This window comes from Streptomyces rishiriensis (assembly GCF_003112535.1).
Classification (GTDB): domain Bacteria; phylum Actinomycetota; class Actinomycetes; order Streptomycetales; family Streptomycetaceae; genus Streptomyces; species Streptomyces rishiriensis.
In genome coordinates this window covers 1-115,343 of record NZ_BEWA01000009.1, presented here as the reverse complement: position 1 = coordinate 115,343, position 115,343 = coordinate 1, and the positions used below count along the sequence as shown (strand labels likewise).

The 115,343-nt window shown below is 72.4% G+C and carries 90 protein-coding genes and 2 riboswitches (1 of these 92 running past the window's edge); of the genes, 33 read left to right on the top strand and 57 right to left on the bottom strand.

The genetic code is table 11. The annotated features are described in order from the left end of the window. The 10 genes from Sri02f_RS16545 to Sri02f_RS16500 all read right to left on the bottom strand — a co-directional run. A protein-coding gene (locus Sri02f_RS16545) for an MMPL family transporter (protein ID WP_109002076.1) crosses the window boundary here: on the bottom strand, positions 1–1,996 show its 5' portion. Its footprint begins 242 nt before the window's first position; 1,996 of the gene's 2,238 nt are visible here — the first part of the coding sequence; the start codon lies at positions 1,994–1,996; its stop codon lies off the left edge, out of view. Between the two features lie 182 nt (positions 1,997–2,178). After that, the gene (locus Sri02f_RS16540) at positions 2,179–2,490 is read right to left on the bottom strand and encodes a hypothetical protein (protein WP_109002075.1); all 312 of its coding nucleotides are present in this window, start codon (positions 2,488–2,490) and stop codon (positions 2,179–2,181) included. A gap of 96 nt (positions 2,491–2,586) precedes the next feature. Beyond that, positions 2,587–4,101, bottom strand: a complete 1,515-nt coding sequence (gene gatB / locus Sri02f_RS16535; protein ID WP_109002074.1) for an Asp-tRNA(Asn)/Glu-tRNA(Gln) amidotransferase subunit GatB — start codon at positions 4,099–4,101, stop codon at positions 2,587–2,589. A gap of 15 nt (positions 4,102–4,116) precedes the next feature. Then, positions 4,117–4,356 (bottom strand): hypothetical protein, encoded by a 240-nt coding sequence (locus Sri02f_RS16530; protein ID WP_109002073.1) that lies wholly within the window; start codon positions 4,354–4,356, stop codon positions 4,117–4,119. Then, entirely contained in the window at positions 4,353–5,855 is a 1,503-nt protein-coding gene (gatA, locus tag Sri02f_RS16525) for an Asp-tRNA(Asn)/Glu-tRNA(Gln) amidotransferase subunit GatA (RefSeq protein WP_109002072.1), read from the bottom strand. Before gatA ends, Sri02f_RS16530 begins: the two co-directional genes overlap by 4 nt. 5 nt (positions 5,856–5,860) lie before the next feature. Beyond that, positions 5,861–6,157, bottom strand: coding sequence for an Asp-tRNA(Asn)/Glu-tRNA(Gln) amidotransferase subunit GatC (gene gatC, locus Sri02f_RS16520; RefSeq protein WP_007384860.1), 297 nt, complete (start codon positions 6,155–6,157; stop codon positions 5,861–5,863). Between the two features lie 196 nt (positions 6,158–6,353). Continuing rightward, positions 6,354–8,600, bottom strand: a complete 2,247-nt coding sequence (locus Sri02f_RS16515) for a putative bifunctional diguanylate cyclase/phosphodiesterase (RefSeq protein WP_109002071.1) — start codon at positions 8,598–8,600, stop codon at positions 6,354–6,356. A gap of 269 nt (positions 8,601–8,869) precedes the next feature. Then, positions 8,870–11,062, bottom strand: a complete 2,193-nt coding sequence (gene ligA / locus Sri02f_RS16510; RefSeq protein ID WP_109002070.1) for an NAD-dependent DNA ligase LigA — start codon at positions 11,060–11,062, stop codon at positions 8,870–8,872. A gap of 15 nt (positions 11,063–11,077) precedes the next feature. Further along, positions 11,078–12,079, bottom strand: coding sequence for a methionine synthase (locus tag Sri02f_RS16505; protein WP_109002069.1), 1,002 nt, complete (start codon positions 12,077–12,079; stop codon positions 11,078–11,080). 70 nt (positions 12,080–12,149) lie between these two features. Then, on the bottom strand, positions 12,150–12,848 hold the full coding sequence (locus Sri02f_RS16500) for an SDR family oxidoreductase (RefSeq protein WP_109002068.1): 699 nt from the start codon (positions 12,846–12,848) through the stop codon (positions 12,150–12,152). A gap of 109 nt (positions 12,849–12,957) precedes the next feature. Here Sri02f_RS16500 and Sri02f_RS16495 point away from each other — a divergent pair, with 109 nt between their 5' ends. Together Sri02f_RS16495 and Sri02f_RS16490 are read left to right on the top strand one after the other, a co-directional pair. Then, the gene (locus tag Sri02f_RS16495) at positions 12,958–13,296 is read left to right on the top strand and encodes a DUF427 domain-containing protein (RefSeq protein WP_109002067.1); all 339 of its coding nucleotides are present in this window, start codon (positions 12,958–12,960) and stop codon (positions 13,294–13,296) included. A 38-nt stretch (positions 13,297–13,334) separates the two neighbouring features. Further along, the gene (locus Sri02f_RS16490) at positions 13,335–14,120 is read left to right on the top strand and encodes an alpha/beta fold hydrolase (protein ID WP_109002244.1); all 786 of its coding nucleotides are present in this window, start codon (positions 13,335–13,337) and stop codon (positions 14,118–14,120) included. A 70-nt stretch (positions 14,121–14,190) separates the two neighbouring features. On the opposite strand, the gene mnmA is transcribed toward Sri02f_RS16490, so the two are convergent. Then, positions 14,191–15,321 carry a tRNA 2-thiouridine(34) synthase MnmA gene (gene mnmA, locus Sri02f_RS16485; RefSeq protein WP_109002066.1) on the bottom strand — a complete coding sequence of 377 codons (1,131 nt, stop codon included), beginning with the start codon at positions 15,319–15,321 and terminating at the stop codon, positions 14,191–14,193. Between the two features lie 83 nt (positions 15,322–15,404). On the opposite strand from mnmA, the gene Sri02f_RS16480 reads away from it, so the two are divergent. Then, on the top strand, positions 15,405–16,064 hold the full coding sequence (locus tag Sri02f_RS16480) for an N-acetylmuramoyl-L-alanine amidase (RefSeq protein ID WP_109002065.1): 660 nt from the start codon (positions 15,405–15,407) through the stop codon (positions 16,062–16,064). 39 nt (positions 16,065–16,103) lie between these two features. Here the strand turns inward: Sri02f_RS16480 and Sri02f_RS16475 are convergent, their stop codons facing one another. Continuing rightward, positions 16,104–16,721 carry a TetR-like C-terminal domain-containing protein gene (locus Sri02f_RS16475; RefSeq protein WP_109002064.1) on the bottom strand — a complete coding sequence of 206 codons (618 nt, stop codon included), beginning with the start codon at positions 16,719–16,721 and terminating at the stop codon, positions 16,104–16,106. Positions 16,722–16,789: 68 nt separating this feature from the next. On the opposite strand from Sri02f_RS16475, the gene Sri02f_RS16470 reads away from it, so the two are divergent. Next, entirely contained in the window at positions 16,790–18,124 is a 1,335-nt protein-coding gene (locus tag Sri02f_RS16470; RefSeq protein ID WP_109002063.1) for an alpha/beta fold hydrolase, read from the top strand. Positions 18,125–18,190: 66 nt separating this feature from the next. Here the strand turns inward: Sri02f_RS16470 and Sri02f_RS16465 are convergent, their stop codons facing one another. From Sri02f_RS16465 to Sri02f_RS41720, 3 genes are read right to left on the bottom strand one after another with little or no spacing between them, the layout of a single operon-like run. Further along, complete coding sequence (locus tag Sri02f_RS16465) at positions 18,191–19,354, bottom strand: cysteine desulfurase family protein (protein WP_109002062.1); 1,164 nt, start codon at positions 19,352–19,354, stop codon at positions 18,191–18,193. A gap of 58 nt (positions 19,355–19,412) precedes the next feature. After that, positions 19,413–19,679 carry a DUF4190 domain-containing protein gene (locus Sri02f_RS16460; RefSeq protein WP_069770496.1) on the bottom strand — a complete coding sequence of 89 codons (267 nt, stop codon included), beginning with the start codon at positions 19,677–19,679 and terminating at the stop codon, positions 19,413–19,415. Positions 19,680–19,711: 32 nt separating this feature from the next. Beyond that, positions 19,712–19,876, bottom strand: a complete 165-nt coding sequence (locus Sri02f_RS41720; RefSeq protein WP_167467560.1) for a hypothetical protein — start codon at positions 19,874–19,876, stop codon at positions 19,712–19,714. A 122-nt stretch (positions 19,877–19,998) separates the two neighbouring features. On the opposite strand from Sri02f_RS41720, the gene Sri02f_RS16455 reads away from it, so the two are divergent. Then, positions 19,999–20,625: a TetR family transcriptional regulator gene (locus Sri02f_RS16455; RefSeq protein ID WP_109002061.1), complete on the top strand. Its 627-nt coding sequence runs from the start codon at positions 19,999–20,001 to the stop codon at positions 20,623–20,625. 148 nt (positions 20,626–20,773) lie between these two features. On the opposite strand, the gene Sri02f_RS16450 is transcribed toward Sri02f_RS16455, so the two are convergent. Together Sri02f_RS16450 and Sri02f_RS16445 are read right to left on the bottom strand one after the other, a co-directional pair. Further along, on the bottom strand, positions 20,774–21,214 hold the full coding sequence (locus Sri02f_RS16450; RefSeq protein ID WP_109002060.1) for a hypothetical protein: 441 nt from the start codon (positions 21,212–21,214) through the stop codon (positions 20,774–20,776). Positions 21,215–21,455: 241 nt separating this feature from the next. Further along, positions 21,456–22,316, bottom strand: coding sequence for a thioesterase family protein (locus tag Sri02f_RS16445; protein ID WP_109002059.1), 861 nt, complete (start codon positions 22,314–22,316; stop codon positions 21,456–21,458). 142 nt (positions 22,317–22,458) lie between these two features. On the opposite strand from Sri02f_RS16445, the gene Sri02f_RS16440 reads away from it, so the two are divergent. Further along, complete coding sequence (locus tag Sri02f_RS16440) at positions 22,459–23,691, top strand: alpha/beta hydrolase (RefSeq protein WP_109002058.1); 1,233 nt, start codon at positions 22,459–22,461, stop codon at positions 23,689–23,691. Here Sri02f_RS16440 and Sri02f_RS16435 read toward each other — a convergent pair. The 10 genes from Sri02f_RS16435 to Sri02f_RS16390 form a co-directional block, all read right to left on the bottom strand. Next, positions 23,600–24,256, bottom strand: coding sequence for a trimeric intracellular cation channel family protein (locus Sri02f_RS16435; RefSeq protein ID WP_109002057.1), 657 nt, complete (start codon positions 24,254–24,256; stop codon positions 23,600–23,602). The two genes, Sri02f_RS16440 and Sri02f_RS16435, sit on opposite strands and share 92 nt — an antisense overlap. A gap of 56 nt (positions 24,257–24,312) precedes the next feature. Continuing rightward, a complete protein-coding gene (locus tag Sri02f_RS16430) occupies positions 24,313–25,704 on the bottom strand; it encodes a M1 family metallopeptidase (RefSeq protein WP_109002056.1) in 1,392 nt (463 codons plus the stop codon). 96 nt (positions 25,705–25,800) lie between these two features. Continuing rightward, complete coding sequence (locus Sri02f_RS16425) at positions 25,801–27,207, bottom strand: ABC transporter ATP-binding protein (RefSeq protein ID WP_373865103.1); 1,407 nt, start codon at positions 27,205–27,207, stop codon at positions 25,801–25,803. Between the two features lie 17 nt (positions 27,208–27,224). After that, positions 27,225–28,322 carry an ABC transporter ATP-binding protein gene (locus tag Sri02f_RS16420; protein ID WP_109002055.1) on the bottom strand — a complete coding sequence of 366 codons (1,098 nt, stop codon included), beginning with the start codon at positions 28,320–28,322 and terminating at the stop codon, positions 27,225–27,227. Continuing rightward, the gene (locus tag Sri02f_RS16415) at positions 28,319–29,317 is read right to left on the bottom strand and encodes an ABC transporter permease (protein ID WP_109002054.1); all 999 of its coding nucleotides are present in this window, start codon (positions 29,315–29,317) and stop codon (positions 28,319–28,321) included. Before Sri02f_RS16415 ends, Sri02f_RS16420 begins: the two co-directional genes overlap by 4 nt. A gap of 143 nt (positions 29,318–29,460) precedes the next feature. Beyond that, positions 29,461–31,254, bottom strand: a complete 1,794-nt coding sequence (locus tag Sri02f_RS16410; RefSeq protein ID WP_109002053.1) for an ABC transporter substrate-binding protein — start codon at positions 31,252–31,254, stop codon at positions 29,461–29,463. A gap of 91 nt (positions 31,255–31,345) precedes the next feature. After that, positions 31,346–32,353, bottom strand: coding sequence for an ABC transporter permease (locus tag Sri02f_RS16405; RefSeq protein WP_109002052.1), 1,008 nt, complete (start codon positions 32,351–32,353; stop codon positions 31,346–31,348). A 312-nt stretch (positions 32,354–32,665) separates the two neighbouring features. Further along, entirely contained in the window at positions 32,666–33,460 is a 795-nt protein-coding gene (locus Sri02f_RS16400; protein ID WP_109002051.1) for an enhanced serine sensitivity protein SseB C-terminal domain-containing protein, read from the bottom strand. 171 nt (positions 33,461–33,631) lie between these two features. Then, positions 33,632–34,426 (bottom strand): enhanced serine sensitivity protein SseB, encoded by a 795-nt coding sequence (locus Sri02f_RS16395; protein WP_109002050.1) that lies wholly within the window; start codon positions 34,424–34,426, stop codon positions 33,632–33,634. Positions 34,427–34,473: 47 nt separating this feature from the next. Next, a complete protein-coding gene (locus Sri02f_RS16390) occupies positions 34,474–35,220 on the bottom strand; it encodes an AAA family ATPase (RefSeq protein WP_109002049.1) in 747 nt (248 codons plus the stop codon). 141 nt (positions 35,221–35,361) lie between these two features. Further along, positions 35,362–35,461: riboswitch (glycine riboswitch) on the top strand. Further along, positions 35,462–35,567, top strand: a riboswitch (glycine riboswitch). 72 nt (positions 35,568–35,639) lie between these two features. Between Sri02f_RS16390 and gcvT the strand changes: the two genes are divergently transcribed. The 5 genes from gcvT to Sri02f_RS16365 all read left to right on the top strand — a co-directional run bounded on the left by gcvT (position 35,640) and on the right by Sri02f_RS16365 (position 43,791). After that, entirely contained in the window at positions 35,640–36,767 is a 1,128-nt protein-coding gene (gene gcvT, locus Sri02f_RS16385; protein WP_109002048.1) for a glycine cleavage system aminomethyltransferase GcvT, read from the top strand. Positions 36,768–36,913: 146 nt separating this feature from the next. Then, on the top strand, positions 36,914–37,291 hold the full coding sequence (gene gcvH / locus Sri02f_RS16380) for a glycine cleavage system protein GcvH (protein ID WP_109002047.1): 378 nt from the start codon (positions 36,914–36,916) through the stop codon (positions 37,289–37,291). Between the two features lie 14 nt (positions 37,292–37,305). Beyond that, positions 37,306–38,589 carry a serine hydroxymethyltransferase gene (gene glyA / locus Sri02f_RS16375; RefSeq protein ID WP_109002046.1) on the top strand — a complete coding sequence of 428 codons (1,284 nt, stop codon included), beginning with the start codon at positions 37,306–37,308 and terminating at the stop codon, positions 38,587–38,589. Positions 38,590–38,752: 163 nt separating this feature from the next. Then, the gene (locus Sri02f_RS16370; protein WP_109002045.1) at positions 38,753–40,120 is read left to right on the top strand and encodes an L-serine ammonia-lyase; all 1,368 of its coding nucleotides are present in this window, start codon (positions 38,753–38,755) and stop codon (positions 40,118–40,120) included. A gap of 500 nt (positions 40,121–40,620) precedes the next feature. Further along, entirely contained in the window at positions 40,621–43,791 is a 3,171-nt protein-coding gene (locus Sri02f_RS16365) for an amidohydrolase family protein (RefSeq protein WP_109002044.1), read from the top strand. Between the two features lie 82 nt (positions 43,792–43,873). On the opposite strand, the gene Sri02f_RS16360 is transcribed toward Sri02f_RS16365, so the two are convergent. The 4 genes from Sri02f_RS16360 to Sri02f_RS16345 are packed head-to-tail and all read right to left on the bottom strand — an operon-like array spanning position 43,874 to position 54,217. Continuing rightward, positions 43,874–45,445, bottom strand: coding sequence for a fatty acid--CoA ligase (locus Sri02f_RS16360; RefSeq protein WP_109002043.1), 1,572 nt, complete (start codon positions 45,443–45,445; stop codon positions 43,874–43,876). 32 nt (positions 45,446–45,477) lie between these two features. Next, a complete protein-coding gene (locus tag Sri02f_RS16355) occupies positions 45,478–47,370 on the bottom strand; it encodes a polyketide synthase (RefSeq protein WP_109002042.1) in 1,893 nt (630 codons plus the stop codon). After that, on the bottom strand, positions 47,367–53,819 hold the full coding sequence (locus Sri02f_RS16350) for a type I polyketide synthase (RefSeq protein WP_109002041.1): 6,453 nt from the start codon (positions 53,817–53,819) through the stop codon (positions 47,367–47,369). Before Sri02f_RS16350 ends, Sri02f_RS16355 begins: the two co-directional genes overlap by 4 nt. Then, positions 53,816–54,217 (bottom strand): acyl carrier protein, encoded by a 402-nt coding sequence (locus tag Sri02f_RS16345; protein WP_109002040.1) that lies wholly within the window; start codon positions 54,215–54,217, stop codon positions 53,816–53,818. The genes Sri02f_RS16350 and Sri02f_RS16345 overlap by 4 nt, the downstream gene beginning before the upstream one ends. 107 nt (positions 54,218–54,324) lie before the next feature. Between Sri02f_RS16345 and paaI the strand changes: the two genes are divergently transcribed. Further along, a complete protein-coding gene (gene paaI, locus Sri02f_RS16340; RefSeq protein ID WP_109002039.1) occupies positions 54,325–54,798 on the top strand; it encodes a hydroxyphenylacetyl-CoA thioesterase PaaI in 474 nt (157 codons plus the stop codon). Here the strand turns inward: paaI and Sri02f_RS16335 are convergent. From Sri02f_RS16335 to Sri02f_RS16310, 6 genes are all read right to left on the bottom strand, one after another. Then, positions 54,787–55,416 carry a TIGR03086 family metal-binding protein gene (locus Sri02f_RS16335; RefSeq protein WP_109002038.1) on the bottom strand — a complete coding sequence of 210 codons (630 nt, stop codon included), beginning with the start codon at positions 55,414–55,416 and terminating at the stop codon, positions 54,787–54,789. The genes paaI and Sri02f_RS16335 overlap by 12 nt on opposite strands. A 2-nt stretch (positions 55,417–55,418) precedes the next feature. Then, on the bottom strand, positions 55,419–56,807 hold the full coding sequence (locus Sri02f_RS16330; RefSeq protein WP_109002243.1) for a KamA family radical SAM protein: 1,389 nt from the start codon (positions 56,805–56,807) through the stop codon (positions 55,419–55,421). A gap of 16 nt (positions 56,808–56,823) precedes the next feature. Further along, the gene (locus Sri02f_RS16325; protein WP_159106714.1) at positions 56,824–58,548 is read right to left on the bottom strand and encodes a class I adenylate-forming enzyme family protein; all 1,725 of its coding nucleotides are present in this window, start codon (positions 58,546–58,548) and stop codon (positions 56,824–56,826) included. A gap of 128 nt (positions 58,549–58,676) precedes the next feature. Next, a complete protein-coding gene (locus tag Sri02f_RS16320) occupies positions 58,677–60,038 on the bottom strand; it encodes a flavin monoamine oxidase family protein (protein ID WP_109002036.1) in 1,362 nt (453 codons plus the stop codon). Further along, on the bottom strand, positions 60,035–60,256 hold the full coding sequence (locus tag Sri02f_RS16315; RefSeq protein WP_109002035.1) for a phosphopantetheine-binding protein: 222 nt from the start codon (positions 60,254–60,256) through the stop codon (positions 60,035–60,037). Before Sri02f_RS16315 ends, Sri02f_RS16320 begins: the two co-directional genes overlap by 4 nt. Next, the gene (locus Sri02f_RS16310) at positions 60,253–61,800 is read right to left on the bottom strand and encodes an amino acid adenylation domain-containing protein (protein WP_109002034.1); all 1,548 of its coding nucleotides are present in this window, start codon (positions 61,798–61,800) and stop codon (positions 60,253–60,255) included. Before Sri02f_RS16310 ends, Sri02f_RS16315 begins: the two co-directional genes overlap by 4 nt. A gap of 179 nt (positions 61,801–61,979) precedes the next feature. On the opposite strand from Sri02f_RS16310, the gene Sri02f_RS16305 reads away from it, so the two are divergent. After that, a complete protein-coding gene (locus Sri02f_RS16305; protein ID WP_109002033.1) occupies positions 61,980–62,402 on the top strand; it encodes an acyl-CoA thioesterase in 423 nt (140 codons plus the stop codon). Positions 62,403–62,526: 124 nt separating this feature from the next. Here Sri02f_RS16305 and Sri02f_RS16300 read toward each other — a convergent pair whose 3' ends face one another. The 5 genes from Sri02f_RS16300 to Sri02f_RS16280 all read right to left on the bottom strand — a co-directional run bounded on the left by Sri02f_RS16300 (position 62,527) and on the right by Sri02f_RS16280 (position 67,480). Then, positions 62,527–62,865, bottom strand: coding sequence for a chorismate mutase family protein (locus Sri02f_RS16300; protein WP_109002032.1), 339 nt, complete (start codon positions 62,863–62,865; stop codon positions 62,527–62,529). Beyond that, a complete protein-coding gene (gene pabB / locus Sri02f_RS16295; RefSeq protein WP_109002031.1) occupies positions 62,862–64,940 on the bottom strand; it encodes an aminodeoxychorismate synthase component I in 2,079 nt (692 codons plus the stop codon). Before pabB (Sri02f_RS16295) ends, Sri02f_RS16300 begins: the two co-directional genes overlap by 4 nt. Continuing rightward, positions 64,937–65,203, bottom strand: a complete 267-nt coding sequence (locus Sri02f_RS16290; protein WP_109002030.1) for a hypothetical protein — start codon at positions 65,201–65,203, stop codon at positions 64,937–64,939. Before Sri02f_RS16290 ends, pabB (Sri02f_RS16295) begins: the two co-directional genes overlap by 4 nt. Positions 65,204–65,527: 324 nt before the next feature. Beyond that, entirely contained in the window at positions 65,528–66,454 is a 927-nt protein-coding gene (locus Sri02f_RS16285) for an ArsR/SmtB family transcription factor (RefSeq protein ID WP_159106713.1), read from the bottom strand. 456 nt (positions 66,455–66,910) lie between these two features. Further along, positions 66,911–67,480 (bottom strand): GNAT family N-acetyltransferase, encoded by a 570-nt coding sequence (locus Sri02f_RS16280; protein WP_109002028.1) that lies wholly within the window; start codon positions 67,478–67,480, stop codon positions 66,911–66,913. A gap of 460 nt (positions 67,481–67,940) precedes the next feature. On the opposite strand from Sri02f_RS16280, the gene Sri02f_RS16275 reads away from it, so the two are divergent. Genes Sri02f_RS16275 through Sri02f_RS16235 form a run of 9 tightly spaced genes read left to right on the top strand, consistent with a single transcriptional unit; the run spans position 67,941 to position 78,847 of the window. After that, the gene (locus tag Sri02f_RS16275) at positions 67,941–69,380 is read left to right on the top strand and encodes an NAD(P)/FAD-dependent oxidoreductase (protein ID WP_109002027.1); all 1,440 of its coding nucleotides are present in this window, start codon (positions 67,941–67,943) and stop codon (positions 69,378–69,380) included. Next, entirely contained in the window at positions 69,377–70,225 is an 849-nt protein-coding gene (locus Sri02f_RS16270; protein WP_159106712.1) for a N5-glutamine methyltransferase family protein, read from the top strand. Before Sri02f_RS16275 ends, Sri02f_RS16270 begins: the two co-directional genes overlap by 4 nt. Next, on the top strand, positions 70,222–71,487 hold the full coding sequence (locus Sri02f_RS16265) for an aminotransferase class I/II-fold pyridoxal phosphate-dependent enzyme (RefSeq protein WP_109002025.1): 1,266 nt from the start codon (positions 70,222–70,224) through the stop codon (positions 71,485–71,487). Before Sri02f_RS16270 ends, Sri02f_RS16265 begins: the two co-directional genes overlap by 4 nt. Then, positions 71,480–72,784: an MFS transporter gene (locus tag Sri02f_RS16260; protein ID WP_109002024.1), complete on the top strand. Its 1,305-nt coding sequence runs from the start codon at positions 71,480–71,482 to the stop codon at positions 72,782–72,784. The genes Sri02f_RS16265 and Sri02f_RS16260 overlap by 8 nt, the downstream gene beginning before the upstream one ends. Next, positions 72,781–74,031 (top strand): ATP-grasp domain-containing protein, encoded by a 1,251-nt coding sequence (locus tag Sri02f_RS16255; RefSeq protein WP_109002023.1) that lies wholly within the window; start codon positions 72,781–72,783, stop codon positions 74,029–74,031. The genes Sri02f_RS16260 and Sri02f_RS16255 overlap by 4 nt, the downstream gene beginning before the upstream one ends. Next, a complete protein-coding gene (locus tag Sri02f_RS16250; RefSeq protein ID WP_109002022.1) occupies positions 74,028–75,290 on the top strand; it encodes a phenylacetate--CoA ligase family protein in 1,263 nt (420 codons plus the stop codon). Before Sri02f_RS16255 ends, Sri02f_RS16250 begins: the two co-directional genes overlap by 4 nt. A 1-nt stretch (position 75,291) precedes the next feature. Beyond that, positions 75,292–75,627 carry a chorismate mutase gene (locus tag Sri02f_RS16245; protein WP_109002021.1) on the top strand — a complete coding sequence of 112 codons (336 nt, stop codon included), beginning with the start codon at positions 75,292–75,294 and terminating at the stop codon, positions 75,625–75,627. Next, complete coding sequence (gene pabB, locus Sri02f_RS16240) at positions 75,624–77,819, top strand: aminodeoxychorismate synthase component I (protein ID WP_167467559.1); 2,196 nt, start codon at positions 75,624–75,626, stop codon at positions 77,817–77,819. Before Sri02f_RS16245 ends, pabB (Sri02f_RS16240) begins: the two co-directional genes overlap by 4 nt. Continuing rightward, on the top strand, positions 77,816–78,847 hold the full coding sequence (locus Sri02f_RS16235; protein WP_159106711.1) for a prephenate dehydrogenase dimerization domain-containing protein: 1,032 nt from the start codon (positions 77,816–77,818) through the stop codon (positions 78,845–78,847). Before pabB (Sri02f_RS16240) ends, Sri02f_RS16235 begins: the two co-directional genes overlap by 4 nt. Before the next feature lie 65 nt (positions 78,848–78,912). Here the strand turns inward: Sri02f_RS16235 and Sri02f_RS16230 are convergent, their stop codons facing one another. The 9 genes from Sri02f_RS16230 to Sri02f_RS16190 all read right to left on the bottom strand — a co-directional run bounded on the left by Sri02f_RS16230 (position 78,913) and on the right by Sri02f_RS16190 (position 86,793). Then, complete coding sequence (locus Sri02f_RS16230) at positions 78,913–79,575, bottom strand: NADPH-dependent F420 reductase (RefSeq protein WP_109002018.1); 663 nt, start codon at positions 79,573–79,575, stop codon at positions 78,913–78,915. 257 nt (positions 79,576–79,832) lie between these two features. Beyond that, positions 79,833–80,045, bottom strand: coding sequence for an EF-hand domain-containing protein (locus Sri02f_RS16225; protein WP_069770515.1), 213 nt, complete (start codon positions 80,043–80,045; stop codon positions 79,833–79,835). Between the two features lie 70 nt (positions 80,046–80,115). Next, positions 80,116–80,364, bottom strand: a complete 249-nt coding sequence (locus Sri02f_RS16220) for a hypothetical protein (RefSeq protein ID WP_109002017.1) — start codon at positions 80,362–80,364, stop codon at positions 80,116–80,118. A gap of 2 nt (positions 80,365–80,366) precedes the next feature. Beyond that, positions 80,367–81,551 carry a YncE family protein gene (locus Sri02f_RS16215; RefSeq protein WP_109002016.1) on the bottom strand — a complete coding sequence of 395 codons (1,185 nt, stop codon included), beginning with the start codon at positions 81,549–81,551 and terminating at the stop codon, positions 80,367–80,369. Next, positions 81,551–82,357, bottom strand: coding sequence for a polysaccharide deacetylase family protein (locus Sri02f_RS16210; protein ID WP_109002015.1), 807 nt, complete (start codon positions 82,355–82,357; stop codon positions 81,551–81,553). The genes Sri02f_RS16215 and Sri02f_RS16210 overlap by 1 nt, the downstream gene beginning before the upstream one ends. A gap of 103 nt (positions 82,358–82,460) precedes the next feature. Further along, a complete protein-coding gene (locus Sri02f_RS16205) occupies positions 82,461–82,964 on the bottom strand; it encodes an ATP-binding protein (protein WP_109002014.1) in 504 nt (167 codons plus the stop codon). 288 nt (positions 82,965–83,252) lie between these two features. Continuing rightward, positions 83,253–84,020, bottom strand: coding sequence for an enoyl-CoA hydratase/isomerase family protein (locus Sri02f_RS16200; protein ID WP_109002013.1), 768 nt, complete (start codon positions 84,018–84,020; stop codon positions 83,253–83,255). Positions 84,021–84,121: 101 nt separating this feature from the next. Next, positions 84,122–85,369, bottom strand: coding sequence for a L,D-transpeptidase (locus Sri02f_RS16195; RefSeq protein ID WP_245970648.1), 1,248 nt, complete (start codon positions 85,367–85,369; stop codon positions 84,122–84,124). Positions 85,370–85,551: 182 nt separating this feature from the next. Continuing rightward, the gene (locus tag Sri02f_RS16190; RefSeq protein ID WP_109002011.1) at positions 85,552–86,793 is read right to left on the bottom strand and encodes a L,D-transpeptidase; all 1,242 of its coding nucleotides are present in this window, start codon (positions 86,791–86,793) and stop codon (positions 85,552–85,554) included. Between the two features lie 153 nt (positions 86,794–86,946). Here Sri02f_RS16190 and glgX point away from each other — a divergent pair, with 153 nt between their 5' ends. Beyond that, the gene (gene glgX, locus Sri02f_RS16185) at positions 86,947–89,181 is read left to right on the top strand and encodes a glycogen debranching protein GlgX (RefSeq protein ID WP_109002010.1); all 2,235 of its coding nucleotides are present in this window, start codon (positions 86,947–86,949) and stop codon (positions 89,179–89,181) included. A 244-nt stretch (positions 89,182–89,425) separates the two neighbouring features. Here the strand turns inward: glgX and Sri02f_RS16175 are convergent, their stop codons facing one another. From Sri02f_RS16175 to Sri02f_RS16160, 4 genes are read right to left on the bottom strand one after another with little or no spacing between them, the layout of a single operon-like run. Next, a complete protein-coding gene (locus Sri02f_RS16175) occupies positions 89,426–90,082 on the bottom strand; it encodes a response regulator (RefSeq protein WP_109002009.1) in 657 nt (218 codons plus the stop codon). After that, complete coding sequence (locus Sri02f_RS16170) at positions 90,075–91,337, bottom strand: sensor histidine kinase (RefSeq protein WP_109002008.1); 1,263 nt, start codon at positions 91,335–91,337, stop codon at positions 90,075–90,077. The genes Sri02f_RS16175 and Sri02f_RS16170 overlap by 8 nt, the downstream gene beginning before the upstream one ends. 25 nt (positions 91,338–91,362) lie before the next feature. Beyond that, positions 91,363–92,097 (bottom strand): ABC transporter permease, encoded by a 735-nt coding sequence (locus Sri02f_RS16165; RefSeq protein WP_109002007.1) that lies wholly within the window; start codon positions 92,095–92,097, stop codon positions 91,363–91,365. Then, a complete protein-coding gene (locus tag Sri02f_RS16160; RefSeq protein ID WP_167467557.1) occupies positions 92,094–92,999 on the bottom strand; it encodes an ABC transporter ATP-binding protein in 906 nt (301 codons plus the stop codon). The genes Sri02f_RS16165 and Sri02f_RS16160 overlap by 4 nt, the downstream gene beginning before the upstream one ends. A gap of 182 nt (positions 93,000–93,181) precedes the next feature. On the opposite strand from Sri02f_RS16160, the gene Sri02f_RS16155 reads away from it, so the two are divergent. The 7 genes from Sri02f_RS16155 to Sri02f_RS16125 all read left to right on the top strand — a co-directional run bounded on the left by Sri02f_RS16155 (position 93,182) and on the right by Sri02f_RS16125 (position 105,669). Further along, positions 93,182–94,963, top strand: a complete 1,782-nt coding sequence (locus Sri02f_RS16155; RefSeq protein WP_109002005.1) for an ABC transporter ATP-binding protein — start codon at positions 93,182–93,184, stop codon at positions 94,961–94,963. Further along, entirely contained in the window at positions 94,960–96,819 is a 1,860-nt protein-coding gene (locus Sri02f_RS16150; protein ID WP_109002004.1) for an ABC transporter ATP-binding protein, read from the top strand. Before Sri02f_RS16155 ends, Sri02f_RS16150 begins: the two co-directional genes overlap by 4 nt. A gap of 60 nt (positions 96,820–96,879) precedes the next feature. Then, the gene (locus tag Sri02f_RS16145; protein WP_245970647.1) at positions 96,880–98,802 is read left to right on the top strand and encodes an ABC transporter transmembrane domain-containing protein; all 1,923 of its coding nucleotides are present in this window, start codon (positions 96,880–96,882) and stop codon (positions 98,800–98,802) included. Continuing rightward, entirely contained in the window at positions 98,799–100,661 is a 1,863-nt protein-coding gene (locus tag Sri02f_RS16140; RefSeq protein ID WP_245970646.1) for an ABC transporter ATP-binding protein, read from the top strand. Before Sri02f_RS16145 ends, Sri02f_RS16140 begins: the two co-directional genes overlap by 4 nt. 387 nt (positions 100,662–101,048) lie before the next feature. Further along, positions 101,049–103,097 carry a M4 family metallopeptidase gene (locus Sri02f_RS16135; RefSeq protein ID WP_109002003.1) on the top strand — a complete coding sequence of 683 codons (2,049 nt, stop codon included), beginning with the start codon at positions 101,049–101,051 and terminating at the stop codon, positions 103,095–103,097. 315 nt (positions 103,098–103,412) lie between these two features. Then, positions 103,413–105,077 carry a M4 family metallopeptidase gene (locus Sri02f_RS16130; protein WP_109002002.1) on the top strand — a complete coding sequence of 555 codons (1,665 nt, stop codon included), beginning with the start codon at positions 103,413–103,415 and terminating at the stop codon, positions 105,075–105,077. Positions 105,078–105,150: 73 nt separating this feature from the next. Continuing rightward, entirely contained in the window at positions 105,151–105,669 is a 519-nt protein-coding gene (locus tag Sri02f_RS16125; protein ID WP_109002001.1) for a DUF1990 domain-containing protein, read from the top strand. 37 nt (positions 105,670–105,706) lie between these two features. On the opposite strand, the gene Sri02f_RS16120 is transcribed toward Sri02f_RS16125, so the two are convergent. Further along, the gene (locus tag Sri02f_RS16120; RefSeq protein WP_245970645.1) at positions 105,707–106,915 is read right to left on the bottom strand and encodes a hypothetical protein; all 1,209 of its coding nucleotides are present in this window, start codon (positions 106,913–106,915) and stop codon (positions 105,707–105,709) included. A gap of 241 nt (positions 106,916–107,156) precedes the next feature. Further along, complete coding sequence (locus Sri02f_RS16115) at positions 107,157–109,781, bottom strand: glycosyltransferase family 1 protein (RefSeq protein ID WP_109002000.1); 2,625 nt, start codon at positions 109,779–109,781, stop codon at positions 107,157–107,159. Between the two features lie 327 nt (positions 109,782–110,108). Here Sri02f_RS16115 and Sri02f_RS16110 point away from each other — a divergent pair, with 327 nt between their 5' ends. The 3 genes from Sri02f_RS16110 to treS form a co-directional block, all read left to right on the top strand. Next, the gene (locus tag Sri02f_RS16110) at positions 110,109–111,314 is read left to right on the top strand and encodes a S8 family peptidase (RefSeq protein WP_109001999.1); all 1,206 of its coding nucleotides are present in this window, start codon (positions 110,109–110,111) and stop codon (positions 111,312–111,314) included. Between the two features lie 191 nt (positions 111,315–111,505). Next, on the top strand, positions 111,506–113,791 hold the full coding sequence (locus Sri02f_RS16105; RefSeq protein WP_245970644.1) for an alpha-1,4-glucan--maltose-1-phosphate maltosyltransferase: 2,286 nt from the start codon (positions 111,506–111,508) through the stop codon (positions 113,789–113,791). Then, positions 113,788–115,343, top strand: a 1,556-nt coding sequence (gene treS / locus Sri02f_RS16100; protein WP_109001998.1) for a maltose alpha-D-glucosyltransferase, incomplete at its 3' end; no start/stop codon positions are given. The genes Sri02f_RS16105 and treS, both read left to right, overlap by 4 nt.

The following is a 115,343-nucleotide window of genomic DNA, read 5'->3' as shown; positions in this document are numbered from 1 at the left end:
CGATGCCGAACATGGCGATCACCCGGTCGCCGCTGAGGACGAAGGCCAGGAACACCGAGATCATGATGACCGCGGCGGAGTTGATCACCCGGCTGGTCTCGGCGAGGCCGACCCGGACGGCGCGCCGGTTGTCGCCGGTCTCCAGCCACTCCTCGTACATCCGGCTGACCAGGAAGACCTGGTAGTCCATGGAGAGACCGAACAGCACCGACACCATGATCACGGGGAGGAAGGGCTCGATCGGCCCGGCCCGGCCGAGGCCCAGCAGCTCGCTCCCCCAGCCCCACTGGAAGATCGCGACGACGACTCCGAACGCGGCGGCCACGGCGGCCACGTTCATCACGGCGGCCTTGAGCGGTATGCCGACGGACCGGAACGCGAGCAGGAGCAGCAGAGCGCCCAGGGCGATGACGACCCCGACGAAGAGCGGCAGTTTGCCGACGATGACGTCCGCGAAGTCGTCGTAGCCGGCCGTCACCCCGCCGACGTGCACGTCGAGCGAGGTGCCGGCCTCCGCGCGGGGCAGCACCTCGGTGCGCAGCCGGCCGACGAGTTCGCTGGTGCGCGGCGACTGCGGCGAGGACTGCGGCACGACCGTGAGGTGGGCGGCGCGGCCGCCGGAGTCGAAGGTCACCGGCGTCACGGACGCCACGCCGTCGACGGCGCGCAGGGCCGTGTCGAGGTTGTCCAGGGCGAGCCGGTCCTCGGCGCCCTGGACGCGGGTCACCAGGGTCAGCGGACCGTTCACGCCGGGGCCGAAGCCTTCGGCGAGGAGGTCGTAGGCCTGGCGCGTGGTGGCCGACTTGGGGGCGTTGCCCTGGTCGGAGGTGCCCAGACGCAGGGAGAGGGTGGGCAGGGCGAGGACCGCGACGACGACGAGGGCGAGCGCGCCGAGCAGCCGGGGGTGGCGCTCGACGAACGCCGACCAGCGGGCGGCGAGCCCGGTCGGCAGCTCGGGCTGCGGCCCGTGGTCGGCGAGGCGGCGCCGTTCGCGGCGGCTGAGGGCGCGCATGCCGATGAACGACAGCAGGGCCGGCAGCAGCGTCACGGAGGCGGCGACGGTGAGCACGACGGTGAGGGAGGCGGCGACCGCCACGCCGTTGAGGAAGCTCAGGCGCAGGGTCAGCATGCCGAGCAGGGCCAGGCACACCGTGGCGCCCGCGAAGACGACGGCGCGCCCGGTGGTGGCCACGGCGTTCGCGGCGGCCTCGGCGACCAGCAGCCCGCGTTTCAGTCCGCGCCGGTGCCGGGTCACGATGAACAGCGCGTAGTCGATGCCGACGCCGAGCCCCACGAGCAGGCCGAGCATCGGGGCGAAGTCGGCGACGGTCATGGCGTGTCCGAGCAGCGCGATCGCCGCGTACGCGGTGCCCACGCCGACCAGGGCGGTGGCTATGGGCAGCGCCGAGGCGGCGAGCGAGCCGAAGGCGAGGAAGAGCACGACCGCGGCGACGACCACGCCGACGATCTCGGCGGCGTGACCGCCGGAGGACTCGGTGAGGGCGATCGCGCTGCCGCCCAGTTCGACCTGGAGGCCGTCGCCGCGGGCGGCCTGCGCGGTGTCGACGACGGCCTGTGCCTCGCCGCGGTCGACGTCCTCGGCGCGGTCCTCGAAGACGACGGTGGCGTAGGCCGTGCGCCCGTCCTTGCTGATCTGCGCCGGGCCCTGCCCGTCGTAGGGGCCGGACACGGAGGCCACACCGGGCAGGTCGGCGATCTTCTCCAGCGTGCGGGTCATGGTCTGTTCGACGTCGACGGCGCGGACGGCGCCCGCCGTGGTGTGCCAGACGACGGTGTCGCTGTCGCCCCCGAGGTGCGGGAACGCCTCGGCGAGCAGCTGGGTGGCGCGGCCGGACTCGGTGCCCGGGACCTCGTAGTCGTCGGAGTACGCGGAGCCTGCGACGACGGCCGCCGTGGCCGTGCCGCCCAGGGCGAGCAGCCAGAGCACCACCACGAGAAGGCGGTTGCGGACACACCAACGTGCGAGGGCTGCCACTGACGTGCTCCCGGAGATGAATTGTGGATCTTTGACCGGGAAACAGCCCGCAAAGAACGTATGAGGGATACGGGTTCACTCTTGCAGGCGCGCGAGATCGTCGGCCGCGTTCGTGTGGCTTTTCACAGGAGTGGGAGGCAGATCACAGGACAATAACGTCCGTGCTGTCAGGGCAGGGCACGTCAGTCGGACTGGTCGCCGAACGCCATCACCGTCACGCCGGCGACGAGCAGCCACAGGGCGCGCCGGGTGCGGCCCCGGGAGCCGAAGAACGCGGCGAGGGCGCAGACGGCGGCGCCGAGGGCGTAGGCCGCCGGGACGAGGGCCGGAGCGGAACGGGAGAGGCGTATGAGGGACGCGGCGAGACCGGCGAGGGTGAGCAGCGCTCCGGTGGCGGTCGCCGTCCAGCGGGCCCGTCGGGCGTCCTCGGTGCCGTACTCCTCGTCCGGGTCCTCTGTGTCGCTGTGGGGTTCGGAGTCGGTTCGTGCACTCATGGCGGGCGAGCGTAGCGCGTCGTGCCCGGCACAGGGGAAACCAGGGAAGAGGGGTGCACCGGCTCGCGGTGCACCCCTTCGGGAGTCCGGCGGGGCTCAGCCCTCGCTGACGCCCAGCTTCTCCAGGATCAGCTCCTTGACGCGGGCCGCGTCGGCCTGGCCGCGCGTGGCCTTCATCACCGCGCCGACCAGGGCGCCGGCCGCCGCGACCTTGCCGCCGCGGATCTTGTCGGCGATGCCCGGGTTGCCCGCGATGGCCTCGTCGACGGCCGTGCCCAGCGCGGAGTCGTCGGAGACGACCTTCAGCCCGCGCTTGTCGACGACCTCGTCCGGGCCGCCCTCGCCCGCGAGGACGCCCTCGATGACCTGGCGGGCCAGCTTGTCGTTCAGGTCGCCCTTGAGCACCAGCTCGGCGACCCGCGCGACCTGCACCGGCGTGATGGCCAGCTCGTCGAGCGCGACCCCCGACTCGTTGGCGCTGCGGGCCAGTTCGCCCATCCACCACTTGCGGGCCGAGGCCGCGTCGGCCCCGGCGTCGATGGTGGCGACGATCAGGTCCAGCGCGCCGGCGTTGAGGATCGACTGCATGTCGAGGGCGGTGATGCCCCACTCGGCGACCAGCCGGTTGCGGCGGGCCAGCGGCAGCTCCGGCAGCCCGGCGCGGATCTCCTCGACCCACGCGCGGGACGGGGCGATGGGCACCAGGTCGGGCTCCGGGAAGTACCGGTAGTCCTCGGCCTCCTCCTTCACGCGGCCCGAGGTCGTGGTCCCGGTGTCCTCGTGGAAGTGGCGGGTCTCCTGGATGATCGTGCCGCCGTCGTTCAGCACGGCCGCGTGCCGCTGGATCTCGAAACGGGCCGCACGCTCCACGGACCGCAGCGAGTTCACGTTCTTCGTCTCGGACCGCGTGCCGAACTTCTCCCGGCCGTGCGGGCGCAGCGACAGGTTCACGTCGCACCGCATCTGGCCCATCTCCATGCGGGCCTCGGAGACGCCGAGCGCCTTGATGACCTCGCGCAGCTCACGCACGTAGGCCCGGGCGACCTCGGGAGCACGCTCGCCCGCGCCCTCGATCGGCTTGGTGACGATCTCGATGAGCGGGATGCCGGCGCGGTTGTAGTCCAGCAGCGAGTGGGACGCGCCGTGGATGCGGCCGGTGGCGCCGCCGACGTGGGTCGACTTGCCGGTGTCCTCCTCCATGTGGGCGCGCTCGATCTGCACCCGGAAGGTCTCGCCGTCCTCCAGCTGCACGTCGAGGTAGCCGTCGAAGGCGATCGGCTCGTCGTACTGGGAGGTCTGGAAGTTCTTCGGCATGTCCGGATAGAAGTAGTTCTTCCGGGCGAAGCGGCACCACTCGGCGATCTCGCAGTTCAGCGCGAGACCGATCTTGATCGCCGACTCGATCCCGATCGCGTTGACGACCGGGAGCGCGCCGGGCATGCCGAGGCAGGTGGGGCAGGTCTGCGTGTTGGCGTCCTGACCTAGCTCGGTCGAACAGCCGCAGAACATCTTCGTCTTGGTGCCGAGTTCGACATGGACCTCGAGGCCCATGACGGGGTCGTACGACGCGAGTGCGTCCTCGTACGACACCAGGTCGGTCGTGGTGGTCACGGTGAAACTTCCCTCTCAGCCCAGCAGGACGTCGTCGTCGCCCAGCCGCTTCAGCTCGCGGTACAGGATGGCGAGGCCGGTGGCGATGGCGACGGCGGACACGGTGGCGTCGATCAGGACCAGCGTGTCCTTCTCGGCACGGGCCTTCTTGAGCCGCTTGGCGACGCCGAACGCGCCGAACGCGGTCCCGGCGATGGACAGGTACGTACCGGACTTGGACTTCTTGAAGCCCTTGGCCTTGTTCAGTGCGCTCACAGCGACGGAGCCTCCTCGAGAAGCGGGTGACCCCACCTTTCCACGAAGGCGGCCTCGACGGCGGCGCCGACCTTGTACAGACGGTCGTCCTTCAGCGCCGGGGCGATGATCTGCAGCCCGACCGGGAGGTCGTCCTCCGGGGCGAGACCGCAGGGCAGCGACATGGCCGCGTTGCCCGCGAGGTTGGTCGGGATGGTGCACAGGTCGGCCAGGTACATCGCCATGGGGTCGTCGGCACGCTCGCCGATCGCGAAGGCGGTGGTCGGGGTCGTCGGCGAGACGATCACGTCGACCTGCTCGAAGGCCTTCTCGAAGTCGCGCGTGATGAGCGTGCGGACCTTCTGCGCGGAGCCGTAGTAGGCGTCGTAGTAGCCGCTCGACAGGGCGTACGTGCCGAGGATGATGCGGCGCTTGACCTCCGGGCCGAAGCCCGCCTCGCGGGTGAGGGAGGTGACCTCCTCGGCCGAACGGGTGCCGTCGTCGCCGACGCGCAGGCCGTAGCGCAGGCCGTCGAAACGGGCCAGGTTGGACGAGCACTCGGACGGCGCGATCAGGTAGTACGCCGACAGGGCGAGGTCGAAGGACGGGCAGTCCAGCTCGACGATCTCGGCGCCCAGCTCCTTCAGCAGCGCGACGGACTCGTCGAACCGCTGGATGACGCCGGCCTGGTAGCCCTCGCCGCGGAACTGCTTCACGACGCCGACGCGCATGCCGTCGACGCTGCCGTTGCGGGCGGCCTCGACGACCGGTGGGACGGGCGCGTCGATGGACGTCGAGTCCAGCGGGTCGTGCCCGGCGATGACCTCGTGCAGCAGCGCCGCGTCCAGGACCGTGCGGGCGCAGGGGCCGCCCTGGTCGAGGGAGGACGAGAAGGCGACCATGCCGTACCGCGAGACCGCGCCGTACGTCGGCTTCACGCCGACCGTGCCGGTGACGGCGGCCGGCTGGCGGATGGAGCCGCCGGTGTCGGTGCCGATGGCCAGCGGCGCCTGGAAGGAGGCGAGCGCGGCGGAGGAGCCGCCGCCGGAGCCGCCGGGGATCTTGGTGAGGTCCCAGGGGTTGCCGGTGGGGCCGTAGGCGCTGTTCTCGGTGGAGGACCCCATGGCGAACTCGTCCATGTTGGTCTTGCCGAGGATGACCACGTCGGCGGCCTTCAGCCGCTTGGTGAGCGTCGCGTCGTACGGCGGGATCCAGCCCTCGAGGATCTTCGAGCCGACGGTCGTCGGGATGCCCTCGGTGGTGAAGATGTCCTTCAGCGCGAGCGGGACGCCGGCGAGGGGCCCGAGCTTCTCGCCCCGCTCCCGCTTCGCGTCGACGGCGCGGGCCTGCGCGAGGGCGCCCTCGCGGTCGACGTGCAGGAAGGCGTGGACCTTCTCGTCGACGGCCTCGATGCGCGCCAGGTGCGCCTCGGTGACCTGGACGGCCGTGAGCTCGCCGGAGGCGATCCTGGCCGCGGTCTCGGCGGCCGTGAGCTTGATGATGGTGACGTTGTCCGTCATGGCGGTTAGTCCTCCCCCAGGATCTGCGGCACCTTGAAACGCTGCTGCTCCTGGGCCGGGGCGCCGGAGAGCGCCTGCTCGGGGGTGAGCGACGGACGGACCTCGTCCGCCCGCATGACGTTGGTCAGCGGGAGCGGGTGCGAGGTCGGCGGTACGTCTTGGTCGGCGACCTCGCTGACGCGGGCGACCGCGCCGATGATGTCGTCCAGCTGTCCCGCGAAGTGTTCGAGCTCTTCGGGCTTCAGCTCCAGACGCGCCAGCCGGGCGAGGTGGGCGACCTCCTCGCGCGTGATGCCAGGCATGCAGCGTTCCTCTGGGGTGGAGTGAGTGTGTGGTCCGGCCCAATCCTAGGGTGCGGGGCGGCTTACGCGTGAAACGGTCGGGCCTGCCTCCCGGGTTCCCACCGGCGTCCCCCGGCTGCGGCGACCTCGCCGGGCCCCGGCCCACGGCAACGGGCGGACGGGCGAACGGGCGGGGCGGAGGAGGCGGAGGAGGCGGCTACTCGTCCGACGCGGCCGCCGGGAGGGCCGCGGCGGGGCGCTGCCAGCCGCGTGAGCCGCGGGCGCGCAGCCAGGCCGTCGTCTCCTCGGGGGGCATCGCGGCGGCCACCAGCCAGCCCTGGACCGCGTCGCAGCCCAGATCGCGCAGACGTTCCCATGTCTCGTCGTCCTCGACGCCCTCGGCGACCACCAGCAGGCCCAGGGAATGCGCGAGGTCGAGGGTGCAGCGCACGATCTCGGCGTCCTCGGCGTCCACGGCCAGCCGGGCCACGAAGGAGCGGTCGATCTTCAGCTCGCTCACCGGCAGCCGGCGCAGATGGACCAGGGAGGAGTAGCCGGTGCCGAAGTCGTCCAGGGACATCTTCACGCCGTGGCCGGTCAGCGCGTTGAGGGTGTCGGCGGCGCGCTGCGGGTCCTCCAGGAGGACGTGTTCGGTGATCTCCAGTTGGAGCGCTCCCGCGGGCACTCCGTGCCGGGCGAGGCGCGCGGCGACGGATCCGGCGAACCCCGGAGTGTGGACGTCGCGGGGGGAGACGTTCACCGCGACCGGGACGTACAGGCCCTGCGCCCGCCACCGGGCGACCTGGGCGAGCGCGGTGTCCAGCACGTACTCCGTCAGATAGGGCATCAGCCCGGACGACTCGGCTATCGCTATGAACTCGTCCGGCGGCACCTTCCCGCGCTCCGGGTGCACCCAGCGGACCAGGGCCTCCAGCCCCGCCACCTGTCCGTCGAAGCGGACCTTCGGCTGGTAGTGCAGCTGCACCTCGTGCGCGTCGAGGGCGCGCCGCAGGTCGCCCAGCAGGCCGAGCCGGTCGGGGGTGTTGGAGTCGCGCTTGGACTCGTACACCTCGACTCCGGTGCGGTCCCGCTTGGCCTGGTACATCGCCACGTCGGCCCGGCGCAGCAGGCCCTCGGCGTCGAGCGCGTGGTCGGGGAAGACGGCGACCCCGGCGCTGGCCTCCAGCACGAGGGTGAGGCCGTCGAGGTCGAGCGGCGAGCTCAGGTCGGCGACCAGGGCGCGGGCGATCCGGCTCGCGGAGGTGGTGGAGTCCGCGACGGGCAGTAAGACGGCGAACTCGTCCCCGCCTAGCCGCGCGACCTCCGCCCCGCGCGGGAGAGCGACCCGCAGCCGGTCGGCGATCTGCAGCAGCAGCCGGTCTCCGGCGAGATGACCGAGGGTGTCGTTGACGGAGCGGAAACGGTCGAGGTCGATCAGCATCAGGGCGGCCCGGGCGCCGATGCGTTCGGCGTCGTCCAGGGCGGTCCAGATGCGCTCCAGCAGCCACTGGCGGTTGGGCAGCCCGGTGAGCGGGTCGCGCAGTTGCTCCTCGGCGCGGGCGCGCGCGATCCACAGGGTGGAGTCGAGGGCGATCAGCGGGATGGCGAACAGCGGCAGCAGGACGGGCTTGGCCAGGGCCACCACGCAGATCAGCGGGGCGATGCCCAGCAGGGCGACCGCCACCAGGCCCTGTCTGACCAGGGCGGTGCGGGCGACGGTGGGCAGTCCGCCGACGCGGGGGGCGTGGAGATACCACAGCAGGACGCGGGTGACGGCGAGGTAGGCGACGGCCACCAGGATGACCTGGGGGGCGGTGTAGAGCGACCAGGTGCCGGGGGCCCAGGGGCGCTCCACGGACGGTATCCGCCCGCAGGCGGCCAGCAGGAGCGCGCCCGCGCCGATGCCGAGGACGTCCACCGCGCCGTGCAGGACGCCCTGCCGCCAGCGGTGGCGCCGGGCTATGCCGACCAGCACGACGACGGTGAGGCTGACCATGCCGGCGGGCACCCAGCCGTACAGCAGCAGCACGGCGAGGGTGAGCGCGGCGCCGGATCCGGTGCCGCCCCACCAGCGGGCGCGGCCGAGCAGGACCAGGTGTCCGACGATGACGCCGGCCAGGACGGCCAGCGCCCAGCCGGCTTCGCCGGACGGGAAGAGCGCGTGGCCGTCGGTGAAGGCGCGGTAGAACCCCGCGCCGAGAGCGAAGGCGGCGGCGCCGACGACGGTCGAGGGCAGCGCGGGCCAGGACAGATGCCGGTCGGATGCGGCGCCGCCGGGCAGACCGGGAGGCGGCTGGACGGAGGCACGCGCGTCCAGGGTGGAGTGCGGCTCGGTGTGCGGCACGTACGCCTCCGCGCCCGGACGCCCTTCGGAGCGCTCCGTCCACCAGGTCCCCCACCAGACGCCGGCGACCCGGCGTCGGCGCACCGCCTCGTCCGGGGCGGCGCTCTCGGTCGGTTCCATTCCCGTCCCTCTCACAGCCGGCGGTGCCCACGCCACGCGGCCCGTTGCCCGACGATCCGGGGCGGCGCCGCGTTGGAAAACCCTTCCTTCTGCCCGCCAGGAGCAGAGGGATGCCCCGACCGCAGCTGGGCACGGCAGGCGCACGCCTCAACAGTAGGCCGCAGAAGGCTTCCACGGGCAGCGGTCGCCGACGGTTGCCCGAATGCGCCCCGGCCACCCGTATGCATCTGGTATGCGCCGATCGGGTGGCCTTCAACCGCCGCTCCGCGCTACTCCTCGGTGGGCAGGGCCGCTTCGGAAGCCGCCTCAGGACCGTGTTCCAGCAGGACGGTGAAGCCGTCCTCGTTCAGGACCGGAACCTTGAGCTGCATCGCCTTGTCATATTTCGATCCGGGGCTGTCACCCACAACGACGAACGAGGTCTTCTTCGAGACCGAACCGGTGACCTTCGCTCCGCGGCTCTGCAGGGCGTCCTTGGCGCCGTCCCGGGTGAAGTGTTCGAGGGTGCCGGTGACGACGACCGTGAGCCCTTCGAGGGGACGCGGCCCTTCGTCCTCGGCGGAACCCTCCTCCTCCATGCGGACGCCGGCCGCCTTCCACTTGCGCAGGATCTCCTGGTGCCACTCCTCGGCGAACCACTCCTTGAGGGAGGCGGCGATGATGGCGCCGACCCCGTCGGTGGCCGCGAGCTCCTCCTCGGTGGCCCGCTCGATCCGCTCGATCGAGCGGAATTCACGGGCCAGCGCCTCCGCCGCGACCGGTCCGACATGGCGGATCGACAGGCCGGTGAGGACGCGCGCCAGGGGGCGTTCCTTGGCGGCGGCGATGTTGTCGAGCATGGCGAGCGCGTTCTTCTTGGGCTCGCCCAGCTGGTTGGCGAAGACCGTGGCGATCTTCTCCTCGCCGGTCTTCGGATCCCGCTTGGGCAGTCCGCTGTCCTGGTCGAGGACGTACGCCTTGATGGGCAGCAGCCGCTCCACGGTGAGGTCGAACAGGTCGCCCTCGTCGCCCAGCGGGGGATCAGCCGGCTCCAGCGGCTTGGTGAGGGCGGCCGCGGCCACGTACCCGAAGTGCTCGATGTCCAGCGCCTTACGGCCGGCCAGGTAGAACAGTCGCTCGCGCAACTGGGCCGGGCAGGTGCGGGCGTTGGGGCAGCGCAGGTCGACGTCGCCCTCCTTCATCGGCCGCAGCGGTGTGCCGCACTCGGGGCACTCGGACGGCATCACGAACGCGCGCTCGGTGCCGTCGCGCAGGTCCGCCACCGGTCCGAGGATCTCCGGGATCACGTCACCGGCCTTGCGCAGCACCACGGTGTCGCCGATCAGGACGCCCTTGGCCTTGACGACGTCCTGGTTGTGCAGGGTGGCGAACTCGACCTCGGAGCCGGCCACCGTCACCGGTTCGACCTGGGCGTACGGCGTGACACGGCCGGTGCGGCCGACGCCCACCTTGATGTCGACGAGCTTGGTGTTGACCTCCTCCGGCGCGTACTTGTAGGCGATCGCCCACCGGGGCGCGCGGGCCGTGGAGCCGAGCCGGCCCTGGAGCCGGATCTCGTCGAGCTTGACGACCACGCCGTCGATCTCGTGCTCCACGGAGTGCCGGTTCTCGCCGTAGTAGGCGATGAACTCCCGTACGCCGTCGAGGTCGTCGACCACCTTGTTGTGCCGCGAGGTGGGCAGACCCCACGTCTTGAGCAGGTCGTAGGCCTCGGAGAGGCGGCCGAGGCCCTCGTAGCCCTCCAGGGCGCCGATGCCGTGCACGACCATGTGCAGCGGGCGGGACGCGGTGACGCGCGGGTCCTTCTGGCGCAGGGAACCGGCCGCCGCGTTGCGCGGGTTGGCGAAGGGCTTGTCGCCGGACTCGACCAGCCGGGCGTTGAGCTCCTCGAACTTCTCCATCGGGAAGTAGACCTCGCCGCGGATCTCCACCAGGGACGGGACGCCGTCGCCCGTGAGCCGGTCGGGGATCTCCGCGATGGTGCGCACGTTGGGCGTGATGTCCTCGCCCGTACGGCCGTCGCCGCGGGTCGCCGCGCGCGTGAGACGGCCGTTCTCGTACGTGAGGTTGACGGCCAGACCGTCGACCTTGAGCTCGCACAGGAAGTGGTGGGTCAGGGAGCCGACGTCCTTGTGGACGCGTTCGGCCCAGGCGGCGAGCTCCAGGTCGTCGAAGGCGTTGTCCAGCGACAGCATCCGCTCGCGGTGCTGGACGGCCGTGAACTCCGTCGCGTACGCGCCCGCGACCTTCTGGGTCGGCGAGTCGGGCGTGCGCAGCTCGGCGTACCGCTCCTCCAGCGCCTCCAGGGCGCGCAGGAGCCGGTCGAACTCCGCGTCGCTGATGACGGGAGCGTCCTTCACGTAGTACCGGAAGCGGTGCTCCTCGATCTGCTCAGCGAGCTGCGCGTGCTGCTCCCGTGCCTCCGAGGGCACCGTCGTCTCCGCTTGCCTGTCGCCGGCCACCGTGTCGTCCTCCCGTTACTCTGGGTTGTCCGCGAGGGATCTCGCCGCCCGGACGCAGTGGGCGAGGGCCTGGCGGGCGTACGCGGGAGAGGCCCCCGCGAGTCCGCACGACGGCGTGAGCGTGACCGCCTCCGCGAGCAGCCCCGGTCGCAGCCCCAGCCTGCGCCACAGCGTCCTGACACCCCTGACGCTACCGGCAGGGTCTGACAATGGGGCGTCCACGCCGGGCACGACACCGGCGAAGAGCCGGGTGCCCGCCTCGACCGCTTCACCGATCACGTCGTCGTCACGTTCGGTGAGGAGCGAGAAGTCGAAGGAGACCGCCGCCGCCCCCGCCCGGCGCAACAGGGCGAACGGGACGTCCGGTGCGCACGAGTGGACCACGACGGGCCCGTCGTCGTGAACCCCCATGACGTCCCGGAGCGTGGACTCCACGAGCTGCCGGTCGACGGCCCGGTGGGTGTGGTAGCCGCTGGCGGTGCGCACCTCACCGCGCAGGACGGCGGTGAGGGACGGTTCGTCGAGCTGAAGCACGACCTGGGCGCCCGGCAGACGCCGCCGCACCTCGTCGAGGTGCAGGCGCAGGCCCTCGCCGAGGGAACCGGCGAGGTCGCGGCGGGCTCCGTGGTCGGAGAGCACCGACTGACCGTTCTTCAGCTCCAGCGAGGCGGCAAGGGTCCACGGTCCGACGGCCTGCACCTTCACCTGGCCCTCGTAGCCCTGGGTGAACTCCTCCAGCGCGTCCAGGTCCTCGCCCAGCCAGGACCGGGCCCGCTTGGTGTCCCGGCCCGGCCGGTCGCCGATCCGCCACCCGCTGGGCTCCACGCGCGCGTACAGCTCGACGAGCATCCCCGCGGTGCGGCCGATCATGTCCGCGCCGGGGCCGCGGGCCGGCAGTTCGGCGAGGAACGGGAAGTCCTCGAAGGACCCGGTGGCGGCCTTGGCGGCCTCGCGGGCGTCACCGCCCGGCAGGGAGCCGACGCCGGTGGCGGGACCAAAACTGAAGTGTGCGTTCACAGGTGAAGCCTACGTAGCCGCGGAGGCCCGTCCGTCCCGCGCGGGCCGGTTCCCGCCCGCGCGGCCGTCCTCAGCTCCCCGGGCGCACCGTCAGGTCGTTGACCTCCGCGTCCCTCGGCAGGTCGAGCGCCATCAGGATCGTCGTCGCCACCGACTCGGGGTCGATCCACTCCGTGGGGTCGTACTCCTTGCCCTCCTGCCGGTGGACCTTGGCCTGCATGGGGCTCGCGGTGCGGCCGGGGTAGACGGAGGTGACGCGGACGCCGTTGCCGTGCTCCTCCTGGCGCAGCGAGTCCGCGAGCGCCTTCAGGCCGTGCTTGGAGGCGGCGTAGGCGGACCAGTCGGCGCTCGCCCGCAGTCCCGCCCCGGAGTTCACGAAGAGCACATGGCCGCGGGCGGCGCGCAGTTGGGGCAGGAAGTGCCGGGTCAGCTCGGCGGGGGCGATCAGGTTGACGTTGAGCTGGTGGCGCCAGGTCTTCGGGGTCAGGTCGCCCACCGGACCGAGGTCGACCACTCCGGCGACGTGGAGCAGGGAGTCCACCTGGCCGGGGAGCGTCTGGTGCGAGAAGGCCCAGCTCAGTCTGTCGGGGTCGGCCAGATCGCCGACGAGCGTGCGCGCGCCCGGGAACAGCGCCGCGAGCTCCTTCGCGCGGCCCGCGTCGCGCGCGTGGAGCACGAGTTCGTCCCCGCGCGCGTGCAGACGGCGGGCCACGGCCGCGCCGATGCCGGAGCCCGCTCCGGTGATCACATGAGTAGCCATGCCCGCCATGCTCGCATCACCTACGGGTCGTCGAGGCCGGCGGCCGAGTGGAAGACGCGGATCCGCATGCGGCCGCGGTGCGCGGGAAGAACCGGGGGCCCGCGCGTGCTGTTCCGGTATGGCCAATGGACACACGATCACGATCGAGCGGGACGACCGGCGCATCAGGGTCGTCCACGGGGACCAGGTGCTGGCCGAGACGGGCCGGGCGCTCGCACTGCGCGAGACCGGCTGTCCGGTGCGGTACTACATCCCCGCCGAGGACGTACGGCTCGACCTCCTGACCCCCTCCGACACCCACACGCACTGCCCGTTCAAGGGAACGGCGTCCTACTGGTCGCTCCCGGACGCGGCCGACCTCGTCTGGTCCTACCCCGACCCGAAGCAGGACGTCGCCGAGATCAAGGATCATCTCTGCTTCTACGAAGTGGAAGTCTCGCCGGCGGAGGTGTCGTAGGCCGATGAGTGCGGTGCCGTGCGGCAGTCTGCATGAGCATGGACAAGAAGACTGTTTCCCGCGACGGCACCGAACTCGCGTACGAGAGCACCGGTCGGGGCCCCGCGGTCGTTCTGGTGAGCGGCGCGATGTCCACGGGCGGCACCATGGCGCCCCTGGCCGGCCTGCTCGCGGACCGCTTCACCGCCGTCCGCTACGACCGCCGGGGCCGCGGCGAGAGCGGTGACACGGCGCCGTACGCGGTGGAGCGCGAGGTCGAGGACCTGGCGGCGCTCATCGACGCGGTGGGCGGCGAGGCCGCGCTGTACGGCGTCTCGTCGGGCGGCGCCCTGGTGCTGGAGGCGGCGGCCGCCGGGCTGCCGGTGAGCCGGGTGGCCGTCTACGAGACGCCGTTCGCCCTCGACGAGAAGGACGCGCGCGGGCGCGCCGAGTACACCTCGAACCTCGCGGAGGCGCTCGCGCAGGACCGGCGTGGGGACGCCGTCGAGCTGTTCCTGCGCCTGACGGGGCTGGCCGAGGAGATGATCCAGGGGGCCCGCCGGTCGCCCATGTGGGCGGGGATGGAGGCCGTCGCGCCCACCCTCGCCTACGACGACGCCGTCATGGGCGACGGGCGGCCGCCGAGGGAGCGGCTGGCGTCGGTTCGCGTGCCGGTGCTGGCCGTCGCGGGCGAGGCCAGTCCGCCCTGGCTGCGCGACGCCGTGCGCACCGTCGCGGAGGCGGTCCCGGACGGCGCGTACCGGACGCTGGAGGGCCAGACCCACATGGTCGACCCGGCCGTCCTCGCGCCGGTGCTGGCGGAGTTCTTCGGCGGCCGGGACTGACGGTCAGGCGCTCGGCACCGACGGTCAGGCGGTCTCGGGACCGACGGTCAGGCGGTCTCGGGACCGACGGTCAGGCGACCGGGGCCGCCGCCCGCACCGTGGAGGCGATGGTGGCCGAGCCGACCACGCGGGTGCCGTCGTACAGCACGATCGCCTGGCCGGGGGCCACGCCCCGGACCGGCTCGGCGAAGGTGACCTCCAGGTGGCCGTCGACCGGTTCGGCGGTCACCTCGGTCTCGCCGCCGTGGGCGCGCAGTTGGGCCGTGTAGACGCCGGGGCCCGACGGGGCCGCGCCGCACCAGCGGGGCCTGATCGCCGTCAGCGCGGTCACGTCCAGGGCGGCGGCCGGGCCCACCGTCACGGTGTTGTCCACGGGGGAGATGTCCAGGACGTAGCGCGGCTTGCCGTCGGGAGCCGGGGTGCCGATGCGCAGGCCCTTGCGCTGGCCGATGGTGAAGCCGTACGCGCCCTCGTGGGTGCCGACCTTGGCGCCCGACTCGTCGACGATGTCGCCCTCCGAGCGGCCCAGCCGGTTCGCGAGGAAGCCCTGGGTGTCGCCGTCGGCGATGAAGCAGATGTCGTGGGAGTCGGGCTTCTTGGCCACGGCCAGCCCGCGGCGCTCGGCCTCGGCGCGGATCTCGTCCTTCGTCGTCACCGTGTCGCCGAGCGGGAAGAGGGCGTGGGCGAGCTGCCGGTCGTCCAGGACGCCGAGGACGTAGGACTGGTCCTTGGCCATGTCGGAGGCGCGGTGCAGTTCACGGGCGCCGTCCTCGCCCACGAGCACCTTCGCGTAGTGGCCGGTGCACACCGCGTCGAAGCCCAGAGCGAGGGCCTTGTCGAGCAGCGCGGCGAACTTGATCTTCTCGTTGCAGCGCAGACAGGGGTTGGGGGTGCGGCCGGCCTCGTACTCGGCGACGAAGTCCTCGACGACGTCCTCGCGGAAGCGGTCGGCGAGGTCCCACACGTAGAACGGGATGCCGATGACGTCGGCCGCGCGGCGGGCGTCGCGGGAGTCCTCGATGGTGCAACAGCCCCGTGCGCCCGTGCGGAACGACTGCGGGTTCGCGGAGAGCGCGAGGTGGACGCCGGTCACGTCGTGGCCGGCTTCGGCGGCACGGGCGGCGGCGACGGCGGAGTCCACGCCGCCGGACATGGCGGCGAGTACGCGAAGGGGGCGGGGGCGCGGCGAGGTCTCAGTCATAACCCTTCCAGGGTACGGGTCGCCGGGAACCGCGGCCCGCGAGTATCCGTTGACGATCACGAGGGGCGAGGAAGGGCACGGACATGGGGGACGGGAAGAGCGACTCCGACCGGCGGATCGGGCGGCGCGCCCTGCTGATCGGCGGGGCGGCGGCCGCCGTCGGCACGGGCCTGCTGGCGCGGGACGAGCTGGCGCGGCTGTACTGGCGGCTGCCCGGCGTGCGCAGAGCGCGCGTGGAGGGCGCGGTGGACTACCGGGGCGCGCGGTGGGTGGCGGCGTCGGAGGCGAACTTCCGCTGGGCGGACCGGCCGGACGACTACGGGATCGACATGGTCGTCGTCCATGTCACCCAGGGCGATCTCGGCAGTGCGGTGAAGGCGTTCGAGGACCCCGGGCACCGGGCGGCCGCGCACTACATCGTCGGCAAGGACGGACGCGTCACGCAGATGGTCCGCGAGCTCGACGTCGCGTACCACGCGGGCAACCGCTCCTACAACGAGCGCAGCGTCGGCATCGAGCACGAGGGCTTCGTGGACCGGCCGAAGGACTTCACCGACGCGATGTACGCGGCGTCGGCCCGGCTGACCGCCGCGGTCTGCCGGCGGTACGGCATACCCGTGGACCGCGAGCACATCATCGGTCACGTGGAGGTGCCGGGCACGGATCACACCGATCCCGGCGAGCACTGGGACTGGAACCGCTATCTGCGGCTCGTCGCACAGGAGCACGAAGCGACCGCCTGAGGCCCCGCGCGCCTCGCCGGCAGCCCGCGGCCCGCGGGGTCAGGGAGCGGGTTCGGCCCGGCGCAGGCTGCGGAACACCGTGGGGGTCGTCCAGCCCCGCAGCGTCGCGTTGATCGCGGACCGGAACGCGGCGTCCGCCGTGGGGGCGTCGAGGGCCCCGGCCAGTTCGAGGGTCACCAGCCCGTGCAGGGTCACCCAGAGCGAGAGGGCGATCGACGTCACCTGACCGTCGAGGACGGACTCGGTCACCGCGCGCTCGATCGCCGCGACGAGCGGCCGAACGGGGTCGGCCGCACCGACCGCTCCCGACGGGTCGAAGGGCTGCACGCCGCCGAACAGCACCGTGTACAGGTGACTGTGCCCGCGCCCCCAACGACGGTAGGCGACGGCCAGCGCGTAGAGGTCGGCGAGCGGGTCCGCGGAGGACGGGACCGCCGACACGTCCCGGAAGAGGCCGGCGACGGCCCTGTCGCGCACCGCCTCGATCAGCCCGTCCTTGCCGCCGAACAGGGTGTACACCGCCGTGGCCGACGCCCCGGCGGCGGCGGCCACGGCGCGGACCGTGACCGCTTCGCGCGGATGCGTCGCGAGCATCTCGGTCGCGCACACCACCAGCCGCTCTCCGACGGCGTCGTCGTTCGTTCTCGGCCTACCCACGCCCGGCAGCCTACCCTCCCTGGTACGTTGTTTTAAAACAGCGTTCTGAAACCACGGAAGGCTTCGCCGTGCCCCTCTCCGCCATACGTTTCGTCCGCCTCGCCGGACGCCTGCTGTCGGCCCTGGCCGCCGTCACGGCACTGGTCGTCGTCTTTCTCGCTCTGATCACCCTCACGGACGGGGCGGCCTCGGGCCTTGCCGCATGGTCGGCGACCCTCGCAGCGGGGGCGGCCCTCGCACTGCGGCGGGGACGGCGACGCGGTCGGCCGGCGCGGCTCGCGCCGTTCCTGCCGGTGGCCGTGGCGGCGGCACTGACCGCGGCGGTCTGCGTCCCGACCGCGCCGACGGCCCGGCGGTATCCCCCGGCCCTGCCGTTCGTGGCCACGCAGCACTGGAGCCTGGCCACAGGCAGCCGGGTCGCGGTGTACCACTACCCGCCCGCGCACCGCGGCACCCGGCGCCCGCTCCCGCTGGTGTACCTCAACGGCGGACCGGTCCGCGGCATCTCGGTGCTCGACCACCGGTTCCTGCAGCTGCTGGCACGCCGGGGTTACGACGTGTACGCCTACGAACAGGCCGGCGGCGGACGAAGCGACCTGCTCCCCATGAGCCAGTACACGATCTCCAGGTCGGTCCGCGACCTCGCCGCCTTCGTCGACCGCCTGGGCAGGGGCAAAGTCGACGTCCTCGGATTCTCCTCGGGCGGGGTCGTGCTCACGCGGGCCCTCGCCGACCCGGGCGTCGCCGCCCGTCTGCACCGGGCGGTCGTCGCCGAGCCCGGTCCCATGGACGGCCCCACCGCGCGCGTCGCCGGACACCGGGGCCGGACGTCCGCGCGGGGACTCGCGCCGGCCATGACCGGGCCGCGCTCGACGCACGTTCCCCGGTACGCCGTGGCATTCGGCCTCATGCGGCTCGGACTGCTCACGCCCGGCACCGCGCTGATCGGACAGGCCGAGGGCGACAACGCCTTCACCGCCGCCGACCTGGGCAGCGACACCGCATCCGCCTACTGCGCCCGCGACGCGCACCGCATCCCGGTCGAGGACACCGCACAGAACTTCTCCTTCAGCCCGGCGGCCAGCCTCCGCGTCCAGCAGACGGTGCGGGACTCGCCCTCCATCGCCCCGCAGCTCAGGCTCTCCCGGACCCCCGCGATGCTGATGATCGCCGAGTGCTCCTCCCAGCTGCGCCAGTGGGCGACCGCCGTCCTCGCCGACGACCCCGCCGTCCGGCGCACGCAGTACATGCCGGGAGTCGGGCACCACATGTGGAACGGCCTGGACGGCAACAACGACCGGGCCGCCGCGGCGATCACCGCGTTCCTGGAGGACGAGCCGCCGCCCGTGCCCGACTACCCGACCCGCGCCGGGATCCCCGCGTTCCTGCACGACCGCCGGTGAGGACCCGGCAGTCCGCCTCCGGTGAGGACGGGCGGACGGAGGGCGGGGCGGACGGGCGGACGGCGGTCAGCTGAGCCCGGCCGCCCGGGCCCGCTCCACCGCGGGGCCGATGGCCTTGGCGACCGCCTCGACGTCGGCCTCCGTGGAGGTGTGGCCGAGCGAGAAGCGGAGGGTGCCGCGGGCCAGGGCCGGGTCGACGCCGGTGGCGAGCAGGACATGGCTGGGCTGGGCGACGCCCGCGGTGCAGGCGGAGCCGGTGGAGCACTCGATGCCCTGCGCGTCGAGCAGCAGCAGCAGGGAGTCGCCCTCGCAGCCCGGGAAGGTGAAGTGGGCGTTGGCCGGCAGCCGGTCGACGGGGTCGCCGCCGAGGATGGCGTCCGGGACGGCAGTGCGGACCGCGTCGATCAAGCCGTCGCGCAGGGCGCCGATCTCGCGGGCGAACCACTCGCGCTGCTCGGCGGCGAGGCGGCCGGCGACCGCGAAGGCGGCGGTCGCGGGGACGTCGAGGGTTCCGGAGCGGACGTGGCGCTCCTGGCCTCCGCCGTGCAGGACGGGCACGGGGGTGTGTTCACGGCCGAGGAGGAGGGCGCCGATGCCGTAGGGGCCGCCGATCTTGTGGCCGGAGACCGTCATCGCGGCGAGGCCGGAGGCGGCGAAGTCGACGGGTACCTGGCCGAAGGCCTGGACGGCGTCGGCATGCAGAGGGATGCCGAACTCGGCTGCGACGTCGGCCAGTTCACGGACCGGCAGGATCGTGCCGATCTCGTTGTTGGCCCACATGACGGTGGCCAGCGCCACGTCGTGGGGATTGCGGGCGACGGCCTCGCGCAGGGCCTCGGGGTGGACCCGCCCGTAGGAGTCGACCGGCAGGTACTCGACCGTGGCGCCCTCGTGCTCGCCGAGCCAGTGCACGGCGTCGAGAACCGCGTGGTGCTCGACGGGGCTGGCCAGGACACGGGTGCGGGCCGGGTCCGCGTCGCGCCGGGACCAGTACAGGCCCTTGACGGCGAGGTTGTCGGCCTCGGTGCCGCCGGAGGTGAGCACGACCTCGCTGGGACGGGCGCCGAGCGCTTCGGCGAGCGTCTCGCGGGCTTCCTCGACCGTACGGCGGGCCTGCCGGCCGGCCGCGTGCAGGGAGGAGGCGTTGCCGGTGACGCCCAGGTGCGCGGTCAGTGCCTCGACCGCCTCGGGAAGCATCGGCGTGGTCGCGGCGTGGTCGAGGTATGCCATGGTGCCCCGATTCTACGGGGGCGGGGCGGCGCGCCTGGCTGCCAGGTGGCCGCGGCGGTCAGAAGCTCCAGGAGATCGTCGAGTCCGCCTGCATGAACGCCACCAGGACCAGCAGGTCGGCGACGCCCAGCGCGAGGCCGAGGTAGGCGCGGCCGCGGCGGGCCGTGCCGCGCCAGAGGGCCGCCGCCGCCAGCACGATGGCGATCGGGCCGAGGAAGACGTTGAGGACGAGCAGGCCCAGCAGGCCCAGGATGAAGGACGCGACGGCCATGCCGTCTGCGTCGCGGACGCCGGTGCGGCGCGTGGCCGGTGCGGTGAGCTGCATGGTCGGTCGACTCCTGTCGGTGGGCGGGGCGGTCAGCGGGTCGGGGAGTGCCGGCGGCCGTGGCGCTCGCGGAGCGCGAAGATGCCGAGCCAGGCGGCGATCACGGCGGCGGCGACGACGGTGAACGCGAGCGGCGCATGGGCGACGGTGCCCATGACGACGCCCAGCAGAAGCAGTGCGGCGACGAGGAACAGCATGGGATCGGATCCCCCTCCGTAAAGTTTGGGTGAACAGTTGTAGTTACACTTGTTCACTGACTCTCGAGTCTAGCGCGTCCCGCGGCTTTTCAATTCCGGAGAACAGTTGTTAACTGGATGACATGAGTCACACCCTCGGCATTCGGCAGGCCCAGAAGCAGAAGACCCGGCAGGCGCTCATGGACGCGGCGCTGGCGCTGCTGGAGGAGCAGAGCCTGAGCAGCCTGGGCCTGCGCGAGGTCACCCGCGCCGTCGGGGTCGCCCCGACCGCGTTCTACCGCCACTTCCGCTCCACCGCGGACCTCGGCGTGGCCCTGGTCGAGGAGGCGCTGGGCAGCCTGCACCCGATGATCCGGACCACGGTGACGTCCGCCGACTCCAGCGGCGAACGCATCAAGCGCGCTGTCGAGTTGATAGCCGGTCACGTGACCGCGTACCCCGCACACGTGCGTTTCATCGCCCGGGAACGGCATGGCGGGGTCCAGCCGGTGCGGGAGGCGATCCGGGAGCAACTGGGCCGGTTCGCCCACGAGGTGAAGGCCGAGCTGGCCAAGGACGCCGAGGCCGCCGGCTGGAGCGACGACGACCTGCTGATGCTCTCGCATCTCTACGTCGACCAGATGCTCATCACGGCCTCGCTGTTCCTGGAGGCGCTGGAGGCCTCGCCGGAGGACCGGGAGCGGGTCACCCTGCTCGCGGCCCGTCAGATGCGGCTCATCAGCATCGGCCGCCACCACTGGCTGGACTGAGACCGGGCGGCCGGACCGGCCGCCGCCCCGCGCGCCGCGCACTCCCCCGCCCGCCGCACGACCGACCCCGGCCGGACGCACGAGCGGCGCACCCCTTTCCGAGTGCGCCGCCCCGTTGCCGGACCGCCGGTCAGCCCTGCCGGGCCGGTCAGCCCTGCTGGGCCTGCTGCCCCTGCCCGCCGCTCGGCCCGCCGCTCGACCCGCCGCCGGGACCTCCGCAGCCGCCGCTCCGACCATCGGCCGGGCCGCCCTGAGCGCCGCCCCGGCCGCCTCCGGAGCCGCCGCTCGCCGCGCCGGTCGGCCTGCCCGTCGGCATGTCCGTCGGCGTCCCTGTGGGCGTGCCCGTCGGCCTGCCCGTGGCCGCCGCACCGCTCGGCGCCCCGGACGGAGCGCCCGCCGGCGCGCCGCCCGGCACGCCCGAGGCGTTGCCCGACGGCGGCTGACAGGACTGCTGGGACGAGGCGCCGCCGGACGACGAGGAGGACGAGGAGGAGGAGTCACCCGAGCCGCAGGCCGCCAGGGCGAGGGGCGAGAGCGCCAGCAGCGCCACCGCGGGGACGAGACGGACGGGCATCAGCGCACGCTTCATGAGAGACAGCTCCAGTGAGGATGAGGAGAACCTGAAGCGGAAACTCAACCAACGGCACTTAGGGCTACCTTGAGCTCCCCCTGTGCACCGCCTGTCGACGGGGCACAGCGCGCCCCGAGCGACCTCCTGGACCTGGCGGTTCGCCCTGGGAGCCCGGTCGGTGGGCCGGGACGGACCCGTGACACAGTCGGCCGCCGCGACCCGCCCCACGGACGTCGGCGGCCTCGTGCCGGAAAACCGTTCAGCCGAGCCTGACCCGGGCCAGCTGCCGCGACTGCGCGACGAGCCGGTCCGCGCTGTCCCAGACCTCGGCGTCCTCCTCGAGGAAGCCGCCGGCGAGGTTGCGGGTGGTGATGGACACGCGCAGCGGACCCGGGGCCGGACGGCAGCGGACGTGGACCGTCAGCTCGACGGTGGGGACCCAGCCGCGCAGACCGATCTCGAAGGCGGTGGGCGGCAGCGCGTCCACGGCGAGGAGGAGGGAGAGCGGGTCGGGGTCACGGCCGTCCTTCAGGCCGAACCAGGCGCGCATCTCGCCCTTGCCGGAGGGCTGTCCGAGCGCCCAGCCGAGGGTGGACGGGTCGAGTTTGAGCATCAGCCGGTCGGCGATCGCGGAACTGCCGTCGACCGGCGCCGGTCCGTCCTCGGGGCCGAAGCACTGGTCGATCGGCGGGATCGCGGGCGGCTTCGCGGTCGTGCGCACGTCGTCCGGCAGGGAGTCCAGGTCGCCGTAGGAGGCGAGGACGCGGATCCGCTCGACCTCTTCGCCCTGCTCGTCGTACTGCAGGAGCGAGGCCTGGCCGGTGGACAGGGTGCGGCCGGTGCGGACCACCTCCGTGCGGACGACCGCCGGACCCGGCTGGGAGGCGGTCAGGTAATGGGCCGAGACCGTGAACGGGTCGCCGTGCGGCAGGGCGTCCGCGAGCGCGCGCCCGAGGACCGCGAGGAGGTAGCCGCCGTTGACGGCGCTGATGATCGTCCAGCCGGCCGACAGGTCGATGTCGTAGACGCCGGGCGCGCGCCGGGTGAGTGCGGTGTCCCGGTCGAACTCACTGTCCCCGACGGTGGCCTGCCGGGCCGTCGCCGTAGCTGCTTCTGCCATGGCTGCACGGTACAACACTTGATTACTAAGCGGTAGCTTTTCCAGGCGCCCCTCGAGCACGCTCCGGACCGCTACTGCAATTTCTTGGTAAGTGTCCGAACTCGTCCGTAACCTCGACGCCTCGTTTTCCCTCTGCTAAGGCATGAGCCTCACCGGGACTCCGTTCCTCTACACCCTGATCGCGCTGTCCGCCGTCGCCGTCGTGCTGCCGCTGCTGCTGTGGTCGCGACTGCGCGGACCGCGGGTCCTGCGCGCCGCGGCCCGGATCATGATGCTGCTGTTCGCCCAGACCACGGCCGTGAGCCTGGTCTTCGTTCTGGTCAACAACGCCAACAACCTGTACGACACATGGGACGACCTCCTGGGCACCGGCACCCATGTGCAGCAGGCCGCCAACCTGGGCGCCGACGGCACCGGCGGCATCGCGCTGAACCGACTGCCGAAGGTAAGACAGAAGTTCACACTGGTGGACGGCGCGGCGATGCACGCGGCCGGCGGGGTGCGCGTCACCCAGGTGCACGGCCAGGTCTCCGGCGTGAACGCCGAGGTCTACGTATGGCTGCCCCCGCAGTACAACGACCCCGCGTACGCCCACCGTTCCTTCCCCGTCGTGGAGTTGCTGCCGGGCTACCCCGGTTCCGCGAAGTCCTGGTTCGGGACACTGCACGTGCACGAGCAACTGGCCCCGCTGATGCGTGAGGGCAAGGTCGCGCCGTTCATCCTGGCCGCCCCGCGCACCACGCTGCTGCCGGGCGTGGACACCGGCTGCGCCAACGTCCCGGGCACCGTCAACGCGGACACCTGGCTCAGCGTCGACGTCCCGAAGATGCTCAGGGACAACTTCCGGACCCAGCCCGCGCCCAAGAGCTGGGCCGTGGCCGGGTACTCGGCGGGCGGCCACTGCGCGACCAAGCTGGCCGTCGCCCACCCCGACCGCTACCGGGCCGCGGTGAGCCTGTCCGGGTACAGCGACCCGGCGATCGTGCACGACTCGCTGGCCGCCCAGGACCCGGCCGTGCGCCGGGCGAACAACCCGTACCTGCTGCTGCGCAAGGCCGCCCTCCCGCCGGCGGTGGCCCTCTACCTCTCCGGCCAGCCGCGCGACGGCTACGAGGCGGCCCTGGCCCTGCGTCAGGTGGCGAAGGCGCCGACGACCGTGCACGTCGTGTACATCCCGAGCAAGGCGGGAGGACACACCATGGGGCTGTGGCGGCCGCAGGTGGTGCCCGCGTTCCGCTGGCTGACGACGCAGATGGGCCAGCGCGCGATCGCCGGGAAGGGGTCTACTCCTCACGCACCGTCGAGCGGCGGTTCCAAGCACGCGGAGCTCGCCAGTGGAACCGCATCGCGAGCAACCGCAGGACGAAAGCGGTGACGGCGGCCACCCCGCTGGCCAGCGGGGTGAGCATGTCGTAGCGGATGCACAGCGCCACCATCGCGGCGCCGGCCATCGCTGGGACCGCGTAGAGGTCGCGGTCCCAGCGCAGCAGCGAGGGCACCTCGTTGGCGAGCACGTCGCGCAGCACGCCGCCGCCGACGGCGGTCGCGATCCCGAGGGCCGCCGACGCGGTGAGGTTCAGCCCGTAGGCGTGCGCCTTCGTCGTACCCGTGACGCAGAACAGGCCGAGGCCCGCCGCGTCGAAGACGTTGACGCCCAGCTGGATGCGCTCCACCTGCGGGTGCAGGAAGACGACCAGCAGAGCGGCGAGCAGCGGCGTGAGGAAGTACCCCAGGTCGGTGAAGGCGGCCGGGGGCACCGCCCCGATCACCAGATCCCGGAACACGCCGCCGCCCAGCGCGGTGACCTCGGCGAGCATGGCGATGCCGAACACGTCGAAGTTCTTGCGGACGGCCAGCAGCGCGCCCGAGATGGCGAAGACGAAGATGCCGACCAGGTCGAGCGTGTGCTGGACGGAGGGGCTGAAGATTTGCTGGAGCACCCCTACATTCTCACCCAGCGCGAAGCCTTCGCCTTACATTACAAGGCGGGTCGACCTCACAGAGACGGTTTTCCCGGAGTGAAGAGCCAGGTCTGGAAGAGGTCGTCGAGCTGCCGCCCGGAGACCTTCTCGGCGAGACGGACGAAGTCGTCGGTGTCCGCGTTGCCGTAGCGGTGCAGCCTGGTCCAGGTGGGGAGCAGCTTGAAGAAGGCCTTGTCGCCGATCCGCTCGCGCAGGACCTGGAGGGTCATCGCGCCGCGCTGGTAGACGGCGGAGGCGAACATCGTGTCGCGCTGCGGGTCGCCGACGGCCGTCTGCCAGAAGGCGCTGTCGGCGGGGCGGGCGTTGTAGCCGGCCAGGAACGAGTCGTGCGCGGAGCGGGTGCCCTGGTGCTCGGCCCACAGCCACTGGGCGTAGGTGGCGAACCCCTCGTTGAGCCAGATGTCCTTCCAGTGGGCCACCGACACGGAGTCGCCGAACCACTGGTGAGCCAGCTCGTGCACGATCGTGGACTCGCTGCGGACGGCCGAGTACGCCGGCTTGGACTGCACCTCCAGGGAGAAGCCGGCCTGGGGCATGTCGTCGACGATCGCGCCGGTCTCCTCGAAGGGATACGGTCCGAAGACCTGCGACCAGTAGTCGGTGGCCGCGGCGGTGACGCCGTACACGTCCACGCTGTTGCCGTTCGCGAGCACCGGGTCGATCGCGACGTAGATCGGGGTGCCGCCGGGCGTCGTCCCGGTCTTCACGTCGAACTTCCCGATGGTGGCGGTCGCGAGATACGTGGCCATGGGCTTCGTCTCGCGCCAGTGGGTGTACGTCGAGGCGCCCTTGTCGTACGTCGAGACCAGCCGGCCGTTGGAGACCGCGGTCAGGCCCCGGGGCGCCTTGATCCGGATGTCGTAGGCGGCCTTGTCCGAGGGGTGGTCGCTGGACGGGAACCAGGTGGAGGCGGCGTTGGGCTCGCAGGCCACGAAGACGCCGTCCGTCGTCTTCATCCACCCGTAGGAGGACCCGAAGACGATGGGGCCGCCGAGGGGCTCGGGGACGCCGCCGTAGGTGACGGCCACCTCGAAGGTCCGCCCCTTGCGGATCGCCCCGCGCGGGGTGATGCGGATCTCGTCGCCGACGCGGGTGAACTGCGCCTTTCTGCCGTCCACTTCGACCCGGGTGACCTCCAGTTTCTGCAGGTCCAGATCGAAGGACGAGAGGCTCTGGGTGGCGCGTGCGGTGATCGTCGTACGGCCGTCGAGACGGTCGGTGTCGGGGTCGTAGGCGAGGGCGAGGTCGTAGTGGCGGGCGTCGAAGCCGCCGTTGCCGAGCTGCGGGAAGTAGGCGTCGCCGATTCCGTCGGCGCCCGGGGTGGGGGCGGAGGAGGCGGCGATGACGAGGAAGGAGGCCGCCGCTGTCGCGAGGGCCCCCCAACGTGCCGAACGGGAGAGTGCCATGTGTCGTCCCTTCGAGCGCGTGCCGTGGTGCCGGACGCGGACGACTCTGCACTCTCCCGTTAAGCCATGTACATGACTTTACTAACTCGTCATGCCCTACTTGTCAGTTGACTCCTGGCCACCCTCGGACCCGGGGGCATCGGCGACCTCGGCGGCCTCCGCCTTCACGGGCTCGGCCTTCACGGCCTCGGCCGACTCTGCGGCCTCCGTCTTCGCGGGCTCGGCCGGCTCTGCGGCCTCCGCCGTCGCGGGCTCGGCCGGCTCGGCGACCTCGGCTGCCTCGGCCTCGGTGGCCTCGGTGGGCTCGGCCGCCTCGGTCTCGGTGGGCTCGGAAGCCGTCTCCGCCGCCAGCGCCGCCGACGTCTCCGCCGACTCCGCGAGCACCTCGTCGGCCACCAGCTCCGCCGCCTCCTTCGCGACGGTCAGCAGAACGGTGTCCTGCGGAGCCTGGTCTTCGAAGTTCTCCGGGTGGTGGCAGGCGACCTGCTGACCGGTCCGCAGCTCTACGAGCACCGGCTCGGTGGTCTTGCAGGTCTGCGTCGCCTTCCAGCACCGGGTGTGGAACCGGCAGCCGCTCGGCGGGGAGATCGGCGAGGGCACGTCGCCCTTGAGCAGGATCCGCTCGCTCTTGGCGTTCTTGCGCCGCGGGTCCGGGATCGGCACCGCCGACATCAGCGCCTTGGTGTACGGGTGCATCGGCGACTTGTAGAGCAGGTCGCGGTCGGCGAGCTCGACGATCTTGCCGAGGTACATCACCGCGATGCGGTCCGAGACGTGCCGGACGACCGAGAGGTCGTGCGCGATGATCACGTACGTGAGGCCGAGCTCCTGCTGGAGGTCGTCGAGCAGGTTGACGACCTGGGCCTGGATCGACACGTCCAGGGCCGAGACCGGCTCGTCGGCCACGACCAGCTTCGGGTTCAGCGCGAGCGCGCGGGCGATGCCGATGCGCTGGCGCTGACCGCCGGAGAACTCGTGCGGGTAGCGGTTGTAGTGCTCGGGATTGAGCCCCACGACCGACAGCAGCCGCTGCACTTCCTTCTTGACGCCGCCCTCGGGCTCGACGCCCTGGAGCTTGAAGGGAGCGCCGACGATCGTGCCGATGGTGTGCCGCGGGTTCAGCGACGAGTACGGGTCCTGGAAGATCATCTGCACGTCGCGGCGCAGCGGACGCATGCCGCTGACGCCGAGGTGCGTGATGTCCTTGCCCTCGAACTCGACCTTGCCGCCGGTCGGTTCGAGCAGCCGGGTGATCAGCCGGCCCATCGTGGACTTGCCGCAGCCCGACTCGCCCACGACGCCGAGCGTCTCGCCGGAGCGGACCTCGAAGTCGATCCCGTCGACCGCGTGCACCGCCCCGACCTGCCGCTGGAGCAGACCCTTCTTGATGGGGAAGTGCTTCTGCAGCCCGGTCACCTTCAGCAGGACCTCGCCGGGGGCGGCGTCCTTGGTGAGCGCGGCCCCCTGCGTCGTCGGGCCGTCGGCCTGCGCGGGAATGGTCACCGCTTTCGCTTCGTCACTCACAGCTTCGGCGCAATCTCTTCGGTCCAGATACGCTCCCGCTGCTCCTTGCCCAGGTGGCAGGCGGCCCAGTGCCGGCTGCCGACCTCGGACAGCTCGGGCCGGACGGTGCGGGTGACGTTGTCCTTCGGCAGGTCCGCGTACGGGCAGCGCGGGTTGAAGGCGCAGCCGGACGGGATGTTGATCAGCGAGGGCGGCGAGCCCTTGACCGGGATCAGCCGCTCCTGCTGGTCGCGGTCCAGACGCGGCATCGAGCCGAGCAGACCCCAGGTGTAGGGGTGCCGGGGCTCGTAGAAGACCTCCTCGGCCGACCCCCGCTCGACGCAGCGGCCGCCGTACATCACCAGGATGTCGTCGGCGAGTTCGGCGACGACGCCCAGGTCGTGGGTGATGACGATGACCGCGGAGCCGAACTCCTTCTGCAGGTCGCGGATGAGGTCGAGGATCTGCGCCTGGACGGTCACGTCCAGGGCGGTCGTCGGCTCGTCGGCGATCAGCAGCTCGGGGTTGTTGACCAGCGACATCGCGATCATCGCGCGCTGGCGCATACCGCCGGAGAACTCGTGCGGGTAGCTGTCCACCCGCTTGTCCGGCTGCGGGATGCCCACGCGGTCGAGCATCTCGACCGCACGGCGCTTGGCGGTCTTCTTGTCGACGTCGTGGTGGATCCGGTACGCCTCCACGATCTGCTGGCCGATCGTGTAGTACGGGTGCAGCGCCGACAGCGGATCCTGGAAGATCATCGCCATCTCGCGGCCGCGCAGCTTGCGCACGTGGTCGGGGTCGGCGGACAGCAGCTCGGTGCCGTCCAGCCAGATCTCGCCGGAGATCTGCGCCTTGCGCTTGCCGTACTGGCCGGCGGTGTGCAGGCCCATGATGCCCAGCGAGGTCACCGACTTGCCGGAGCCGGACTCGCCCACGATGCCGAGGGTCTTGCCCTTCTCCAGCTGGAAGCTGAGCCCGTCGACGGACTTGACCAGGCCGTCGTCGGTCGGGAAGTGCACCTTGAGGTCGCGCACTTCGAGGAAGGACGTCGGCGCGGGCGAAGCGGGGGTGGGCTCGCCCACGGCCGCTCCGCTCTTGCTGAGTTCGGTCACGTGAGCCTCACTCGGGGGTCGATCACGGCGTACAGGATGTCCACCACGAGGTTGGCGACGAGCACCGCGAGGGAAGTGATCAGGGTGACGCCCACGATGATGGGCAGGTCCTGGTTGCGGATGGCGTCCAGTACGGCCCGGCCGAGACCGGGCAGGTTGAACGTGGACTCGGTCAGGATCGCGCCGCCGATGAGGGCGCCGAGGTCCATGCCGAGCATGGTCAGGATGGGCGTCATCGTCGAGCGCATGGCGTGCTTGCCGATGACGGTGGTCTCCTTGAGGCCCTTGGCCCGGGCGGTGCGGATGTAGTCCTCGCCGAGGATCTCCAGCATGGTGGCGCGGGTGATCCGGGCGTACATCGCCGCGTACAGGAAGGCCAGGGTGATCCACGGCAGGATCATCGCGCCGAACCAGCCGGAGAAGCTCTCCTCCAGCGGCACGTACTGCGCGTCGATCCAGTGCAGCCCGAAGGCGAAGATCGCCAGGCTCAGCATGCCGGTGAAGTAGATGGGCAGGGAGACGCCGGCCAGGGCGACCACCATGGCGCCGCGGTCCCACAGGCTGCCCCGCTTGAGCGCGGAGAGGACGCCCGCCGCGACGCCGAAGACCAGCCACAGCAGGGCGGCGCCGAGCGCGAGACTCAATGTCACCGGGAAGCGGTCGGTCAGCACCGGCCAGACGGCCTGCTCGCTGCGGAAGGAGTAGCCGAAGCACGGCGCGGCGCAGTGGATGGTGTCGCCTCCGCCGCTGTACGTGCGTCCGGCGAAGATGCCCTTGAAGAACTCCCAGACCTGCGCGTAGATCGGGTCGCCCAGACCCAGCTTCTGTCGCACGGCCTCGACGGCGGCAGGGTCGGCCTGCTTGCCCACGAAGCTCAAGGCGATGTCGACGCCCGCCCACTTGGGGAAGAGGAAGAAGATGCTGAAGACCACCATGACGATGACCACGAGCATCACTGCGGCGGCGAACAACCGCCTGATGAGGTAAGCGAGCACAGCTCTCGGCCCGCCGCGGACCGCGGGCCACCGGGGGGAGTACCTCCCACGCCTTGTGGGCGGTGGGGGGACCTCCGGTGGCCCGCGATCACGCCGCGCCGGCCTTCACCTGCCTTTCGTGCCGTTCGGCGGGTGTGCCGGGATTACTTCTTGGGGTTCTTCAGACCGAGGTTGACGAAGTCGTACTGACCGCTGTAGCCGTCGGTCGTGTAGACGTTCGCCAGGTTGTCCGAGCGCCAGTTGATGAACTTCTCGAAGGTGAAGGGCAGGTAGTACGCGCCCTCCATCACCTTGTGGTTGATCTCCGTGGCGATCTTGGTCTTGCCGGAGTCGTCCAGCGTGGTGACGTACGAGTCGAACAGGCCGTCGATGGCCTTGTCCTTGATGAGCCCGTAGTTGTTGTTACCGCTCTGCTGGATGTACTTGCTGTCCCACAGCGGCAGACCGAAGCCCTGCACGGACGGGAAGTCCGGGCCCCAGCCCATGATGATGATGCCGTAGCCCTTCTTGGCCACGTTCGAGGGGCTGCCGATGATGCCGGCGGTCTGCGAGCCGTCGAACTGGTCGATCTCGACGTTGATGCCGATCTTCTTCAGCGACGCCTGCAGGGACTGGGCCGTGGCCACCTCGACCGGCTTGTTGTTGCGCACCGCGATGGTGGTCTTGAAGCCGTTCGGCTGACCGCAGGCCTTCAGGGCCTCCTTGGCCTTGGCCACGTTGCCGTTCTTGTCGGCGCCGGCCAGCTCGTACGGGTCGTACTTCTGGCCCTCGGCGCCCGCGACGGACGGCGGCAGCATGTTGGTGCCGATGTCGCCGCCGGCGATCGGGCCGCCGCGCGCGGTCTGCAGCGACACGTGGTCGGCGCCGAGGATGACGGCCTTGCGGCAGTTGATGTTGTCGAACGGCTTCACGCTCTGCGGGAAGACCGCGTAGCGGATGTAGCCGGAGACCGGGTTGTCCAGGTTGGCCTTGTGCTGCTTCAGGGCGGTGGTGCGGCCCTGCGGCGACATGCCGGTCTGGGTGAGGTCCAGGTCCAGGTCACCGTTGAGCAGACGCTGGTCGAGCTGGTTGGCGTCCGAGAAGAACTGGACGGTGATCTTGTCCGGGTAGGCCTTGCGGACCGGGTCCGAGGCCTGCTTCCAGGACGTGTTGCGGACCAGCGTGAGGTCCTTGCCCGGGCTGTAGGACTCGAACTTGTACGGGCCCGAGGAGAACGGGTGCAGCTGGTACTTGGCCTTGGTGTCCATGTCCTGACGGACCGGGGACGCCGAGACCAGGCCCAGCATCTCCTCGAAGTCCGAGTTGGCCTGCGGGAGCTTGAAGACGATGGTCTTGTCGTCCGGCGTCTGGATGGCCTTCAGGCCCAGCTTGTCGGCAGACGTGTCCTTGTAGGGGCCCTTGTACTCGCCCTTGGGGTCCAACACCTGCATGAGGTACGGCGGGCCGCCGGACAGCACGTCCGTCGCCCACACGCGCTCGATGCCGTACTTGATGTCCTTGGAGGTGATCGGCTTGCCGTCCTCCCACGTGACGCCGTCGCGCAGCGTGTACGTGTAGGTCTTGCCGCCGTCCGTGACCTTGGCGAGGCCGGTCGCGAGGTCCGGGGTCAGCTCGGCGCCCGCCTTGCCCGGCTCCGTCTTGTTCGTGACGAGCTGGCGGCTGTAGTAGCGCGCGAAGTTCCACATCATGCCGTAGTAACCGCGCGTGGTGTCCCACGAGTCGGCGTCCTGGGCGCTGCCGAACTTCAGCGTGCCGCCCTTCTTGACGGCGGAGGCCTGGGCGACCTTGTTGTTCGCGGCGTCGAAGCCGGCGGCGCCGGTGCTCGAGCCCTTGTTGTCGTCTCCGCCACCGCACGCCGCCGTGGTCAGCAGCGCGGCGACCGCGGCGGCAGCGGCAAGTGCCTGCTTCCGCCGCCCTGAGGTGCGTTGGGTAGTCACGATCTCGGATCCTCCGGATAGATGAGAGCCCCCGTGTGAACGTCACGGGACGGTTGGGGTGCCGCGTTCGGCGGTGCCGCTGTTCGGCGGTTCAGCGGGAAGCCTTCGGGTCCAGCGCGTCCCGGACGCCGTCGCCGAAGAGGTTGAAGGCCAGCACGGTGATGAAGATCGCCACACCCGGGACCACCATGTACATGGGGTCCGACTCGTAGTAGTCGATCGCGCTCGAGAGCATCTGTCCCCACGAGGCGGTGGGCGGCTTGACGCCGACGCCCAGGAAGCTCAGCGCCGCCTCGGTGAGGATGTTGGTGGGGATCATCATCGTCGTGTACACGACGATCGGGGCGACCAGGTTGGGCAGCAGCTCCTTGAACAGGATGTACACCCGGCCGGCGCCGAGCGACCGTGCGGCCTCGACGTACTCGCGCTCACGCAGCGAGAGCGTCTGGCCGCGCACCACACGTCCGATGTAGGGCCAGCCGAAGAAGCCGATGACCAGGATCATGACGAAGACGCGCACGCTCGAACCGGTCAGGCCCAGCATCTCGTTCGGCATGACGGAGACGAGGGCGATGATGAAGAGCAGCTGCGGGAAGGCGAGCAGGCCGTCCATCACGCGGCTGATCAGCGAGTCGATCCAGCCGCCGAAGAAGCCGGCGAGGATGCCGAGCACCGTTCCGAGGATCACGGCCACCACGGCGGACAGGAAGCCGACCAGCAGCGAGATCCGGGCCCCGTAGAGGATGCGGGCGAAGATGTCGCGACCGTTGACCGGCTCGACGCCGAGCAGGTGGTCGCCACTCAAGCCGCCCAACGAGCCCGTGGGCGTGCCGAAGAGCGGGTCGATGAGGTTCTCGTGGTACTCGTTCGGGTCCTGCCCGAGGAGGCTCGTGATGACGGGCGCGAGCAGCGCGACCACCACGAGGAGGAGCACCACGATTCCGCCCGTGAGGGCGAGTTTGTCCCGCTTGAGGCGCTCCCAGGCGATCCGGCCCAGGGAACGGCCCTGAACGGCCTTGGCGTCGCCGGCGGCGACCGCCGCTTCCTCGGCCGCGCTCGGGGCCGCTTCCGCGGTCGGCTCGTGCAATGGTGCCGTCATCTGGCAGGGACCCCTCTCAACCGGCGGTAGCCGGCCCGCACTTGCCGCTGTAGCGGCGTGATCAGTCCGTGATACGCAGGGGATAAGTCCCCTGGAGCCGGAGTCTTCAACGCTTTGGCGATCTGTTGCCAGACTTGGCAGTGAATGGATGCGTAAACGTGATGCGGCTAGAGGGGTTCCGTTATCCGGACGGCGGGTAACGCCCCCCGGACGGTGACTTATTAGGACATATTGGGCGCGTCTATCGCTTATCGCTGCTATCTACGCGCGAAGAAGTCCGACTCCTGCGGCGGGGCGGGAGCGACGAACGAGTCAGTAGCGTCCGCTGGGCGGATATCCGTAGCCGCCCGCGGGAGCCTGGGCGGGGGCGGCGGCGTGCGCCTCACGGTCGTAGAAGGGCCGCGCGTTGGCGCGCATCCACATCACGACGGGGTCGTACTCGTCGGTCATGGCGACCGTCGAGACCGGCAGTCCGTCCGGCACCGCGCCGATGGACTGCTGCATCATCGCCCGGACGGCGTCCACGGCCGGCGGGGAGGTCTCGTAGACGTCCAGCCCGAGGGCCAGGTAGGGCGCGCCCAGCGCCGGTTGCACCCAGGCCCGGCGCAACGCGCGGACCACCGGGGTGCGGTGGGCGTTCTGCGCGAGCAGAGCGTAGAACTGCGGGATCTCGATGCCGGGCTCGGACAGCCGCAGCGGGCCGGCGGGCTGGCGCTCCAGACCGGTGGCGATACGGCGCAGATCGAGCCAGGGGATGCCCATGCCGCCGCCGGGGGCGTGCGGGTTCAGCCAGAGGCCGTAGTGGTCGGGGTAGAGCGTGCGGGCCGCGTCCAGCCCGTCGATGACCTCGTAGGACCTGTTCCAGCCGCTGGCGCTCAGCTCCTGGGCGGAGGTCACGCACGGCGCGTAGCCGTGGCCGTCGACCTCCATGTTCCCGTACTGCGCGTCCGGGGAGCCGGCCTGGCCGTGCCACAGCAGCATCCAGACCTGACCGGAGGACGGGGTCGCGAGCGCGCGCAGGAGCGCCTCGTAGGCGTCATAGCGCCCGGGCGTGACCTGGCGCAGCATGTGCTCGACCTGACCGGTCGCGATGCCGCTGGCGCTCACCTGTACCGCCCCTTCTTCTGTGTTGCCCCGCGTCGGAGTCCAGCTTAAGCGCCCAAGGGGTCGGGGGGCGTGGCACGTTGGCGGGCGCGGTCCGTTCGTGACCGGGCGCCCCCGCGGCCGAGCCGTCCGCGGACGCGGCCGGGGCCCCCGGGGCCGCCCCTCGCGGGCCCGCTAGTGCAGCCGCGCGTAGAAGGGACGCACCCTTTCCCTCATCCACTCCCCCACCGGATCCTGGGCGACGTCCAGCAGCACCAGGTTGACGGGCCAGGGCGACGACGTCCTGCCCAGCGCCCTGCCCAGGGCCTCCAGCGGCAGGGCGCGCAGGTCTCCCTCCCACTGGGAGAGTTCCACGCCGACGAACATCACCGGGTCCGCGGTCTCGATCGCGGCCAGGCACCGGCGGGCCGTGCGGACCACGCCGACCGCCTCGAACTCCGCGGAGGCCGCGGCCAGGAAGTCGACGGGGTCGTCCTGCCAGTCGGGCTCGTAGAGGCGGACCCGGCCGCCGCTCGCCGGACCGTCCAACGCGGTGCGGCCCGCCCGGCACAGCTCGGCCACGGCCGGCGGAGGCAGCGGGACGCCGACCACGCCGTCGGGGTTGACCAGGATGCCGACCTGCGGGGGCAGCCCGCGGGCGAACTCCACGGCCGGCGCGATCGTGTACGACATGTGCGCGCCGGCGACCTGGCGGAACTGCTCCTCGGAGCTGAAGACCGGCACGTACACCTGGCCGTCGAGCTCCAGGGTGGGCAGGTCGAGGGGGCCGCTGTGCGGGCCGCCGCCGCTGGGCAGCGGCACCCAGACGAAGCTGCGGCCGAGCACCTCCACGATCCGGCCGCCGGCTTCCGGCATGCCGAGGGAGACGGAGAGCACCTCCTCCAGCTCGTTGCCGGGCCATCCGCCGTGCGAATGGGGGTGCGCCTGCGCCGGGAAATTCGCCGGGAAGTCCGCCGGGGGGAAGTCCATCTGCCTACCGCCTGCTGAGAACCGCTCACGCCAGTGTGACTGAAAGGCTAACGGGTGCCGAGGGGGTCGGTTCGGCCCGTGAAGCCGATTCGCCGCAGGACGTCGGCCGCGGACCGGTCGAGGAGGACCGCCGCACCGCATCCCGCGGGCAGTCGCCCCTTCTCCACCGAGCGCAGCAGCCGCGCCGCCGCACGGCGGTGCCGCAGGAAGGCGTAGCGCGAGACGCCCCGGCCGCGCTCGCGCTGGCCCTCCCTCGCCGTCTCCGCGCCGACGTCGAGGAGGATCAGATGGAGCGTGCCGCCCCGGCGGCGGGCCGCGCGGGCCAGCCAGTCGCGGACCCAGGCCTGCGTGCCGCAGTCGTGCACGACGACGCCCTCGCCGCCGCGCAGGGCGCGGCGCAGTCCGGCGTAGTGGGAGAGCCGCACGAGGGGCCGGTAGAGGGCGTAGGGGAGGAAGCGGGGCATGCGGGCGTCCCAGCGGTCGCGGGTGTCCTGGGAGTCGACGCGGACGCCGTTCACGGTCCGCTGCATCAGCGTGGACTTTCCGCTGCCGGGCAGGCCCGTCACCACGACCAGGTCACGGGGCCCGAACAGCAGGCCGTGCGGGCTGCGGCCGGCTCGTTCACGCAGATCGCGGACGACGGGCGCGGGCTGCGGGCCGCACGCCTCCCGGGCCCGGCGGCCGGGCTGGGCGGGCAGCGCGATCCCCGCGCCGGTCGCGAACGCCGTGGTCCTCGCCGTGCTCGTCGTCCTGTTCACCGTGATCGTCCTCCCCTGGGGCCAGGTGGTCCTCATCCCCGTCAAGCGTAAAGAGAAGGTAATGCCCGGCGCCTCGCGTTTTCGTACGCGTACCGACACAGGCCGGTTACAGATACGGCCTGCCGCGATCGGGGCGAGCCGTGCGATGATGGCCGCGCCAACTGCATACCGGCCGTTTGAATCCGCGCGGGAGAGTCCTCAGCAGCAGCTTCGCTGGGGCGCCGAAGGAGCAAGTCCCTCCCTTGAATCTCTCAGGCCCCGTTACCGCGCGGGCGAGGCACATCTGAAAAGCGGGTCGCCCACGGGCGGCTCCACCCACGGTGCAAGTCACGATCTTCGCGATCATGGCGAACCTCTCAGGTTCCGATGACAGATGGGGAGGAACGACCTCGCCATCCCCCACGCCCGGATCCGCTCGCGCGGGGGACCCCATTGCCCTGGGAGACGACCGACCGATGAGCAGTACCGAATCCACGGCCGTGCGCCGCACCGCGCTCGACGCCCTGCATCGCTCGCTCGGCGCGACGATGACCGACTTCGCCGGCTGGGACATGCCCCTGCGCTACGGCTCCGAGCGCGACGAGCACCACGCCGTCCGCACCCGGGCCGGGCTCTTCGACCTCTCGCACATGGGCGAGATCACGGTGAGCGGCCCGCAGGCGGCCGAGCTCCTGAACTTCGCGCTGGTCGGCGACCTCGCGGCGGTGGGCACGGGCCGCGCCCGCTACACCATGATCTGCCGGGCCGACGGCGGCATCCTGGACGACCTGATCGTCTACCGGCTCGCCGAGAGCGAGTACATGGTCGTCGCCAACGCCTCGAACGCGCAGGTCGTGCTCGACGCGCTCGTGGAGCGCTCCGCGGGCTTCGACGCCGAGGTCCGCGACGACCGGGACGCCTACGCGCTGATCGCCGTCCAGGGCCCGCAGTCCCCCGGCATCCTGAAGTCGCTGACCGACGCCGACCTCGACGGCCTGAAGTACTACGCCGGGCTGCCCGGCGCCGTCGCCGGCGTCCCCGCGCTCATCGCGCGCACCGGCTACACCGGCGAGGACGGCTTCGAGCTGTTCGTGAAGCCGGAGCACGCCGTCGAGCTGTGGCAGGCGCTGACCGAGGCCGGCGAAGGCGTCGGACTGGTCCCCTGCGGGCTGTCCTGCCGGGACACGCTGCGCCTGGAAGCGGGCATGCCGCTGTACGGGCACGAGCTGAGCACCTCCCTCACCCCGTTCGACGCCGGGCTCGGCCGGGTGGTGAAGTTCCAGAAGGAGGGCGACTTCGTCGGCCGCGAGGCGCTCGCCGCGGCGGCCGCCCGCGCCGAGGAGAAGCCGCCGCGCGTCCTGGTCGGCCTGGTCGCCGAGGGACGTCGCGTCCCGCGCGCCGGGTACAAGGTCGTGGCGGGCGGCGAGGTGATCGGCGAGGTCACCTCCGGCGCCCCTTCCCCCACCCTCGGCAAGCCGATCGCGATGGCGTACGTCGACGCGGCCCACGCGGCGCCGGGAACCCAGGGCGTCGGCGTGGACATCCGTGGCGCGCACGAGCCGTACGAGGTCGTGGCGCTGCCGTTCTACCGGCGCGAGAAGTAGACACTGGGCGCGTCCCCGCGCCCCCTGCGTGAGACCGCGACGCGCGAGACCGCGATGCGTGAGACTGCGCACATTCTCGCTGCTCACGTACGCCTTCAGCCGTCCCCCTTCATCAGCACTCCCCCGCGTACAGGAGAATTCAGGCCATGAGCAACCCCCAGCAGCTGCGCTACAGCAAGGAGCACGAGTGGCTGTCGGTCGTCGAGGACGGCGTCTCGACGGTCGGCATCACGGAGCACGCGGCCAACGCGCTCGGTGACGTGGTCTTCGTCCAGCTCCCCGAGGTCGGCGACGCGGTGACCGCGGGCGAGTCCTGCGGCGAACTGGAGTCCACGAAGTCGGTCAGCGAGCTGTACGCCCCGGTCACCGGCGAGATCACCGAGGTCAACCAGGACGTCGTCGACGACCCGGCACTGGTGAACTCCGCCCCCTTCGAGGGCGGGTGGCTGTTCAAGGTACGCGTCACGGACGAGCCGGGCGACCTGCTCACCGCAGACGAGTACACCGCCTACACCGCCGGCTGAGGAGTCGTAGACGCATGTCCGTCCTGAACACGCCCCTGCACGAGCTCGACCCGGAGATCGCCGCCGCGGTCGACGCCGAGCTGAACCGCCAGCAGTCCACGCTCGAGATGATCGCCTCGGAGAACTTCGCTCCGCTCGCCGTCATGGAGGCGCAGGGCTCGGTCCTGACCAACAAGTACGCCGAGGGCTACCCGGGCCGCCGCTACTACGGCGGCTGCGAGCACGTCGACGTCGCCGAGCAGATCGCGATCGACCGGATCAAGGAACTGTTCGGCGCCGAGTACGCCAACGTGCAGCCGCACTCCGGCGCCTCCGCCAACCAGGCCGCCCTGTTCGCGATGGCGCAGCCCGGCGACACCATCCTCGGTCTCGACCTGGCGCACGGCGGCCACCTGACCCACGGGATGCGGCTGAACTTCTCCGGCAAGCAGTTCGACGTGGTCGCCTACCACGTGGACCCCGCCACCGGCCTGGTCGACATGGCCGAGGTCGAGAAGCTCGCCAAGGAGCACCGCCCGAAGGTGATCATCGCGGGCTGGTCGGCGTACCCGAGGCAGCTGGACTTCGCGGAGTTCCGCCGGATCGCCGACGAGGTCGAGGCGTACCTGTGGGTGGACATGGCCCACTTCGCGGGCCTGGTCGCGGCGGGACTGCACCCGAACCCGGTCGAGTACGCCGACGTCGTCACCTCCACCACCCACAAGACACTGGGCGGCCCGCGGGGCGGTGTCATCCTCGCGAAGAAGGAGTTCGCGAAGAAGCTGAACTCGTCCGTCTTCCCGGGCTTCCAGGGCGGCCCGCTGGAGCACGTGATCGCCGCCAAGGCGGTGTCCTTCAAGGTCGCCGCCTCGGAGGACTTCAAGGAGCGCCAGCGCCGTACAGTGGACGGTGCGCGGATCCTGGCCGAGCGTCTGACGGCCGACGACACGCGCAAGGCGGGCGTGAACGTCCTGTCCGGCGGCACGGACGTCCATCTGATCCTGGTCGACCTGCGCGAGTCGGAGCTCGACGGGCAGCAGGCCGAGGACCGTCTCCACGAGGTCGGCATCACGGTCAACCGCAACGCGGTCCCGAACGACCCCCGGCCTCCGATGGTCACCTCGGGACTGCGGATCGGCACGCCGGCCCTCGCGACCCGCGGCTTCACCGCCGAGGACTTCGCGGAGGTCGCGGACGTGATCGCGCGGACGCTGACGGCGCCGTCGCCGTTCGCGGAGGCCGACCGTGCGGAGCTGAAGGCCCGGGTCACCGCCCTGGCCGGCAAGCACCCGCTCTACCCCGGCCTGAACCAGTCCTGAACCGGTCCTGAACCAGTCCTGATCGGGTTCTGAAACCAGTCCTGATCAGGCCCCGCACGAGCAAGTCCCCGGTGGGGCGCCCGTCCTGCGCGAACCGGCGTCCGGCCTCCGGCATCCCGTTCCGGGTGCGGGCGCCCCACCACCCCAGTCCTGAGGAGTACCCGTGGCCATCTCGGTCTTCGACCTGTTCTCGATCGGCATCGGCCCGTCCAGCTCCCACACGGTCGGCCCGATGCGCGCGGCGCGCATGTTCGCGCGGCGGCTGCGCAACGAGGGCCTGCTGGAGTCCACCGCGTCGGTCCGCTGCGAGCTGTACGGCTCGCTGGGCGCGACCGGCCACGGCCACGGCACCCCCAAGGCGGTCCTGCTCGGCCTGGAGGGCGCCTCCCCCCGCACCGTGGACGTCGCGGGAGCGGACGACCGGGTGGCGCAGATCAAGGAGTCCTCGCGGCTGCGGCTGCTGGGCAGCCACGAGATCCCGTTCTCCTTCGACGACGATCTGGTGCTGCACCGCCGCAAGGCGCTGCCCTACCACGCCAACGGCATGACGGTGTGGGCCCATGACGCCTCGGGCGCGGAACTGCTGTCCAAGACGTACTACTCGGTCGGCGGCGGGTTCGTCGTGGACGAGGACGCGGTCGGCGAGGACCGCATCAAGCTCGACGACACGGTGCTGAAGTACAGCTTCCGCACGGGCGACGAGCTGTTGCGCCTGACGAAGGAGACCGGCCTGTCGATCTCCTCCCTGATGCTGGAGAACGAGCGCGCCTGGCGCACGGAGGACGAGATCCGGGCCGGGCTGCTGGAGATCTGGCGCGTGATGCAGTCCTGTGTGTCCCGCGGCATGTCCCAGGAGGGCATCCTGCCGGGCGGCCTGCGGGTGCGCCGTCGCGCCGCCATGACGGCTCGTCAGCTGCGGGCGGAGGGCGACGCGTTGGCCCACTCCATGGAGTGGATCACGCTGTACGCGATGGCGGTCAACGAGGAGAACGCGGCCGGCGGCCGGGTGGTGACGGCCCCCACGAACGGCGCGGCCGGCATCATCCCCGCGGTCCTGCACTACTACATGAACTTCGTTCCCGGCGCCGACGAGGACGGCGTGGTCCGCTTCCTCCTCGCGGCCGGCGCGATCGGCATGCTCTTCAAGGAGAACGCCTCCATCTCCGGCGCCGAGGTCGGCTGCCAGGGCGAGGTCGGCTCGGCCTGCTCGATGGCGGCGGGCGCACTGGCCGAGGTCCTCGGCGGCTCCCCCGAGCAGGTCGAGAACGCGGCCGAGATCGGCATGGAGCACAACCTCGGCCTCACCTGCGACCCCGTCGGCGGTCTGGTCCAGATCCCCTGCATCGAGCGCAACGGCATGGCCGCGGTGAAGGCGGTCACGGCGGCCCGCATGGCGATGCGCGGCGACGGCTCGCACAAGGTGTCCCTGGACAAGGTCATCAAGACGATGAAGGACACGGGCGCCGACATGAGCGTCAAGTACAAGGAGACGGCCCGCGGCGGGCTGGCGGTGAACATCATCGAGTGCTAGGGAATCGGGCCCTGACCAGTGCGTTCGTCACTTCCAGCACGGTCGGGGCCTTCCCTGCTCACGCGGCGGAAAGTCCCCGGGTGCCCGTGAGGCAGCCGCGAAGGTTCCCGAAGAGTCCCCGAGAAGTGCTGCTCGGGGTCGTCGCCGAGCGCATCACGGCGTCGCAGAGCGCCCCGCCCCCACAGCGACGAACGCCGGGGCCTCGGGCGACGTTCCCGTGGACGTCGGGAAAAACAGCCGATCCCCCGGGCGAAAGCCCGGTTTTCTGCTTCTGAATATCCGGTGATTCTCTCCGGACCCCTCCCTCGCATTCGGCGATGCCCTATATTCGACGCGCCGTACGAACGCACGCCCGAACGACCGGGCCGGCTCAATGGGGGATTGACGGTGCGTTGTCTGCCTCCGCACGAGGGAGGATTACTGTGACGGAACAGGGATCCGGAGCATCCGGGGAGTTTCCCGAGGAAGGCCCGCAAGGTGGTCCGGGAGGTCCGGGCTTTATGTCGCGCCGTTCTCTGCTGCATCGTTCGGGAGCCGTCGGGCTGGGAACGCTCTGGCTCGGGGGCGAGCTGGGGCCGCTCGGTGCGGGCGGCGTCGCGTACGCCGGTGAAGGCGTCGCCGCGGACCCCGCCGACGACGGTCTCGTCCGGGTCGACACCCACGAGAGCGCCAATCTGTGCGCCGCGCTCTCGCCGGACGGCACGACGCTCGCCATCGACGCGCTCAACGCGATCTGGCTGTTACCGGCCGCGGGCGGTACGGCACGCCGGCTCACCGACGACCTGCTGGACGCGACGCAGCCGCACTGGGCGCCGGACGGGCAGAGCCTGGTGTTCCAGTCGTTCCGTGAGGGGACGTACGACCTGTGGCGCATCGGCGTCGACGGGTCCGGGGCGCGTCGGCTGACCACCGGCGACGGGTACGACCAGGAGCCCAAGTTCTCCCCCGACGGCCGCTCGGTCGCGTTCGCCTCGGACCGGGACAACGCCGGCCGGATCGAGGTCGTCGACACCACGACGGGCGCCCGGCGGTCGCTCACCCGGCAGGACCGCAACGTCGCCATGCCGACCTGGTCCGCCGACGGGCGACAGGTGGCGTACGTCGCGGAGTACGGCTCGATCGAGGCCGTCGACATCGGGACGGGAGAGACGCGGACGCTGCTCACCGGCCCGGCGGACGCCGCCCTGTACGCACCGTCGTTCGACCCGGACGGCCGGCGGCTGGCGTACGTCCGGGTCACCGGCGCGCGCGCCGAACTCATGGTGGACGACCGGGTCCTGAGCGAGGACGAGGACGTCTTCCCGCTCGCGCCGGTCTGGTTGTCGGCCGGCGAACTGCTGTACACGGCCGACGGCCGGATATGCCGGCGCAGGCTCGACGGCGGCGGCCGCAGCACCGTCCCGTTCACCGCCTCGGTCGAGGTGCGGCGGGTGGACCACGCGAAGCGGAAGGGGCCCGACCTCACCGGGGACGGCCCCCAGGACGTCCTGGGCATCGCCGACCCCGCGCTCTCCCCCGACGGCCGGAAGATCGCCTTCCGGGCGCTGAACGCGCTGTGGCTGCGCACCGGCGCCGAGCGGCCCGTCAAGATCGTCGCGGACGGCTACTTCAACTCCTCCCCCGACTGGGCGCCCGACGGCCGGTCCCTCGTCTACGTCAGCGACCGGGCCGGCACCGCGAATCTGTGGCGCTACGACGTCGCGAAGGGCGCCTCCGAGCGGCTCACCGATCTGCCGAACGCCCAGCTCGCGCCCCGCTGGTCACCGGACGGCTCCCGGATCGCGTACCAGGACGAGAGCGGCGCCACCTGGGTGCTGACCCTGGCCGACGGCTCGGTCACCCAGGTCGTCCCCGCGCTGTACCAGCCCGGACCGCCCGCCTGGTCGCCGAACGGCAGGATCCTCGCCCTCGCCGCGGCCGCCCCCTACTCCCGGCGCAGCGTCAACGGCGTGAACCAGATCCTCACCGTCGACCTGACCACGCACGAACTGCGCTACCAGAGCGTGGCGCCCGGACGCTCGGTCTCCACCCGCAGCGGCGACGGCCCGCTGTGGACGCCCGACGGCACGCATCTCGTCGTCGGCATCGAGAGCCAGGCGTGGAAGGTCCCGGTGGACACGGCCGGGCGGATCACCGGCGAGCCGGTGCGGCTCACCGACGACGTCACCGACTCGCTCTCCGTCGGGACGCGCTGCGACGCCCTGCTCTACCTCTCCCTGGGCCGACTGCGCATGGTCGGACTGGACGGCGGCACGCCGCGCACGCTGCCGACCCGGCTGTCCTGGTCCCGCCGTCCGGCCCCCGCCGGACGGACCGTCGTGCGCGCGGGCGCGGTGTGGGACGGGACGTCCGGCACCCTGCGGCACGAGGCGGACGTCGTGCTGCGCGGCGGCAGGATCGAGGAGGTCGTACGGCGGGGAAGCGCGCGCGGCGAACGGGTCGTCGACGCATCGGACCTGACCGTCATGCCCGGACTGATCGACACCCACAACCACTGGCACTGGCGCGGCCCCCAGTGGGGCGACCGGCAGGGCCGCGCCTGGCTCGCGTACGGCGTCACCACCAGCCGCACCCCCGGCGATCCGGCGTACCAGATGGTCGAGACGCGGGAGGCGCTGGCGGCCGGGGCCAAGGTCGGGCCGCGCTACTTCGGGTCCGGCGAGGGGCTGGAGGGAACCCGCGGGCGCCATCGCGTCATGCGGCCGGTCTTCTCCCGCGACCAGCTGGACCGGGACCTGCAACGCGCCCTCGCCCTGCGCTACGACCTGCTGAAGTCGTACATCCGGCTGCCGGTGGAGTACGAGCGGGAGGTCGTGGCGCGCGCGCACGCCGCCGGCGTCCCGGTGACCTCGCACTACCTCTACCCGGCGGCCCGCACCGGGCTGGACGGCATGGAGCACACCGGCGGCGGCAACCGCCTCGGCTACTCGAGGACGCTGAGCTTCGCCGCCGGGCGGACGTTCCAGGACTCGGTGGACCTGCTGGCGGCGAGCGGCATGTGGATCTCCACGACGACGCTGTTCGCCTCCGAGCTGTTCGTCGAGGACCGCTCGCTGATCGAGGACGAGCGGACCCGGGTGCTGTACCCCGACTGGGAGTACGCCCGGCTGGTCCAGAAGGCCGCCGACGCGGGGTCGGGCAGCGCGGACGCCCAGCTCAACCACGCCTGGACCCTCGGGGACTGCGACATGCTGCTGCGGGTGCACCGGGCCGGGGGGCTGGTCGTCGCCGGCACGGACTCGGCCCTGGACGACGTGGCGATCAGCATCCACCAGAACCTGCGGATCCTGGTGAAGTACGGCTTCACCCCGCGCGAGGCGCTCCAGACGGCCACCGGGAACGCGGCCCGGGCGCTCGGCCTCGGCGACCGGCTGGGCCGGGTGGCCCCGGGACACCTGGCCGACCTGGTGGGCGTCGCCGGCGACCCGCTCACCGACATCCGTGCGGCGGCGGCGGTGCGCCGGGTCATGGTGGGCGGCCACCCGTACGAGGTGCCGGAGCTGCTCGCACCGTTCCGTCCGTCCGCCGCGGCCGCCCGCGGCGGCGCACCGGGCGGCGCTCCCCGCAACGAGGTCCGGGCCGCCGCGCCCAGCGCGCGCGAGGACGCCGCGCATTACTGGCACGGGGCGGAATGGCGGCACTCGGGCTGCTGCCGCTCCCGCACCCGCTGATTCGACGGAATGAGCGCACACGGATATCCGGGACCGGCTTCGGCCGGTCCCGGATATCCGTGTCGGCGGGAATTACCCCGGCTCAGTTCACCTGGCGCTCCCGGTCGGCCCAGAATTCCTTGCGGAGTTCGCGTCTGAGTATTTTTCCGCTGGGGTTGCGGGGGATGCGCTCGATGAACTCGTAGCCGCTCGGGGACTTGAAATCGGCGAGCCGTCCCTGAAGGTGGAGTTTCAGTTCGCGCGGGCTCGCCGACATCCCCGGGCGCAGCACGACGAAGGCGCGCACGACCTCGCCCCAGCGGTCGTCGGGCACCCCGATGACGGCCGCCTCGGCCACCGCCGGATGGGTGGCCAGCGCGTTCTCCACCTCGGCCGGGTAGACGTTCTCGCCGGCGACGATGACGGTGTCCTTGAGACGGTCGCACACGTAGACGTAGCCGTCCTCGTCGAGGTAGCCGGCGTCCCCGGTGTGCAGCCAGCCGTCGGCGAGGGTCTCCTCGGTCGCCTCCTTCATGCCCCAGTACTCCACCATCACCGCGGGCGTGCGCAGACAGATCTCCCCGATGGCGCCGGACGGGAGGGCGCCGCCGTCCTCGCAGACCACCTTCACCTCGACGCCGGGGTACGGGCGGCCCGCGGCGCGCAGCCGGGGGCTGCCGGCGCGGTGGTCCGAGGGCGGCAGGCACAGCGCGGTGTTGCCGCTCTCGGTGAGCCCGTACAGCTGGCCCAGGTCGCAGCCCAGCATCTCCATGCACTGCAGCATCAGCGTCTCGGAGATCGGGGAGCCACCGTAGGTGACCTTGCGCAGCGAGGCGAAGTCGGCGGGTCCGACGCCGGGTTCGGACACCATCATCTGCAGCATCGCCGGGACCGCGCAGGTGGTGGTGACGCCGTGTTCGCGGATCAGCCGCACGGCGTCGTGCGCGGCGAACATCCGCATGGACACGCTGGTCACGCCGGCGTTGAAGGCCTGCATGGCCCACCAGATGCCCGCGACGTGGAAGCCGGGGATGCTGATCAGGCTGACGTCGCCCGGGTACCAGTCGATCCAGTCGAGGCCGTGTTCCGCGAGCAGGTCACGGATCGCGAAGAAGCTGCGGTGGGCGAGGACGACGCCCTTGGGCAGGCCGGTGGTGCCGCTGGTGTAGATCTGGGTGACCGGGTCGTCGGGCTGGGCCCGGACCGTGAGGTCGCCGTCCGGCCGGTCCGCCTTCCACTCCCGCAGTCCGGCGCCCCGGTCGTCACCGTCGTCGAGCACGACGAGAGCGGGCCGGGCGGGCAGCTCCGCGCGGATGCGGGCGGCGGTGTCGGCGTACTCCCGTTCCACGAAGAGGACTTCGGCTCCGGAGTCGCGCAGGATGTGCTCCACCTCGGCGGGGGTGAGCCGCCAGTTGATCGGGACGAGCACCGCTCCGGTCTTGGCGCAGGCGAAGAAGATCTCGTAGTAGTGCTCGGACTCCTTGCCGAGGAAGGCGACGCGGGTGCCTCGCCCGGCGCCGCCCGCGAGCAGGGACCGGGCGGTGCGGTTGCTCTCCCGGTGCAGCTGCTCGTAGGTGACGTCGCGGCCCTCGCAGCTCAGGGCGGTGCGCCGGGGGTGGTGGGTGGCGTGGAACGCCACCGTTTCGGCGGCGGTCCTGAGGTTCGGGTAGTGCATGAGGGAGTGTCCTGTCCGTAGGAGGCTGAGGCTCAGATCCAGTTGTGGTGGTCGGGCCAGTGGCGCCGGCCGACGAGCGCGGGACCGGGCAGGTGGAGCAGTTCGGGGCGCGGACCGTCGGGCGGCCACAACTCGGCTGTGGCGGGGGCCTCCTGGGCGACGTACCGACGGGCGTGCCGGGCGGCCCCGGTGAGGTGCGCGGGCGCGCCGGGGGCGTCGAGGCCCGGGCCCGGGTCGGCCGCGGACGCCCGCTCCAGTGCGGCGAGGAGGGCGGAGCGGTCGTGGACGACGGCCGCGTACCGGACGGCGTGGTGGTCACGGCCCTCGGCGAGGGTCCGGCAGACGGCGGCGGGGGACCAGTCGGCGCGGTCCCGCAGATGGCGGTGCAGCCGGGCGGCCGTGCCGGCCAGCGCCTCGGCGCTGTGCGCCGACAGCAGCAGCGGCCAGGGGCCCGCGTCCTCGGCGGCCCGGGCTGTTCCCGCGGCCGCTGCTGCCCCGGCGGCCGGGGCGGCCGGGCGCTCGGGGGCGCTCTCCAGCACGACGTGCGCCAGCGTGCCGCAGAAGCCGAACCCGCTGACGGCCGCCCGTCTCCTGCCGTGCGTGGGCCAGGGCAGCGGCTTCGCGGCGAGCCGCAGCGCCGTCCGCTCCCACGGGATGTCCGGGTCCGCCTCCTCCTCGCCGGGTTGCGGCGGGATCTCCGCATGGGCGAGCGCGAGCACCGTCTTCATCAGCCCGGGCGCGCCGGAGGCGGTTTCGAGGTAGCCGAGGTTCGCCTTGCAGGAGCCGATGTACAGCGGCGTCGCGTCGGGCGAGCGCCGCGCGTACGCGTCGGCCAGGGTCTCGGCCTCGATCTGGCCGCCGATCCGCGAGCCGTTGGCCTGTGCCTCGACGTACTGCACGTCCTCGGGGGCGACGTCCGCGTCCTGGAGCGCCCGCTCGATCACGGCCTTCTGGCCGCGGGCCGAGGCCACCGAGATGCCGGGCCGGTCGCCCTGGGCGTGGACGGCGCTGCCGCGCACGAGCGCGTACGGCCGGTCCCCGTCGGCGATCGCGTCCGCGTACCGCTTCAGGACGACGACCCCGCAGCCTTCGCCGCGCACGTGCCCGTCGGCGTGCCGGGTGAAGGGCCTGCTGCGGCCGGTCGGCGACAGCATCCCGGCCCGGTCGAGGATGCCGGTGCCGAACGGGGAGAGCAGCAGGTTGCAGGTGCCGACGAGGGCGACGTCGCACTCGCGGGCGCGCAGGGCCCGCACCGCCAGGTGCACGGCCGTCAGCATGGACGAGGACGCGGTGTCGACGGTGACGGCCGGGCCGTTGAGCCCCAGCGACAGCGCGATGCGGCCGCTGAAGGCGCTGGGCGAGGAGCCCGTGCTCATGTGCGCGGACAGACCGTCGCCGGGGATTCCGCCGCGCAGCCAGGCGTGCGGGTACTCCACCGGCCCGGCCACCGCGTACACGCCGACGTCCCGGCCCCGCAGCCGCTCCCGGGACAGGTTGGCGTCCGCGAGGGCCTCGGCGGCGACCTCCAGGAGGAGGCGCTGCTGCGGGTCCATGTGGCGGGCCTCCTCGTGCGCGATGCCGAACCGGTCGGCGTCGAAGAGGTCCACGTCCGTCAGGTAGGCGCCCTGACGCAGCCGTCCGGCCAGCGGCGCCAGGTCCGGCGCGGCGAGGTTCCAGCGCGGCCGGCCGAGGCTGTCGGCGGGCACGCCGGCCGCCTCGGTGGGCAGGACCCGTCCCTCGCGCAGCGCGCTCCACAGTGCCCGGGGGTCGTCGAGCCCGCCGGGCAGGCGGCAGCCCATGCCGATGACGGCGACCGGCTGGGTCCGCTCGTGGTGCTGCCGGGCCAGCATCACCATGAGCTGCTTCTTCGACAGGGTCTCCAGGTGATCGATGTAGCTCGTCGCCTTCGGGCGGTCGCCGGTCACCGGAACATCTCGCGCAGCGCGTCGAGTTCGTCGTCCGCCTCGGCGTCGGTCAGCTCGCGCACGTCCTCGCCGGGGTTCTCCCGCGGCGGGGCGGCCGGTCCGTCCTGGGCCTGGTCCGGGACGAGCTGCTCGTCGAGGAACACGGCCAGCGACCGCACGGCGGGGTGGTCGAAGAGGGCGGAGGCGGGCAGCGGGATGCCGAGCACGGTCTCCAGGGCGTTCTTCAGCTCCACCGAGCCGAGCGAGTCGAGGCCGAGGTCCACGAACCGGGCGTCGAGGTCGATCTCCTCGGGCGAGTCGTAGCGCAGCACGTCCGCGATCCGGGCGCGCAGCAGTTCCCGGAGCGCGGCCTCGCGGTCGGGCTTCGGCCGGGCGAGCAGCTCGTCGACGTCCACGTCGGTCCGGTTCGGCGCGGCGCTCCGGCCCGAACGCAGTTCGTCGAGCAGGGCGTTCGGGGACGGCAGGGCGCCGGTGTAGGCGTCCCAGTCGAACTCGCCGACGACGGTCTGGGCGTACGGCCGGGCGAGCGCGGTGAACAGGGCGTTCAGCGCGGCGTCGGGCTTGACGAACTTCAGGCCGCGGGCCTCGATGCCGTCGATCTGGCGCTCGGTGAGGGAGGCGGCCATGCCGATGTCCGCCCACGGGCCCCAGTTGACGCTGAGTCCGGTCAAACCGGCGGCGGCCCGGGCCTGCATGAGGACGTCCATGTACGCGTTGCCCGCGGCGTAGTTGGCCTGGCCGGCGGAGCCGAGCACCGAGGCGATCGACGAGTAGCCGACGAAGAACCGGAGCGTGGGCACGTCGGCCAGCGCGCGGTGCAGCAGCCAGGTGCCGTGGACCTTGGCGCGCAGGACCGCGGCCATGCTCTCCCAGGTCTGGGCCGTGAGCGGGGCGTCGGCGAGGACGCCCGCGGCGTGCAGGACGCCGCCGAGCGGGGCGTCGCTCCCGGCGAGGTCGCCGACGATCCGCTGGACGTCGGCGGCGTCGGCGACGTCCCCCTGGTGGATCTCCACCTCGACGCCCTCGCCGAGTCCGGCGGCGATCTCGGCCCGCCGGCGCTCGTCGACGGCCCGGCGGCTGACGAGCGCGATGCGGCGGGCGCCCTGCCGGACCAGCTTGCGCGCGGAGGCCAGACCGAGCGCGCCGAGGCCTCCGGTGACGAGGTACGTCTCCCCCGCGTCGATGGGCACCGGCTGGGCGGGCAGGTCGCGTTCGTCGCGGAACTCCAGCACGACCTTGCCGAGGTTGGCGCCCCGGCTCAGGACGCCGAACGCCTCCTCGACCTCGTCGAGGGAGTAGCCGACCACGGGCAGGGCGGTCAACCGGCCGGCCTCGATGTGGTCGGCGACCGTCCGCAGGATGTCGTGGTTGAGGCGGTCGAGCTCGTCGGCGGGCAGCTCGCCGAGGTCGAAGTTGTGGTACTCGACGTCGGGTCGCCGGGCGGTCATCTCCTCGGGCGACCAGACGCCGATCTTGCCGAGTTCGACGAACCGGCCGCCTTCGGCGAGGCAGCGCAGACCTGCCGGGATGTGGTCCTTGTTGAGGCTGTTGAGGACGATGTCGACGCCCCGGCCCCCGGTGGCCGCCAGCACCTCGTCGGCGAAGTCGAGGGTGCGGGAGTTCATGACGTGCTCCACGCCCTGGGAGCGCAGCAGGGGCCACTTGCGGGGGCTGGCGGTGGCGTACACCTCGGCGCCGGCGAGCCGGGCGAGCTGCACGGCCGCCTGTCCGACGCCGCCCGCGGCCGCGTGGACCAGGACCCGGTCGCCCGCCTTGACGCCGGCGAGGTCGTGCAGTGCGTGGAAGGCAGTGACGTACGCGGCGGGCAGCCCCGCGGCCTCGGTGAAGGTGAGGCCGGCGGGCTTGCGCACGACGACCGTGGACGGGACGGTGACCCGCCGCCGCATGGAGCCGATCCGGCTGAGCATCACGTCGTCGCCGGGCCGGAACGCGGCGTCGGGTCCCGCCTCGACGACGGTGCCGGACGCCTCGAAGCCGAGCGGGAGGGGCTGGTGCGGGAGGCCGTGGTCCAGCGCGTACTGGCGGAGCATGCCGAGCGCGTTGAGGACGTCCTTGAAGTTGAGCCCGGCGGCGTGCACCTGGACGGTGACTTCGTCGCCGGTGGGCGGGCGGTCCTCGACGGGCACCGGCCGGACGGCGGAGAACTGGCCGTACTCGGTGATCGTGAGTTCCGTGTTGGCGTCGTCGCGGCTGCCGGCGACGGGCGGGGAGAGCCGCTTCACGTGGCGCACGCCGGACCGGTACGCGATCTGGTGCTCGCCGCCCGAGGCGTCCGCGGCGAGCCACTCGTCGACGAGGGGCTGGAGGTCGGTTCCGTCGAGGTCGAGCAGCACGGTCCGCAGCGCCGGGTACTCGTTGGCCAGGACCGCGCCGAAGCCCCACAGGGAGGCGGCGGCGAGCGCGTCGCCGTCCCGGGACGCGCTGTCCGCGACGTCGCCGGGCAGCCACTGGGCGCGTTCGGTCACGAGCAGGACCCGCGGGGCGCGGCCCGCGACCGGTCCGTCGGCCACGGCCGCCACCAGGGCGAGCAGGTCGCGGTAGTTGCGCTCGGTCTCGGTGCGCAGCCGGTCCTCGCCTTCGAGGGCGGGCTCGGGCGTCCAGAACCAGCACAGGTCCGTGACGGCGTCGTCCGCGGCCAGCAGCGCGGCGGCGGCGACGGCGTCGGGGGCGTGCAGGGTGTCGACGCCCGTGCCGGCGAGCCGGTCGCGCAGGCCGCCCGGGAGGCCGTCGCCGGGACGGACCACCAGGACGCGGCGGTCCTGCCCGCCGGTCCTGGCCGCGGGCAGCGAGCGCTTGATCCAGCGGGGGCGCAGCAGCATGCGCTCGGCCGGGTCGGCCGGGGCGTCGGCGACGCGCTTGAGGCGGACGCCCTTGACGACGAAGACCGTCCGGGCGCCCTCCAGGGCGACGATGTCGGCGGCGAGCTCGCCGCCGGGGTCGAGGTCGACCTGGACGAGGATGTGCAGGTCGCCCTTGGGGCGCTTGAGCAGTTCGACCGCGTCGAAGCCGACGGGCAGATAGGTGCCGTCCAGGTCGACGGCGGCGCCGAGGGTCTGCATCGCGCAGTCGAGGACCGAGGCCCGCAGGTGTTCCACGACGGGTGTGTCGAGGCCGCGCAGCTCGCCGGTGGCGAAGCCGTCGGCGTACCGGTCGACGCGCAGGACGCGCCGGAACTCGGGGCCGTAGGGCAGTCCCAGTTCGGCGTACCGCTCGTACAGGTCCTCGCCGGGCCGGCGGTCCTGCGGCGCGTCGAGGGTCGCGGCCGTCTTGCGCAGGCGGTCCACGACGTCGCCGAGCGCGGCCGGTCCGGTGGGCGCGCCGTCGAGGGCGGCGGTGGCGTGGACGCGTTCGATCATGCCGTCCCGGCCGTCGACGCGGCTGACGATCTCGACGGCGGCGGGCCCGTCGGCGGCGTCGTGGGGGCGCAGCCGGGTGCGGATCTCGGTCGGTTCGCCGTCGCGCAGGAAGAGGGGTTCGTGGATGCGCAGGTCCCGGACGGGCCGGCCGGTCTCGCCGTGCACCGCGTCCTGCAGGGCCAGCACGACTTCGACGTATCCCGCGCCGGGGAACACCGCCTGGCCCATGACGACGTGGTCGGCGAGGTACGCCGGGGAGTCGGGGGCCAGCAGCGCGCTGAACTCGCGCTGCCCCGCCGCGCGCCGGTCCTCGGCGGTGACGTCGCGGCCCAGCAGCGGATGGCAGGCCGGTCCGGACGCGCGGCCGGCGAGGGCGGCGCGGACGCGGGTGGAGGGCAGCGGGTGGCGCTTCTTCGCGAAGACGTAGCCGGGCAGCGGCACGTGCCGCCCGCCGCGCCCGGCGTGGTAGCCCGCCCAGGAGACGGGGAGTCCGGCCTGGTAGCAGCGGGCGAGCGCGGCGGCGATCGTGCCGGCGCCGGGGTCGGACCTGGCCATGCTGGACACCCACACGTGGGCGTCGGGGTCGCCGTTGTGCCGGCCCAGGGCGGTGAGCGCGCGGGACGGGCCGACCTCGACGAGGACGTGGGGGCCGCGGGACTGGACCCGGCGCATGCCGGCGGCGAAGTCGACGGGCTCCAGGATGTGGCGGACCCAGTACTCGGGCGTGCCCACGTCGGCGAGCGTGGCGACCTCGCCGGTGAGGTTGGAGACGAAGCTCAGCCGCGGCTCGTGGAAGGCGATGCCGGCGATGGCCTCCCCGAACGCGTCGGACACCTCGGCCATCAGCGGGGAGTGGAACGCGTGCGACACCGGCAGCTCCCTGACGTCGACGCCCCTCTCCCGCAGAGCGCCGACGAGGTCGGCGAGGGAGTCGCGTCCGCCGGAGATCACGCACTGGCGCGGGGAGTTGACGGCGCCGAAGCCGACGTCGGAGTACCGCGCCAGGAGCGGGGCGATCTCCTCGGCGGGGGCGTGGACGGCGGCCATGCCCCCGGGCGCCGTCACGGACTGCATGAGGCGCGCGCGGACGGCGACCAGCCGGACGGCGTCCTCCAGCGAGAACAGGCCCGCGATCGCGGCCGCGGCGATCTCCCCGACGCTGTGTCCGAGCAGGACGCCCGGCCGGATCCCCCAGGACATCCAGAGCCGGGCGGTCGCGTACTCCAGGCTGAACAGGGCGGGCTGGGTGTAGAGGGTCCGGTCGATGTCCAGGTCGCTGTCCGGCGCGTCGCCGAACATGACGTCCTTGACGGAGCGGCCGAGGTGTTCGGCGAAGAGCTCGTCGCAGGCGTCGAGGTGGCGGCGGAAGGCGGGGTGGCGGTCGTACAGGCCGCGCCCCATCCCGACGTACTGGGCGCCCTGTCCTGAGAACAGGAACGCGGCCTCGGTGAACCGGGGTTCGCCGCCGTCGCGGCCGTCGTCAGCGAGCTGCCGGTCGAGCAGCCGCACCAGGTCCTCCCGCGAGGAGACGGGTCCGGCGAGCCGTGCGGGCAGGTGGGCGCGGCCGAGGTTGGAGCTGCGGCAGTAGTCGGGGACGGCGAGGCCGGGGCTCGTGTCGAGGAAGCGCAGGTGGGCCGCGGCCTGGGCGCGCAGTCCGGCGTGGTCCTTCGCCGAGAGGGTGAAGACGGCGGTGCCGTCGTCCGGGGCCGCCGCAGGCGCGGGGGCGGGCGGCGCCTGCTCCAGGACGACGGACGCGATGGTGCCGGCGAAGCCGAACGAGTTGACCAGGGCGCGTCGGGGCCCGTCGGCCCGCCAGTCGCGCAGTTCGGTGGGGACGGTCACGCGGTAGCGGTCCCAGGGGATGTGGCGCGAGGGCGTGTCCAGGTTGATGTGCGGGTAGATCACGCCTTCCTGGAGCTGGAGGACGACCTTGGCGACGCCGCCGATGCCCGCGGCGGCCTCCATGTGGCCGATGTTGGTCTTCACCGAGCCGACGGCCAGCGGCTCGCCGTGCGCGCGCGACTCGGCGAAGACGGTGTTGACGGACCCCATCTCGATGGGGTCGCCGAGGGACGTTCCGGTGCCGTGCGCCTCCACGTACTGGATGTCCTCGGGCTCCAGGTTGGCGGAGGCCAGCGCGTCGCGCATCAGGGCGACCTGGGCCGTGCCGTTCGGGACGGTGAGGCCGCCGCTCTCGCCGTCCTGGCGGACCGAGGAGCCGCGCAGCAGCGCGAGCACGGTGTCGCCGTCGCGCCGGGCGTCCGAGAGCCGTTTGAGGACGACCATGCCGGATCCCTCGCTGCGGCCGTAGCCGTCGGCGGAGTCGTCGAAGGTCTTGCAGCGGCCGTCGGGCGACAGCATGCCGGCGCGTGAGTAGACGATGTGGTTGCGCGGGTGGTGGGTGGCGTTCACGCCTCCCGCGAGGGCGATGTCGCACTCGCGGCGGCGCAGTCCCTGGGCGGCGAGGTGCAGCGCCACGAGCGAGGCGGAGCAGGCGGTGTCGACGCTCAGACAGGGGCCGCGCCAGCCGAGGAAGTAGGACAGGCGTCCGGCGGCGGCGCTGTGCGCGGTGCCCGCGGCGACGTGCGCGTCGAGGTCGATCGGGTCCACGGCCTCGACGTCGATCGCGAAGTCCATCTGCCCGACGCCCAGATAGACGCCGCCGTTTTTTCCGCGCAGTGCCGCCGGGTCCATGTGGGCCGATTCCAGGGCACGCCAGGCCGATTCCAGGGCCCAGCGGTGCTGCGGGTCCATGAAGTCGGCTTCCTTGGGCGATATGTTGAAGAATTTCGAGTCGAATTCGTCCGCGCCGGAGACGAATCCCCCGCCGGCCGCGAGGGGGCTTCGCCCCGCCTCCTTCTCGGCGGCCTGCAGTGCGTCCATGTCCCAGCGGTCCGCGGGCACGGGGCCGGTTCCGGCCCGGCCTTCTCTGAGGAATGCGGAGAATTCCTCGGGAGTGTCGTTGTCCCCCGGGAAACGGATGCCCAGCCCGACGACGGCGATCGGCTCGTACTTCTCCAGAAGCAGGTCCTTCAGCAGGGCGTCGGTGCGGGACGAGGCCGTGTCGGTCACTGGTAGAGCTCCTTGAGGATGTCGTTGACCAGGTGCTTCGTGGACGTGGACACTCCCGCGTCCCGGGGCGGCTCGGGGGCGGGCGGGCCGGCGGAGAAGAGCTCGGGGAGCACGTCGGCGGTCAGGAAGGCGACGAGGTCACCGACCGTCGGATGGTTGAACAGGAAGGCCGCGTCGAGCGTGCGGCCGAGTTCCCGTTCGAGCCGACGCCTGGTGTCGACGGCGCCGAGGGAGGTGAGTCCGAGTTCGAAGTAACTCACCCCGAGAGGCAGCACGTCCGTGTCGTCCATCATCAGTTCACGTTTGAACTCCGCGACGACCAGGGATTCGAGGAGCGCCCGGCGTTCGGAAGGCGGAGTGTCTGACAATTCCTGAATCCAGGGTGTACGCGAAGTCATGCCGCTCCTTGGCTGGATTGTTCGATTGTTGTTGACCGCGGTCGCTTGCAGCTGGAAGGATCAGCGCGCCAAGTTCATGGAAAATCAAGGGAATTGAGGGTCATTCGATGACGGGGACCGGCGAGGAGAGCGACCTGGAGTTCGCGGCCCGGCGGCGGGCCGAGGAGCTGTACGCGAAGGACCGCACCTGCGAGCTGCTCGGCATCGCCCTGCTGGACGCCGGGCCGGGGCGGGCGACCGTCGGCATGCGGGTCACGGAGGCCATGGTGAACGGCCACGGCATAGGGCACGGCGGCTTCCTCTTCCTGCTGGCCGACGCGGCGTTCGCCTTCGCCTGCAACACGTACGGCCCGACGACCCTGGCCCAGGGCGCGCAGATCACCTTCCTGCGCCCGGCCGAGGTGGACGACGAACTGGTCGCGGAGGCGGTGGAGCGGACCCGCTTCGGGCGCGGCGGCCTGTACGACGTCACCGTGCGCCGCGCGGACGGAGTGCCGGTCGCCGAGTTCCGGGGACACAGCCACACGCTCGGGAGCCGGCCGGCTCCCGAGGCGCGGCCGCAGGACCCGTCACTTCGGTGACCATCGCGGGTCCCGGCCCAGCGAGGCGAGCAGCCGGTCCTCGGCGCTCGCCGCGCCGGCCGGCTCGACCGGCGGCCCGAACGCCGCGCCGGGGCGCTCCCGTGACGGCCCGACCGGCACCTCCTTGACGGCCACCTCGGCGGCGGCCGCGACGAGGTCGTCGTCGTAGGCCGCCGGGACGCCCAGGGAGACCGCGACGTCCCAGCCGTGCACCACGTAGTCCACGAGGTGGAAGCCGATCGCGCGCGGGGCGGCGAACCGCATGGTCGGGTGGATCCACGGCAGGACGAACGCCCGCTCGAGCACGCCGTCGGCGGCGAACGCGTCGAGGACGCGGTCGACGGAGTCGGCGTACGCCCGAAGGGGATCCGCGAGCGGCGTCTCCCGCCAGACGGCCTCGTCGACCGGTCCGCCGTCGGCGGCCGCGGCGAAACCGAGGTGCTGAGCAGTCATATGGGCGAGCAGGCGGCGCAGGGACCAGCTCCCGCAGGGGGTGGGGGCGTCCCACTGGTCGTCGCGGATCCGCGCGACGATCTCCGCGCTGCGCAGCACGGCCCTGCGGTCGAGTTCCTGGATTCCGCCGTCGGACGGGTCCGCGGCGCTGTGCCGGTCGGTCATGATCAGCCCTTCTCCTGTGCGTTCTCCCGCCACCAGCGCCGCCCCGCCTCGGGCAGCGTGGTGATGGGGTCGTAGAACGGGTGACGGCGTGCGAGCGCGTCCGGGTCGTCCAGCTCGATTCCGGTGCGGTAGTTCTTCGTCCACTGCGAGACGCCGCGTTCCCGGTCGTAGTCGACGAGTTGGTGGACCCAGCGCTTGCCGACGTACGGGACGTCGCACACGATCCGCGGCGTCGCGTACCCGGGCAGATAGCCCATGACGGCGTGCTGGAGTTCCTGCGCCTCCCAGACCGCGATGCGCCAGTGCTCGGCGTTCGGGATCATGTCGCACATGTAGAAGTAGTACGGCAGGATGTTCGCCTCGCCCTGCAGGACCATGCACAGGTCCAGCAGGGCCTTCGGGGAGTCGTTGACGCCGCGCATCACGACGCCCTGGTTGCGGATGTCGCGGACGCCCGCGTCCAGCGCGGCCCGCGCGGCCTCGGCCACCAGCGGGGTGACGGACTGGACGTGGTTGACGTGGGTGTGCACCGCCAGGTTCACGGAGCGCCGGGCCGCGGTCCGCGCCACGCGTTCCAGTCCTTCGAGGACCGTCCCCTGGAGCCAGTGCTGGGGCAGCCCGGCGAGGGCCTTGGTGGCCAGCCGGACGTCCCGGACGCTCTCCAGGTCGAGCAGCCGCATCAGGAACGACTCCAGCCGCGGCCACGGCACGTTGGCCACGTCGCCGCCGGAGACGACGACGTCGCGTACGCCGGGGTTGCGCTTGAGGTAGTCGATCATCTGGTCCTGGCGGTCGGCCGGCTTGAGGGTCAGCTTCTGCTTCTCCACCTGGGGGGTCGAGCCGCCCACCAGGTCCATCCGGGTGCAGTGCCCGCAGTACTGCGGGCAGGTGGAGACCAACTCCGCCAGGACCTTGGTCGGATAGCGGTGGGTGAGTCCCTCGACGACCCACATCTCCGCCTCGTGGAGCGAGTCCCGCTCGGCGTAGGGGTGGCTCGGCCACTCCGGTTCCCGGTCGGAGGCGACCGGCAGCATGTACCGGCGGACCGGGTCGGTCAGGAAGGCGTCCGTGAAGGCCGCCGCCCGCGTGGGCGCGTCGGGCGCCATGGTGTTGAGCATCTGCGGGGTCAGCAGCATCGACATGGTGGCGAAGCGCTTGTGGTCGGCCTCCAGATCGTCGTAGAAGCGGTCCTCCAGCAGCGGGCCCATCACCGCTTTCAGCTGTCTGGCGGTCTTCACGCAGTGCGCGCGCTGCCACTGGGCGTCACGCCACTGGGCGTCGGTGACCTCGCTCCAGCCCGGCAGACGGCGCCAGTCGGGTTCTACCGGGATCACGCGCTCGTACTCGTAGGGCTGCGGTACGGGCAGGGTGTGCGGTCCCTGTGACGTCATGATTCCCATCGGATTCCTACCTGATCGACAGGGCGGGTACGGCGCCGGTGAAGAGCGTGGCCCAGCGGGTGCGCAGCTCCCGCTTGAGGACCTTGCCGGTGACGCCGGTCGGGAAGTCGGCCGGGTCGCGGGCGATGATCACGGCCGCCAGCGGCGCGAGACCGACGGTGGCCAGTTCCTTGTTGGCCCGGGCGCACAGCTCCGTCGCGGAGGGCTCGGCGACGCCCGGCTGCAGCCGTACGACGGCGATCGGGACCTGTCCTGTGCCGTTCTCGGCCGGCACGCCGACGACGGCGCAGTCCTGGACCACGTCCCCGCAGTCGGCGAGCAGCACCTCCTCCGCGGGCAGGCTGTAGACCGGGCCGTCCGCGGTGTCGATGACGTCCACGGTCCGGTCGAGGTGGTAGAAGTTCCCCTCCTCGTCCCGGCGCGCCACGTCGCCCGTCAGCCAGTAGCCGTCGACCTCGAAGCTGCGGGTCAGCTCGGGGTCGTTCCAGTAACCCGGGGTGCGTGAGGGGGTCTTCACGGCCAGCAGGCCGACCGTGCCGACGGGCGCCTCGCGGCCGTCGGCGTCGAGGACGACCGCGGCCGTGACGACCTCGGTGGGCTTGCCGACGCAGCGGTCGTCGCGCTTCGACTCGGGGGTGGTCACCTGCCCGAACAGGGCCATGCCCATCTCGGAGGAGCCCAGTCCGTCGATGAACTGCGAGCCGGGGACGGCCTCGTCGTTCGCGTGGTCGCGCGGCAGCAGCCACGGCTTGATGAGCCCGGCGGGCCGTTCGCCGAGTTTCACCAGGCGACGGATGTGGCCGTAGTGGGCGCCGTCGCCGGTGTTGAACCAGCTGTGCACCTTGGCGGCCGCCCGCGTGGGCGGCTCTCCGGTGGCGAGCTCGACGAACGTGCGCGGGAAGGAGGCGACCATCGTCGGCCGGAACGCCTCCATGACCGGCTCCACGACGGCGCGCCGCCAGTCGCCCATGACGACCGTGGGCAGCCCGAGCAGGGTGGCGGTGAGGAAGTAGCTGAGTCCGCCGGCGTGGGTGTGCGGCATCAGCGACATCAGGCGGTCGTCGGGCGAGGCGGGGAACCGCTCCATGCGGGGCTCCTTGCCGGCCCAGAACTGACGGTGCCCGAGCATCGTGGACTTCGGGGTGCCGGTGGTCCCGGAGGAGTGGATGAGCGCCACGATCTCGTCGTCCGCGTGCTCGTGGGGGTATCCGTCGGGCAGCGGGCCGCTCGGGTCGTACGCCTTGATCTCGGCGGCCGGGACGACGAAGCGGGGCCGGCGGCGGTTGGCGTCGGCACGGTACGCGGCGACCAGCCGGGTCGGGTCGTCGGCGACCAGGCCCACGGCGCCGACGTGGTCGATGTAGCGCAGGGCCGTGACCTCGGGCATGGCGGCGTTGATGAGGGCCGGCACCGCGCCGAGGGCGGTGAGCGCCAGGAAGTGCAGCAGCGGTTCGAGGCCCTCGGCGACGAGAATGGCGACCGGCTCGCCCTTGCGGACCCCGTTGGCCAGGTACCAGTGGGCGTACCGGTCGCGCAGCGCTGCCAGGTCGCGCAGGCTGTGGCCGCGCAGCACGACCTGGCCCCGGTGGTCGGTGCTGTGGGTGAAGGCGTACGGGACGGTGTTGTTCGGGTTCGCCTCCAGCGCTTTGTGCAGGAAGTTGCCGGCCCCCAGGGAGGGGTCGGTCATGAACTGCCGCCGGACGGCGAGCGGGGCGATCGGGCTGGTGGTCACGGTGCTCTCCTGAGAACGTCGGGGTGGTCTCGTGACTCGGGCCGGTGGTCGTCCGGCCCTGTTGCGCCGGACGGCTCCCATGGGCGGACGACTCCCACGGGCGGACGACTCCCATCGGCGGCGGCCCGCTACGGGTGGGCGGCCAGTTCCGCGGCGGCCCGGTGGCCCGATCGGACGGCGCCTTCCATGAGTCCGAAGAACTCGGTGCTGGTCTCGGTGCCGGCCCAGTGGACGCGGCCGTGCGGCCGGGTCAGGCGGGGGCCGAGCGCCGACCAGTCGCCGGGGCCGAACAGGGCGGCGTAACAGCCGCGGCTGTAGGGGTCGTTGACCCAGTCGGTCACATGGAAGCCGATGGGTTCGGGCAGGTCGGGGAAGAGCCGGCCGGCCTGGGCGACGGCGGCGGCCCGCTGTTCGGCGAGGGGCAGCGCGGCGAAGCGGCGGGCCTCCTCGCCGGTGACGAAGCCGGTCAGGATCCCCGCGCCGCCGTCGGCGGGCGAGTCGTCGACCGTGGACAGCAGCGGGCCCTCGGCGCTCACCGACCAGCCGGACAGGCCCTGTCGGCGCCAGAGCGGCGACGGGTGGACCAGGTGGACCTTGACCGCGCAGCCGGGCCCGGTCCGCTCTCCCGAGCGCGGGGCGGGCAGTCCGGGCGAGAAGTCGATCCCGTCGGCGAGGACCGGGGGCAGCGCGACGATCACCGCGTCGGCGCGGGTGACGCCGCCCGCCGAGCGCACCGTGACGCCGGTGTCGTCCTGTTCCACCGCGGTGACCGGCTCGGACAGGCGCACCCGGTCGCCGAGTCCGGCGCGGAGAGCCTCGCTCAGCCGGTGCGCGCCGCCGTCGATCCGCCACTCCTGAGCGCCTCCGGCGAAGGCGTTGAGGTAGCGCAGGCCGCCACCGGAGCGCAGGTAGAAGGCCATGTGCAGGACGGACACGTCGGCGGGGGCGGCGGCCATCATCTCGCCGAGGAACAGCGGGAAGAACAGCCGGCTGTCGGGGTGACGCAGATGGGCGTCCGCCCACTCGGCGGCCGTCATGGCGTCGAGGCGCCCGGCGTCCGGGGTGAGCCAGGGGGCGTCGGTGCGCACGGAGCGCGTGACCTCGTCCAGCAGGTCGAACAGCTCGCCCAGCGCCACGCCGCTCAGCGGAGGGAAGCGCCCGGGAACGCTGTCCGCCCGGGCGGCGCCGGAGACGTCGAAGCGGCTGTCCCCCTCCATGACGGTGGGCACGGTCTTGAGGCCGGAGCGGGCCATCAGCGCGAGCAGTTCGGTGTGCCGCTCGCCCAGGTAGGCGGCGCCGGCGTCGGCCCAGTCGCCGGGGGCGACCTCGATGCCGTGCGTCCTGCCGCCCACCCGGTCGCGGGCTTCGAGGACCTGGACGTCGACGCCGCGGCCGGCGAGGTCGGTGGCGGCGGTGAGGCCCGCGAGCCCCGCCCCCACGACGACCACGCGCGCCGGGACGCTCGTCGGCGCAGTCGGGGAAGGGCTCATCGGGACACGCTCGCGACACGGTCGGCGAGCAGCGCGGGCGTGGGAGCCACGAGGAGGTCGTCGAAGGTCAGCTCCACCCCCTGCGCGCGGGCGACGGCGCTCAGGACGCGGGTGCCCATGAGCGAGTCGCCGCCGGACTCGAAGAAGTCGGTGTCCGCCGTGACGCCGTCGGTCTCCAGAACCCTGCGGAAGATGGCGACCATGTCGTCGGGACTCATCGGTTGTCCTGTTCTGTGAGGCCGCCCCGGTGTTCCGCGGGGGCGGACGGTGCGGCGGCGGGTGAGTGACGTCGGTGGGTGCCGAGCCGGTCGATCTTTCCGCCGGCGGTGTGGACGAGTCCGGGGACGACGGTCACCCGGTGCGGGACGAGATGGCCGGGCACGCTCGCGCGCAGGTCGCGCAGGACCTGCCGGGCGAGAGCGGCGTCGTCGGCGTCGGCGCGCTGGGGCACCACGTACGCGGTCACGGTCGTGCGGTCCTCGACCCGGGTGCCGACGACGACCGCGACGCCGACCTCCGGGTGGGCGGTGAGATGGGCCTCGATCTCGCCGGGGTCGACACGGATGCCCCGTACCTTGATCTCGGCGTCGAGGCGGCCCTCGTGGACCAGGTGACCGTCCGGCCGGCGGGCGACGCGGTCGCCGGTGCGGAACCAGCGCACGGGTCCGTCGGGGCCCTGACGGGTCACGAAGCGCTCGGCGGTGACCTCCGGCAGATCGCGGTAGCCCAGCGCCAGCGCCGGCCCGGAGACCAGGAGTTCGCCGTCCGGGCCGATGGCGTCGGTGACGTGCGGCAGCGGCCTGCCGACGGGGACGCCGCCGTGCTCGCCCCACCAGGCGCCCGGTCCGGGCGCCCCGGGACCGTGCAGGTCCACCGCGTGCGTGATCAGCGTGGTCTCGGTGCACCCGTAGGTGTTGACCAGCCGGACGCGACCGGTGTCGCGGGTCCGCCACTCGGCGAGCCGGGCGGGGCTGACGGCCTCGCCGCCGATGACCACCGTCCGCACGCAGTCGGGCAGTTGCTCGTCGCTCTCGGCGAGGTGGCGGACGAGCTCGTGCCAGAAGGCGGTCGGCAGGTCGAGCAGCGTGACACGGGTCGCGGCGACGGCCCTGAGCAGTCGGGGGATCGACCCCGTGTACGCCTCTTCGTGGAAGACGAGCGTCGCGCCCGTCGTGAGGGCGGGGAGGATCTCCTCCAGGCAGGTGTCCCAGTTGAGCGAGGCGAACTGCAGGACCCGGTCCGCGGGGGTGAGGGCGAAGAGGTCGCGCAGCGAGGCGACCGAGGCGGCGATGGCGCGCTTCGGGGTGAGGACGGGCTTGGGCCGCCCGGTGGACCCGGAGGTGAAGAGCGTGTACGCGGGCGCCTCCGGGTCCCCCGCCTCCGGGGCCGGCGATGCGCGGTGCGCCCCGTCCGCTGCGGTGTCCGGCGCCGTCGTCGGCACGGGGACGAGGCCGGACGGTCCGAGCACCCGGGTGCAGCCGGCCGCCTCCAGGAGCGCCTGCCGCCGTGCGGCGGGGAAGGACGGGTCGACCGGGACGTAGACGCCGCCCGCGGCCAGGATGCCCAGGAGGGCGACGACGGTGGCTTCGGAGCGGTCCGTCAGGACCCCCACCGGTCCGGGCGCGGTCCCCAGTTCGCGGGCCGTCGCACGGACCCGGTGGGCCAGTTCCGCATACGTCGACTCACGTCCGTCGCATTCGATGGCGCACTTTTCGGGAAAGGTGCGAGCCATTTCCAGAAAGGCGGGCACTATACCCACCATCAAGATATCCCTTCATTTTCCAGCATGGCCATGACGCTATCACTCCAAAATCTCGACGAGTCAAGAATAATTCAGCACGTGATCCGCGTCACATGAATTTCCGGGGAGCCGATGCGGTCTTGCCCGGCCCATCTGCATGCGGTAGGAATTTATCCATCCACGAAGGAGGTCGACTGCGCATGACGAAACCGTTCCAGTTGCGGATCACCGTACGGGGCTATGAACTCGACACACAGGGACACCTGAATCAGGCCGTCTATCTGCAGTACTGCGAGCATCTGCGCTGGGAGAGCCTGCGCGCGGCGGGCATCTCGCAGGACAAGCTGATCGCCACGCAGATCGGCCCCGCCGTCCTGGAGAACACGATGCGCTTCCGCAACGAACTGCGCGGCGGGGACGAAGTCGACGTGACCTGCCAGTGGCTCTGGGGCGAGGGCAAGACCTTCCGCGTCGAACAGGAAATCCGGCGCACGGACGGCGTCCTCGCCTGCGAATTGTCGAGCGTCGCCGGACTCATCGACCTGACGCAGCGCAAATTGATTTGCAACCCGGCCGAGCATTTCGCCAAACTGGCCGACCATCCGGAGATCATGGGTCTCTGAGCTTCGCTGAGCCCCACCGGACGAGAGCGTCCGAAAAGCACCCGAGGAAGATTCGCCCCGTATCCCGCGGCAGAATCCTCCGAGGGTGCTTTCGTATGTCCCACCCCGTCCGCCGCTCTGAAGGTCACTCCTGCTGCGACGCCCTCCGTCCTGCCGGCGCGTGCGCCGACGGGAGCCGCGAGAGCGTGAGCAACGCCCGCCCGATGTCGGCCCCGTGGCGGCCGAGCGCTTCGGCGTACCGTCCCAGCACGGCGTTCTCCCAGGCGAGCTCCGAGGCCGGCAGGCCCGAGAGGCGACGCGCGGACTGGTCGTACCGGGCGAGCTCCGCCCGGCGCAGCACCAGGGTGATGATCTGGCCGTCGAGGTCGGCGAGCAGCGCGCGGATCTCCTGTTCCCCGGCGCTCGCGGGAACCGCCTGAGGCGGCTGCGCCACCGGGGCCGGCAGGTCCAGGGCCGCGCTCACGCGTCCACCGCCTCGCCCGGCACCAGCTCCGCGCGGGCCGTTCCGGCCGCGATGGCCGCGGTCATCGTCCGGGACTTGACCAGGGTCTCCTCGTATTCCTCGGCCGGCTCGGACAGCGCGATCACCGCTCCGCCGACGCCGAACGACGTTCCCTCGCCGGTGGCGACGATCGTGCGGATCACGATGCTGAGATCGGCGGCGCCGCCCAGCGAGAACCACCCGAGGGCGCCGGAGTACACCCCGCGTGCCCCGCCCTCCAGCCGGTCGATGATCTCCATGGTGCGCAGCTTGGGCGCCCCGGTCATCGACCCGCCGGGGAACGACGCCCGCACGCAGTCCACCGCCGAGACGCCCTCGCGCAGCGTCCCCCGCACGGTGCTCACGAGCTGGTGCACCGGCGCGTAGGTCTCGACGTCGAACAGCTTGGGCACATGGACCGATCCGACCTCGCACACCGTGTTGAGGTCGTTGCGCAGCAGGTCCACGATCATCAGGTTCTCGGCGCGGTCCTTCTCGCTGGCCAGCAGGCCGTCCCGCAGCGCCCGGTCCTGCCCCGGGGTGGCGCCCCGCGGCCGGGTGCCCTTGATCGGCTTCGACTCCGCGACCCGGTCCGTCCCGATGCTCAGGAACCGTTCCGGGGACGCGCTGAGCACGGCCACTCCGGGGAAGTCCAGGAGCGCGCCGTAGGGGACGGGGCTGATGTCCCGCATCAGCCGGTAGGTGGCCAGCGGGTCGACGACGGTGGGCGTGGAGACCATGTTCGTCAGACAGATCTCGTACGACTCCCCGTCGCGGATCTTCTCCAGGCACTGCCCGACGCGTGTCAGGTACTCCTGTTCGTCGTGCCGCTGCGCGAGGGCGGCGACGGCGAGCGGGGGCGCCTCGGTGAGCGGTGCGCGCTCGCGGTCGGTCTGGTCGGGCAGCACCGCGAGGCGGCCGGTCGTGGCGTCGAGCCACTTGACGGCCTCCGGGTCGTCCGGGCCGGTGCCCAGACAGAGCAGATAGGTGCAGCGCGCGACGTGGTCGACGACGACGGCGCGGTCGGCGAAGAGCAGGGCCGCGTCCGGGGTGGGCGCGGTGTGCGCGGCGCTCGCTCCGGCCTCGGCCTTGAGTTCGTAGCCGAGGTAGCCGACGTAGCCGAGGTTGAAGGAGAACGGCAGCTGTGGGTCCGCCGGCAGCGCCCGCCGCCGTAACTCGGCGTCGAGGTAGTCGAAGAAGCCGCTGGTCACCTGCTCGTCGGTGCGGTCGGTCCGCTCGATCCGCACGGTGCCGGTCGCGACCCGGTAGGTGAGGTACTCGGCGAGCGGACCGCTGCCGTCGCCGAGGAAGGAGAAGCGGGAGTCGCCGTCGGCGTGCGAACCGCTGTCGAGCCAGAAGCTGTGCGGCCGGCCGGCGAACAGCTCGGCGTACACGGCCTCCGTGTCGGGCGCCTGGTCCAGGCGGCGGGTGTGCAGGCGGTACGGCGAATCGGCCGGAGTCCCGACCGCCGCGCGTCCCAGGGACAGGTCCCGGAAGTTGGCGAGCAGTTCGCGGCCGAACTCGCTGGATATGGACTCGGGGTGGAACTGGACGCCCCAGACGGGGCGCGTCCGGTGGCGCAGCCCCATGAGGACGCCGTCCTCGGTCCAGGCGACGCCCTCCAGTTCGTCGGAGAGCGCGGAGACCGCGAGGGAGTGGTAGCGGACCGCGGAGAACGGCGAGGGCAGCCCGGCGAAGAGGTCCTCGCCGTTGTGCACGATCCGGGAGAGCCGGCCGTGCATCGGCTCGGGGGCGTGCTCGACCGTGCCGCCGAACAGGGCGGCGATGCCCTGGTGCCCGAGGCAGACGCCGAGGACGGGCAGTCCGGAGTCGCGGATCGCGCGGCTCCCGACGCCGAAGTCACGGTCGCGGTCGGGGCGTCCGGGGCCGGGTGAGACGACGATGTTGTCGTAGTCGCCGAGGTGCAGGGCGGCCCAGTCGACGTCGTTGCGGACGACGACGGGCGGCTGGCCGTTCACCTCGCCGAGGAGTTGGTAGAGGTTGTAGGTGAACGAGTCGTAGTTGTCGACGAGGAGCGTGCGGACGGGGCGGCTCATGAGGCGACGTCCCTGACCGGCCGCCGGCCGTCGGTGTCCGGCGCGTCGGTCACGGGCTCCTCCACAGGGGCGCTCTCCTCGGTGATCCGGTCGTACGTCCGCCGCGTGCGGGTGGCGGCGGCGCCGTGCTCCCGTTCGTGCTCCGCACCCAGGACGCGGATGTCGGTCCGGGCCGTCCGGGGGTGCGGCGATGTCGCGTCGATGAAGTCGAGTTCAGCGCGCAGACCAGCCAGCCCGACTTCAGGGCTCGAGGTCGTCGTCATGCCTGTGCCTTTCTGAACGTCGTGGTGCAACGGGCTGGTTCCGTCGGGTGTGGGGGCTCCCGATGTCGGGCAGGCACGGCCCAGTACGGCCGCGCGTCGGTGCAAGGACTCGTGACGGCAGGACCGCTCGGCGCCTTTGCCCAGCGTCCTGCCAAGGTGGCGCTTTGAGCCAAACACACGGCGCGGAGGGCCCCCAAAGCTTTTAGCTGGGGCTAAAAGCTCCGCGCGGGGCGGGTCCGGGGACGGCGACGGCGGCCGGCCCCGGCGGCCGGCGAGGGCCGAAGGGGGCGGCCGCCGAGGTTCGGAGGGGGCGGTCCTGGCTGGTCAGACGGCGCGGCCGGCGGTGTGCTCGGCGCCGCGGACGAGCGCCTCGCCCGTCTCCGTGAGGGTGTGCACCACCCGCTGCCCCGACCGCTGGCTGGTGACCAGGTCGCAGCCTCTGAGCACCGAGACGTGCTGGCTGATGGCGCCCGGGGTGACGTCGACCATGGCGGCCAGCTCGCCCGTGGAGGCGGGGGTGAGCAGGGCTTCGAGGACCGCGGCGCGGACTCCGCCGAGCAGCGCCCGCAGCGGGCTCGGGCGGTCCTCGCCGTGGTGACGCCAGATGTCGGCGACCGCGGGGCGCGGATACACGATCATCGCCTGGAGCGGCGGCAGCATGGTCAGCACTTCCGGGCCGCAGAAGACGCTGGGCACCAGCACGATGCCCTGGCCGTTGAGCGACTCCTCGAAGGCGTAGCCGCTGCGCACGACGAGGCGGTCGTCCTGCCAGCCGATGCGCTCGTTGAGGGTGGAGAAGACGGAGGCCGCCCCCGAACTCTCCATCACCCGCATCCGGGAACGGACGTCGGACACGAGCCCGGCGTGCAGCTTGTGCCAGGACGGCTCGAGGGCCACCCTCCAGTAGGCGCGCAGCCGTTGGGTGATCTGCTGGACCGCCTTCTCGGGCTCGTCCAGCATCTGCCGGTGCAGCGGCGCCGTCTCCCGGCGCCAGGCGAGCGGCGTCCCGGTGTCCCCCACCATCCAGGCCAACTCGTCGACGAAGTGGGAGATGCGGGTGGCGCGCACCGCTTCCAGCTCGTTCTCGAAGCTGGAGGGCGTGCCCGTGGGCGGCGGCGTGAGGAAGTCCGGCACGTATCCGGTGGGCGGGATCACGGCCCGCAGCGGCCCGAGATCGAGATCCTTCAGCCGGTGCAGAACGTCGTCGACCCACGGCTGGTGCTGCCTTCTGCGCTCGGGGGACGCCAGCATGCGAAAGCTGTAAACGGTTTCCCCGAGCGGAGACATTGAAAATCGAACTTTCGCGACGTCATCGGCGGTCGCACTGTAGCTGATCAACGTTCCCCCGTTTCTCTGCTGCACCTGCTCCTCTCACGGTAGGCCGCAGAAGGCGCCCTTGCGCAACGCAATCCGGCTGCGGATCCCGGCGGCCGAACGAACGCCGCCGCAACGGGACAAGACCGACCGATGACGAAAGGGACCGTGCACCCCGCCGATCGCGGCGGAGACGCACGGCCTTGACGAGGTTCGACTCGACTTCACCCCGCGGGAATCCGAACCCGTCAAGCGGTATTCCGGTCAGGTGGCGGCCCGTGACGCACCCGATGAATTCGGCCATAAACATGTCCGGAAACCGCACCCCGGTCCGCCCGCACCCCGGTCCGCCCGGTCCGCCCGGGCGTCGGGACCGACTGGGCCGGCGCCGCCCTAGTCGGTCCCGGCGGGGGCGACCTCCCGGGCGAGAACCGCGTACACGTACTCGCTGCCCCAGCCGCGGTCGTCGCGGTCGTTCTCGATCAGATGCGCCTCACGACGCATCGACAGCCGCTCACAGATCCGCTCGGAGGCCGTGTTGTCGGCGTCGATACGGGCGAACAGCCGGTGCACGTCGAGCTGTTGAAAGGCCAGGTCACGCAGGGCGAGGGACGCCTCCGTGGCATAGCCGCGGCCCCCGTGGTCGGGGTGGAAGACCCACCCGATCTCGGCCTGCCGGGCGTACGCGCTCGCCAGCGTGACCTGCACCTCGCCGATCACCCCCGGGGTGTCGCGGCGGCACACCGCCAGCGTGAGGTTGTCCCCGTCCTCCTTCCAGTGCGTGCCCTGCCCGATGCGCTCGATGACCTCGGCGCAACGGGCGCGGTCGCGCGGCGGCCGGTACAGAAACCTGGCCACTTCGGGCAGTTGCTGATACGCGTGCATGTCGTCGAGGTCGTCCGCCGTGAACAGACGCAGGACCAGCCGATCGGTCGTCACCGGCTGGGAAATCGCGAAATTCATGGGTCCAGCTTCCCTATTCATAGGATTGACACCCCATCATGCGCAACTTAGACTCCACGGCGCTACCTGGCCAGTGGCATCTGCAACGGGGGAACATGAAGCAATGCGGCGATGCGCACAGTCCTGGGCCCATGTCGGGGGCTTGTCGGACTGGACCACCACCCCATTCCTCACCACGTTTCAGAAGCGGCCCTCAGAGGCGGCTGAAAGCGGACGCATAGGCGGCGTGGCAGTACCCACGTCGTCGCGGAGCCGCAAAGTGGCCTGCCCTTCATACCGCGTATCACGCCCCTGTGGCAGGCGTGCCCGCGGTGGCACCACGTGACCCTGGACAGCACGGTCCGAGCGGCCGTTCAGCGACCGGTCCAGTGCCCGTCCAGGCACCACGACATCCCCACCTTTCTCACGGCCGGAGCACGCGCCGAGCGGCGCCCCCGTGCCCGTAGACACGAGGAGAACCATGTACGCAGGGCCACAGCAGACTGCCGTCGTCGTCGGCAACGGAGCAGTCGGCGCCTCCATCGCCTATGAGTTGAGCAGCCGCGGATTCCAGGTCACCCGCGTGGGCCGGGAGAACCGCCCCTACGCCGCCTCGCTCGCCGCCGGCGCGATGCTCGGCTGCTTCGGCGAGGTCACCACGTCGCTGCTGGCCAGCGACCACGGCCGGGCCAAGCTCGACATGGACCACCGGGCCCGCCGTTACTGGGCCGAGTGGGACGAGCGCCTCAGCCAGGACTCCGGCGACTCCCGCACCCTCTTCAGCGCCGACGGCACCTTCGTCCTCCTCAACACGATGGGATCGGCCGCCGTCGACTCCGGCAACTTCCGCGCCATCGAGGCGACGCTGCAGGAGTACAAGGAGCCGTACGAGACGGCCGACCCCGAGGACCTGGACTGGCTGGCCCCCAACGACCTCTCGCGCTCGCTGCGCGGCATGTACATCCCGGGCGAACACGCCGTGGACTCCCACCGGTTGCTGGTCAAGCTGGACCAGGCGCTGGTGAAGTCCGGCGGCCGAGTGGTCGACGCCGAGGCGCTGCGGGTCCGGGTGGCGAACGGCCGCGTGACCGGCGTCGAGCTGGCGAACGGGGAGATCCTGCCCGCCGACCACGTCGTCGTGGCCGCCGGCGCCAAGTCCCTCGCCCTGCTGGACGAGGTGGCCGAGGCGCGCGCGCAGATGCCGCCCATGGTGAGCGGTTACGGCGTCTCGGTGCTGGTCGAGACCGAGGACCGCGCGCTGCCCTCGTCCGTGGTGCGCACCCCCAACCGGGCCTTCGCCTGCGGTCTGCACGCCGTGCCCCGCGCCGACGGAGTGATCTACCTCGGCGCCACCAACATCATCTCCGAGCAGCCCCGCCGCTTCGCCGCCGTCGGCGACCTGCAGTTCCTGCTCGGCTGCGCCGTGGACCAGCTGCACACCAACCTCTCCGAGGGGTCCCTGCTCTCCGTGCAGGTCGGCAACCGACCCGTGCCCGCGGACGGTTTCCCGCTGGTGGGCAACGCCGGCGCGGAGGGGCTGTGGCTGGCCACCGGCACCTACCGCGACGGACTGCACCAGTCCCCGCTGCTCGCCCGGCACATCGCCACCCTCGTCGAGGGCGGCACGAGCGAGTTCGACTTCCTGTCGTCCTTCTCCCCGGTGCGCGCCCCGCTGGCCGGCGGGACCCGCGAGCAGGTCGTGACCACGGCGGTCGAGCACATGATGGCCACCGGCTACGAGTACAAGTGGAACGTCACACCGGAGTGGCCGCCGCGCATCGAGCGTCATCTGCGCCGGTTCTACGGCTCCCTGGTGGAGGAGCTGCACCCGACGTTCACGCCCCCGGCCGAACTCGTCGCCGCGATGACCGACGGGATCCGCGCCTCCCTCACGCGCTACTACGCGGCGTGGTCGCGATGACGACGGCGGAGCGCATCCGGTCCGTCCACGACGAGGCCCGCGCGCGTCTGGCCGAGGCGGGCGTGTGGGACGTCGAAGGAGACCTCGCCGCTCTGCAGGAGCGCTTCCTCGCCGGAGGGACGGCGGCGGCCGTGGCCCGCTTCGAGGCCGCCGTGGCCGAGCGCTGCCGACGCATCCCGCTCGGGCACATCATCGGTTCCGTCGAGTTCGACGGGCTCGAACTCGTCGTCGGCAGCGGGGTGTTCGTGCCCCGGCACGAGAGCACCGCGCTGGTGGCGTGGGCGGCCCAGGACGGGACGCTGCCGCGCGACGGCGTCGCGCTCGACCTGTGCTCGGGCGTCGGAGCGCTCGGCCTCGCCCTGTCGCGGCGTCGCCCCGACGCGAGGGTGACGTGCGTGGAGCGGGACGACACCTGTCTGCAGTACCTGCGGCGCAACGTGGCGCGCCACGAGGCCGTCCTGGGCACGGTCGCCGTGCACGCCGCCGACCTCACGGAGCCGGGCTGCCTCGACGCCTACGACGGCCGGACCGACCTGGTCGTCGCGAACCCGCCGTACGTCTCCCCCGAGGTGCGGCTGCTGCCCGAGTGGTCCGAGCACCAGCCGCGGGCCGCCGTCTACAGCGGCGCCGACGGGCTGGACCTGATCCGCCGGATCGCCGTCCTCGCCGCGGCGGCGCTGCGCCCCGGCGGGCGGCTGGCGCTCGAACACGACCGGGCGCAGCCCGAGCAGGTGCGCGAGCTCCTGCGCGGCGACGCCTTCGACGACGTGACCACCTTCGTCGACACCGCCGGAGAACCGAGGATCACGGTCGCCCGCCGTGCCGACCAGGAGGGAACCCCGTGAGCGCGTCCCCGACATCGCAGAACTGGCTGACCACCCGCAGGGACCGCACGTCCTCCGCCCTGGACCAGTGTTTCGCCGAGGGGCTGACCGGACACACCGTGGTCTCCCGCGACCGCAAGCGCGTCACCCTCCAGGACGGCACCACGGCCACGGAGTTCGTCTCCTGCTCCTACCTCGGGCTGGAGTCGCACCCCGCCCTGTCGCAGGCCGTGGTCGAGGCCGTCGGCCGCTTCGGCGTCCACCTGTCGTCCTCGCGCAACCGCATGCGGCCGTCCTATCTGCCCGAGCTGGAGGAACTGCTGGGGCGCGTCTACCCGGGCGCCACCCCCTGTGTGTTCACCTCCACCAGCAACGTCCATCTCGGCGTGCTGCCGCTCCTGGCGTCGGGGTCACTGCCCAGCTACCCCGTCCAGGGCGGACCGCATCTGTTCGTCGACCGGACCGCGCACGCCTCGATGCAGGTGCTGCGGGGAATCTTCGAGCAGTTCGGCCCGGTCGACCGGTTCCGCTCCGACGACCCCGCCTCGGTGGAGGAGTCGTTGCACCGGGCGACCGAGGCGGGACGCACCCCGGTCCTGCTGGTGGACGGGGTGGGCTCGATGAACGGCCTGGTGCCCGTCCATGATCTGGCGCAGCGGACGGCGGCGGCCGGCGGATACCTCTACGTCGACGACGCCCACGGCATCTCCATCGACGGCGCCGGGGGCTGCGGTTACGCCTTCGACGCCCTGGGGGGCAAGCTCCCGTACAACGTCGTCCTGGCCGGCTCCCTGTCCAAGGGCTTCGGCGGTTCGGGCGGCTTCCTCCTCGTCGCGTCCGCCGAGGACGTCGCCGTCGTCAGGAAGCTCGCCAATCCGCTGGTCTTCGGCCACTCGGTGATGGTGCCCATGATGGCCGCCAACGTCGCGGCGGCCCGCATCCACCTCTCTCCCGAGATCACCCTGCTGCAGGGGAAGTTGTGGGCGAACGCGGCCCGGCTCGACGAACTGACCGGCGGCAAGCTGTCCAACGCCGGGCTCCGCACGCCGGTGCGCGGGGCGGTGTTCGCCACCGAGGAGGAGGGGCTGCGCACCGTGCGGCGGCTCAAGGAGCGCGGAGTGATCATGCTCCCCGCGTTCTACCCGACGGTGGCGCAGGGCCGGTCCCTGCTGCGGTTCGCCCTGTCCGCACTGCACGGTGAGGAGGATCTGACCCTTCTCGCGGACACGCTCGAGGAGAGCGGGCACTACGGAAGCGGTCAGGAGCCCGACGCCCGTGACTGAGCAATCCACCTCGCCGGCCGCGGCGCAGGACCCCGGTCCGCCCGGCCCGGCGCTGGGGCCGCTGGTGCGCCCCCTCGCCGTGTCGCACTTCGTCACCTACTTCGGCGACGGCCTGTTCTACGTCTGCGCGGCGCTGTACTTCACCCGGGTGATCGGACTGGAACCGGTCACCTACGGGGCCGCGCTCACCGCCTCATGGCTGCTGGCCATGGTGCTGAGCGTGCCCGTGGGTCATCTCGCCGACCGGTTCGAGGCCCGCACCGTCGCCGTCACCCTGCTCGCGCTGGCCGGCCTGTCCCTCTGCCTGTACCTGGTGACCTCCAGCGTGCCGCTGTTCTTCGTGGGGGCCTGTCTGCTGGCGGTCTCCACCCAGGGCGCCATGTCCGCCCGCTCCGCCCTGATCGCCCGCTCGTTCCCTCCCGAACAGGTCACCCGGGTACGGGCGGTGCTGATCGCGACCGCCAACGCCGGTCTGGCGGTGGGGGCGGCGCTGGGCGCCCTCGTCATCGCCGTGGACACCGACACCGCCTACCGGCTGGCGTTCGGCCTGGACGGGCTGTCGTTCTTCCTCGCCGCGGCGCTGCTGCTCAAGGTGCCGCGGACGCTGCGCACCGCGGCCGCCTCCCCGGCGGACGGGAGCGCGGTCGCGCAGGTCGCGGCCGCGGAGGTCGGGGGCTCGCCGCTGCGGGTGTTCCGCGACCGCGGCTACGCCGCCGTCAGCCTCGTCAATCTGATCCTGATGCTCCATGTGCCGTTGATCGACGTGGCGCTGCCCCTGTGGATCGTGCGGCAGACCCACGCACCCGAGTGGACCATCGCCGCGGTCTTCGTCGTCAACACCGGCCTGGTGGTGGCCCTGCAGTACCGGACCTCGAAGACGGTGACAAGCGTCGACGCCGGTGTGCGCAGTCTGCGCGTCGGCGGACTGCTGCTGTTCGCGGGCATGGCGCTGTACTCGCTGTCCGGGCTGCCGTCCTCGCCCTGGGCGGCGGGCGGGGTGCTCCTGCTGGCGGTCACGGTCCTCACCTTCGGCGAGATCCGGCAGATCTCCAGCATGAACGAGATCAGCTTCCGGCTCGTGGCGGACGGCAGGTACGGCGAGTACCAGGGCTTCTTCGGCATCGGCTCCACCATCGCCGAGGCGGTCGGACCGCTCGCCCTCACCTGGCTCCTGCTCTCCCACGGCTCCTGGGGCTGGCTGGCCCTCGGCGCCCTCTTCCTCGTCGCGTCCTTCGCCATGAAGTACTGCGTCGCCCTCGCCCGCCGCTCTCCGCTCGTGAGGGAGAACGCCCTGTGACACCCCCCGCCCCCGCGGCCCCTCGCCGTCCCGTGCTCCTGCTGCTCAGCGGCAGTCGCAGAGTCGTCGACAAGGCCCTGGGCCTCGGTCTGGACGTGGTGCACCTCCAGGCGCCCACCATGAGCGACGCCTCGCTGGACCCGCTGTGCCTGCGCTCGGTGCGCACCGACCTGCTCGACGTGCCCGGCGTCGTGGCCACGGCCCGCGCACTGCACGAGGAGTTCGGCTTCGCCGGAGTGTGCAGCAACCACGAACCCGCGTGCGCGGCCAGCGAGGCGGTCGCCCTGGACCTGGGGCTGACCGCGCCCGGCACCGGGGTCGCCGCGCTGCTGCGCGACAAGGCCAGGACCCACGAGGTGCTCGACAAGAGCCCTTCGCTGCGCTCCCCCTGGGCCCGGCTGAACGGCCCCGAGGACGCGCTCCGGGTCGCCGGGGCGGCCGGCTGGCCGCTGATCCTCAAGCCCGTCGACGGCTCCGCCAGCCTGGGCGTGCTGAAGGTCGACGGTCCCGAGGGCCTCGACGACGCCTGGCAGCGGGTGCGGGACACGCTGCGCAACGGCCACCGGTACCACGAGGTGCTGCCCGTGACCGGCTATCTCGTCGAACCCTTCGCCGCCGGCGAGGAGTTCAGCGTCGAGACGTTCAGCCGCGGCGGCGCCCACGAGGTGCGGGCGGTGGTGCGCAAGCTCGTCGGCGGCGCGTTCGTCGAGACCGGCCACCTCGTCCCGGCCGACCTCGACGCCGGGCGGCGCCGGGCGGTCGTCGACCGCGTCACCGCCTTCCTCGACCACGTCGGGCTGTGCGAGGGCCCCGCTCACACCGAGGTCATCGTCGGCGAGACGGGCGTCCACCTCGTCGAGTCGCACGCCCGCACCGGCGGCGACGAGATCCCGGCGCTCCTCACGCTGGTCACCGGGCGGGACATGGAGGCGGACATGCTCGCCCACGCCTGCGGGCTGCCGCTGCCGCCCCCGGTGCGGCCGCTCGGCGCGGCGGCCGTGAAGCGCTATCTGCTGGCGGACCGCGCCGGCCGCGTCGCCGCCGTCGACGGCACGGCCGAGGCCGCCGCACTGCCGGGCGTGCACAGCGTGCGGGTCTGGACGGGTCCCGGCGACACCGTGCGCCCGGCGACGGCGAGCTGGGAGCGGCTCGGCGAGATCGTCGCCGTCGGCCCCGACACCGGGGCGGCCGCCGCGGCGGCCGAGCGGGCCTGCCGGGCCATCACCCTACGGATGGAGGAACAGTGAGGCTCCTCGCGGATCTCACGCTGCCACGCCCGGAGCTGCTGCGCGTCCAGGCGGACAACCTGGCGCTCATGCGGGACGCCGTGCGCCGGTCGCGGACCTGTACGGCGCTGCGCCCCCACGCGGACTCGCTGACCCCCGAAGGACTGGAACAGGTCCCGCTTACCACCCGCGACCAGCTCGCCGAGTGGAGCGTGGCGCCCGGCGCCCCGAACCGCATCACCGAGGGCGACATCCGGCTGGTGCTGCGTTCGAGCGGCTCCTCGGGCCGGGTGCGGACCCTGCTGCACGACCGTCCCTTCAACGAGCGGGTCGAGGCCCTCGGGGCGCGCGGTCTGTGCGTCGACGGACTGGGCGACAACCCGTTCGTGCTCAACTCGCTCGCTCCGGGCGACCTGTTCGGCGGCTTCGGCTTCGCGGACGCGGTGCTCTCCCGCCGTGGCGCGGCCGTGCTCCCGGCCGGGACGTCCATGCCCGCGCCCCACCTCGCGGAACTGATCGCCGACCTCGGGGTCACCGCGATGGTCGGCCTGCCGGGCTATGTCGAGCGGCTGATGGCCGAGATCCCCGCGGCCATGCTGCGGTTGCGCACGCTGTACTACCTCGGCGAGCGCATGTCCGGACCGGCCGCCGACGCGCTCGCCGAGGCCGGCTGCGCCGTCCGCTCCTTCGCGTACAGCACCACCGAGACCGGACCCATCGGGTTCCAGTGCGCCCACCTCACCGGCGCCGACCACCATGTGCACGAGGACCTGGTGATCGCCGAGGTCGTCGACGAGGACGGCCGGCGGCTGCCGGACGGGGTCGTGGGCGCGCTGGCGGTCACCGTGCCGGCCGAGACCGGCACCGCGCTGGTGCGCTATCTCGTCGGCGACCGCGCGAGCCTGCGGACCGCCGACTGCCCCTGCGGCTCCACGGCCCGGGTGCTGCGGATCGGGGCCCGCGACGACGTGTCGGCCAACCTGGACGGCACCCTGGTCACCCGCTCCATGTTCGACACCGCGCTCGGCCTGCCGCCGGACGCCCGCTACCAGGTCGGTCACGGCTCCCGCCGGGGACTGCTGCGGCTGACCCTGCGCGGCGCCGCCCTCGGCGGGCTCACGGGTGAGGCGGCGCGCACGGCCCTCGGCCGGCACCAGACCCTCCGCAAGGTCATCGGATCAGCGCGCTTCGCCGGGCTCACGGTCGACGCCGGGACCGCGCCGCGCATCACCACCCGGGCCAAGGCCCCGTTCTTCTGGGACGAAAGTGAAGAGGACTGAGATGATCACGTCTGGTGCGGCGCCCGGCGAGGCCGAGGCGGCGACGGTGCTGGGCCCCCTGCGCGACCGGCTCGACGATCTGGACCGCAGGCTGCTCGGGCTCATCGTCGAGCGGATGGACCTCTGCCTCGACATCGCCCGGCTCAAGGCCGAGCACGGGATCCCCATGATGCAGCCCTCGCGCGTCGGGCTCGTCGTCGGCAGGGCCCGCGCGCACGCGGCCGCCCACGGCCTGCCCGAGGAGTATCTCGGCGACCTCTTCGAGCGGATCGTGGCCGAGACGTGTGCCCAGGAGGACGTGCTGATGGCGGAACTGAACGGAGCCGAAGACCGGTGAAGGTCCTCATCATCGACAACTTCGACTCCTTCACCCTCAACATCGCGCAGTACCTGTACGAAGTGACCGGTGTGCAGCCGCTCGTGCTGCCGAACACGGTCCGCTACGACGCCCTGCCGCTCGACGAGTGCGGCGCCGTCGTCCTCTCGCCCGGCCCCGGACGGCCCTCGCGGGAAGCCGACTTCGGCGTCTGCCGCGAGATCATCGCGCGCTGCGGACTGCCGCTGCTCGGCGTGTGCCTGGGGCATCAGGGGATAGCCGAGTTCTTCGGCGGGCGCACGGTCCACGCGCCCACCCCCGCGCACGGTGTCGTCGACACGGTCGCCCACCTGGGCACCGGCCTGTTCGCGGGGCTGCCGCAGGACCTGCCGGTGGTGCGCTACCACTCGCTGGTCAGCACCGATCTGCCGGACACGCTGGAGCGCACCGCCTGGACCCGGGACGGGCTGGTCATGGCCGTCGCGCACCGTTCCCGGCCGGTGTGGGGCGTGCAGTTCCATCCCGAGTCCGTCGAGTCGGCCGGCGGGCACGGCCTGCTCGCCAACTTCGTCGCGCTCGCCGTCCGTCACCACGCCGGGGACGGCGCGCCGCCCCCCGCCTCCCCGGCCGCCGGGGACGCGACCGGCGCCGCGGCCGGGGAGCCCGCGTCCGTGGCGGCGTTCCGCAGGGCGGGCGGCTCGCTGCGGATGCGTCTGGAAGCCGAGGCCTTCACCACGCCGGACACGCCCGCGGACTTCTTCCACCGGCACTGTGCCGGCCGCCCCTACGCCTTCTGGCTCGACTCCGAGGGCAGCGAGCACCCCGGCTCCCGGTACTCGCTGATGGGCTCCTGGGGCGAGCAGGGCGACGTCGTCCTCGGCTACGACCTGGCCGGGCGCCGCCTCACCCTGCGCGGCCCCGGCCGCACCGAGGAGGTGACGGGCGACGTCTTCGCTCTCCTGGAGGAGATCGTCGACGCCGTGGAGGTCACGGCGCCCGCGGACTGGAGCATGCCGTTCCGCGGCGGTCTGGTGGGGTGGTTCGGGTACGAGCTGAAGGCGCTCACCACGGGGGACGAGCGGCACGCCTCGCCGGAGCCCGAGGCGTGGTTCCTGCACACCCGCGCGTTCACCGTCTTCGATCACCAGCGCGGCGTCGCCCTGGCCTGCCGGCTGGTTCCCGTGGACGACAACGACGCCTACGAGGCCGACACCGACGACAACCGCGAGGGCGAGGGCGGCCGCCGCGCGGGCGGGAGCCGGGACGTCCCGGCGTCGCTCACCGCGCGGAGCGCGCCCGTGGCTCCGGCGGCGATGAGCGCGGCCGGTCCGGGCCGGGCCGCCGCCTACGCGCCGGGTCCGGTGTCGGAGCGGCTGCTGGGCCTGCGCGACGGACGCGACGCGTACCTCGCGAAGATCAAGGAGAGCCAACGCCTCATCACCGACGGCGAGAGCTACGAGATCTGCCTCACCAACAGCGCCGAACTGTCCGGCGTGGGCGCGGGACTGCCCGCCTACACCCGGATGCGCACCATCAGCGCGGTGCCCCGCGGCGCCTACCTGCGCGCCGGGGACGTCGAGGTGCTGTGCTCCTCGCCGGAGACGTTCCTGCGGGTGGACGAGAGCCGCATCGTGGAGTCACGGCCCATCAAGGGCACCCGCCCGCGCGGCGCGACGCCCGAGGAGGACACGGCGCTGCGGGAGGAGCTGCGGTCCTCCCGCAAGGACCGCGCCGAGAACCTGATGATCGTCGACCTGGTCCGGCACGATCTCAACTCGGTGTGCGTTCCGGGCAGCGTCCACGTGCCGCACGCGTTCGCGATCGAGAGCTACTCCTCCGTCCACCAGCTGGTGTCCACCGTCCGCGGACGGCTGCGGCGCACCGAGTCGGCGCTCTCGGCGGTGCGCGCCTGCTTCCCGGGCGGCTCGATGACCGGCGCCCCGAAGAAGCGGACCATGGAGATCATCGACGAGCTGGAGGGCACGGCCCGGGGTGTCTACTCGGGCGCCCTGGGCTGGCTGTCGTTCTCGGGCGCGCTCGATCTGAACATCGTGATCCGCACCGCGGTGGTGCGCGAGGGCACGGCCCGCTTCGGCGTCGGCGGTGCGATCACCGCGCAGTCCGACCCCGACGAGGAGTACGAGGAGACACTGGTCAAGGCGAGCGTGCCCTACTTCGGGCTGCGCGGCTGGCAGCGGGAGGTCGAGCGTTGAGCACCCCGGACACGGACGAGGCGGCGGGGCGCCGCAGGATCGTGCTGCTGGGCGCGGCCGGCACGGTGGGCCGCTGGTACCGCGCTCATCTCACGGACGCCGGGGACGCGGTGGCCACCGCCGACCTCGGCGCCGGCGCGGACCACCCCGGTGATGTGCGCGCGCCCTCCGCGGCTCTGCGCTCGGCCGTCGCCGCGGCCGACGAGGTGGTCCTCGCGCTGCCCGAGGACGTCGCCGCGGCGTGCGTGCCGTGGCTGGCCGGGTACGCCCGTCCGGGAACGGTGGTGGTGTCCACCTGCTCGGTCCAGCTGCCGTTGTTCGAGGCCTCGTCGGAGCACGGGCTCCGCGCCCCGCTGCGCGGCGTCAACCCGATGTTCTCGCCCACCCTGCCCTCCGCGGGGCAGTCGGTCGTGGTGATCGCCCCCGCGGCCGCGCCCGGACAGCCGGCCGGCACGGATCCTCATGTCCGCCGGATGACGGCGCGTCTTCAGGCCGGGTCCATGACGGTCTCCGTCATGGACCCGGCGGGACACGACGCGGCGATGTCCGTGCTGCAGGCGCTGCCGCACGCGGCGGTGCTGTCGTTCGTGGACGCGCTCCTGGCCGCGCCGGTGGACGTGCCGACCCTGATGCGGATCGCTCCGCCCCCGGCCCGCACCCTGGTGGCGCTGGCCTGTCGCATCCTGGCGGCTCCGCCCGAGATCTACTGGGACATCCAGCGGGCCAACACGCTGGGCGGCGACCGCCGCAAGGAGCTGTCGTCCTCCCTGGCGCGGCTGGACGCGCTCGTCGACGCGGACCGGGCCGACGACTTCCGCGCCGCTCTCGCCTCGGCGGCGCGGGGCCTGGGGCCGTACGCCGCCGAGGGAGCCGAGGAGTGCCGTGAGCTGTTCGGGCTGATCCAGCGGCGCCGGACGGCGCAGCAGGCCGCCGAGGACGGGGACGCCGGGGCCGCCGAGGACGGGGACGCCGGGGCCGCCGAGGACGGGGACGCCGGGGCCGCCGGCCGCCCCGAGCGGCCGGTCTGACGCTTCGGGGACCCGATCGTGTTCGGGTCCCCGACGGGCCGCACGTCCCCCTGGACGTCGTCCGACTAGCCGCGGAACGTCGCCGGGCGCTCCGGGCTCGCCTCGGCCAGCGCCTTGGTGACCCCCTCGACGCCGGCGCGCAGGCCGTAGACGGGGGTGTCGGGCTGCTGACGCCAGGAGTCGTCGATGCCGCCCGCGTCGACGGTGTCGAAGCCGAGCTCGTCGATCAGGGCGCGCACCTTCGCCTTGGCCGCCCCGTCGTCGCCGGCGACCGGCAGCGCGACCCGGTCCGGGTCGCCGGCCGGCAGCGGGCGGTCCAGGATGTCCTGGGCGTAGGTGCCGTTGAAGGCCTTGATCACGGGGTGGCCGAGCTGGCGCTCGACCCAGCGGCTCTCGGTGAGGCCCTCGTCCTCGATCGCCGCGATCCGGCCGTCGCGCTGCTGCGGGTAGTAGTTGTTGGTGTCGATGACGACCACGCCGTCGGCCGCGCCGTCCAGGAGGCCGGAGGGCAGGCTCGGGACCGCCTTCAGCGGGACCGTGACGACCACGATCTCGGCGTCGCGTGCCGCTTCCCCGACGGGGACGGGGGTCGCCCCCGTCTCCTTCGCGAGATCCGTGAGCGTCTGCGGGCCGCGGGAGTTCGCGACCGCGACGTCGTGGCCGAGCGCGGTGAGACGCCGGGTGAGGTTGCCGCCGATGTTGCCCGCGCCGATGATGCCGATCTTCATGACAGGCCCTGCCTTCCGATGCGATCCGAGGTCGATGAGCGATCCGTATCAATGCACATGCATGCGTCCGGACGGCGTCAACCTCGCACTCCGCGGAACTATTCCGCTCCCGTGCGCGGGTCTTCGCACGGGTCCTCCGGTGCCCGCTCCGGCGCCTGCGCCTGCGCCGGGCGGACGGCATGAGGAAGGGGGACGCCGCACAGGCGGCGCCCCCCTCTCGGCTCAGCCCGGCCCGGCCCGGCCCGGCTCAGCCCGGGTCACTTGTCGAGGTGAGCCCAGAACTCGTCGAACGACAGGACCTTGTCGCCGTTGAGGTCACGGCTCTTGATGATGACCTCGGCCACCGACTCCGTGACGTTCCAGTCGCCCCCCTGGGCCAGAGCGGTCTTGAACTCGGCCGCGGTGATGTAGCCGTCGCCGTCCGTGTCGATCCGCTGGAACTGCTTGCGCGCTTCTTCGATGTCGGCCACCGATCCGCCCCTCTTGACGATGCCTTGCGGTCATACGTGCTGTCTTGCTGTCCTACTGACGCAGGTCAGATTAACGGCCCCGGGGAGCGCGCAGCGCGGCGACCACCCGGGAGAACTCCTCGTCGTGGCTCTGCGGACAGGCGTGACCGGCGACGAGGGACGACAACACCCGGCGACGGGCGAGACGTTCGCCGGCGGCGGCCGTCGGGCGGTCCAGGGCGGCGGCCCGGTCGGCGGCCCGGTCGGCGTCGCCGAGGAGGCCGCGTGAGCCGCACCACGCGGCTCCCGGGTGGAGACCCGAGAGGCGGCGGGACGGCACGCCTACCGGAAGACGCCCGTGTGGCCGAGCGAGTAGCGGCCGGGCTGGGGGTAGACGGCGAGGCCGTGCGGTCCGCTGCCGACCTTGATGCGGGCGAGCTGGCTTCCGGTGCGGGTGTCGATGGCGTACACCTCGGAGTTGTACCGTCCCGACAGCCACAGGACCTTGCCGTCCGCCGAGACGCCGCCCATGTCGGGGCTGCCGCCCTGCGGGAGGCGCCACTTCTTCGTGAGCGCGTTCGCGCGGAAGTCGAAGACGGAGACGGTGCCCTCGCCCCGGTTGGACACGTACATCTCGTGGGAGTCGCGGCTGACGTACAGCCCGTGGCAGCCCTTGCCGGTGTGCAGGAAGGCCGGCTTGCCGAACGTGTCGCCGTCGACGACCCACATCCCGTCGGCCTTCATGTCCGCGACGTAGAAGCGCTTCCCGTCGGGCGAGATCTTGACGTCCTGCGGCATCGCGCCGTGGAACGGCAGCTTCTGCTGTGCGACGACCTTCATCTTCTCGGTGTCGACCTTGAGCAGCTCTCCGCTGAACTCGCAGGACACGATGAAGTACCTCCCGTCCAGCGAGAAGTCGGCGTGGTTGACGCCGTAGCAGGTGACCGGTTCGGTCTTGATGCGCTTCATCGTGTGGGAGTCGCGGAAGACGAGCTCGCGGTCGAGGGAGGCCATCACGACGGCGTACTTGCCGTCGGGGGTGAAGTAGAGGTTGTACGGGTCGTGCACCTCGACCGACCTGCCGGTCTTTCCGGTCCTGGGGTCGATGGGGGTGAGGGTGTTGCCCCGGTCGTTGTTGACCCACAGCGTCTTCAGGTCCCAGGAGGGCACGACGTGCTGCGGCTGCCGGCCCACCCGGAGGGTCTCGATCACCTGGTACGTCCGCGGGTCGATGACGGAGACGGTGTCGGACTCGGTGTTGGGGACGTAGACCCGGGAGGGGAAGTCGCGGACCACCGGGGAGAGCCGGTTCGGGCGGTCGGCGGCGTAGACGTCCTTCGGGTCCAGCACGGGCGGCATGCCGGGCAGTCCGTCGACGACCGGCTTCTTCGCGGCCTTCTTCGCCGGCGCGGGGACCGCGGCCCTGGTGGCGCCGTCCGAGCCGTCCTTGGCCCCGGCGCCGCAGGCGGCGAGGACGGCGAGCGCCGCGCCGGTGAGCAGGGTGCGTTTCACGAGGTTCGGGTGCATCAGCCGATCAGCTCCGTGGCAGTGACCGCGCGCAGGCGGCGGCGGGCGAGTTCGTCCAGCAGGACGGGGAGGGCGGCGACCGTGTCCGCGTGACCGAAGTGCAGGCTCACGACGGATCCGTTGCGGACCCCGCCGAGGACGTTGCGGGTGACGGCGGGGGCGCCGGGCGAGGTGAAGTCGAGGGAGTCGACGTCGTAGGAGAGGACGTGCGGGTAACCGGCGCGCTGGGCCAGCCGCTCGACGAGCGGGGAGGCGCGGGCGGCGCGGGAGGGGCGGAACCAGGTGCCGATGGACCCGGTGAGTCTGCGCAGCCGCTCGGCGCACCCGGCGATCTCGGCCGTCGCCTCGGCCTCGGACATCGCGTTGACGTCGAGGTGGCGTTGGGTGTGGTTGCCGAGGTCGTGGCCGCCGTCGAGGATCCGGCGGGCGATGTCGGGGTGCTCGTCGAGCCAGGTCCCGACGGCGAGCACGGTGACCCGGGCGCCGTGCCGTTCGGCCTCGCCGAGCAGGGCGCGGGCGACGGCGGGATCGCCCTGGCCGTGGAAGGTGAGGGCGACGCGGGGCCGGTCGCGGGGACCGTGCGCGATCTGGACGGGCTGCCGGGGGAAGGCGCGCGGCGAGGGCGCGACGAGAGGCCGGGCCGCCGCTCCGGAGGCCGACGGTGCGGAGGCGGCGGACGGGGACGCGGGGGTGCGGCGGGCGGCGCAGGGGGAGGCCCCGGAGGGCGAGCACGCGGCCGCGATCGCGCCTCCGGCGACGAGCCCCGCGCCCGCCCGCAACGCGGAACGGCGGTCGGATGTGGTCATCCACCCCATTTAAGGGGCGATATCCCGTAATCCGGGCCATTGACGCAGCCTGCCGCCCGACGCCTTACCCGTTCCTTGCCCGCGCGCGCCGGCCGCCGCCCGTCTACCGGTCGGCGACCCGCATCTCGAACCAGGTCGTCTTCCCCCGGGGCAGCAGGTCGACGCCCCAGCGGTCGGACAGCTTGTCGACGAGGAAGAGACCCCGGCCGCTGACGTCGAGCTCCTGAACCGGCATCAGACAGGGCAGGCCCCGGGAGGGGTCGCGGACCTCGACGCGGATCCACCCGCGCCGGCGCCGCATCCGGAGGCCGAAGGCCCGTGCGCCGGTGTGCCGTACGGCGTTGCCGACGAGCTCGGAGACGAGCAGGACCACGTCCTCGGTCATCTTGGGGGTCAGCCCCCACTGGCGCAGGACGACGACCTGAGCCAGTCGACGCGCGCTGGCGGCGGATTCGGGGCGGGACGGCAGGGAGACCTCGCCCTCCGTGGGGTTTCCGAACAACTCCAGCGCCTTGAGCGCCCGTTCGTCCTCGACCGCAGGCGACCAGCGCGCCGCGGTCGCACGGCTCCGTCCCCGCGGCTGTTCGATGCCCTCCAGCCCCGCCATGCCCCCATCATGGCCGCCCGCCGACGCCGTCGGGGCCGTTCCGCCGGAATACGCCCCCCGGGTGCGGGCCCTCCCCAGAAGGCGTTCGGCATATGCCGGAGGCAGGTCGACCACCGGAGCACCCGCACCCACCTGCGAGGACGGCCCGCCCAGGAGTGATCGACGATCACCCCCGGCAAGGCAGTCTTAAGGTCCCCTTAAGGTTCCCATAAACCGCCCCTTCGGGGGACCCGGATGAGACACCCCGTCAATTGCAAGCGATTCCGGCGACTTGAATGGAGACGCTGCTCACAGGAACTTGGCCTTGCCCGGACCCTCCTCCACGAAACTGCGCATGCCGGTCTCGCGGTCGGCGGTCGCGAAGAGACCCGCGAACCAGTTGCGTTCGACCGTCAGACCCGTCTCGATGTCCGTCTCCAGACCGGTGTCGATCGACTCCTTGGCGGCGCGCAGAGCGATCGCCGGTCCCTGCGCGAGCCTGGCGGCCCAGGCGTGCGCCTCGGTGTACACGTCGGCGGCCGGGACGACCCGGTCCACCAGGCCGAGGGCCAGCGCCTCGTCGGCCTTCACCATGCGGCCCGTGAAGATCAGGTCCTTCGCCTTCGAGGGGCCGATCAGCCGGGAGAGCCGCTGGGTGCCGCCCGCGCCCGGGATCAGCCCGAGCTGGATCTCCGGCTGGCCCAGCTTCGCGTTGTCCCCGGCGATCCGGAAGTCCGCGCAGAGCGCGAGCTCGCAGCCGCCGCCCAGCGCGTACCCGGTGACGGCCGCCACGACCGGCTTGGGGATGCGGGCCACGGCGGTGAAGGAGTCCTGCAGGGCGCGGGCGCGCAGCACCATCGCGGTGTGGTCCATCGCCTGCATCTCCTTGATGTCCGCGCCCGCCGCGAACACCTTCTCCCCGCCGTACAGGACGACCGCGCGGACGTCGTCGCGTCGGGCGGCCTCCTCGGCGAGCTCCTTGAGACGGTCCTGGGTGGCCACGTCCAGCGCGTTCATGGGCGGGCGGTCGAGGCGGAGGGTGCCGACGCCTTCGGCGACTTCGAGATTCACGGTCATGCCAGCAGGTTAACCACCATTAACGACGACGGGCCCGGTGCCATAGGTCACAGCACCGGGCCCGGCCAGGAGAGCGTGCGCCCTCGCGGCGTCCGCCGCCTCTACTTCTTCCACTCCGCCCAGGGGATGTTCCAGCCGTTGAGGCCGTTGGAGGGGTCGACGGTCGGGTCGGTGGAGTTCTTCACGACCACCACGTCGCCGACGATCGAGTGGTCGAAGAACCACGCGGCCGCGACGGAGCTGTCGTAGCCCCCGCGCACGTCGCGCAGTCCGATGCAGCCGTGGCTGGCGTTGTAGTTGCCGAAGGCGTCGCCGCCCCAGTAGTTGCCGTGCACGAAGGTGCCGGAGTTGGTCAGGCGGATGGCGTGCGGGACGTCCTTGATGTCGTACTCGCCGTCGTAGCCGACCGTGTCGCCGTTCATCCTGGTCACGGTGAACTTCTCGCTCATGACCATCTGGCCGTTCCAGGTCGCGTAGCCGGGCTTGCCGGTGGTGACCGGGATGGTCTTGACGACCTTGCCGTTCTGCGTGACCTTCATCGTGTGCTTCTTGGCGTCCACCACGGACACCTGGTCGCGGCCGACGGTGAAGGAGACGGTCTTGGACTGCTTGCCGTAGACGCCCTTGCGGCCCTCGACGCCGTCCAGGTTCATCTCGACCGTCACCTTGGTGCCGGCCTTCCAGTACTTCTCGGGACGGAAGTCGAGGCGGTCGTTGCCGAACCAGTGGCCCTCGACCTCGACGGCCGGCACGGTCGTGATCCTGATGGCCTTCTCGACGTCGTCCGGCTTGGTGATGCCGCGCGTGAAGTTGACCGAGAACGGCATGCCGACGCCGACCGTCGAGCCGTCCTCGGGCGTGAAGTTGCCGATGAAGGTGTTCTGCGGGCTCAGCGTGGTGAAGGACGAGTCCTCGGCGGCCGTCCGGCCCGCGGAGTCCTTGGCGACCGCGTGCACCTGGTACGCGGTGGACGCGGCCAGGTGGGTGGCGGGCGTCCAGCCGCCGCCGTCGGCCGAGATCGCGCCCTCGATCTTCCTGCCCTTGGTGTCCTTGACGGTCACCTCGGTCAGCTTGCCCTTGGCCGCCGTGACCTTCAGGGCGCCGCTGGTGTCGACGCCCTTGGCGCCGGTCTTCGGGGCGATGGTGACGACCGCCTCCGACTGCTTGCTCTCCGCGGCGGCCGTGGCGCCCTTGTCGCCGCCGGCCTTCCCGTCGGATCCGGATCCGTCACCGCCGCCGCCGCACGCCGTGACGGCGAGCAGCATTCCACCGGCGATCAGCGCCAGCCGCCTGTTGCGGCCGCGTGAGCGCCCCCCAACCGACGCCCCCGGTATCGGTCGCACGTTCAAAGTCGTTCTCCCCACTCCCCCGGGCCCTCCCCGGGCCGCACAGCGACGCGTCCCCCGCGTTCGCCGCATATTAACCACATGGTCAGCGGCCTGGACGGGCCGAAAATGTCACCGTTCAGTCCCAACTTGGACCATGGGAAGGCGGGGAAGGTCGCCCCCGGAGGGCGCGAACCTCCCTCGGGTCAGCGCACGGGGGCGGCCGTCCACTCCTTCCAGGTCATGTTCCAGCCGCCGAGGCCGTTGTCGGGGGCGACCTGCTTGTCCTTGCTGTGGACGACCTCGATGACGTCCCCGATCAGGCTGCGGTCGAAGAACCACCCCGCGGGCGTGTCCGAGGCGCCGCCCCGGACGTCCCTGAGGCCGACGCAGCCGTGACTGACGTTGGCGTGGCCGAAGACGTCGTCCACCCAGTAGTTGCCGTGCAGGAAGGTGCCGGAGCTGGTCAGGCGCATGGCGTGCGGCACGTCCGGGATGTCGTACTCGCCCTTGCCGTCGGCCTTCTTGAAGCCGACCGTCGCGCCGTTCATCCGGGTCAGCTCCAGCATCTCGCTCACCACCATCCTGCCGTTGTACGTGGTGTTCTCCGGCGCCCCGGCCGTGATCGGCACGGTCGCCAGAAGCTGTCCGTCGCGCCGCACCTGCATGGTGTGCTTCGCCGCGTCGACCAGCGACACCTGGCTGCGGCCGACGGTGAACGAGAACGACTTCTCCTGCAGCCCGTAGACGCCGGGCGCCCCCTCGACGTCCCGCAGCCCCAGCGCGACCGTGACCCGGGTGCCGGGCTTCCAGTACTCCTCGGGGCGGAAGTCGAGCCGGGCGCGGCCGAACCAGTGGGGCCGGACCTCCACCGCCGGCTGCGCCGTGACCCGGACGGCGCGCTCCACGGCCGCCCGGTCCTCGATCTCCCGGTTGAACTCCAGCGAGACGATCATCCCGGTGCCGACGGTGGAGCGGTCCTCGGGGGTGACGTAGCCGATGAAGCGCTTGTCGGGGACGAGCGTGGTGAAGGTGGTGTGGCGGGCCGAGCGGTCGCCGTCGCCGTCCAGGGCGACGACGTCCACGGTGTAGCGGGCGGCGAGAGCGAGCCGGTCGCCGTCCGGCCGCCAGCTCAGGCCGTCCGCGGCGATCCTGCCCTTCACCTCCGTCTCCTCGGCGTCCTGCGACCGGACGACCTTCACCGACTCCAGCCGCCCGTCGGGCACCCGCACCCGCAGGCTCTCCCCGGGCCGCACGCCCGTGGCGCCGTCCCGCGGGGAGACGCGGATGACGTCCTCGGGGGCCGGCGGTTTGCCGAGCATCCGGTCGAGTCCGCTCCGGCTGTCGCCGCCGGTGCAGCCGGCGGCCCCGGCCAGTAGTCCTGCCCATGTCAGTACGGCGGCCAGTGCGACCCCCGCGCGCCGTGCGCGCCCTTGTACGTGCCTCACGGCGTGCCCAACGACCGGGCACGCCCCGGGGAAACGTGAGTGCGAGGGCCGCTCTGGGCAGGAATGGGGGGAGGACGACACGACGGGGAGCCGCGGCCGGGACACCGCGCGCTCTTTTCCCACGTCGTTCCACGAGCCGCGGGAGGCTGAACGGTGTCCAGCGCAGCCGAGCAGGAGGCGGTGGCGGCCCAGCGCGCCACGCCGGCCATCGTCGTGAACGGTGCGCCGCGCAAGGTGCCGGGCCCACCCGTGTGGCCGGGTGCGTCGACGCCCCTGGGCGCCCGGTTCAGGGTCGGCCCGGACGGGGTCGCGGGCACCAACTTCGCCCTGTGGGCGGGCGGGGCGGAGGCGGTCGACCTGTGCCTGTTCGACGAGGCCGGACGCGAGACCCGCGCCCGGCTCACCGAGCTCACCCACGAGATCTGGCACGGATTCGTGCCCGGGATCATGCCGGGCCAGCGGTACGGCTACCGGGTGCACGGCCGCTGGGACCCGTGGACCGGCGGCCGCTGGAACCCGGCGAAGCTGCTGCTCGACCCCTACGCCCGCGCGGTGGACGGCGAGTTCGCGCTGCCCGCGGAGGTCTACGGGCACGTCCGTGACTGGCCCCAGCAGCAGGTCGCCGACACCGTGCGCGACGAACGGGACTCCGCGCCCCACGTCCCCAAGGGCGTCGTCGTCCACGACGACGACGACTGGGCCGACGACCGCCGCCCGAAGACCCCGTGGGCCGACTCGGTGATCTACGAGCTGCATGTGCGCGGCTTCACCCGGCTGCACCCGCAGATCCCCGAGGAGCTGCGCGGCACCTATGCCGGGCTGGCCCATCCGGCGGCCCTCGACCATCTGGTGCGGCTGGGCGTGACGGCGGTCGAGCTGCTGCCCGTCCACCAGTTCGCGCACGAGGACCATCTGCTGCGCCGCGGCCTGAAGAACTACTGGGGCTACAACTCGATCGGCTACTTCGCCCCGCACGCCGCCTACTCGGCCGCCGGGACCACGGGACAGCAGGTCGGCGAGTTCAAGCGGATGGTGCGCGCCCTGCACGCGGCCGGGATCGAGGTGATCCTCGACGTCGTCTACAACCACACGGCCGAGGCCGGCGAGCTCGGCCCGACCCTGTCGCTGAAGGGCGTCGACAACCGCGGGTACTACCGCCTGCAGTCCGACGCCCGGCGCTACGCCGACTACACGGGCTGCGGGAACACCCTGCACGTGGTCCAGCCGCATGTGCTGCGGCTGATCACCGACTCGCTGCGCTACTGGGTGACGGAGATGGGCGTCGACGGCTTCCGCTTCGACCTGGCGGCGGCGCTGGCCCGCTCCATGCACGACGTCGACATGCTGTCCCCGTTCCTCGCGGTGATCGCGCAGGATCCGGTGCTGCGCCGGGTGAAGCTCATCGCGGAGCCGTGGGACGTGGGCTCGGGCGGCTACCAGGTGGGCGCGTTCCCGCCGCTGTGGACGGAGTGGAACGACCGCTACCGCGACACCGTGCGCGACTTCTGGCGGCACGCGCTGCCCGACGTGCGGGAGATGGGCTACCGGCTGTCGGGGTCGAGCGACCTGTACGCCTGGGGCGGCAGGCGGCCGTACGCGTCGGTCAACTTCGTGACCGCGCACGACGGTTTCACCCTGCGCGACCTGGTCTCCTACGAGCGCAAGCACAACGAGGCCAACGGCGAGGGCAACCGGGACGGCACCGACGACAACCGCTCCTGGAACGGCGGCGTCGAGGGCGAGACGGCCGACGAACGCGTACGGGCGCTGCGGCGACGGCAGTTGCGCAACCTGCTCACGACACTGCTGCTGTCGACGGGCGTGCCGATGCTGGTCGCGGGCGACGAACTGGGGCGCACCCAGCGGGGCAACAACAACGCCTACTGCCAGGACAACGAGATCAGCTGGGTGGACTGGGGGCTGCTGCAGGACCCGGGCTGGCGGGCCCTGTTCGACCTCACCTCGCGGCTGATCGCGCTGCGCCACCGGCACCCGGTGCTGCGCCGGCGCGCCTTCTTCTCCGGCCGGGCGCACTCGGCGGACGGGCTGCGGGACCTGGCGTGGTTCACGGAGCGGGGCACGGAGATGACCGAGGGGGACTGGTACGCGCCCGCCGCGACCTTGGGAATGTACCTGTCGGGGCGGGACATCCCCGGCCGGGACGAGCAGGGCGCCCCGATCACCGACGACAGCTTCCTCGCCGTCCTGCACGCCGGGGACCGGCCGGCGGACTTCGTCCTGCCGGGGCCGCCGTGGGCGGAGCGGTACGAGGTGGTCGTCGACACCTCACGGGAGGAGCAGGGCGAGGCCCCGGGGGTGACGCTTCCGGCGGGGACGGCGGTGACGGTGCCGGGGCGGGCGGTACTGCTGCTGCGGGTGGTGGGCTGAAGCGTGCGGACGGCGGGCCGAGGCGTGCGGCGGGTTGAGGCGTGAGGCCGGCGGCCTGACGCGCGCAGGCGGCGGCCTGAGGCGTGCGGGCGGCGGCCTGAGGGGTGCAGGCGGCGGGCCGACGCGTCGGACGGCGGGCTGAGGCGGCGTTCCCGCCCGCGCACGCCACGGCGCGGCTGCGGCCGCCGTCAGGAGACGGTCCGCCGCGCCGCGCCCCGGCTCGCCCCGCGGGCCGCTCCCCCGCTCACCCTCCGGCCCGCCCCAGGATCCCCCGCTCGTAGGCCGCCGCGACGGCGGCCGCGCGGTCGTTGACGCCCAGCTTGGCGTACAGGTGGGTGAGATGGGTCTTCACGGTGGCTTCGCTGATGAAGAGCTCGCGGGCGATCTCGCGGTTGGACGTGCCCCGCGCCACCAGGGCGAGGACCTCGCGCTCGCGCGCGGACAGCGGCTCGGCGGCGGGCGTCCGGGGAGCGCGGACCGCGGTGACCAGCCGGGTGGCCACCGCGGGGGACAGCACGGTACGGCCCTCCGCCGCCGCGCGGACCGCCGTGAACAGCTCGTCGCGAGGGGCGTCCTTGAGGAGATAGCCCGTCGCGCCCGCCTCGATCGCGGGGAGCGTGTCGGAGTCGGTGTCGTACGTGGTCAGGACGAGGATCTTCGCCCGCGCCCGGCGGCGGGTCAGCTCGCGGATGGCGTCCACCCCTGCGCCGCCCGGCATCCGCAGGTCCATCAGGATCACGTCCGGGTCGGCCGTCGCGGCGGCCGACAGCGCCTCGACGCCGTTCGCCGCCTCGCCCACGACCCGGAAACCGGGGGCCGACTCGAACATGCCGCGCAGGCCGTCCCGCACGACGGGATGGTCGTCCACGATCAGCAGGGTGATCAGGGGTTCGTCACTCACGGCGGATCAACGGTACGTGAGCCGACAGCGCCGTGCCCTGGCCCGGGGCCGATTCCACGGTCAGGGCGCCCGCGACGCGTTCGGCGCGGGCCCGCATGCCGTCCAGGCCGAAGCCCCCGGTCCGGGTGCGCCGGCGCACCGCCTGCGGGTCGAAGCCCCGGCCGTCGTCGCGGATGTCGAGGAGGACCTCGTCCCCCAGGAAGGAGAGGGTGACGCCGACGCGCGAGGCACGGGCGTGGCGGGCCGCGTTCGACAGGGCCTCCTGGGCGAGGCGCAGCAGGGTGGCGGCCACTTCGTCGTGGAGCTGTTCCACGGTGCCGGTAACGGTGAACTCGGCTCGTACGCCGGTCCGTTCACCCCATTCGGCGACCGTCTTCTTCAGCGCCTCGGGCAGCCCGTCGTGCTCCAGGGCCACCGGGGCCAGGTTGTGGACGGAGCGGCGGGCCTCGCCCAGGCTGTGCCGGGCGAGGTCGCTGGCGCGTTCGAGGTGGGTGCGGGCGACGTCGAGGTCGGGGGCGTTCGCGACGACCTGGAGCTGGGCGATGATGCCGGTGAGTCCCTGGGCGATGGTGTCGTGGATCTCGGCGGCGAGGCGGCGGCGCTCGTCGGCGACGCCCGCCTCCCGTGCCTGGAGCAGGAGTTGGGCGTGCAGGGCGGCGTTCTCGTCGAGGGCCTGCTGCAACGCCGTGTTGGTGCGCTCGAGTTCGGCGATGGTCGCGGTGCGCTCGCGGGTGCGCTGCGCCTCCTGGCCCGTGATGTGGGCGATCACCAGCTGCAGGCCGGAGTTGGCGGCCAGCAGCCCGGCGAAGAGGATCCACTGGACCGTGCCGTGCAACGGCAGCCCGCCGGCCTGCGCACCGGCCACGGTGACCGCGCTCGCGAACAGTCCGAGCCGCTGGCACCTGGCGGGGAGCAGCTCGTCGGCGTCCATGTAGCCGGTGGCGGCGTAGAACGCGAAGAACGGGTCGATCCAGGTGAGGGCGAACGCGAGGGCCCAGCGCAGGACGTAGTAGACCGTCCCGGTCCGCGACGGGGTCCGGCCGCGGCCGGGACGCCCGGACCGGATGCCCTGCCAGCCCAGCTGGAGGGCGATCGCGGCGCCGACCAGGTCCCAGGCGGTGTACCACTGGACGGAACGGTCGATCTCGGGGGCGGAGGCGACCGCGAGGACGACGCCGACGCCGAGCAGTCCGTAGGGCCCCCAGGTGTGCAGTTGTTCCCAGCGCCGTTCGATCTGCCGGTCCGCCGTGGTCATCTCACCAGTCTGCACGGCCCCGCGCCTATTCCCAGCGGAACCAGCGCGAGGCGGCGCCCGTCAGCAGCACGATCCACATGGCGAGGACGCCGAGGTGGCTCCAGCCGGGCCAGTGACCGGCCGCCGCCTGGTCCAGGGCCTGCGCGGCCGCCCCGAAGGGGGTGCAGCCCACGATGCGGGCGAGGGTGTCCGGCATGGTCCGCACCGGCGCCCACACGCCGGCGCAGAACATCGAGGGGAAGAACACGGCGGAGCCGATCGCTCCCGCGATCTTCGTCGTACGGGACAGCGCCGACACCACCGATCCGAGCGCGAGCGCGACCAGGACGGCCGCCAGCAGGGCGAGCGCGTACCCGACGGGCTGCTCGGGCAGGCGCACGTCGAAGCCGAGCCGCCCGACCGCGAGGACCAGCACCGCCGACGCCAGGGACGCCGCGCCGTACACCAGCATCTGCGCGGACAGCAGGGCGGACGGCCGGACGGGCGTGACGGCCATCCGGCGCAGGATGCCGCGCTCGCGATACCCGGTCAGGGTCTGCGGCATCGACTGCAGGCCGCCGACGATCATCCCGAGCAGCACGGCCACCGGGACGTAGACGTCGACGGTGCGCAGACCGCCGAGGCCGTCGCTCGGCTGCCGGAAGGACGGGACGGAGCCGAGGATCACCAGCAGCAGGCTCGGGAACAGCAGAATCCAGAACAGGGCGCCGGGCTCGCGCCGGAACAGGCGCAGCTCGGTTCTCAGGACGGCGGTGCTCATGACGCGGTCTCCTTCGTCAGGTCGAGGAACGCGTCGTCGAGCGTGGCGTCCACGACGCGCAACTGGTGGGCGGTGACGCGGTGGCGGGCCAGGAGGGTGATGACGGCGTTGACGGTGGCGTCGGTGCCCGCCAGGGTGACGCGGCCCTCCTTGTGCTCGACCGAGGCCAGTTCGGGCAGCGCGCCCAGGTCGCGGTCGTCCAGCGGGACGGAGGGGGTGAAGCTGATGACCGTGGCCCCCGCCGAGCGCCGGATCAGGTCCGCGGGGGTGTCCAGGGCGGCCACCCGGCCCCTGTCGATCACCGCGATCCGGTCGCAGAGCCGCTGGGCCTCCTCCATGAAGTGGGTGACCAGCAGGACGGTGACCCCGCCGGCCCGCACGTCCTCGATGAGCTCCCAGGTGTCCCGGCGGGCCCGCGGGTCGAGGCCGGTGGTCAGCTCGTCCAGGACGACGATCCGCGGGTCGCCGATCAGCGCGAGCGCGATGAACAGGCGCTGCTTCTGGCCGCCGGACAGACGTGCGAACCGGGTGGTCAGCTTCGAGGTCAGGCCGAGACGTTCGGCGAGCGGGGCCCAGTCGAGCGGCCGGGGATGGAAGGAGGCGTAGAGCTCCAGCGCCTCGCGGACGGTGAGCTTCGGCTGCAGTTCGCTCTGCTGGAGCTGGGCGCCGAGCACCCGGGCGACCTTCGCGTGGTCGGCGACCGGGTCCAGCCCGGCGACCCGCACCCGGCCCGCGTCGGGCGCCCGCAGACCCTCGACGCACTCCACGGTGGTGGTCTTGCCCGCGCCGTTCGGGCCGAGGATCCCGAAGATCTCGCCCTCCTCCACGGTGAAGGAGACGCCGTCGACGACCGCTCGGCCGTCGTACGTCTTGCGCAGGTCGGTGACTTCGATGACGGACATGGCACCAGCGTCGCCGCCGGGGCGGCCCCCGCACATCGGCCGGCTCGCTCGAACGGGCATCAGCCGATCGGTGGATGCGCCGGTACGACCCGTCGAACACGCAGGTCGTAGGACCTGCGACCGAGCCCGGTCGGGCCGAAACTCGGTGGGCGATGTCAGTGCCGGTCCGTAGGCTCGCGGTGATGGCCGAGACATATGCAACCGCCGCCCCCGACCGCTCCGCCGTACGGTCCCTGCTGCGCCTGTGGCCGTACGTCCGCCCCGTACGGCTGCGGTTGTTCACGGCCGCCTTCGTCGCCGTGCTGGCCTCCTGCGCGGGGCTGGTGATCCCGCTGGTCCTGAAGTGGATGGTGGACGGCCCGGTGGCGGACCGGGACACCGGCGGGGTCTGGCTGGGCGCGCTCTTCCTGCTGCTGCTCGGCCTCGCGGAGGCGCTGCTGTTCGGGATGCGGCGCTGGCTGGTGGCGCGTCCGCTGGCGCACGTCGAGGCGGAGATGCGGGCGGAGCTGTACGGGCGGCTGCAGCGGCTGCCGGTGGCGTTCCACGACCGGTGGGCGTCGGGCCAGCTGCTCTCACGGGCGACGGCCGATCTCGGCCTGGTCCGGATGTTCCTCGCCTTCCCGCTGACGTTCCTGCTGGTCAACTCAGTCACGATCGTCTTCGGCGTCGTCATCATGCTGCTGCAGGACTGGAGGCTCGGGCTGGTCATCCTCGGGCCGGCCGTCCCGGTCGTCGTGATGTGCGTGTACTTCGAGAACCGGTACGCGGTCGTGGCGCGCCGCGCGCAGGACCAGGTCGGGGATCTGACGACGGTGGTCGAGGAGAGCGTCCTCGGCATCCGGATCATCAAGGGCTTCGGCCGGCACCGCACACAGGCGCGGGCGTTCCGGGAGCTGTCCTCGACGCTGCGCGGCACGGAGCTGAGCAAGGCCCGGCTGCTGGCCACGATCTGGGCCGTCATCGTGACGCTGCCCGAACTGGCCATCGGCGCGGCGCTGGTGCTGGGGGCGGTGCAGGTCGCGGACGGGGAGCTGTCCGCGGGCACCCTGGTCGCCTTCCTGTCCACCGCGCTCGCGCTGCGCTGGCCCGTCGACTCGATCGGGTTCCTGCTCGCGATGAGCCAGGAGGCGGCGACGGCGACCGAGCGGTACTTCGAGGTGATGGACGAGGAGCCGGAACGGGACGCCGTGGTGCGGTCGGCCCCGGCGCCCGACGCCGGACTGCGCTTCGACGGCGTCGTCTTCCGCTACCCGGACGCCGACCCCGGCTCCCCGCCCGTCCTCGACGGCGTCGACCTGCACGTCCGCCCCGGTGAGTCGATGGCTCTGGTGGGGGCGACCGGCAGCGGCAAGACCACCCTCACGGCCCTCGTCCCCCGGCTGCACGAGGTGACGGCCGGGCGCATCAGCCTCGACGGCGTGGACGTCGCCGCGCTGCCCCGCGAGGAGCTCCGCGCGCGGGTCGCCGTCGCGTTCGAGGAGCCCACCCTGTTCTCCGCGAGCGTCGGGGAGAACGTCCTGATGGGCGCCGACGACCGGGCGGGTGACGCCGAGCTGGAGCGGGCGCTGGCCGTGGCGCAGGCCGAGTTCGTGCACGCGCTGCCGCAGGGCGCCGACACCCAGGTCGGCGAACAGGGGCTCAGTCTCTCCGGCGGGCAGCGGCAACGGCTCGCGCTGGCCAGAGCCGTGGTCGGCCGGCCCCCGTTCCTCGTCCTCGACGACCCGCTCTCCGCGCTGGACGTGCACACCGAGGCGGCCGTGGAAGCCGCGCTGCGGCAGGTGCTCGCCGGCACCACCGCGCTGATCGTCGCCCACCGCCCGTCCACCGTCCTGCTCGCCGACCGGGTGGCCCTGCTGTCCGGCGGCCGGATCGCCGCCGTGGGCACCCACCACGAACTGCTGCGCGACAACCCCGACTACGCCCACCTCATGTCAGGAACCGGCCGCCAGGAGGACGACCGATGACCGCCCCCGCCACCTCCTCCCCCACGACCGACGGCGGACCGGGACAACCGCCCCCGAAGGCCGTGGAGGATCCCTTCGACAAGGACGTCCTGCCCACCCCGCCCGGCGCCACCGGCCTGCTGCTGCGCTCCCTGCTGGCCCCGCTGCGGGGGCGCGTCGCCCTCACCACGCTCCTGCTGCTGCTCCAGCAGGCGGCCGTGCAGGCGGGCCCGCTCCTGGTGGCGTACGCCATCGACCGGGCCGTGCCCGCGTGGCGGTCGGACGACCACGGGCCGCTGGTCGCGGTGGGCGTCGGCTACCTGCTGTGCGCCCTGGCCTCCGGCGCGCTGCAGTACGCCTTCCTGATGGCCTCCGCGCGCGTCAGCCAGGACGTGCTGCTCGACCTGCGCGGCCGGATCTTCCGGCACGCTCAGGCGCTGAGCCTGGACTTCCACGAGCGCTACACCTCGGGCCGGCTCATCTCCCGCTCCACCAGCGATGTGGAGGCCCTGCGCGAGCTCCTCAACGAGGGGCTTCAGGAGCTCGTCTCCGTGGTGCTGTCCTTCCTGTTCATCTCCGCGATGCTGCTCTGGCTGGACCTGGGCCTGGGCGCCGTCGCGGTCGCGTCGTTCGTGCCGCTGTACCTTCTGGTCCGGGTCTACCAGCGGCGCGCGGGCCGGGTGTTCACGGCCCGGTCCACCGCGATCGCGGCCGTGATCGTGAAGTTCGTGGAGACCATGAACGGGATCCGGCCGGTGCGCGCCTTCCGCCGCGAGGCGGTCAACGAGGCCGGGTTCCGGGTCCTGAACCACCGGCACGAGCGCAGGAACGGCGACGCGCTGCTGGAGATGGCCCGCTATGTGGTCGGCTCGCGGCTGGTCGCCAACGCGGCGGTCGCGCTGATCGTGCTGTGGGGCGCCACCCGGGTCGCGGACGGCTCGCTGGAACTGGGCGTGCTGGCGGCGGCGGTGCTGTACCTGCGGCGGCTGTACGACCCGATCGACCGGCTCGGCATGTTCCTCAACTCCTACCAGTCGGCCGCCGCCTCGCTGGAGAAGATCGCGGGCCTGCTCGCGCAGACGCCCTCCGTGCCGGAGCCGTCGGCGCCGAGGGAACTGCCCGCGCTCCAGGGCGGTCTGCCCGGCCGGGAGGTCGTCTTCGACGGGGTCTCCTTCGGCTACCGCACGGGCGGCGAGGTCCTGCCCCGCTTCGACCTCGTCCTGCCGGCCGGTCAGACGGTCGCCGTGGTGGGCTCCACCGGCGCCGGCAAGTCCACGCTGGCCAAGCTGCTCGCCCGCTTCTACGACCCCTCCCGGGGCCGGGTGCTGCTGGACGGGGTCGACCTGCGCGAGCTGGCCGTGCCCGAACTGCGGCGCGGGGTGGTGATGGTGACGCAGGAGGCGTTCCTGTTCTCCGGGACGGTCGCCGAGAACATCGCCATCGGCCGGCCGGACGCGTCCCGGGAGGACGTCGAGCGGGCGGCGAAGGCGATCGGCGCGCACGAGTTCGTCAGCGCGCTGCCGGACGGCTACGACACGGACGTCCGCAAACGCGGCGGCCGCATCTCCGCCGGGCAGCGCCAACTGGTCGCGTTCGCACGGGCGTTGCTCGCCGATCCGGCGGTGCTGATCCTCGACGAGGCGACCAGCTCGCTCGACGTGCCGGGCGAGCGGGCCGTGCAGGCGGCGATGGCGACGGTGCTGAAGGGCCGCACGGCGGTGGTGATCGCGCACCGGCTGTCCACCGTGGAGATCGCCGACCGGGTGCTCGTCATGGAACACGGCCGGATCGTCGAGGACGGCGCTCCGGCCGAACTCGTCGCCGGCGCGGGCCGCTTCGCGGACCTGCACCGCGCCTGGCGCGACAGCCTGGCCTGACCCGCCCGGGACGACCGGCACGACCTGCACGACCCGACGACCCGACTCCCGGGGGACTGTGTGATCGACGCGTACGAGGATCCCGGCACGCCCGACACCCGCGGCGGCTGGGCGTACCTCGCCTGGCTGGTGCGCTGCCAGCCCTGGCGGTCGGCGGCGGGCGCGGTGCTGGCCAGCGTCTGGATGGTGCTGCTGGCGGTGGCGCCCTACCTGCTGTCGAAAGCGGTGGACGACGGGCTGGAGCCCGGTGACGCGGCCGCGCTGGCCGGCTGGACGACGGCCCTGTTCGCGGTAGGCGCGCTCAACGCCTGGGTGAGCATCATGCGGCACCGCACGATGACCCGGGTGCGCATGGACGCCTACTTCCGCACCACCAAGGTCGTCGTCGGACACGCGGCGCGCCTCGGCGCCACGCTCTCGCGCGGGGTGGGCAGCGGCGAGGTCGTCACCATCGGCGTCGGTGACGTCCACACCATCGCGGGCTCGTTGACGGTGGTCGGGCCCGGCGTGGGCTCGATCGTCGTGTACGTGTTCGTGGCCGGACTGCTGCTGTCCGTGTCGCCGCTGCTGGCGGCGGTCGTGCTGCTGGGGATGCCGGTCGTCGCCGTGCTGGTGGGACCGCTCATGGCGCGGCTGCAGAGCACGGAGGCCGAGTACCGGGAGCGGCAGGGCGTGCTCACCGCGCGGATCGGCGACCTGGCGGGCGGCCTGCGCGTCCTCAACGGCCTCGGCGGCAAGGGGCTGTTCTCGGACGCCTTCGACCGTGACTCGCAGCGGCTGCGGGCGCAGGGCTACCGGGTCGGCTCGGTCACCAGCTGGATGCAGGCGCTCGGGGTGGGCCTGCCGACCCTGTTCCTCGCCGTGGTGACCTGGCTGGCGGCCCGGCTCGCCGCCCAGGGCGAGCTGACGGTGGGGGAGTTGGTGTCGGTGTACGGCTATGTCGCCGTCCTGGTCGGCCCGGTGGCCTTCCTCGTGGACATGGGCTACCAGCTCAGCCGGGGAGTGGTGGCCGCCCGGCGCGTCGTACGGCTGCTGCGCGTGGAGCCCGAACCGGACACCGGGACCGCCGAAGCGCCCGCCGAACCGGCGGTCCTGCACGATCCCGCCTCCGGCGTGCGGGTGGCCCCGGGCCGGCTGACGGCGCTGGTCGGCGCGCGGCACGCCGAGGTGACCGCCCTGGTGGACCGGCTCGGCCGCTACGGTCCCACGGACGTCACCTGGGGCGGGGTGCGACTGGACGCCCTGCCCCTGGACCGGGTCAGGGCCGCGATCCTGGTCGCCGACAACGAGGCCGACCTGTTCGCGGGCAGCCTGCGCGAGGTGGTGGCCGGACGGCGTGAGCCCTCCGCGGCGGACATCGCGCGCGCTGTACGGGCGGCCGCGGCCGACGACATCGTGCAGGGCCTGCCGGAGGGACTCGACTCGCCCGTGACCGCACAGGGCCGCAGCCTCTCCGGGGGCCAGCGGCAGCGCGTTCGCCTGGTGCGGGCGCTGCTCGCCGATCCCGAGGTGCTGCTGGCCGTCGAGCCGACGTCGGCGCTCGACGCGCACACGGAGGCGGTCGTCGCGCGGCGGCTGAGGGCGGCGCGGGCCGGGCGGACCACGGTCGTGACCACCACCTCCCCCCTGCTCCTCGACCACGCGGAGACCGTGCACTATCTGGTCGACGGCAAGGTGGCGGCGACCGGCCGCCACGACGACCTGCTGCGACGCGAGCCGGGCTACCGCGCGCTGGTGGCGCGAGACGCCGACGACGACGAAGGCCGCGACGCCACCGACGGCGGCGACGGCGAGAACGCCCACGACGCCGGAAGCTCCAAGCGCACCGGCCGCACCGATCCCGCCGATCCCGCCGATCCCGCCGATCCCGCCGATCCCGCCGAAGCCGCCGAAGCCGCCGAAGCCGCCGAAGCCGCCGACGGCATCCTCGGGCCCTCGACGGCGGAGCCGGATGAGAGCGATGCCGAGGAGGCCCTGCGATGACCGCGCCGACCAAGCCGACCGGGCGGAGCGGGCCCACCGGGTCCGGCGCGCCGACCGGGTCCACGGAGGGCGACGGGGGCTCGGGGCGGCTGCCGGTCGCCGGGCGGGCCGACGTGCGCCGGGCTGCGGTCCGTCTCGTGCGGGCCGACGGCCGGGCCTTCGCCGCGGCGCTCGCCCTGAACGTCCTCGCCGCCGGGGCCGGACTCGTCGGCCCGTGGCTGCTGGGCCGGATCATCGACGAGGTGCGGGCCGGACACGGGACCGGCGTGGTGGACCGGCTGTCGGCGGCCATCGTGGTCTGCGCGCTGGCCCAGTTGCTGCTGGCGCGCTGGGCCCGGTACGCGGGGCACCGCTTCGGCGAGCGGACGCTCGCGCGGGTCCGGGAGGAGTTCGTCGGACGGGCGCTGGCGCTGCCCGCGTCGGCGGTCGAGCGGGCCGGCGCCGGCGACCTGACCACGCGCGGCACCGCCGACGTGGCGGCCGTCGGCACGACACTGCGGGACGCGGGGCCGGAGCTGCTGGTCTGCACGGTCCAGGCGCTGTTCACGCTCGGCGCGGTCTTCGTGATCGACCCGCTGCTCGGTGCGGTCGGCGTGCTGGCGCTGACCCCGATCTGGTTCGCCCTGCGCTGGTATCTGCGCAGGGCCCGCGCGGGCTATCTCGCCCAGGGCGCGGCCGACTCCGAGGTCGCCGAGATCGTCGCGGCGACGGCGGCGGGGGCGCGCACGGTCGAGGCGTTCCGGCTCCAGGAGCGGCGGACGGCGGCGAGCCGGGACGCGCTGGAGATCTCGCGCCGCTCCCGCTTCCACACCCTCTACCTGCGCACGGTGTTCTTCCCGGCGGTGGAGGTGTCGTACTCGCTGCCGGTGGCGGGAGTGCTGCTGCTGGGCGGGGCGCTGCACGCGCGCGGCGCGATGAGCCTGGGCGCGGTGGTCGCGGCCGCGCTGTATCTGCGGCAGTTCACGGAGCCGCTGGACCAGATCCTGGTACGCGTCGAGCAACTGCAGAGCAGTGGCGCCTCGTTCGCGCGGGTGGAGGGCCTGGCGGGGGCGCCGCGCGCCGTGGCCGACGGCGCGGCGCCGGTTCCGGCGGACGACCGGATCGACGTGACCGGCGTGCGGTACGCCTACGAGCGCGGCGGTGAGGTGCTGCGCGGGGTCGACCTGACGGTGCGGCCCGGGGAGCGGCTGGCGGTCGTCGGTCCGTCGGGGGCGGGCAAGACCACCCTCAGCAGGCTGCTCGCGGGGGTGGACGCGCCGAGCGCGGGCTCGGTGACGGTGGGCGGCGCGCCGGTCGCGGAGCTGGCGCCCGAGACGCTGCGCCGCCAGGTCGTCCTGGTCACCCAGGAGCACCATGTCTTCCTCGGCACGGTCCGCGACAACCTGCTGATCGCCGAACCTGCCGCGACGGACGAGGAGTTGTGGGCGGCGCTGGGCGCGGTCGGCGCCGCCGGCTGGGTGCGGGAGCTGCCGGGCGGCCTGGACGCCGAACTGGGCGGATCCGGTCGTCGTACGGACGGCTCGCAGGCCCAGCAGCTCGCCCTGGCCCGGGTGGTGCTGGCCGACCCGCACACCCTGATCCTGGACGAGGCGACGGCCCTGCTGGACCCGACGACGGCCCGGCACACCGAGCGTGCGCTGGCCGCCGTGCTCCGGGGCCGGACCGTGATCGCCATCGCCCACCGGCTGCACACCGCCCACGACGCGGACCGGGTCGCGGTGATGGAGGACGGCCGGCTCACCGAACTGGGCACGCACGAGGCGCTGGTGGCGGGCGACGGCGCGTACGCGGCACTGTGGCGGACCTGGCACGGGGAGCCGGCGGCCGGCCGGCCCGGAGCCGGGCCGCGCCCGTCCTGAGTCACCGCTCGTCCGATCGGGCCCGCACCCGTCCCGAGTGTCCCCGTGTCCCCGCGCGTCCGGTCGCGGGCTCGCCCCGGCGGGGCGGACGGCCCCCCGGCGACGACGCCCGGGGAAGATCCACCCGGCCGAAAACCAACGGGTCCGCATATCGAACATGAATTGCCGGACAACGGACCGTTTCCGGCCAACTTCCTGACGCGCTCCTGACAGACAGCGCAATCCACTGCCACTCTTCCCACTGCCGGTTCACAGCAACCCCACAGCAACACCTCGCTCCAGGTTCCGCCTTTGTTCTGCGTACCGCCTTTGTCGTGCCCGTACGGCCCACCCGCCGTCGGGTCTCCCCTGGCCGTGTGATCCGCGGCCGCGCAGAAGGAGTCCGTGTTGAGCAGCAACCCCTCTCGCAGACGCACCCCCCACACCACCCCCCGCCGCGCCGCGGCCGTCGCCCTCGTCGGCGTCTCCGCGCTCATCGCCGCCGCCGTGCAGTCCGGCGCCGCGACCGCCGCCCCGGTGAAGTCGCCGCGGGCGGCGAGCCAGGCCAACCCGGGCGCCGAGTCGCTGAGTCTCACCCCCGCCCAGCGCGCCGCGCTGATCCGCGACGCGGACGCCGGCAAGGCCGCGACCGCCAAGGAGCTCGGCCTGGGCGCCGCGGAGGCGCTCGTCGTCCGTGACGTCATCAAGGACGTCGACGGCACCGTGCACACCCGCTACGAGCGCACCTACGCCGGCCTGCCGGTGCTCGGCGGCGACCTGGTCGTCGAGAAGGCGAAGTCCGGCGTCACCGAGGGCGTCACCAAGGCCACGCGGGCCGCCATCAAGGTCGCCTCGCTCAGCCCGGCCGTCAGCGCGGACAAGGCGCAGAAGCAGGCGCTGGGCCTCGCCGCCGCCGCGGGCGCCGCGAAGCCGGCCGCCGGCCAGGCGCCGCGCAAGGTGATCTGGGCCGCGAACGGCACGCCGGTCCTGGCGTACGAGACGGTCGTGGGCGGCCTCCAGGAGGACGGCACCCCGAACGAGCTGCACGTCATCACCGACGCGACCACCGGCAAGAAGCTCTACCAGTACCAGGGCATCGAGACCGGCACCGGCAACACGATGTACAGCGGCACGGTGACGCTCGGCACGACGCAGTCCGGGTCGACGTACAACCTGACCGACGCGGCGCGCGGCGGCCACAAGACGTACAACCTCAACCACGGTTCCTCCGGCACCGGCACGCTCTTCTCCGGTCCCGACGACGTCTGGGGCAACGGCGCCGCCTCCAACGCCGAGACGGCGGGCGCCGACGCGCACTACGGCGCGGCCCTCACCTGGGACTACTACAAGAACGTGCACGGCCGCAGCGGCATCAAGGGCAACGGCGTCGGCGCGTACTCGCGGGTGCACTACGGCAACAACTACGTCAACGCCTTCTGGGACGACGGCTGCTTCTGCATGACGTACGGAGACGGCTCGGGCAACACCCACCCGCTGACGGCGATCGACGTGGCCGGCCACGAGATGACCCACGGCGTCACCTCCAACACCGCGGGCCTCAACTACAGCGGGGAGTCCGGCGGTCTCAACGAGGCCACCTCGGACATCTTCGGCACCGCCGTGGAGTTCTACGCGGCGAACCCCTCCGACGTCGGTGACTACCTCATCGGCGAGGAGATCGACATCAACGGCGACGGCACGCCGCTGCGGTACATGGACAAGCCCAGCAAGGACGGCGCGTCGAAGGACAGCTGGTACTCGGGGATCGGGTCGGTGGACGTCCACTACTCGTCCGGCCCGGCGAACCACTTCTTCTACCTGCTGAGCGAGGGCAGCGGCGCCAAGGTCATCAACGGCGTCAGCTACAACTCCCCGACGGCGGACGGCCTTCCGGTCACCGGCATAGGCCGCGACAAGGCGGAGAAGATCTGGTTCCGCGCGCTGACGACGAAGTTCACCTCGACCACCAACTACGCGGCGGCCCGCACCGGCACGCTGGCGGCGGCCGGTGAGCTGTACGGCACCACGTCCACCGAGTACAAGGCGGTCCAGGACGCGTGGGCCGGCGTCGCGGTCGGCGCCCGCTCCGGCGGTGGCGGCGGCGGTGGCACGTCCTTCGAGAACACCGCCGACGTATCGATTCCGGACAACGGGGCGGCGGTCACCTCGTCGATCACCGTCTCGGGCCGGACCGGCAACGCGCCGTCGAACCTCGCGGTGGCGGTCGACATCGTCCACACCTACATCGGCGACCTCCAGGTGCAGCTGGTGGCCCCCGACGGCACGGCGTACACGCTGAAGGCCTATGGCACCGGCGGGAGCGCGGACAACATCAACACCACGTACACGGTGAACGCTTCCTCCGAAGTCGCCAACGGTGTGTGGAAGTTGAGGGTCCAGGACAACGCGGCCCAGGACACCGGCTACATCAACAGCTGGAAGCTCACCTTCCCGTAGGGAGCGGGCCCCGCACGGGCCGCGCACAGCCGTCCGCAAGGCCTCGCACAGGACGCCGTCCCGGGGGATCCACTCCCCGGGGCGGCGTCCCCTTTTTACGGGCCGCATACCCGCGGCCTGTTGCCCTTTGACCGAGGTCAACGCCGTTTACATTCCTGCAACGTTCACCGGACAGTCGATTTTCGGCCAACATCACTTGAGGGTCCTGACATGTACGCGCCTTGATGTCACTCTTCCTTCACCCGCCGCACAACTTCACACCCGTCTCGGGCGGCGCCCCACGCCGCCTGGACCCCCCACATCCAAGGAGCTTGTGTGACCTCCCTCTACGCGCGTCACAAGCGCACCACTCTGGCCATCGCCACCGCCGTCGCGGCCGGAGCCCTGGTCACCACCGGTCTGACCACCGGTACCGCTGCCGCCCAGACCCCGGCGGAGTCCGGCGGCAAGTCGGTCCAGCCGGCCGCACCGGTCCAGCTGTCGGCCGCCGCACGCACGACGCTGATCAAGCAGCAGCAGGTCGACGCGCCCGAGACCGCCCAGGCGATAGGCCTCGGCGCGAAGGAGAAGCTCGTCGTCAAGGACGTCGTCAAGGACGCCGACGGCACCGTCCACACCCGCTACGAGCGCACCTACGCCGGCCTGCCGGTCCTCGGCGGCGACCTCGTCGTGCACGAGTCCGCCACCGGCGCGACCAAGGGCGTCACCAAGGCCAACACCGCCACCATCAAGGTGGCCACGCTGACCCCGAAGGTCGCCGCCGCCAAGGTCGAGAAGCAGGCGCTGACCGCCGCCAAGGCCGTGGGCTCCGAGTCCGCCGCGGCGGACCAGGCCCCCCGCAAGGTGATCTGGGCCGGCCACGGCACTCCGGTCCTCGCCTACGAGACGGTCGTCGGCGGTCTGCAGGACGACGGCACCCCGAGCCAGCTGCACGTCATCACCGACGCGGCCACCGGCAAGAAGCTCTACGAGTACCAGGGCATCGAGACCGGCACCGGCAAGAGCCTCTACTCGGGCACCGTCACGCTCGGCACGACCAAGTCGGGCTCGACGTACAACCTGACGGACGGCACGCGCGGCGGCCACAAGACCTACAACAAGTCGCACGGCACCTCCTCGTCGGCGGGCACCCTGTTCACCGACGCGGACGACGTCTGGGGCACCGGCGCGGCCTCCAGCTCCGCCACGGACCAGACGGCCGCCGTGGACGCCGCCTACGGCGCGCAGGTCACCTGGGACTTCTACAAGTCCACGTTCGGCCGCAGCGGCATCAAGAACAACGGCGTCGCCGCCTACTCCCGCGTCCACTACGGCAACGCGTACGTCAACGCGTTCTGGGACGACAGCTGCTTCTGCATGACGTACGGCGACGGCGACGGCAACAACCACCCGCTGACCTCGCTGGACGTGGCCGGCCACGAGATGAGCCACGGCGTCACCGCGAACACGGCGGGCCTGAACTACTCCGGCGAGTCCGGCGGTCTGAACGAGGCCACCTCGGACATCTTCGGCACCGGCGTCGAGTTCTTCGCCAACAGCGCCTCCGACAAGGGCGACTACCTCATCGGCGAGAAGATCGACATCAACGGCGACGGCTCCCCGCTGCGCTACATGGACAAGCCCAGCAAGGACGGCGGCTCGGCGGACTCCTGGTCCTCCGGCGTCGGCAACCTCGACGTGCACTACTCGTCCGGCGTCGCGAACCACTTCTTCTACCTCCTGAGCGAGGGCAGCGGTTCGAAGACGATCAACGGCGTGTCCTACAACTCGCCGACGTCCAACGGCTCCACGGTCACCGGCATCGGCCGCGACAAGGCGCTGCAGATCTGGTACAAGGCGCTCACCACGTACTTCACGTCGACGACGAACTACAAGTCGGCGCGGACGGGGACGCTGAGCGCGGCCTCGGCCCTGTACGGCTCCACCAGCGCCGAGTACAAGGCGGTCGCGGCCGCCTGGTCGGCGGTCAACGTCAGCTGACGCTGCGGTAGACGAGTCGAGGGCGGCACCCGGGAGGAAGGCATCCCCGGGTGCCGCCCTACTCTTGGCTCCCATGTCTTCGAAGGACTTCACGTACGACGAGGTCGGCGCCACCCGCGACCGCCCGGGCTTCTGCCCTCCGGGGTTCCACCCCCTCCACGTCCGCACCCGCCTCGGCGAGGGACACGAGGTCTTCCGCCGCGCCGCGGAAGCCGTCATGACGTGGGAGATGCACCGCGCCCTGGGCGTGGGCGTCGAGGCCTCGGCCGACCGCGCGGCCCCGGACGTCGACGTCACCGTCACCCTGGCCGGCATCGTCAAGGCCCCCTGCCGGGTGGTCTGGACGGTGGACGAACACCGGCGCGCCGGGTGGGCCTACGGCACCCTCCCCGGCCACCCCGAGACCGGTGAGGAGTCGTTCGTCGTCGACCGCACCGGGGACGGCACGGTCTGGCTGACGGTCTCCGCCTTCAGCCGGGCCGCGAAGTGGTACGCGAGGGCGGGCGGCCCGGCCACGAGGGGCCTGCAACAGGCGTACGCGCGCCGCTGCGGGGTGGCGCTGCGGGGGTTGTGCGCGGACGAGGAGTCCTAGCCGGGCGGGGGCGCGGTTCCCGCCCGGCACGAGGGGGTCAGGTGCGGGACACCACGCCGCAGCCCTTCTCGCTGTTGTCGGCCAGGTCCCTGCTGCGGTCGTACGGGTCCGCGGTCGGCCCGGTCGGAGCGCCGCCCGTGGGCTCGTCCGTCGTCCCGGCCGTCGAGAACGAGGGATGCAGAAAGCCGTCGTAGACGTCGCAGGCGGAGTTGCCGATGTCCCGGTCGTACCTGACGACGGTGATCCTGCCCGGCGTGAAGGCGTACGTGTTCGGCTTGTCCGGGTCGAAGAACTCCAGGTCGAGGGCGCGCCGGACGATGGTGCGGGCGACCTCGGCCGGAGCGCTCCCGTCGACGCGCGTCACCGGGTAGACGAAGGTGTAGTCGGCGTGCACGACGACGGAGGAGTGCTCACCGGCCTTGAACGTCATCCGTCCCCGCGTCTTGACCACGTGCCCGACCAGGCGCAGTTCGCGGGGGTCGAAGCGGCTGAACATCGACAGCGGGTCGTGCTTCTGGTCCGGCTTGCTGAGGGCGGCGTTCAGCAGGCTCACCAGGTCCTTCTGCTGCGGCTCGATCGCCGAGAGCACCGCCCCGGGACGTTCGCCGCGCAGGGTCGCCGGGTCGAGGTTGGCGTCGATCAGCAGCTTCCTGCTCTGCTGCAGCGCCTTCTCCACCTCCGCCTCGGACAGCGTCCCGACCGGAGCGGCCGCGGGCACGACGATGCCGGCGGCGCCGTCGGCCCACCTCAGCGCGGGGGATCCCGCGAACGGCCGTTCCAGCGTGGGCTTTTGAGCATCGACGGCCCCGGGGGCGCCGGTCGGGGCAGCGGTCTCCGCCGGCAGCGGCGAGACGGCGGCCTCCGGGTCCCCCGCGCCGAAGGGATCGCCGGGCAGCAGCGAGGGCCGCATGGCGACGACGGCCAGGGCCGCCGCGACGGGCAGCCCGATGACCGCCCACAGCCGCCGCCTGCGCGTCGCCCTCCTCTGCGTCTCCTGCAGGGACGGCCCGCTGCGCCAGCCCACCGGCGACTCGCCGCGCGCCTCCTGCTGCCGCAGCCGCTCCGTCACCATGCGGGCCCGCGCGGACGGCTCCTTCGGGGCGGAGGCGGGTATCCCGCGCGCGCTGTCCTGGACGAACTTCGCCCATTCCTCGTCGGATATGGAACTGCCGGCCTCCGGAGACGACCCAGCGCCGCCGTCCCCCTCTTCCGCACCGGATCTGTGCTCTTCGGATCTGTCGGACACGCCGCCGTCGGCCTCTCTCTGCGTCGGTCACCGGGTGCCACAGCCTATGACAGCCCCTGTCCGGGCGCGGCGAGAGGCGTGACCCCGCAGCCGGCCGCCGGACGGCCGGTCAGCCGCCGGCACGCCCAGCGAATTCGGCGCCGCCGTCTCCGGCGCGAGAGCGGCCGCGCTCTCGACGTCGTGGCACGCGGGACCGGCCGGCCCGTCGTGGACGCGGGCCGGCCGGCGCCGGAGACGTCGGTCAGCGCAGCAGCACGCCCGCTCCCTCGGCCGCCTCCTCCGACGGCACCTCCACCAGCCCCAGTTCCGCCCCGGACGCCAGCAGCCGGTGGGACGGCAGGATGCGGACGGTGTAGCCGAAGGGACCCGTGCGGTCCAGGGAGAGCGGACCCTCGTAGACCCAGCGGCCTTCCAGGTCCGGGCCGCCCGTCGGCTTGAGCGGGACCGTCGAGGCGTCCGTGATGCGGTCCTCCTCGTCGACCCGGCCCGAGACGGCCTGCACCTCGACGTCGTCGGGGGTGAGGTCGCCCAGGCCCACCCGCACCCTGAGCGCGAGGGCCGTGCCGAGTTCGGCGGTGGTGGTGGCCACCGACGTCTCGACGTGGTCCACCCGGACGGCGTGCCAGGACGCGCGCACCTGCTGCTTCCAGCGGGCGAGTTCACGCGCCGTGTCGGGGGCCATCGTCCGGTGGGCGTGGGCGGCCGGCGTGTAGAGCCGCTCGACGTACTCGCGGACCATGCGCCCCGCCAGCACCTTCGGGCCGAGCAGACCGAGCGTCCGGCGGACCATCTCGATCCAGCGGTCGGGCAGGCCCGCCTGGCCGCGTTCGTAGAAGCGCGGGGTGATGCGCTGTTCGAGGAGGTCGTAGAGGGCGGCCGCCTCGACGTCGTCACGGTGATCGGGGTCGGTCCCGGCGCCGTCCGCGGTGGGGATCGCCCAGCCGAAGTCGGGCTGGAACCACTCGTCCCACCAGCCGTCCAGGACGGACAGGTTGAGACAGCCGTTGAGCGCCGCCTTCATGCCCGACGTGCCGCAGGCCTCCAGCGGGCGGAGCGGGTTGTTCAGCCAGATGTCGCAGCCGGGGTACAGCTTCTGCGCCATCGCCATGCCGTAGTCGGGCAGGAAGACGATGCGGTGCCGCACGCGCGGGTCGTCGGTGAACCGGACCAGTTCCTGGACCAGGCGTTTGCCGCCGTCGTCCGCCGGGTGCGCCTTGCCCGCGACGACGATCTGGATCGGCCGCTCCGGGTGCAGCAGCAGGTCCTTCAGCCGGTCGCGGTCGCGCAGCATCAGCGTCAGACGCTTGTAGGAGGGGACCCGGCGCGCAAAGCCGATGGTAAGGACGTCCGGGTCGAGGACGCCGTCGATCCAGCCCAACTCGGCCGTGCCCGCGCCCCGTTGCCGCCAGGAGGCCCGCAGGCGCTCGCGCACCTCCACGACCAGCTGCTCGCGCAGATCGCGGCGCAGCTCCCAGATGTCCTGGTCGGGGATGTCGGCGACGGCGTCCCAGCGCTCCGAGCCGCCGACGCTGAGGGCGTCCTCGGCGCGCTCGGCGCCGATCTGGCGGGCCCCGAGGCGCAGCACCTCGGGGGCCACCCAGGTGGGGGCGTGCACACCGTTGGTGACCGAGGTGATCGGCACCTCGTCGGGGTCGAACCCGGGCCACAGACCGGAGAACATCTCCCGGCTGACGTGACCGTGCAGCAGCGACACCCCGTTGGCGCGCTGGGCCAGCCGCAGGCCCATGACGGCCATGTTGAAGAGGTTCGGCTCGCCGCCGGGGTAGGTCTCCATGCCCAGGCGCAGGATGCGGTCGACGTCCATGCGCGGGAGCTCGGCGTCGGGGCCGAAGTGGCGGGCGACCAGCGCGCGGTCGAAGCGGTCGATGCCGGCGGGGACGGGGGTGTGGGTGGTGAAGACCGTCCCGGCCCGGACGGCCTCCAGCGCGGCGTCGAAGTCGAGCCCCTCGTCGGCGAGCTCGGCGATCCGCTCCAGGCCGAGGAACCCGGCGTGGCCCTCGTTGGTGTGGAAGACCTCGGGCCGGGCGTGGCCGGTCAGCCGGCAGTACGTCCGTACGGCCCGGACACCTCCTATGCCGAGCAGCATCTCCTGCAGCAGCCGGTGCTCGCTGCCGCCGCCGTAGAGCCGGTCGGTCACCCCGCGTTCGCCGAGGTCGTTCTCCTCGACGTCGGAGTCGAGCATGAGGAGCGGGACCCGGCCGACCTGGGCCAGCCAGACGCGGGCGTGGAGCCGTTTGCCGCCCGGCAGGGCGAGGGAGACGCGCGCGGGGGCGCCGTCGTCCTCCCGCAGGAGGGTCACCGGCAGCTCGTTGGGGTCCAGGACGGGGTAGTGCTCCTGCTGCCAGCCCTCCCGGGAGAGGGTCTGGCGGAAGTAGCCGTGCCGGTAGAGCAGTCCCACGCCGATGAGCGGGACGCCCAGGTCGCTGGCGGCCTTCAGATGGTCGCCGGCGAGGATGCCGAGGCCGCCGGAGTACTGCGGCAGCGCGGCGGTGACGCCGAACTCGGGCGAGAAGTAGGCGATGGCGGCGGGCAGCCCGGCGGAGGCGGGCTGCTCCTGGTACCAGCGGTCGCCGGTCCGGTAGTCGTGCAGGTCGTCGGCGGCGGCGGCGAGCCGGCGCAGGAAGCGGCGGTCCTCGGCGAGCTCGGCCAGACGTGCCGGGCGCACGCTGCCGAGGAGTCTCACCGGGTCGCCGTCGCAGAGCGCCCAGCGCTCGGGATCGACGGACTGGAAGAGGTCACGGGTCTCCGCGTGCCACGACCAGCGCAGGTTGCGGGACAGGTCGCTGAGCGGTCGGAGAGGTTCGGGGAGGAGGGGTCGGACGGTGAATCGACGGATCGCCTTCACATTCCACCTCGGCGTGGCGCGTTCGCTGGATGGACACACGGCGGTGTGGGTCCACGTCTACGGAAACGGTACCGGCGCGGGTGTCGACCTCGCTGGGGACTGGCCGCCCGCGGGCCCCTGCTTTTCGGCCCGGCCGGCCGCGTACCGCAGACGCCGGACGGGCCGAGGGGCCCGGATCCGCCGTCGTCGGGGTGTGCCGCAACGGGCCGAAACCCCTGTTTCTCCCCCGGAGGCCACCTTGTGGCGCTTCGCGCACCGCGAGAGGCTGCCCCCTGGCGTGCCCGGGCCCGGCCCGGGCACGCCGAGTCGAGGAGGGGAACTCGGACCATGGCACGGACGCGCACTCGGCGTCTGCGCCGGACAGGGGGCCTGACCGCGGTCGTGACGACCGTGGTGCTGTCGGCCGTCACCCTGCCCGCGCACGCCGCACCGGAGGGGACGATCCTCGGCGCCGGGCTGCCCGGCTCCGTCGGCGGCAGCTACGTCGTGACGCTGAAGGGGGACACCCCGGCGTCGTCGGCGACCGGACGGCGTCTCGTCGGCGCGCACGGGGCGAGAATCAGCCACATCTACGGCACGGTCCTGAACGGGTTCGCCGTGGAGGCCGACGCCGGACAGGCCCGCCGGCTCGCGGCCGACCCGCACGTGGTCTCGGTCGTCCAGGACACCCGGGTGACGCTGGACGCCGTCGGCGGGGATCCGCCGCCCTGGGGCCTGGACCGCCTGGACCGGCCGAGCCGTCCGCTGGACGGCGGCTACCGCGCGCCGAGGTCCGCGGGCGCGGGCGTCACGGTGTACGTGATCGACACCGGCGTCCGGATCACGCACGCCGACTTCGGCGGCCGGGCGCGCTACGGCTGGGACTTCGTCGGCGGCGACCCGGTCGCCGCCGACGGCAACGGACACGGCACGCACGTCGCCGGCATCGTGGCGGGCACGGTGTCGGGCGTCGCCAAGAAAGCGCAGGTGGTCGCCGTGCGGGTGCTCGACGACGCCGGCGCGGGCACCACCGCGCAGGTGATCGCGGGCATCGACTGGGTCACCCGGCACGCCCGCAAGCCGGCGGTCGCCAATCTCAGCCTGGGCGGCGGCTACAACGCGGCGCTGGACGCGGCGGTGCGCACCTCCATCCGGTCCGGCGTCACCTACACCGTCGCCGCCGGCAACACCGGCGGCCCGGCCGCCCTGCACTCCCCCGCCGACGTGCGCGAGGCGGTCACGGTCGGCGCGACCGACCGCCGGGACGCCCGGGCGGCCTTCTCGGACTACGGCTCGGCCCTGGACCTGTTCGCGCCGGGCGTGTCGATCACCTCCGCCTCCCGGGCGGGCGACACCGCCCGCACGACCCGTTCCGGCACCTCGACGGCTGCGCCGCACGCGGCCGGCGCGGCCGCGCTGTATCTCGCCGACCACCCCCGGGCGACGCCCGCGCAGGTGGCGAAAGCACTGGTGGCGGGGGCCGCGAACGGCAAGGTGTCCGGCCGCGGGCCCGGTTCGCCGAACAAGCTCCTGCAAGTTCCACCGTTCATGTGACGGGCGTCCGGAAGCGGCTCTCCGTTCGTCTCGAACGAAGCATCTCTTGTGTAAAGACATAGGCGTGAGCAGTTAACAAAGCGCCGGATTGCACACCCGAATAGGGTGGAAGGCTCCCCCGTACTCCCCTAGCAGGACCCACCTCCCCACATCCATCCGCCTACCCCCCGTTGATGCGGACAGGAGCGGTCATGCCAGCCAGGCACCACCCGTCATCACCCCCGACGCCCCGTACCGAGAACGGCACGAACGCCGAGAACGGACCCCAGGGCAAGAACAGCAGGAGCGGCAAGGACAGCAAGACCGGCAAGACCGGCAAGCGCGGCAAGGACAGCAGGCGCGCCAAGAGCGGCAAGGCCGGCAAGAACGCCAGGAGCGCCGCCGCCGGCGCACCCGTCGAGAGCGCCCGGAAGGCCGACAAGGCCGAGAGGGCCGAGCAGACGGAGAGGGCCGTGCAGACGGAGAGCGTCGAGGCGACCGCGGCCGGTCACACCACCGCCGTCGGGCGCATACCCGTCCTCGACGTCCGTCCCCTGGTCCAGCAGGGCCGCCGGCCGGCCAAGGCGGTCGTCGGCGAGACGTTCGAGGTCTCGGCCACCGTGTTCCGCGAAGGCCATGACGCCGTCGCGGCCAACGTGGTCCTGCGGGATCCCGACGGCGCGCCCGGACCCTGGACCCCGATGCGCGAGCTCGCCCCCGGCACGGACCGCTGGGGCGCGGACGTCACTGCGGACGCTGCGGGCCGCTGGACCTACACCGTGGAGGCGTGGGGCGATCCGGTCGCCACCTGGCGGCATCACGCCCGCATCAAGATCCCCGCGGGGATGGACACGGAGCCGGTCCTGGAGGAGGGCGCGCGCCTGTACGAGCGGGCGGCCGACGCAGTGCCCGAGGGGCCGGACCGCGCCGCGGTGCTGGCGGCGGCCGACGCCCTGCGCGACGAGAGCCGTCCGGCCGTCGCCCGGCTGGCGGCGGCGCTGACGCCGGAGGTGGACGCCGCCCTGGAGCGGCATCCGCTGCGCGAGCTGGTCACGGCCTCCGATCCGCTGCCGCTGCTGGTGGAGCGGGAGCGGGCCCTGTACGGGTCCTGGTACGAGTTCTTCCCGCGTTCCGAGGGGACTCCCGAGCGCCCGCACGGCACGTTCCGCACCGCCGCGCGCCGGCTGCCGGCCATCGCGAAGATGGGCTTCGACGTCGTCTACCTCCCGCCGATCCACCCGATCGGCACGACGTTCCGCAAGGGCCCCAACAACACGTTGAACGCCGGGCCGGACGATGTGGGCGTGCCGTGGGCGATCGGCTCGCCGGAGGGCGGCCACGACGCCGTCCACCCCGATCTGGGCACGCTGGAGGACTTCGCCGACTTCGTGGAGCGGGCGCGCGAACTGGGGCTGGAGATCGCCCTCGACTTCGCCCTGCAGTGCTCCCCCGACCACCCCTGGGTGCAGAAACACCCGGAGTGGTTCCACCACCGGCCCGACGGGACGATCGCCTACGCGGAGAACCCGCCGAAGAAGTACCAGGACATCTACCCGATCGCCTTCGACGCCGACATGGACGGCCTCGTCGCCGAGACCGTCCGGGTGCTGCGGCACTGGATGTCGTACGGGGTGCGGATCTTCCGGGTGGACAACCCGCACACCAAGCCGGTCGTGTTCTGGGAGCGGGTCATCGCGGACGTCAACCGCACCGACCCCGACGTGATCTTCCTGGCCGAGGCCTTCACCCGCCCCGCGATGATGCACACGCTCGCCCAGATCGGCTTCCAGCAGTCGTACACCTACTTCACCTGGCGCACCACCAAGGAAGAGCTGACCGACTACCTCACCGAACTGTCGGGGGAGGCCGCCTCGTACATGCGGCCCAACCTCTTCGCCAACACCCCGGACATCCTGCACGCCTATCTGCAGCACGGCGGCCGGCCCGCCTTCGAGATCCGGGCGGTCCTGGCCGCGACCCTCTCCCCCACCTGGGGCCTGTACAGCGGCTACGAGCTGTGCGAGAACACCCCCTTGCGGGAGGGCGGCGAGGAGTACCTGGACTCGGAGAAGTACCAGCTCAAGCCGCGTGACTGGGAGGCGGCCGAGCGTGAGGGCCGCAGCCTGGCCCCGCTGATCACCAAGCTCAACGAGATCCGGCGGGCCAATCCGGCCCTGCACCGGCTGCGCAATCTGCGCTTCCACGGCACGGACAACCCCTCCGTCATCGCGTACAGCAAGCGGGCGGGGTCGAACACGGTTCTGGTGGTCGTCAACCTCGACCCCCACCACACCCAGGAGGCGACGGTGTCGTTGGACATGCCGCAACTCGGCCTGGACTGGCACGAGTCGGCGTCGGTGCGCGACGAGCTCACCGGCGAGACCTACCACTGGGGCAGGGCCAACTACGTGCGCCTCGAACCGGGCACCCGGCCCGCGCACGTACTCACCGTCCTGCGACCGTCCAACCCGCAGATCGGAGGGTCACCCACATCATGATCGTCAACGAGCCCGTTCCGGACACCTTCGAGGACACGCCCGCCAAGGACCGCGACCCCGAGTGGTTCAAGCGCGCCGTCTTCTACGAGGTCCTCGTCCGCTCCTTCCAGGACAGCAACGGCGACGGCGTCGGCGACCTCAAGGGCATCACCGCCAAACTCGACTACCTGCAATGGCTCGGGGTCGACTGCCTCTGGCTGCCGCCCTTCTTCAAGTCGCCCCTGCGCGACGGCGGATACGACGTGTCCGACTACACGGCCGTCCTCCCCGAGTTCGGCGACCTGGCCGACTTCGTCGAGTTCGTCGACGCCGCCCACCAACGCGGCATGCGCGTCATCATCGACTTCGTGATGAACCACACCAGCGACCAGCACCCGTGGTTCCAGGAATCGAGGAAGGACCCCGACGGACCCTACGGCGACTACTACATGTGGGCCGACGACGACAAGCAGTACGGCGACGCCCGCATCATCTTCGTCGACACCGAGGTCTCCAACTGGACCTTCGACCCGGTCCGCAAGCAGTACTTCTTCCACCGCTTCTTCTCCCACCAGCCGGACCTCAACTACGAGAACCCGGCCGTCCAGGAGGAGATCCTGGCCGCTCTCCGCTTCTGGCTGGACCTCGGCATCGACGGCTTCCGCCTCGACGCCGTGCCCTACCTGTACGCCGAGGAGGGCACCAACTGCGAGAACCTCCCCGCGACGCACGAGTTCCTCAAGCGGGTCCGCAAGGAGATCGACGCCGCCTATCCGGACACGGTGATCCTGGCGGAGGCCAACCAGTGGCCCGAGGACGTCGTCGACTACTTCGGCGACTACGCCTCCGGCGGCGACGAGTGCCACATGGCGTTCCACTTCCCCGTCATGCCCCGCATCTTCATGGCCGTCCGCCGCGAGTCGCGCCACCCCGTCTCCGAGATCCTCGCCAAGACCCCCGCGATCCCCGCGAACTGCCAATGGGGCATCTTCCTGCGCAACCACGACGAGCTCACCCTCGAGATGGTCACCGACGAGGAACGCGACTACATGTACGCCGAATACGCGAAAGACCCGCGTATGCGCGCCAACATCGGCATCCGCCGCCGCCTCGCGCCCCTCCTCGACAACGACCGCAACCAGATCGAGCTCTTCACCGCCCTGCTGCTCTCCCTGCCCGGCTCGCCGATCCTCTACTACGGCGACGAGATCGGCATGGGCGACAACATCTGGCTCGGCGACCGCGACGCCGTGCGCACCCCCATGCAGTGGACCCCCGACCGCAACGCCGGCTTCTCCTCCTGCGACCCCGGCCGGCTCTCCCTGCCCACCATCATGGACCCCGTCTACGGCTACCAGGTCACCAACGTCGAGGCGTCCATGTCGTCGCCCTCCTCGCTCCTGCACTGGACCCGCCGCATGATCGAGATCCGCAAACAGAACCACGCCTTCGGCCTGGGCACCTACACCGAACTGCCCTCCTCCAACCCCGCCGTCCTCGCCTTCCTGCGCGAACACGAGGACGACCTGGTGCTGTGCGTGCACAACTTCTCACGCTTCGCACAGCCCACCGA

Coding starts and splice junctions, on each gene's coding strand:
- Sri02f_RS16230 (WP_109002018.1), bottom strand. CDS start 79,575: ATGAAGATCGGCATCATCGGCGCGGGCAACATCGGCGGCAACCTCACC.
- Sri02f_RS16125 (WP_109002001.1), top strand. CDS start 105,151: ATGTCTTCGAAGGACTTCACGTACGACGAGGTCGGCGCCACCCGCGAC.
- Sri02f_RS16330 (WP_109002243.1), bottom strand. CDS start 56,807: ATGACGTCACAGGGACCGCACACCCTGCCCGTACCGCAGCCCTACGAG.
- Sri02f_RS16445 (WP_109002059.1), bottom strand. CDS start 22,316: ATGGCAGAAGCAGCTACGGCGACGGCCCGGCAGGCCACCGTCGGGGAC.
- Sri02f_RS16395 (WP_109002050.1), bottom strand. CDS start 34,426: ATGGACTTCCCCCCGGCGGACTTCCCGGCGAATTTCCCGGCGCAGGCG.
- Sri02f_RS16345 (WP_109002040.1), bottom strand. CDS start 54,217: ATGACTTCGCGTACACCCTGGATTCAGGAATTGTCAGACACTCCGCCT.
- Sri02f_RS16540 (WP_109002075.1), bottom strand. CDS start 2,490: ATGAGTGCACGAACCGACTCCGAACCCCACAGCGACACAGAGGACCCG.
- Sri02f_RS16390 (WP_109002049.1), bottom strand. CDS start 35,220: ATGAGGACCACCTGGCCCCAGGGGAGGACGATCACGGTGAACAGGACG.
- Sri02f_RS16305 (WP_109002033.1), top strand. CDS start 61,980: ATGACGAAACCGTTCCAGTTGCGGATCACCGTACGGGGCTATGAACTC.
- Sri02f_RS16200 (WP_109002013.1), bottom strand. CDS start 84,020: ATGACCGTGAATCTCGAAGTCGCCGAAGGCGTCGGCACCCTCCGCCTC.
- Sri02f_RS16160 (WP_167467557.1), bottom strand. CDS start 92,999: ATGTCCGTCATCGAAGTCACCGACCTGCGCAAGACGTACGACGGCCGA.
- gcvH (WP_109002047.1), top strand. CDS start 36,914: ATGAGCAACCCCCAGCAGCTGCGCTACAGCAAGGAGCACGAGTGGCTG.
- Sri02f_RS16440 (WP_109002058.1), top strand. CDS start 22,459: ATGAGCCTCACCGGGACTCCGTTCCTCTACACCCTGATCGCGCTGTCC.
- Sri02f_RS16360 (WP_109002043.1), bottom strand. CDS start 45,445: ATGCACTACCCGAACCTCAGGACCGCCGCCGAAACGGTGGCGTTCCAC.
- Sri02f_RS16275 (WP_109002027.1), top strand. CDS start 67,941: ATGTACGCAGGGCCACAGCAGACTGCCGTCGTCGTCGGCAACGGAGCA.
- Sri02f_RS16515 (WP_109002071.1), bottom strand. CDS start 8,600: ATGGAACCGACCGAGAGCGCCGCCCCGGACGAGGCGGTGCGCCGACGC.
- Sri02f_RS16215 (WP_109002016.1), bottom strand. CDS start 81,551: ATGCACCCGAACCTCGTGAAACGCACCCTGCTCACCGGCGCGGCGCTC.
- Sri02f_RS16460 (WP_069770496.1), bottom strand. CDS start 19,679: ATGCAGCTCACCGCACCGGCCACGCGCCGCACCGGCGTCCGCGACGCA.
- Sri02f_RS16140 (WP_245970646.1), top strand. CDS start 98,799: ATGACCGCGCCGACCAAGCCGACCGGGCGGAGCGGGCCCACCGGGTCC.
- mnmA (WP_109002066.1), bottom strand. CDS start 15,321: ATGACTGAGACCTCGCCGCGCCCCCGCCCCCTTCGCGTACTCGCCGCC.
- Sri02f_RS16270 (WP_159106712.1), top strand. CDS start 69,377: ATGACGACGGCGGAGCGCATCCGGTCCGTCCACGACGAGGCCCGCGCG.
- Sri02f_RS16165 (WP_109002007.1), bottom strand. CDS start 92,097: ATGAGCACCGCCGTCCTGAGAACCGAGCTGCGCCTGTTCCGGCGCGAG.
- Sri02f_RS16170 (WP_109002008.1), bottom strand. CDS start 91,337: ATGACCACGGCGGACCGGCAGATCGAACGGCGCTGGGAACAACTGCAC.
- Sri02f_RS16455 (WP_109002061.1), top strand. CDS start 19,999: ATGAGTCACACCCTCGGCATTCGGCAGGCCCAGAAGCAGAAGACCCGG.
- paaI (WP_109002039.1), top strand. CDS start 54,325: ATGACGGGGACCGGCGAGGAGAGCGACCTGGAGTTCGCGGCCCGGCGG.
- Sri02f_RS16310 (WP_109002034.1), bottom strand. CDS start 61,800: ATGGTGGGTATAGTGCCCGCCTTTCTGGAAATGGCTCGCACCTTTCCC.
- Sri02f_RS16465 (WP_109002062.1), bottom strand. CDS start 19,354: ATGGCATACCTCGACCACGCCGCGACCACGCCGATGCTTCCCGAGGCG.
- Sri02f_RS16290 (WP_109002030.1), bottom strand. CDS start 65,203: ATGACGACGACCTCGAGCCCTGAAGTCGGGCTGGCTGGTCTGCGCGCT.
- Sri02f_RS16450 (WP_109002060.1), bottom strand. CDS start 21,214: ATGAAGCGTGCGCTGATGCCCGTCCGTCTCGTCCCCGCGGTGGCGCTG.
- Sri02f_RS16110 (WP_109001999.1), top strand. CDS start 110,109: ATGGCACGGACGCGCACTCGGCGTCTGCGCCGGACAGGGGGCCTGACC.
- Sri02f_RS16105 (WP_245970644.1), top strand. CDS start 111,506: ATGCCAGCCAGGCACCACCCGTCATCACCCCCGACGCCCCGTACCGAG.
- Sri02f_RS16500 (WP_109002068.1), bottom strand. CDS start 12,848: ATGGCGGGCATGGCTACTCATGTGATCACCGGAGCGGGCTCCGGCATC.
- gcvT (WP_109002048.1), top strand. CDS start 35,640: ATGAGCAGTACCGAATCCACGGCCGTGCGCCGCACCGCGCTCGACGCC.
- Sri02f_RS16320 (WP_109002036.1), bottom strand. CDS start 60,038: ATGAGCCCTTCCCCGACTGCGCCGACGAGCGTCCCGGCGCGCGTGGTC.
- Sri02f_RS16205 (WP_109002014.1), bottom strand. CDS start 82,964: ATGGCGGGGCTGGAGGGCATCGAACAGCCGCGGGGACGGAGCCGTGCG.
- Sri02f_RS16245 (WP_109002021.1), top strand. CDS start 75,292: ATGATCACGTCTGGTGCGGCGCCCGGCGAGGCCGAGGCGGCGACGGTG.
- Sri02f_RS16430 (WP_109002056.1), bottom strand. CDS start 25,704: ATGGCACTCTCCCGTTCGGCACGTTGGGGGGCCCTCGCGACAGCGGCG.
- Sri02f_RS16490 (WP_109002244.1), top strand. CDS start 13,335: ATGGACAAGAAGACTGTTTCCCGCGACGGCACCGAACTCGCGTACGAG.
- Sri02f_RS16365 (WP_109002044.1), top strand. CDS start 40,621: ATGTCGCGCCGTTCTCTGCTGCATCGTTCGGGAGCCGTCGGGCTGGGA.
- Sri02f_RS16405 (WP_109002052.1), bottom strand. CDS start 32,353: ATGACGGCACCATTGCACGAGCCGACCGCGGAAGCGGCCCCGAGCGCG.
- Sri02f_RS16335 (WP_109002038.1), bottom strand. CDS start 55,416: ATGACCGACCGGCACAGCGCCGCGGACCCGTCCGACGGCGGAATCCAG.
- Sri02f_RS16150 (WP_109002004.1), top strand. CDS start 94,960: ATGACCGCCCCCGCCACCTCCTCCCCCACGACCGACGGCGGACCGGGA.
- Sri02f_RS41720 (WP_167467560.1), bottom strand. CDS start 19,876: ATGCTGTTCCTCGTCGCCGCACTGCTTCTGCTGGGCGTCGTCATGGGC.
- gatA (WP_109002072.1), bottom strand. CDS start 5,855: ATGACGGACAACGTCACCATCATCAAGCTCACGGCCGCCGAGACCGCG.
- Sri02f_RS16315 (WP_109002035.1), bottom strand. CDS start 60,256: ATGAGTCCCGACGACATGGTCGCCATCTTCCGCAGGGTTCTGGAGACC.
- Sri02f_RS16480 (WP_109002065.1), top strand. CDS start 15,405: ATGGGGGACGGGAAGAGCGACTCCGACCGGCGGATCGGGCGGCGCGCC.
- Sri02f_RS16155 (WP_109002005.1), top strand. CDS start 93,182: ATGGCCGAGACATATGCAACCGCCGCCCCCGACCGCTCCGCCGTACGG.
- Sri02f_RS16495 (WP_109002067.1), top strand. CDS start 12,958: ATGGCCAATGGACACACGATCACGATCGAGCGGGACGACCGGCGCATC.
- Sri02f_RS16285 (WP_159106713.1), bottom strand. CDS start 66,454: ATGCTGGCGTCCCCCGAGCGCAGAAGGCAGCACCAGCCGTGGGTCGAC.
- Sri02f_RS16280 (WP_109002028.1), bottom strand. CDS start 67,480: ATGAATTTCGCGATTTCCCAGCCGGTGACGACCGATCGGCTGGTCCTG.
- pabB (WP_109002031.1), bottom strand. CDS start 64,940: ATGAGCCGCCCCGTCCGCACGCTCCTCGTCGACAACTACGACTCGTTC.
- gatC (WP_007384860.1), bottom strand. CDS start 6,157: ATGCCTGGCATCACGCGCGAGGAGGTCGCCCACCTCGCCCGGCTGGCG.
- Sri02f_RS16210 (WP_109002015.1), bottom strand. CDS start 82,357: ATGACCACATCCGACCGCCGTTCCGCGTTGCGGGCGGGCGCGGGGCTC.
- glyA (WP_109002046.1), top strand. CDS start 37,306: ATGTCCGTCCTGAACACGCCCCTGCACGAGCTCGACCCGGAGATCGCC.